Below are 115343 nucleotides of genomic sequence, written 5' to 3'. Positions count from 1 at the left end.
CGGCACCGCTGCTGGCGCACCCCTCCGTGACGACCTGGCTGCCGCCGAGCGACCCCCTCGGCCTGCTGCTCGGGGTGGCGGCGCCGGTCGTCACCGGCCGCCCCGTGGTGCTCGTCGATCGCCGGGACGTCCTGGCCGGGGCGGCCGGAACGGCCGGATCCCTGGTGCGCGCGGACGACCCGGACCTGGACCGGTTGCGGGCCGTGTTCCCGCCCGGGGCGCTGCGGGAGTGCTACGTCCGGGCCGAAGCGACCGCCCTGGTCTCCTGCGGCCGCCCGGCCGGCCAGGCGGTGGCGATCGTCGGCCCGGACGGACGGCGGCGGCCCCCGGGCGCGGCCGGCGAAATCTGGGTGAGCGGGCCGAACGTCGCCCGCGGCTACCGGAACCGGCCCGAGGAGTCGGCGCGGGTCTTCTGCGCGTTCCTCACCGGCGACGACGAGCCGCGCTGGTGGCTGCGGACCGGCGACCTCGGGGTTCTGGACGAGTCCGGCAACCTGACCGTCACCGGCCGGGTTCTCGTCGCCGGCCACCACCCGCAGGACCTCGAAGCGACGGCCGAAGAGGCGCACCCGGCGATCCGGCCGGACGCCGCGGCCGCGTTCGCCGTCGCCGGGCAGCAGGCCGTGGTCGTCCTGGAGCTGCTCGACGGCGTGGTCCCGCCGCGCGGCGAGGTCGAGCGGGCCGTGCGGCACGCGGTGTCCGCCCGGCACGGGCTCACCCTGCGGAGAGTCGTCGTGCTGCCCGCGGGCGAGGCCCCGTACCACCGGGACGGAGACGGCCTGTGGTGACCGGGCCGGCGCTCTCGCCGGGCGTCCCGTTCGCCACGTCGTCGCCCGAGGTGTCCTGGCCGGAGGCGCCGCTGCCGTGGGTGCCGCCGTCCCCGCCCGGCGCGTGGCTGCTGCTCACCGACGAGCACCCGGCCGCGCTCGGCCGGGCCGTCGCCCTGGCCCTGGCGCTGGCCGCGGCGGGCGACGACGCCCTTTCGCTGCCGCGCGACGACCTCGACGAGCTGCCGGGTTTCCTGGCCGGACGCCCGGTGCGCGGCGTCGTCTTCCTGACCGGGGCGCCGTACGCCTACCACGACCCGGAGGCCGCGCAGGAGCTGCTGCCGGCGGTCCTGGAAGTGGTCGCCCGCCTCGGCCCCGGCGTCCGGTTCCACCTGCTCACGCAGTCGGCCGGCGAGCCGGGGCTGCTGTTCCTGCGCGGGCTGGTGCGCGTCCTCGCGGTCGAGCGGCCGGAGCTGCGGACGAGCCTGGTCGACTTCGACGCCCGCGCCGACCTCGGATTCCTCGTGCGCGAGCTCCGGGCGGACGCACCGGAGGACGACGTCCGCTGGCGCGGCGGAGTCCGCTACGCGGCGCGGCCGGCCCGCGTCCCGTTCGCGGCCGACCTGCCGGGCGGGCCCGGCGCGTACGTGGTCACGGGCGAGCGCGGGCCGGCGATCGCCCGCTGGCTGGCGGCCACCGGCGCCACCCGGATCGTCCTTTCCGGACACGGCCCGGTCGTCGCTCCCGGGGTGGACACGGTGGTCGTCCCCGGCGACATCGCCGCCCCGGGCGTCGCGGAACGGCTGATCGCCACGGCCACGGCGGACGGCTTGCCCCTGCGCGGCGTGGTGCACGCGGCCGAGGCGCTCGCCGAGGACGTCGAGACCGTCTGGCGGCCCCAGGTCCTCGGCGCCCGCCGCCTCCACGAGGCCACGACCGGCTGCCCACCGGACTGGTGGCTCCTGGTCTCCTCACCCGCCCCACCCCGCTTGGCCCCCGCCACGGCCGCCGCCTGGCTCGACGCGTTCGCCGCCTGGCGCCGCGCCCGCGGCCTCCCCGCCACCCTGGTCCACTGGCCGACCCACAACCCCGTGTCGACCCTCTGATCACCCGTGTCGACCCTTCAATCACGCGTGTCGACCGTCTGATCACGTGTGTCGTCCGTTGCGGTCCGGCACTCGCGTGTCTGGAGGGTCGACTCGTGTGTCTGGAGGGTCGACACGCGTGTCTGGAGGGTCGACACGAAGTCAGGGGAGGGTGGCGCGGAGGGCGAGGATCATCTCGAAACGGGAGTCCGGGTGGCGGAGGTGATCCGCGAACAGGGCCTCCAGCTCCTGGGCGCGGGCGCGGACCGTCTGCGGGTGGATCGCGAGGCGGTCGGCGACCTCGCGGACGTTGCCGCACGTCTCCAGCCACGCGAGCAGCGTGTGGGCCAGGCGGGTGTACTGCTTCGGGGTCAACGCCGTCAGCGGGGCGAGCCGGCGCCGGGACACCTCCGTCACCAGGAACGGCTCCTTGCGCAGCCACAGCGTCGCGAGGTGGTCTTCGCACCAGGTCAGCGGCTCGTCCGGCAGGACGTCGCCCACCAGCCGCAGGGCCTCCTGCGCCGTCGCCAGGGACCGGGCCGCCTGGCGGGGCGGCACCGGCGGCCCTACCGCGGCCCGCTGCCCGGCCAGGGCCCGGGTCAGCGCGCCGCGGTCCGCGGGGGCGGGCAGCAGCAGCCGCGGGGTGCCGTCTTCGAGGTCCTCCAGTGCCTCCAGCCCGGTGACGTCGGCGGCCCCGTCGAGCGCCACCGCGACGAGCCGGTGCGGCAACGGCCACTCGGCCGCCGTCGCGGCTTCCTGGACCGTCCGCGACGGCGACGGCGGGTCCGCCAGCAGCAGGTCCAGCAGCCGGCGTCGCCGCCGCTCCAGCGCGCCCGCGGCCCGCGCCTGCGCCGCCGCGTGCCCTTCGATCGACAACGCGGACAGCTCGTCGATGTAGGCGAAGATCGCCTCGGCGAGCAGGCACAGCGTCGCCGACGGCACGCCGGCCCGCGTCCCCACCTCCGCCATCCGCCGCCACGTCACCCGCGCGCCGACCCGGTAGGCGGCCTGCAGGACGTCGAGGTTGCGGCCCTGCGCGAGCTCGTGCACGCCGAGCCCGACGAACACCTGCCGCCGCTCGTCGGGCACCGGGCCGGAGGTGGCGATCCGGTCGATGAACTGCAGGATCGCCGCCTGGACGCCGGCCCGCAGCGCCTTGCCGAACGCGCCGTCGAGGGGCCGCGCGTAGTCCGGGATGGTCCGCTGGATCTCGCGCAGCACCTCGTCGGCGACGTCGAGCAGCCGCGGCCGGAACACCGCGGCCAGCTCACGCGGGAGCATGGCCCACAGCTGTCCCGGCCGGCCGTCGCCGCCGAGCATCGGCCCGAAGTTCGTTTCGACGGGCGGTCCCGTCATCGCCCACCCCGTTGTGGAAGACATCGTGGAAGAGGAGTTCAGGAACCGAGGAGAGCCTCCGCGCGCAGCGCGATCTCCATGTCGAGCCGGTCGTCGGCGTTGTGCAGCCGGTCGCCGAACAGGTCGACGAGCTGGTGCATGCGGTAGCGCACGGTCTGCGGGTGCACCTTCAGCTTCTTCGCGATCTCGGGCGCACTGCCGCGGGACTGCAGCCAGATCAGCAGCGTCTCGCCGAGCCGCGCCCGCTGCTTCGGCGTGAGGTCGTTGAACGGCTCCAGGCTGCGCGCGCACAGCTCACGGACGAGGAACTCGTCGGCGAGCAGCCACAGCGTGGACAGGTGGTCGGTGCAGCGGGTCACCGGCGCGTCCGGCAGCACGCCGCGCTGCACGAGCTTCAGCGTCCGGCGCGCCCACAGCAGCGACCGCGGTGCGTCGGTGAGCCGCACCGCCGGGCCGATCACCGCGCGCCAGCCGGGCAGCCGCTCGGCGAGGTTCTTCAGGTGCCGCTCCGGGTCGCCGGTGACCAGGCACGGTTCGCTGCCTTCGAGGTCGACGAGCACGTCGGAGTGCAGGTCGGGCGCGGCGAGGCTGTGCTGGTCGGCGCGGGGTTCGAGGGCGACGACGGTGACCTCGGCCGGCAGCGCCCACTGGGCCGTGGCGGCCTGCGCGGTGATGGTCTGCGGCGCGGACGGCGGGTCGGCGAGCAGCAGCTCCAGCAGCCTTCGCCGGCGGCGGGCGCGGGTGCCGGCCGCGCGCGTCTGCGCCGCCGTGTAGCCCTCGATCGAGAGCGCGGAGATCTCGTCGACGTAGGCGAAGATGGCCTCGGCGCTCGTGCACAGCGTGTCCGCGGAGACGCCGGCGGCCTGCCCGAACTCGCTGATGTGCCGCCACGCGACCCGGCCGCCGACCCGGTAGGCGGTCTGCAGGCAGTCGAGGCTGCGGCCCTCGTTGAACTCGATCTTGCCGAGGTTGCGGAAGACGGTCGTCCACGTCTCCAGCGGCACGGCGTTCGGGGTGCCGACACTGTCGAGGCACTGGATGATCGACTGCCGGACACCCTGCGTGATGATGTGCCCGAACGCCCCTTCCAGCGGCTGGCGGTATTCGGGCACCGCCCGCTGGACCTCCTGCAGGATGGCCCGCGCGAGCGGATCGACCCGCGGCTTGAAGCGGATCGCCAGCTCCCGGGGCAGCGACGCCCAGAGCCCGATGGCCCCGGAAGCGCGTCCCTGCCGCCGGTCCACCGGGGTGCGCGGGGCGGGTGGGTAGGCGGGCCGGGCCGACACGGACTGCTGCCGGTAGGCCGGTCCGGAGGTGCGCTCGCCGGGGTTCGGCCGGCCGGCCCGCAGGGCGGGGGCGGCGAATCCGGTGTCCACGTCGGTCATGTGTTTTATCCTTGCTGGCAACAAAAGCGGCCTCTTCGCCGGGACAGCCGATCCGAATTTTGTGGCTCAGGCAACATAATTTCGCGCGAACGGCACTGTCAACGGGTTGTCCGCTGACTTTGCGGTAACCCGTCCGGACTACACCCGAACGGGTGGAACGGCGCGAGGCCAGGTGACACTTCCGGCGCGGCCGGGTGGTGCGCGGATGACAACTTTTCCGAAGGCCCGGTTCGCGGCTGTCAGCCGCGTGACGAGATCGCCCCGGCGGCGGGCCTGGTCCGGCCCGGAAAGTGTTTCACGTTTTCGGGTGGCGTCAAGAGTGGCGATCCCGTGCAGCGGCACGGGCGCCTCGCCGCGGGCGTGCGCCGAATGGTCGGCCGAGCATGACAAGAGGGAAGGGGAAAAGGCGACTGTGCGTGCGCGTTTTCCGGGCTTCACCGGGAATGCGTATCGACATTTCGGCGGTGCGCGGTAATCCTCGGAGACATGGTCGCAATGACGCACCGGACGCGCTGATGTCCTGCCGCGCGAGTTTCCATTTGGTCCACCAGGGCGCGGGGCCGCCCCGCCGCGCCCTGGGGAGGCGACCCTGGCGGCGGGTGCTCCCGATGCCGGTGCGCGCGCTCGATCGGGTGGCGCGGGTGCACGTGTCGGGCAGGCCGGGAACCGGTGACGCTGCAGTGGCGGTGCGGTGAGCGGGGGTTCGCCTGCGGCGGGGCTGGTACAGCGGCGTGGATGGCGTGATCAGCGTGCGCGTGCGGCCCGTGGTCCGGCGCGAGCAGGTCGCGCGTGCGGGCCTGTGCTGCGGCGCGGATGAGCCGAGGCTTCAGCCCCGATCGCGCCGCGGCCGATATCCCTGGACCGGTGTGGCGGTGACCTGCGCGCCGGTCACGCTTCCGGCGGCCGGTGGGCTCGCATCAGGCGTTGCGCCCGCAATGCCAGCTGCATGCCCAGCCGGTCGTCGGCGTCCTTCAGGCGGTCGCCGAACAGCTCCTCCAGCTGGCGCAAGCGATTGCGGACCGTCTGCGGGTGCACGCCCAGCCGCTGGGCGATCTCCGGTGCGCCGCCCCTGGTCTCCAGCCACGCCAGCAGCGTCTCGCTCAACCGTTCCCGCTGCTTCTCGCTGAGCGAGGCGAACGGGTCCAGGCTCTGCCGGGCCAGCTCGGCCGCCAGGAAGTCCTCGGCCAGCAGCCAGAGCGTCGCCAGGTGGTCGCGGCACCAGATCAGGGGGCCCGGGACGTCCGGTCCCGACAGCAGCAGGGCCCGCCGTGCCGTGCGCAGCGCCGCCGGGGCGTCCGCCAGGGGCACCGTCGGGGACACCGCCGCGCGCCAGCCGTCGAGTTTGGCCGTCAGGGGGGCCAGGTCCGCGTCCGGGTCGCTGGTCAGCAGGTACGGCTCCGGGCCGTCGAGGTCGGCCAGGACGCCGTCGCCGAGCAGGTCCGCCGGGAAGTCGGCCGCGTCCGGGGCGCGCTCGAGGGCCACCATCGCCGCCGTCTCCGGCAGGGGCCAGCCCGCGCCGCCCGCCAGCCCGGCGATGCTGGTCGCCGCGCCCTCCGGGGCGCCCGCGATCAGCTCCAGCAGGCGCCGCCGCCGGACCGGGACCGCCCCTTCCGCCTCGGCCTGCGCCTGCTGGTACCCCTCGATCGCGGTGGCGCACAGCTCGTCGACGTAGGCGAAGATGGCCTCCGCGGCGACCGAGATGACCGCCGGGTCGACGCCCGCGGCGATCACCGCCGGGTGCATCGCCCGCCACGCCACCCGCGCCCCGATCGTGGCGCTGTCCTGCAGCGCGTCGAGGTTGCGGCCCTCGGTGAACTCGACCCGGCCGCGGCCGCGGTAGAACTCGACCCACGGCTCGTGCGGCAGCGCCGGCTCGCCCATCGCGTCGACGCAGTGCCGCACCGCGAACTCGACGCTCTTCACCAGCACCTTGCCGAACACGCCCTTGAGCGGCTGGCCGTAGGCCGGGACCGTGCGCTGCACCTCCTGGATCATCGAGGCCGCCGCGTGCCCGACGTGCGGGCGCAGGCCCGCGCCCAGCGCGCGCGGCAGCGAGGCCAGCAGGCGGAAGCTGCGGTACTCGACCACGAATCCCCCTTCGAGTGCGTGGGGGCCGAGCGTATCCGACCCGTGTGTCACTGAAAAATCAACGATCGGTTCCCGGAAAGGGTGACGCGCACTCGTCCTTTTGACACGGACGGGTGCGCGTTCTACGCTCCGTGGCGGATGGCGGGGCCATTTCTGCGGTACCAATTCCCAGTGGAGGACTGAATTCCCCATGCGCGGTTCCGCTGCCTCGGACGGCTCCGTGTGGTCCCGGCTGCCGCACGAACTCGGCGACGCGGTGCGGCCGCGAATCCCGGAGATCGCCCGGGCCTGCATCGACGCGATCGCCGCCGAGATTCCGGAATATTCCCGGAGTTTCGCCGGCGGACCCGAGCGCGCCGTCGCGATCGAGCAGGCGCGGCGCGGCATCGAGCGGGACATCGACCGCGTCGGCACGCCCGCGATGTGGCAGGCCGACCGGCTGGCCGGGTTCCGCGGGCACGGGCGCGAGGCGTTCCACAATGGTCTGAGCCGCGAGGCCGTGCAGGCGGCGGTGCGCGTGTCGAGCCGGGTCACCTGGCGGTGGATCGCCGACATCGCGCGGGAAGCCGGGTTGTCCGGTGACGTCCTGTACGGCGCCGCGGAAGGGATGTTCGCCGACGTCGAGACGTCGATGGCGGCCGTCGCGGAGGGTTACAGCGCGGCGGAAGCGGCGGTGGCCGGCACCGGCGAACGGCACCGCCGCCTGCTGCGCGCGGTACTGGGCGGCCGGATACCGACCGCTGAGACATTTCAAGAATGGGACAGTCTGCTAGCCGCGTCCGGCCTGCCGGTGCCCGAGCGGGTCGCCGCGGTGGCGTTCCGCGCGCTGCCCGGCGCCCCGGAGTTCCCGCCCGGGCTGCTGCCGGAGCACGTCCCCGCCGATCCGGCCGGCGACCCGCCGGCGGCGCTCACCCCGGCCCCGGACGTCGACCTGGCCGGCCTCGCCGGGCTGCCGCCGGGCTGGACGGCCGCGGTCGGGCCGCTGGTGCCGCCGGCCGAGGCACCCGAGTCGTTCCGGATCGCCCGCCGCGCCGTCGACCTGGCCGCCCGCGGCCTGCTCGACGCACCGGGTCCGGTGATCTGGTGCCGCGACCACGTGACGACGCTCCTGCTGCTCGCGGACGAGTTCCTGGTCACGCAGCTGGCCACGACGACGCTGGAGCCGCTGTCCGGCCTGTCCGGGCGTCGCCGAGAGCAGCTGGCCGAGACGCTGCTGGCGCTGGTCCGGACCCGGGGCAGCGCGCCGGAGCTGGGCCGGCTGCTCGACCTGCACCCGCAGACGATCCGGGCCCGGTTGAAGAAGCTGGCGGAGCTGTTCGGCGACCGGCTGGACGACCCGGGTGAGCGGCTGCGGCTGGAGCTGGCGTTGCTGGCCGAGCGCGCGCTACCGGGCCAGGGCTGAGGCCCGCCGTGGTCGGGCCGGTGCCGGGCGCGGGAACACCCAGCGCCGGTAGCCCCACCAGCGGAACGCCGTCCCCAGCAGGGTGCCCAGCAGCATGCCGGCGACGAAGTCCGCGACCTCCTGCGTGGCGTAGCCGACGTACGGGACGGCCAGGTGCAGCACGTACCGCGACACCAGCGGCGGCACGAGGTTCACCGCCACCGCGCCCGCGTTGACGGCGAAGAACAGCGTCGCCTCGCGCACGCGGCCGTGGCCGCCGCGGGTGGCGAACGACCAGCGCCGGGACAGCAGGTAGGCGAACGCCGTGGCGGCGACCGTGGCGATCGCGAGGGCCGTCACCGGCTTCTCCCGGAACACGGTGAACTTCAGGCTGTAGTCGCCCAGTAGGGTGACCCCGTACGCGGCCGAGCCGACGACGGCGAAGCGGAGCAGCTCTCGCGGCTCGGGCATGGTTCCTCCAGGTGGCGCCGACAGGGCGGAGGTCTTTCGATGGCACGGACGGGCGGGGAGAGCGAGCTTCCCTCGGTCGCCGAACTGGTGAACCTTTCGCAGACGAGGCCGCTGGTGATCCGCGGCGAGCTCGACGCGAAGCTCGCCGAGGAACCGCCCGCCGAGCCCGCACCCGACCCCTTGGCGGTGCTCGACGCCGAGCTGGCGGCCGACGAGCGCCCGCAGGAGACCCCGCCCGCCGACCGGTCCTCCCGCACGAAGCCCTACGTCCTCGCCGCGGGCGCGGCGGTGGGACTGGGGCTGGCGGCGGTCGTGCTGTTCCAGCCCCACCAGGTGGGCGGAACGGCGGTCCCACCGCCCGGAGCGGCGGTCCCGGCCCCGCCGCCGACCGCGACGTCGAGCGAAGGGGTGGTGACGATGAGCGCCTCCGCGGCACCGCCACCGCTGACGGCCAAGGTGCGCGACTCGCCGCCGGAGACCACGAGCATGCCGTCCGCGGCGGGCCGCAAACCGGCTCGCGCAGAGCCGCCGGCCCCGTCGACGACCTCGCCGGAGGACCAGTGGCGCGAGTACGTGAGCTCGGTGATCAGCTCTTGGCAGCAGCATCCCCGTGGTGGCCGGAGCCGCTGACGGGGTGGGGCGCCGGTGGCGCTCTGCTTGGCGGGCGGGGCCCGGTCGCGCGGCCGGGGTTCGCCCCAGCCGGAGTCGCGCTGTGGCCGGAGCTGTTGAGCGGCGATCGCTCCGCGGCCGGAGTCGCCGAGTGGTGATCCGCCGCCGGGATCGCTGAGCCGAATTCGCGCTGGCAGCCGCTTCGCGGCCGCAGCCGCCCTGCGGCCGGAGTCGCTGAGAGGTGATCCCGCAGCAGCCGCTTCGCGGCTGCGGCTGCCGACGGTGATCTCGCCGCCGGGGCGCCGAGCCGAGCTCGCGCTGGCAGCCCCTTCGTGGCCGGAGTCGCTGAGCGGCGATCCCGCCGCAGCCGCTACGCGGCCGCAGCTGCCGGGTGGCGAAGCAGCCACTTCGCGGCCGCAGCGGCGAGCTCGCCGCCGGAAGCGCCGAGCCGAGCTCGCCCCGGCACCCACCCCGCGACCACAGCCGCCGGGCGCGGGTTCGCCCAGCTCGCGTTGGGCAGCCGCGCCGGAGCCAGGCCGCGTCCCCACCAAGACCCGTGCGAAACCCGCCGCACGGCCGCCGACCCCCTCTGATCAGCAGCTCGCCGTCGCCGGTTTGCCTGCGATTCGGTCCTTCACGAACGCCAGTACGTCCGCATTGCCCGTGTACACCAGCGTGATGTGGTCCGTGTCGTAGGTCTTCCACGTCTCCTGGACCCCAGCCGCGCAATACGCCTTGTGCAGCGCATCCGCCTGCGCGAACTGCACCAGCTGATCCCCCGTCGCGTGGTACAGGAACACCGGTACCCGCGGCGGCGCCCCGCCCAGCTTGTTCTCGTTCAACCGCGCCACCCACGCCGGCTTGATGTAGCCCGGAGAAGTCGTGTAATCCCCGATCTTCTGGTTCGCGTACGTCGTCAGCAGCTCGAACGTGCACGCGCTCCGCTGCATCTCGGCCAGCTTCGCCCGCCCGTTGTCGCTGAGGAACGAGTCCAGCTGCAGCTCCGGGTACGCCCGGTCGAGACCCAGCAGCGCGTACGCGAACACGCCGAAGCCGAACTTGCCGTCGAGCTGCAGCGTCACCTGGACCAGGTCCGCCGGTACCCCGCCGGCCGCGATGCCCACCAGGTTCAGCTCCGGTGCGTACGACGGCTGCAGCTCGCCGGCCCACGCCGCCGCGCCGCCGCCCTGGGAATACCCGCGGAACACCACCTTCGCCGACGTCGACAGCCCGGCCGCCGGGAGGCGCTGGGCCGCGCGGACCGCGTCGATCACCGCCGGCCCTTCGGACCGGCCCACCACGTACGTCGTCTTCGGCTCCGGCTGGTAGCCCTCGTAGTCCGGGACCGCCACCGCGTACCCCGCGTCGAGCAGGTCGTCGAGGCCCGGCTGCTCGTAGAACGCGCCGATGCCGATCATCGCCGACGGCGTGCACGTGAACGCCGGGCCGTGCGTGCCCGGGGCGAACGCCACGATCGGGGCGCTCGCGCGGTCGGCGTTCTTCGGCACCAGGATCGTGCCGGTGACCGCGTCGGGCTGCCCGAGCGCGTTCGTCGACAGGTACATCACCTGCCACGCGTCGACCGACGCCTTCCGCGGGCCCGCGGAAGACGGCCGCCACCGCAGCACGTCACCCGGCTTGCCCGCCGGCAGCGGGGACGGCGGGACGTAGAACGAATCACCCGGAGGGGCCGGGCCATCGGCGGCCGCCGCGGGGGCGAACGCCGTGGTCAGCACCACGGCTACCAGCGCGGCGAGCACGCGGCGGGCAGTCACGAGCCCGTCCCGTAGACGCGCTTGCAGGTCGCGGACTCGCTGAAGGCCAGGTTCAGCTCCGGGTTGGCCTTGAGGTCCTTGATCGGGCCCTCCGGGTCGGCGAGCTTGCCCATCGTCGCGTCGGCGTCGGAGATGGCCCGGCGCAGGCCGGCCTGGTCGGTCACCGTCGCCTGCTCCATCCGGGTCTTCGTCTCGGCGAGCTTGCCCTGCGTCTCGGTCAGGTTGCCGGTGGCTTTGTCCACAACGGACTGTCCATCCGGGACGGGCGGGACGCCGGCCGTGCGGATGCCGCCTGCCATGTCCTCGAGGGCGGACCCGAGCCGGCCGAGGAAGCCGACCATCGCGTCCCGGGTCTTCACCGGGTCGGCGTCGTCGACCGCGGGTGGCTGGGCGAGCTTCGCCGAGCCCGCGGCGACGCCGGTGCACACCTTGTCGACCCAGGCCAGTGCCGCCGGGTCGGCGTGGCGGCCCGGGTCGGGCGGGGCGTCCGAACCGCACGCAGCACCCGACAGGAGCGCGGCCACCGACATCGCGAGCACCGCGCTGTGCATTCTTTTCATGGGTTTCGAAGCTACGCGCCGCGCTCGCGCGCGAGCAAGAAGAGAATGGGTGGTTGGCACGCGCGTCAACATTCCGGCGCCCGGATTTGTCACGTCTGTCAGCGGTTCGAAGGTGGCGCTGTGCTGGGGAAACCTTCCCCGCCCTGCTAGGAATCACCCCGGCCCGGCGTGCCGGGGTGACAAATTGCCGGGTGCGCGTGACGTTTTCACGTAAAGCTCTTGATTGCCGCCGGTTCCGCTCGTTAGCTTACCGTTCGGTAGCGATTCCCATGAATAGCGCCGCCGTTCCGTATCACTGTTGATACACGGAAGGACCATCGTGATTCACCCAACAGGCAAGAAGAAGACGGTCGCGGCCGCCGCGGCCGCGGGGGCGGTCGGGCTCATCGCCACCGCGCTCGTCGCCGGGGCGCAGGCCAGCGCCGCCGACCCGATTTCGCTGACGCTGAACTACCACTGCACCTTCCCGCTGGTGGGTTCCCAGTCGCTGAAGGTGGTGATCAACACCGACCTGCCGACCACGGTGAACACCGGCCAGCCGACCGGCGCGTTCGACATCAAGGCCGTGTCCACCATCAACGCGGACACCGTCAGCGGCCTGAGCCTGATCGGCGCCACGACGCTGGAAGGCACCGCCACCGCGAGCGCGACCGTCGCCGCGCCGAGCCTCAACCTGCCGGTCAGCGTGCCGATCACGCTGGACAAGACGAACATCCCGGCTTCGGGTGAGATGAACATCAACGCGGCGGGCAAGACGCCGTCGCTGACGTTCACCCAGGCCGGCCAGGCGAAGATCACCGTCGGCGACCTGAACCTCAAGGTCACCCCGCGCAAGGCCGACGGCTCGGTCACCGGCATCACGCCGGACGGCACGATCGACGCGCCCTGCACGCAGGACAGCGGGCAGAACAACACCCTCGCGACGATCACCATCAACGGCGGTGGCGGGACGACGACCCCGCCCACCACGACCCCGCCGGTCACCACGCCGCCGACGACCACGCCGCCGGTGACGACCCCGCCCACGACCACGCCGCCGGGCGGGGGCATCAAGTACTCCTTCGGCATCACGGGGCAGACCGCGCTGAAGTCGCTCGGCAGCACCGCGCCGATCACCGGCTCCTTCGACGCCGACGTGGACCTGGCCAACAAGAAGTTCACCGGCAACCTGCAGCTGAACCCGACGCACACCGACTTCAAGCTGTTCGGCTTCCTGCAGGGCAGCTCGGACGTCAAGGTCGTGCAGAACGGCCCGCAGACCGGTGAGCTCGTCGGCACCGGCTTCAAGGCGCACATCAAGTTCGACACGTTCCTCACCACGGTCAACCTGTTCGGCATCCCGATCAGCACCGACCCGAAGTGCGGCACGACCAGCGCCTCGACCAGCGAGATGACCACCGGTCCCGACTTCGACCTGCTCAAGGGCGGCAAGCTTTCGGGTACCTACTCGCTGTCCGCGCTGCAGAACTGCGGTGCGTTCAACGACATCATCAGCGCCTTCGCCAAGAGCGACGGCAACTCGCTGGACCTGAACCTCACCAAGAAGTGACCCGAACTGCCGGCCCCCGCTGCGCGCTCTGTGCCGCGGCGGGGGCCGGTGCCACGTCTCGAGAAAGGGGAGCGCCCGTGCGGATCGCCCGGTCGTTGCTCGCCGCCTGCGTGCTCGCCCTCGCCGGCACCGTCGCCATTGCCGCGCCCGCGGCGGCGTCGACGCCGATCGACAAGAAGCTGAGCTTCACCTGCCCGTTCCCGTTGATCGGGCGGCAGAAGCTGGACGTGGAGGTCAAGGCGTCGTTCGAGGTGCCGTCCGCGCCCGGTGGCACGTTCACGACGAGCGACCTCGCGGTCGCGGTGACCGTGCCGGACAAGTCCACCCGCGGCCTGGCCCTGGTCGGCGCGGCGAGCATCGAAGGGACGGCGTCCGCAGGGGTGACGCTGGCCAACGGCTCGCTGACGCTGCCGCTGAGCCTCCCGCTGACCGTGGCGAAGACGGCGGTCCCGGCGTCGGGGCCGTTCACCACCAACGCGTCCGGTTCGGTCCCGCCGGTCCAGCTGCCGAACGCGGGCAAAACGACGCTGACCATCGGGAACTTCAGCACGCGCCTCACCCCGAAGAAGGCCGACGGCTCGTACACCGGGCTCGGCTCGTTCACCTCGGATTGCACGCTCGACGCGGGACAGGACCCGGTACTGCTCGCGTTCGACCTGAGGTCTTCCCGGGCCTACGGCGTCACCGGCTCGACGACGCTCAAGACGCTCGGGGCGACCGCGCCGCTCACCGGGTCGGTCACCGGGTTCACCCCGGCTTTCGACCCGGCGCACGCCGAGTTCAAGGTGTTCGGGTTCGTGCCGGGCACCGCGGACCTGCGGTTCACGCCGGACGGACCGCAGGCCGGCGAGCTGACCGGCGACGGCTTCGTCGCGCACGCGAAGCTGGCCCTGGCCGTGCCGCGGGTGACGCTGTTCGGGCTGCCGGTCGCAGATGCGGGGTGCCGCGCGAGCGCCCCGATCCCGGTCGACCTGAAGACGGGGCCCGGGTTCGCGCTCGCGTCGGGCGGGCCGGTGAGCGGGCAGTACGCGATCCCGCCGTTGACCGGCTGCGGCGCGTTCACCGCGTACCTGAGTTCCCTGGTGCAGGGCGAAGGGAACACGTTCGCCCTGACGTTGACCGCGCGCTGACCCGGGTTCACGCCGATCCGGTATTCCTGGGGGAATGCGCCGAACCACTGTGGGGACTCTGGTCGTTGTCACGCTGCTCGCCACCGCCGCGCCCGGGGAGGCGGCCGGCCTGAGCCGGGACCCGGTGGCGGTGGTCTACGACCGGGACCACGCGCTGCACGTCCTCAACGGCGGCGCGACCGACGACGAGCTGACCCTGCGGACGCAGACGCTGGCGTCGAGCGCGTGGGCGTTCTTCCGGGGCACTTCGCTGCTGTACTACCGCGACCTCGGCGAACTGCCGCCGTCCGCCTACGCCACCGCGGGCGGTGACGTGTGGCTGACCGGCGACGCGCACCTGGAGAACACCGGCGCCGACCGCGGCGCCGACAACGAGGAACAGTTCGCCGTCACCGACACCGACGACGCCTGGCGCGGTTCGTGGACGTGGGAGCTGCGCCGCGAGGCCGTGTCGATCGTCCTCGCCGGCCGGGCCAACGGCCGCAGCGCGAGCCGGATCGCGGCCGACGTCGACACGTTCGTCGCCGAGTACGCCCAGTGGATCGCGAAGTTCCACGGCACGAACGACGAAGCGAGCTGGCGGCTCACCTCCGCCAACACCTCCGACCTGGTCGGCGACCTGGTCGACGCCTCGGCCGGTGACAAGCGGGCCGACCTGCTCGCCAAGTGGACCACCGGCGGCCACTTCAAGGACGACCCGCAGCTCCAGGCCGTCCCGGCGGCGACGCGCACCCAGCTCGTCGACGCGATCGCGGCCTACCGGACCACCGCCGGCAAGCCGCTGAAGGCCTCCGAAGCCGTCGTGAAGGACGTCCGCCGGCGCACCGGCGCGGGCACCGGCAGCCTCGGCCGGTTCCGCTGGTACGTGCTGGTCGAGGGCGACACGACGGCGAACTCCGACGACCGGATCCTGGAGCTCAAGCAGGAGGTCGACCCGGCGCCGAAGCCGCTCGCACCGAACGCCACGACGCTCACCGGCGGGCAGCGCCCGGCCCTGGCCCTGCGCTGGCTGGCCCACCAGTCCGACCCGCTGGCCGGCTGGGCGAGCGTGGGCAGCACGCCGGTCCTGGTCAAGGAGAAGTCCCCGTTCGCCGAGGACCTGAAGATCGGCGACCTGACGACGTCGGCGATCTGGGACGACACCGTCCGGGACGTCGGGCGCCTGCTCGCCGCCGCGCATTCCCGCGCCGACCAGGACATCGCCGGCACCGGCCTGGCCTACTCGGCGGACGCGGCGATCGACGGCGCGATCACGTCCGTCTCGGGGCTGCAGGCCGAGACGCGGGCCTTCGCGACGAGCTACGCCGATCAGGTCACCGGCGACTGGCAGGCGTACGTCACCGCCAAGAACAGCGGCCGCCCGCTGTTCTGAGCGTCAGCGCGGCCGGAACAGCAGCGTGAACCCGGTGCCGGCCAGGACCAGGGCGGCCAGGAAGAAGGCGCCGTGCACGAAGTTGCCCGTCACGACGTCCCCGACGAGCTGCACCACCAGGTCCACGATCCCGAGCCCGCCGGCCACCGCGAGCACAAGACGCGCGCCCGGCAAGCCCCGGTGCGCCGCGAAGACGAGCAGGGCCCACAAACCGGCGCAGACGGCGAACAGGAGCACGGCGACCGGGAGGGGGATGCCGCCGGTGAGCTCCGCGCGGCTGCCGGTCAGGCGGCCGGCCAGCGTCCCGAGGAACCAGCACGCCGCCGCACCCCACCAGGCAAGGGCCATCCGCGCAGCGTAGGCGCGAAATGCCCGGTTCGGGCCCGGCCGTGACCCGAACCGTTATCGACCCGGTGTCACACGGGGGTGCTATAAAACGCTACCCCGGTGGGACCGGTTCCACGGCCGTAGGCGGCCGCCGCCGGTGCCGCTAGGGTTGATCGTCTGGATGTGCTGGCTCAAGAGCAGCCGAACGGGAGACGCCGGTGACCGCCGCGCTCGACTCATCGTGGGATCCCCGCACGCGCCTGCGGGTGCTGCTGATCGAGGACGACGACGGCGACGCCCTGCTGGTCGAAGAGATGCTGGCGGACACGGCCACGCCGTATTCGCTCGAACGCGTCGAAACGCTCGCCGCCGCGCTGAGCGGCCCGCTCACCGCCGACTGCGTCGTGCTCGACCTGCAGCTGCCCGACGCCATGGGCCTGTCCGGCCTGACCAAGCTCGGCCAGCACGCCCCCGGGGTCGCCGTGGTCGTCCTGACCGGGCAGCACGACCAGGCCACCGGCGTCGCCGCGGTCGCCGCCGGCGCGCAGGACTACCTGGTCAAGGACCAGGTCGACGGCCCGCTGCTGGTGAAGGCGCTGCGTTTCGCCCGCGAACGCAAGCGCGCCGAGCAGGTCGAGCAGCAGTTCCTCCAGCAGCAGCTGCTCGCGCGGGAGAACGCGCGGCTCGAACGCGGCCTGCTGCCCAGCCCGCTGCTGCGCGACGCCCACCTCGACCTGGCCGCCCGCTACCGGCCCGGCCGCAACGGTTCCCTGCTGGGCGGTGACTTCTACGACGCCATCGAACTCGCCGACGGCACGGTGCACATGATGATCGGCGACGTCTGCGGCCACGGCCCGGACGAGGCCGCGCTCGGCGTCGCGCTGCGGATCGCGTGGCGTTCGCTCGTGATGGCCGGCCTGCCGATGCCGGACGTGCTGAGCATGGTCGAGCGGGTCCTGGTGCACGAGCGGATCGAGCCGTTGTTCGCCACCGTCTGCATGGTCGTCGTCGCGCCGGACCGAAGATCCCTGCGCCTGTCGCTGGCCGGGCACCTGCCGCCGCTGCTGCTCACGCCGGAGGACGGGCACCTGCTCTCCGGCGAACGCCTCGGCGTCCCGCTCGGCGTGGTCGAGGGCGCCAAGTGGGAGGCCCTGGAGGTCCCGCTGGAGCCGGGGTGGTCGCTGCTGCTGTACACCGACGGCGTGTTCGAGGGCCGGGTCGGGGCCGGGTCCGAGCGGCTGGGCCACGAGCGGATGGCCGCCCTCGTGCTCGACATCCAGCACTCGACCGGGCTCCAGGGCCACGCCCTGCTCGACGAGCTGATCGCCCGCGCGGAACGGCTCAACTCCGGCCCGCTCGACGACGACGTCGCCCTCGCCCTGCTCAGCCACGACCCGGGAGACGCAGCCGATGAGCGGTGACGCACGAGGCTGGCCGATCCGCCGCCGCCTGGCCATCCTCGCCGCCGTCGAGGTGGTGCTGCTGGTCGCCGCCCTGGTCGCCGGCGGGATCGCGCTGCACAACCTCACCGGGGCCCGCACCCGCCTGCTCGACGTGATCGCGCCGCAGCGGCTGGCCGCCACCCAGCTGTCCACGGCGCTGCTGAACCAGGAAAGCGGCGTCCGCGGCTACCAGCTCGGCCGGCAGCCCGCCTTCCTGGTGCCCTACACCGACGGGATGCGGGCCCAGGCCGACGCGGTGACGCAGCTGCGGCAGCTCGGCGCGGCCCCGGGCACGCAGATCGGCGACGACCTGGCGGCCGTGCTGCGGGCGGCCGGCGCCTGGCAGGCCGCGGCCGCGCCCACCGTCGCCCCCGGCGCGCCCCCGGTGACCGCGGCCCAGGTCGAGCGCGGCCGGGCGCTGTTCGTCGACGTCCGCCAGGCCCTCGACGCGCAGCTCGACCACCTCGCCGCGATCCGCGACGCCGGCCGCACCGACCTGGACGCGGCGGCGAACTTCCTCAACGCGATGTTCGTGGTCATCGGCGTCCTGGTGCTGCTGCTGTTCGTCGGGTTGTTCGCCGGGCTGCGGCAGGTGATCACCCGGCCGATCCTGCGGCTGGCCGGCGAGGTCCGCCAGGTCGCCGACGCCGACATCCACCACCCGGTGCACGGCAGCGGGCCACGCGAGATCGCCCAGCTCGGCGCGGACGTCGAGGCGATGCGGCAGCGCATCCTCGACGAGGTCGCCGAGCTCGAACGCGCGCACGCGCTGCTGGACCGGCGGACGCGCGAGGCGGAGGAGTCCAACCGGATGCTGGATCGCCGCACCCGCGAGGCGGAGGAGTCCAACCGGTTGCTGGACCGGCGGACCCGCGAGCTCGAGCGGTCCAACGCCGACCTGGAGCAGTTCGCCTACGTCGCTTCGCACGACCTGCAGGAGCCGCTGCGGAAGGTGGCCAGCTTCTGCCAGCTGCTGCAGCGGCGCTACCAGGGCCTGCTCGACGAACGCGGCGAGCAGTACATCGAGTACGCCGTCGACGGCGCGAAGCGGATGCAGATCCTGATCAACGACCTGCTGGCGTTTTCCCGGGTCGGCCGGAAGCCGGGCGAGCACGTCGTGGCCGACGCGGGTGCGCTGGTCGACGACGCGCTGGCGAACCTGGAGGTGGCGCTGTCGCTCAGCGGCGGCAAGGTCACCCGCGGCGAGCTGCCCGAGGTGCGCGTCGAGCCGGCGCTGATGACGGCGGTGTTCCAGAACCTGATCGGCAACGCGCTGAAGTTCAAGGGCGAAACCCCGCCGGAGGTGCGGGTCACCGCGGAACGCGACGGCGACGACTGGGTGTTCTCGGTGTCGGACAACGGGATCGGCATCGACGCGGAGTACGCCGAGCGGGTGTTCGCGCTGTTCCAGCGGCTGCACACGCGCTCGGCGTACCCGGGCACCGGCATCGGCCTGGCCCTGTGCCGCCGGATCGTCGAGTACCACGGGGGCCGGATCTGGCTCGACACCGAAGCCGCGGACACCACCTTCCGCTTCACCCTGCCCGCCCGCGAGGACAAGGGGAACGCATGACACCGGCGCCGGCCCCGATCGACATCCTGCTCGTCGAAGACGACCCCGGGGACGTCCTGATGACCCGGGAAGCGTTCGCGCACCACAAGATCCGCAACCCGCTGCACGTCGCGGAGGACGGCGTCGAGGCGCTGCGGTTCCTGCACCGCGAAGGGCCGTTCCGGGATTCGCCGCGGCCGGGGCTGATCCTGCTCGACCTCAACCTGCCCCGCAAGGACGGCCGGGAGCTGCTCGGCGAGATCAAGCAGGACCCCGCGCTGCGCACCATCCCGGTGGTCGTGCTGACGACGTCGGAGGCGGAGGAGGACATCCTGTGCAGCTACGAGCTGCACGCCAACGCCTACGTGACCAAGCCGGTCGACTTCGAGAAGTTCGTCGAAGTGGTCCGGAAGATCGACGACTTCTGGGTCACCGTGGTCCAGCTCCCGCCCCGGTAGCCGTTTCGCGGTGAGTGGGGCACGATGGGTGGCCGTGACCCCTTCGACGCCGGAGCTGCCCGCCACCGATCTGGCGGTCACGCTGGACTGGCGGGGCCGGACCGCGGTGCTGGCCGTGGCGGGCGAGATCGACCTGGTCAGCGCGCCGGAGTTCGGGGAAGTCGTCGACGTGGTGCTGGCCCGCGAGCCGGAGAGGCTGGTGGTCGACCTGCGCGAGGTGACGTTCTTCTGCTCGGCGGGGCTGCAGGTGCTCGCGGCGGCCCACCGCAGGCTGCCCGAGCACGCACTGCGGGTCGTGAGCGACTCGGCGGTGACGTCGGGCCCGCTGCGGACCACCGGGCTCGACACGTGGATCGGCGTCCACCCGACGGTCGGCGAAGCACTCGAGTGAGGCGAACGCGGATGCAGGAACCGTTCCGGTGCCACGGTGTACCCGCGGTCCCGGCCGCCCTCCGCCGCCTGCGCCACGACCTGACGGAGTGGGTACTGGCGGCGGGCGTCGACGAGGACCGCGCCGGCGACATCGTCCTGGCCAGCTACGAAGCACTGGCGAACGTGGCCGACCACGCGTACGACGGTTCGGGCGACGGCCTCGTGGACGTCGACGCGGCGGTGTTCCCGGACCGGATCGAGGTGGTGATCACCGACCACGGCCAGTGGCGCGCCCCGGTCCCGGACACCCAGCCGGTTTCGTTGCGCGGCCGCGGGTTGCTGCTGCTGCGGGCGAGCGCGGACCGGGCGGACATTTCGTCGGGCGATTCCGGCACCGTGGTCACCCTGACCTGGGACCTGGACCCGGTCCCCGACGCACTCTGACCCCCGGGTCGTGAGTGGTAAGGCGAGTTGGAACTCGCCTTACCACTCACGGCAGCCGTGGCAACCACGCCTCTCAGGATCGCTGGCGAGCGCGTTTCCGGCGGCGCGTTCGCCACAGCCGGGTGCTCGCCGAGCCGAATTTCACGGCGAGGTCCAGGCAGGTGAGCACCTGCGCGGCGATCTCGAGCTGGTCACGAATTCCCATTCCCGTCACATCCTTTGTCCGAGTGGCGATGTATCCGGAGTACGGGCGAAGGGCATTGTTCGGGGCGTTCGCCGAACGTTCGCCGAACGCGGTGGGATTGCGGCCGGGTCCGGCGTTCGTTCGACGTTCGGCGGCGAACAGGCGAGGACGGGATTGGTGAAGGGCAACAGACTCGAACCGGTGGATCGGACCGCGCCGCCCGCGATGCAGGAACTCGCGCACGGACTACGCCAAGCCATGGTCGACGCCGACTACACGGTGCTCCGGGTACTGGCCGAACACGCGCAGCTGGCTAAGTCGACCGTTTCGAACGCCTTGAGCGGGAAGAGCGTGCCGACCTGGCGCACGACCAAATTCCTCCTGAAAACCTGCGATGTCGAGCCGGACGCCGAGTGGTACAAGATCTGGGAGGCGGCAAAGGATGCCGAACAGTCGCTGGACGGCTCGGCCGCCGATGAACCGGAGCAGGAGCACGACGCCGTCGTCGCACAGCCACCCGGCGTCTCGATCAGGCCGCCCACGGGCAATCTTCCCGCCCGGGTACGAGGCCGGGACGCGATACTCGCCCATCTGACCGGGCTCGTGGCCGAGCCGAAGCCGATGCTGCAGGTTCTGCACGGTCTCGGTGGCTGCGGCAAGACGACCATCGCCCTGGAGACGGCCCGGATGGCCCGGGAGGCCGACTGCCCGGTGTACTGGGTGTCGGCCGCCGAACGCGGTGGGCTCACAGCAGGCATGCGAGAGATCGCTAGGGAAGTGGGTGTCCCCGCCGACGAGCTGGAACAGCCGTGGACGGGCCGGGCCGCCGTGATGGACCTACTGTGGCGGCACCTCGATGCCGCCCGCTGGCCGTGGCTTTTGGTCGTCGACAACGCTGACGAGCCCGACATCCTGGCCGCGCCCGGGGCGAACCCCGGAGACGGGACGGGATGGGTCCGGCCGAGCCGGGCCGGGACCACGCTGCTGACGTCCCGGGTGGGCAGACCTGAGGTCTGGGGCAGCCAGGCCGAGCGGCACCAGATCGGCGTGCTGGCCGACGAAGACGCCGCCGACGTCCTCGTCGATCTCGCCGGCCACGCCGGTGACCGGGCGCAGGCACAGGCCCTCGCCGAACGGCTCGGCGGCCTGCCGCTGGCGCTGCGCTCGGCGGGGAGCTACCTCGGCCGCACCGCGCGCGGGGCGGGCCTGCTGCGCGGGCCGGCCCGGATCGCCACGTTCGCCGCCTACCGCCAGGCCCTCGGCGACCTCGGCACGGACCTGCTCGACGAGGGTCTGCCGCGGCCGACCGAAACCGACCGCCTCGAACGCCTGCACCGCGTGCTGATCAGCCGCACGTGGGAGATGAACCTCGATCTCCTCGACAGCCAAGGGATCACCGAGGCACGCCCGCTGATGCGGTTGATCTCCTGCTTCGCGCCGGCGCCGCTTCCCGCCGAGCTGCTGGTGCAGGACGAGCCGGGCGCGCCGTCGGTGGACGACCTCGAACGGGCGCTGGAGGCGCTCGTGGACCTCTTGCTGCTGGCGGTGCCGCGAAGCCAGGGGACGGACGCGGACGTCCTGACCACCAGCTGCGTCGTCGTCGGCCACCGGCTGGTCCTGGAAGCAACCCGCAGCCGGCTGCTCAAACTGCCACCGGCAGAGCAGCGGAGCACCTGGCAGGCGGCGGCGCGGCTGATCACCGCGGCGGCCGAGCCCGCGCCGGAGTCCCCAGCGAACTGGAACTGGTGGCGGCTCATCCTGCCGCACGTGGCCGCACTGGTGGCCGTCGTGCCCGATACGGACGAGGACCTGCTCGTGGAGGTGCTGCGGGCCGGGTTGCGCGGGTACGCGTACATGTCGTTTTCGGGCATCGCCTACGGCGCGACCGCCTACGGCGATCTCGTGCTGAACCGGGCCTTGGTGCTGCCGGAAAACCACCCGGTCCGGCTCGCGGCCCGCCACCGCGCCCTGCTCAGCGGGGCGGCTTCGAACGATCGGATGGTGCGGGAGTTCACGGACATCCTGGCGCGGCAGGTGGCGGTGCTCGGCCCGGACGACCCCGACACCCTCATCACGGACCACCAGCTGGCGGGAGTCCTTTCGGAGACCCAGGGCAAGTCGGTAGGCCTGCGGGAGATGGGGAGGGTGGCGGCACGGCGTTCGGAACTCTTCGGTCCGGCGGACCCCTACACACTCGTGTCGCAGAGCGAACTCGTCTCGATCCTTTTCGCGCTGGATCGCTGGGGCGAGGCCGAAGAGCTGCTGCGTGCGGTGGTGAACGATTGCCGGCGCCTGCTCGGCGAGTCGGATCATTACACGATCATGTGGACGACCAGGCTGGCCCGGGCCCTCATTCGGCGTGGTGCCCCCGACGCCGACCTCGAACAGGTGCTGCAGGGATACGATCGGCGGGCCACGCCGCCGGCCGCGCGGATCGAGGTCGCCGATGTGATGGGCTTGCTCGGACGGCTGCCGGAGGCGGAACGCGAGTACCGCGAGATCCTCGACCGGCTCCGAACGGCGGGGCTGGAGGGAACCGACCAATTTCGGACGACTCTGCGGTCGCTCGCCAGAAACCTGATCGACCAGGGCCGGGAAGCGGACGGCCTCGAGCTGCACGCCCGAGCCGTCGAGTCAGCCGGCGACCTCGGGGTCGCCTTGCGCTTCGACCACGCCGTGCTGCAGTGGGACACCAAGCGGGCGGACCAGGCCGAGCAGGGATTCCGTGCGCTACTGGCGGAAGCCGCCGTTGTGGCGGCCGGAGATCCCTGGTGGGAGCTCGAGATTCGCGAGAACCTCACCTCGATGTTCATGAGGCAGAACCGGAACGTCGCCGCAGAGCGGGAAGCGCGCCTGGTCGTGGAGCAAAGCGAGCAGGCGTTCGGGTCCGCGCACTGGCGCACCCGCACGGCACTCTGGAACCACGCCCGATGCCTGGAACGGGTAAGCCGTCCCAGAGCGGCTCTCGCCGTCTACCGAGCCTGCGTTCGCGCGGAATTGCAGGTGCTTCCTGCTGACGACCGCGACCTGCTCATCAGCCGGGTGAAGATCATCAGGCTGCAGGTCGGGCTGGCGGAAATCGGCGTTGAACAGGCGCTGGCCGAGTTCTCCGCCATAGCCTGGGGCGAAAAGAGCCAGCTGCGCGAAACCCAGCACCGGCAACTGGTGGTTGCCATCGCCCATGCTCACAAGCGCGCCGGGGATCCGGAGGCGGCGGTGCGCTGCCTCGTCGAGCTCGAGACTCAATACCGCGAACGGGGAACGACCGGAGCGGATTCGCTGCGCAAGTTGCTGTGGGACTTCGTACTGCTGCTGGAAGACCTGGACCGGCCGGCGGAAGCACTCGTCAAGTGCCGTGCCTACCAAGATCTCCTGTCGACCCTTCCGGAACGCAAGGCAAACAGCGAATTGCTCGCCGCCCGGCGTACTGTCGGACTCCAGCTGGAACTCGGGGAAATCTCCCATGAGGAGGGCATCCGGCAGTACGAAAGCCTGCTCGCGGGGTACATCGACGAGTTCGGGCCGTTCGGGAACGCCGTGCTGCAGCTCCGGCGGCGCATCGCGCAGCTGCGAGTCGACGTCGATCGCGCCGAGCGTGAACTGCGTGAGCTGGTCGAAATCTGCCGCGAGCGGTTTGCGCCCGAGGACACCGCGAGCAGGGCGGTGTCTTGGCACCTGACGGTCTTCCTGATGGACCACGAGCGGTTCGAGGAAGCGCTGGTCGTGCTCGAGGAGTGTCACGCCACCTGGCTGGCCGGCTTGGAAGACGCCAAGCACGTGGACATCTTGCGGGCAAGGCAGCGTCTCATCCTGTGCCGGTCGAGGCTGGGCCTCCTGGACGCCGGTGCCGCGGCTGCCGAGTACCAGGAACTCCTGGTCGACTTGGTCGCCGCCGGTGCCGAAGTCGCCAAGACCGCCGACAAGGTGCGGGAAGCGTTGCGGGAGCTGGACGAATAGCCCGCCGCCTGAGTGGTAGGGCGGGCCCGGCCTGCGCCGGACCCGCCCTACGAACTCAGCTGTGGACCACGGCTCCGGTCTTCGGGTCGAGGGTGACCTTCCGGGCCTTCGGCCACCAGAAGTCGAACATCCCGTTGAGCGACCCGGCCCGCGAGTCGAACGACGAGTCGCCGATGCGGCCGGCGAACCAGTTGTCCTCGATGAACTTCAGCACCGATGTCTGGTCCGTCACCGTGTGGTCGACGTGGTTCACCTTGCTGAACGGCGAGATCACCAGCAGCGGCAGGCGCGGTCCGTAGCCACAACGGTCCGCGTACGTGCCCAGCGTCGTCGGCTTGGCCGTGCAGATCGCCTGGTCCTGTGAAGCGTCGTGCGAGCCGTTGACGATCGGGGACTTCTGGTGGTCGTACCAGCCGTCCGAGTCGTCGTAGGCCAGGACGATCGCCGTCGAGCGCCAGTCGGGGGACTGCTGGATCTTGTTGATCTCGCTGACCACGAACTGCTGCTCGTCCAGCGGGTCCGAGTAACCCGCGTGGCCGTCCTGGTACTCCGGGGCCTTCAGGAAGCTGACCGCGGGCATCGAGCCGGCCTTCAGCGCGTCGTCGAAGTCCGAAATGTCGTACTGGTGGTTCGCGCGATCGGTCTGGCCGATCGCGTGCACCGACGACGGCGCCAGGTGCTTCGGGTTCGCCGTCGACGGGTAGTACTGGAACGGCTCGTGGTGCGGGCTGTAGTCGACGACCGCGTTGCCGCCCACGTTCGTGTGCTTCTGGCCGCAGACCGCGTACCCGCCGGCCTCGCCGGTCGGGCGGAAGCCGCCCTGGAACCAGCCCCACGTCACGTGGCGCTGGTTGAGCAGGTCACCGATGTTGCGGCCCTGCATGGTGGCCAGGTTGTCCTTGCTCGTGTGGTTCTTGTCCGAGCAGTCGTCCCACGCCGGGTCCGGGTCGTTGATGACCGTGCCGACGCCGCTGGAGTCCGGCGACTGCACGACGTAGGCGTCGCTGACCGGCTGGTGCGTCACCGGGTCGACCGCCTGGCCGCCGTGCGTCTGGCCCGAGATCAGGTTGAGCGCACCCGGCGTCGACGGGCCGAAGACCGTGTTGAACGAGTTGTCGCTCATCGCGTAGTGCTGGGCGTAGTTCCACATGCCGGTGACGGTGTTGCCGTCGTAGTAGTCCATCACCAGGCCGGGCTCGCCGAACAGGATCGGCTGGCCGGTGCACTTGTCCGTCTCGGTCTTCTCGACGAACTTGTCCATCTTGCCGCCGTCGAACGCGGCTTGCTCGGCGCCGTAGTTGTGGTTCTGGTCGCAGGTCATCGCCTGCTCGTGTGTCAGGCGCTTCGGGTTGTACGCGTTCGGGTTGGCGGTCAGCAGCTTGTGGTCCAGGCCGTTGACCTTCGGGGTGCCGTGCGCGGCGGTGAAGGGCGTGCCGTCGGTGTTGGCCGCGTCCGGGTAGGTGCCGAAGTAGTGGTCGAACGAGATGTTCTCGCCGAAGATCACCACGACGTGCTTGATCGGGGTCGCGGTGGGGATCCACTGCGCCGGGAAGGGGTGCAGTGGCTGGGCGTCCGCGGTGCTCGCCGCGGAGCCGGTGGCGACGGCCAGCACGGCCACCGAGGCGAGGGCCCCGGCGCCGAGCAGGCCACGCCGTCGCCGGCGGGTTCTGGTGTCCACTGTGGATTCCTTTCGTGGTGGGGTTCGCTCACGCGAGCAGGGAGCGCCCGAAGTGGTCGTCCGGGCCGGTGACGCCCGGCAGCGCGAAGAAGTAGCCGCCGCCGAACGGGGAGATGTAGTCGGTCAGGGGTTCGCCGGCCAGCCGCGTCTGGACCGCCTCGAACTGGCGCTCGAGGTCCTGCTGGTAGCACACGAAGAGCAGGCCCATGTCCAGGTTGCCGTTGCTGTCGACGCCGCGGTCGTAGTTGACCGCGCGGCGCAGGATCCGGCTGGCGTCGGTCTCCGGCGTGCGCGGGTTGGCCTTCCGGATGTGGCTGGTCAGCGGGATGACGGTGCCGATGGGATCGTCGGCGTAGCGCGGGACGTCGGTCTCCGCGGTGCCGTCGAGCGGCGCGCCGGTGTCCCGGCGGCGGCCGAACATGTTCTCCTGTTCGGCCAGCGAGACGCGGTCCCAGAACTCCACCAGCATCCGGATCAGCCGGATGACCTGGTAGCTCCCGCCGTCCGTCCACGCGGGTTCACCGGCCGTCCACACCAGACTGTCCAGTTCGGACTCGGACGGGTTCGAGGTGCCGTCTTTGAAGCCCATCAGGTTCCGCGGGGTCCCGTCGGGACGCGGCGGCGAGCTGAAGCCGTTGAGCTTCCAGCGCAGCTGCATGCCGCCGCGGGTGGCGCGGGCGATGTCCCGCAGGGCGTGCAGCACGGTGTCGGTGGAGTTCGCGGACAGGACGAGGCTGAGGTCGCCGTGGCACTGGGCGGGATCGAGGGCGTCGTCCGGGAACGTCGTCATCGGCTTCAGCTTGGCGGGCTTGAGTTTCGCGAGCCCGTACCGGTCGTCGAACAGGCTGGCCCCGACCCCGAGGATGATCCCGAGGTCCCCGCCGGGCACCACCGGCCCGAGGACACCGGAGTCGGCGGGCGGTGCGGTGATCCCGAGCGAGGCGGGCGCCCCACCGCCGGTGAGGAAGCGCGCCCGGTCGGTGATCGCGCGGAAGAGCTCGGTGAGTTCGGCCTTGGAGGCGGCGACGGAGTCGAAGGAGGCGACGATGGTCTGGGTGGGGGGTTTGCGCAGGATGGCGGCCTGGTGCCGGCCGTGGAAGGGAACGGGCGAGGTGCTGTCGGTGACGGCGGAAGAGGCACCGAGCCCGGCCCCGGCGGCCACGGTGAGGCCGGCGCCCATGGCGGCGCGACGGAGGAAGGAACGGCGGGGGAGGCCGGTCACGAGGTCCTCCTCGGCTGGGTGCGGTCGCGGTGGGCGGGGCGAGCGCCGGCCCGGTGCCCGCGAGGCGAGCGGATTCGGGGAGCCGGGCTTGAAGCGTGCGAGGCGGGGCGAGGTGGGACCGTCACGAGGTCCTCCTCGGCTCGGCGATCGCCGCGATCGGGGCCAGCAGTTCCGTCAGCTCGCTCACGTCCGCGTTCAGCTTCTGCCGCTCCGGGCGGCTCAGCTCGGCCGGCCGGACCCACGTCCCGTCCGGGCGGTGCGCGGCGTCCAAAGCGGACTGCGTGCGGTTCAGCCAGCTGTCCACCTTGGACAGAGCGGGGTACCTCGGGGCCAGCAGCGGCCGCAGCACTTCCAGCACCGCTCGGGTGCCGTCGAGGTTGGCGCGGGCCGTGGCCAGGTTCGTGCCGCTGCCGTAGTCGGTGCGGGCCGTCAGTTCGAACTGCAGCGTGTTCTCCATGATCTCGTGCGCGCGCAGGCCCAGGTCGTTGCCGTCGACCTGGCTGGTGCCGAAGGACGTCTGCAGCGCGCGGGCGCCGGTGTCGAGCTCGTCGGCGACCGCGGCGAGCGCGCCCAGGTCCTCGCCGTGCCAAAGGCCCTGCTCCAGGCGGTGGAAGCCGGTGAAACCCGGGTCGGCCGCGCCGCCGGGGAGGCCGTCGGCCGTTCCGTTGAGGGCGCCGTCGGAGTCGCCGAACGCGTCGTACGCCGCCCCGAGCCGCTCGTAGGTCAGGTGGGCCGTCAGCCAGGCCGCCTGGCTCGCCGCGCGGTCGCCGCCGTGGACCGTGTTCTTCAGCGCGCCGGTGTTCGCGACCAGCTCGGCCAGGCCCGTCGTGACGTGCTGCTGGTACGCCTTGAGCGGGCCGAGCAGGTCGTCGTGGGTCACCGGCGCGACACCGGGGCCGGTCCGGTCGGCGCCGCCGGTGACCTGCACGGCGGGGCCGACGATCGCCGCCGCGTCCTCGGGCAGGCAGCGGAACGCGTAGCTGCCGTTGCCCAGGTTGACCTGCAACGGCCGGGTCGTCGCCGGGCCGAGGCCCTCGACCTCGCCGTAGATCACCCCGGTCGCCGGGTCGATCAGGTCGACCTCGGCGGTCACCGAGCCGGTGTTGTGCAGGCGGAACGTCTGCGGCCCCGGCTTCGGGTCCGCCCAGCCGGTGCCGCACGCCGAGCGCGAGACCGCGATCTCGGGATCGCCGGCGGCCGCGCTGTCCGGCAGGAGCACCACGACGGCGCCCGCCCCGGCCGCGAGCAGCACCACCGCCCCCGCGATCCAGCAAGCACGTACTGACCCCGGCACGCGCACTCTCCCGTCACTCGATCGGACCATCATCGGTCACGGATTATGCGAGCCTATCGCCCGGAAAACCGCACCGGATCCGATCGAAAGAGGGAAGTTCACCCGGACTTCAGCCGGCCGAACACGAAAGAGGGAGAATTCAGACGTATCTGGTGTGCCAGATCTGTCTCGTTCGGGACGTTCGACCGGTTTGGCCAGGTCACGGCAGCGGGACGCCGGTCTCGAGCAGCGTCTTCAGGCTGGACAGCAGCGCGGGCCAGCCCTGGCTGCACATCTCCAGCGTCGTGCTGCCGTCGTCGAAACCGTCGTGCAGCACCGTCAGCTTCACCATTTCGCCCTGCGGTTCAAGGGTGAATGTCACTTTCGTCCGGCTTTCCCGCTGCAGTTTCGCCAGCGTTTCGGCGTCGATGCCGTTTCCGTTCGCCCACTCCGCCGTGAAAGTGTGCCAGGTGTACGACAGCCTGCGGTAGGGGTCCGATTCCAGGACGACCTGCCCGGGGTCTTCCGTTTTCGCGCCGTTCTCGGTCCAGGTCATCGGCGAGCCCGGTTGCCAGTCCGTTTCGAAGGAAACGCCCCAGTACTGGCGCGTGAACGCCGGGTCGGTAAGCGCTTGCCAGAGCTTTTCCGGCGTCGTGTTGATGTAGGTCGTGTAGGCGAATTCGTTCATCGGTGCGGACTCCAAAGCTCGTTTCAGGTCGGCCAGCGCGCCGGCCCGCCGCCGGTCGTACCGGGTCATCCAGCGCTCGGTGATCGCGTTGATCGGCGCGGCGTCGAGGTAGTGCAGCTTCTCCCGGCCGCGCCACGTCGTCGTGACCAGTCCGGCCGCTTCGAGCACGCCCAGGTGCTTGCTCACCGACTGGCGCGCCATGGCCAGCCCCGCGCACAGCTCGCGCAGGGTCTGGCCGTTGCGCTCGTTGAGCACGTCCAGCAGCCGGCGGCGGCTGGGATCGGCCAGCGCCTTGAACACCTCGTCCATCGCGCCTCTCCGCAGACATGCAGCCGTCCGGCTGCCTTTTTACGATAGGCAGCCGGACGGCTGCATGTCAACCGCGGGTCACCGGAAGCGGATCACCGTGACGCCGGCGAGAACGAAGAAGACGAGGACGACCAGCGTGCCGGTCTGGCCCCCGGACGACCGGGTGATCACCTGGTCGACGGCGCCGGTCAGCCGCACGCCGCACTCGGCGACGACGGTGTGCCGCCCGGCCTCGATCCGGGTGAACTCGACCGGCGCGGTGAAGGCGCCGGAGCCGTCGGTGAAGGCGGAGCCGACCTCGGCGCCGTCCGACATCAGCGTCACCATCCGGCCCGGCAGGCAGCCCTTCCCGGACGCCGAAAGCGTCTCGCCGGGCTTGATGCTCGGGCGGTCGAGCACCAGTTCGCCGGGCTTCGGCGTGGTGCTGGACGTCGTGGGGACGCCGGGCGTGACCGGGGTGGTCGTGGTCGGCGGCGCGCTCGTCGTGGTCGGCGGGGTGGTGGTGGCCGGCGTGGTCGGCGTCGTGGTGGTGCCCGGCCGGGTCGGCCGGGTGGTGACCGGCCGCGGCGGGGTGGTGGTGGTCACCGGCGGCGGGGGCGTGGTGGTGGGGGTGCCGGTGACCGTGAAGCGGCTGCCCGCGCTGAGCGGCCCGCCGGTCCGGGCGTTGGTGCAGGTGCCGGTGACGGGGTAGGTGCCGGGCTGGGCGCCGCCGGGCACGGTGGCCGCGACCGTGCCGCTGGTCTGCGTGAGGGTCGCGTTCGCCGACCACATCGGCGTGCCGTTCCAGGAAAAGGTGACCGGCCCCTTGCACGGGTAGAAATTCCAGGAAATGGTGAAGGAACTCCCGGCCGGACCACTCGACGGTTTCAAACCAACCGACGATGTGTATTGTGCGTCGGCCGTGCCCGCGGCCGCGAGCAGAAGCAACGTTCCGGCCACGGCGCCGAAAAACAGCCGAACCACGAATCGCATTGGGACGTCCCTCCCCGGTGTGTGCTCGCTGTAGCATTCCGGACCAGTCGGATAACGCAAGTAGGGGATGCCCAATGGGACGTGTCATCGCGGCGGGGGTTGCGTTGGGTTTGTGCGCGGTGCTGCTGGGCGCCCCACCCGCCTCGGCGGAGTCCGGTTCGCTCCAGCTGCAGGTGTCGATCGACGGGCGGCCGATCGAGGACGCCACGGTCCCGGTCGATCCGGCGAACCAGGTCGAGCTGCAGGTCGTGGCGACCAACACCGGCACCGCGCCGGTGAAGGTCCGCAGCGTCCGGCTCTCGGGCGTCGCGCTCGCTCTGACCTTCTTCGCCTACGACACGACCGCGCCCTTCGAGGTGCCGGCCCGCGGGTCGGTGTCGCGGACGTTCGTGCTCGACCTCGGTGACCTGAGCGGCCAGGCGACCGGGCTGCTGCCTTCGTCGGTCGAGCTGCTCGACGCCCAGCGCGCCACGCTCGGCGAAGCGGCGACGGTCGCCGACGTCCGGGGCTCCTTCTGGTCGGTGTACGGCGTCTTCGGCCTGGCGATGCTGGTGCTGACGGTGCTGGCCTGGCTGACCGCGCTGCTCGCGCTGGCCCGGCACCGGCTGGCGCCCAACCGCTGGCGGCGTGGCCTGCGGTTCCTGCCCGCCGGGTTCGGCACCGGCCTGGTCGCGGTGATCAGCCTGTCGGTGCTGCGGCTGGTCCCGCCCGAGCCGGCGGTCGAGATCCCGGTGGTGCTCGGCGCCGCGGCGATCGCGTTCCTGCTCGGCTACCTGACCCCGCACCCGGCGCCGCCGGCGGTCGCGGAGAGTGACACCACGGTCCGGCTGCCGCTGCCGTCCACGCAGGAATTCACCCGATGAGCGCACCGGCCGAGCTGGTCGCCGCCCTGCCGCAGTACGAGATCGGGGCGTCGATCGGCGAAGGCGGCATGGGGGTCGTGTTCGCCGGCGTGCACCGGACGCTGGGGCGCAGCGTCGCGATCAAGCAGCTGCCGTGGGACGTGCTCAACCACGCGGCGAGCAGCGAGCTCTTCGACCGCGAGGCGCGGGTGCTCGCCAGCCTGGACCACCCGCACATCGTCCCGGTGTACGACTACGTCCGCACCGGCCGCGAGCACCTGCTGGTGATGGAGCGCCTCGACGGCGGCACGGTGCACAGCCGCTTCCACGGCGGCGGCGTCAGCGGCGAGCAGGCGTGCGCGATCGGGCTGGCGATGCTGGCCGGGCTGCACGCGGCGCACCGGGCGGGGGTGCTGCACCTCGACGTCAAGCCGCGGAACCTGCTGTTCAGCACGCAGGGCGTGGTGAAGGTGGCCGACTTCGGCATCGCCAGGGTGATCAGCGAGGGCGCGACTCTGGTGACGCACGGTGGCGAGATCCTGGGCACGCCGGCGTACATCGCCCCGGAGCAGGCGATGGGCAACGCGCTGAGCCCGGCGGCGGACGTGTACGCGGCGGGCACGGTGCTGTACGAGCTGCTGTCGGGTCAGCTCCCGTTCGACAACACCCGCGGCGCGATCAGCATGATGCGCCAGCACATGTTCACCGACCCCCGCCCGATCGCGGGCGTGCCGGCGCCGATCGCCGGGGTGGTGATGCGCAGCCTGGCCCGCGAGCTGGACGCGCGCTACCGGGAGGCGGAGTCGTTCGCGGCGGACCTGGCCGCGGCGGCGACGGCGGCGTACGGGCCGGGGTGGCTGGAGCGGTCGGGGGTGCCGGTGCTGCACCTGACGCCGAGGGTGATCGCGGGGTTGAATTCGGCGACGGCGCCCGCGCCGCCTGGGGAGGCCCGGACGCGACCGGTGGCCCGGCCGGGAGCCACGCTGGTGGGATCTCCCGCGGAGGTGGCGGATCCGGGATGGGCCGCGGCCGGCGCGGGCCCGGGTGCGGCTGGTTCCGGCTCGGCGGGCGCCGGGTTGCCCGGTGGCGATGCCGGCGCGGGGCTGGGTGTGGATGCGGCCGGCGCCGGGCGGCCGGGTGGACCGGGCGGTTCCGGGTGGCCCGGCGGTAGCGGGCCGGGCGGCGCGGTGGCTGGTTCCGGGTGGCCCGTCGGCGATGCCGAGTCCGCGGCGTCCCAAGCCGTCGTCGTGTGGCTGCGGCTGGCGGCCGCGGCGGCCGCGATCGTTCTCATCGTGCTCGCGCTGCTGAACCCCGCCCGGCTGCCGCACGATGCGCCCGCTTCGCTGAACCTCGGCGGGGCCTCCGTGGCCACCCCCGTCGAGGTCGATCTCAGCAAGCCGCTCGTCCTCACCGGGCCCGGCAATCCCGGGCGCGTTGCCCTCGACCTCTCCGCCGCCGGGATTCCGCTCGGGTCCGCGGCCGCCGAGGCCAAGCCCGGCGGCAACGGCTTCACCGCCGAACTCACCCTGCCGGGGATCGCGCGGTGGATCGTCGGGGGCGCCGTCACCGCTGAGGTACGAACCGGCTCGGCCACGCAGACGTTCACCCTGGTCACCAGCCAGCATCCGCTCGCCAGCGCGATGGGCGCGGGCAGCCTCATCCTCGCGTTGTTCGCCCTCGCCTACCTCGAGTCGGGGCTGCGGACGATCCGCAACGGCCACCGCTGGCGGGGCGCGGCCGTCGGCGGCCCCGTGCTGGGCGTGCTCTTCGGTGCCGCCGTGTGGCTGTGCGTTTCCGTGCTGCGCGTGCACGAACCGTCGCCCGGGTTCGGGGCCGGGTGCGCCGTGGCGGGCGCCGTCGCGGCCGGGCTGGTCGTCGCGGCCGCGCGGCGGCGGGCGTCCACAGTGGTCAGTCGACCATCCGGACGGTGACGTGCGGGCTGTAGCTCTTGCGCCGGTTCCACCCGTGTTCGGCGCACAGGCTCAGCTGGATCGCGCGGTCGGCGGGCGCCCAGTAGCCGGTGCGGACGAAGTAGCCCTCCATCGTGTTCAGCGCGCCGAGGCTCTTGCGGGCCGAGCACATTTCCCAGCCCCACTGCCGCCCGCTCTTCTCGACGCCGTTGCGGCGCACGGAAAGCCGCGGGTTGCCGACCGCGCGGATGTCCGCGTCGCCCTCGGTGACGTAGACGACCCCGTCGATCTTGTAGAACCGGTTGTTGTCCAGCAGGGCCACCTGTCCCGAGAGGGTGACGCCGACCCGCGCGCCTTCGCCGTCCGTGAGCGTCCATTCGAGGCAGAATTCCTGGACCGGGAGTTCCAGCGACTGGGTCATGACGAGTTTCCCCTGTTCTAGCCGAGAGTCACCTTCCGAAGATAAGGATTTCCCGGGCGTGGGGAAGGGGTCGCGCCGATCTTCACCCGATGCGGTTCCGGTATCGGATGCCTTGGTGTGCAGGGGTTTCCCGGATCTCGGGGGAGGTGGGGCACGGGGTGTGACGATGCTGGGCCCGGGTGGGTGGTGTTCGGCTCACGGGTGGCTGGCCGTCACTTTGCGTGATCTTAGGGTAAAGGAACCATTACCTTTGGCGGGACGTTGGGCCGGTATGAGTGAGCCCCTTGTAGTCGAGCTTGGGCCGCGGGATCTGCTTGTGGTGGCGGGGCTGCCGGGGGCCGGTAAGACGACCATGTTGCGCCGGGCTGCTGGTGGGGTGGTGGTGCTGGATTCCGAGCAGGTTCGAGAGCGGCTGGGGGTGGTTCCGTTGCCGTATCGGTTTTATCGGCCTTTGGTGCATGCGTGGCATCGGTTGCGGATCGTTGGTCGTGCGATGGGTTGCGAGGGGCCGGTTGTGGTTCATGAGCCGGCTACGCGGGCTTCGACTCGGGTTCTGCTTGCCTTGGTTGGGGTGGTCAGTGGGCGGGCGGTGCGGTTGTTGTTTCTTGATGTGCCGGCTGAGGTGGCGTTGGCTGGGCAGGTGAGCCGGGGGCGGGTGGTTCGGGCTCGGGCTTTTGCCCGGCATGTTCGGCGGGTGGGGAAGTGGCGGGGGGATTTGCTGGCTGGGCGGGTTCCGGTGGGGTGGTGCAGTGTGGTGGTTGTTGATCGGGGTGGGGCTGGGCGGGTGCGGTTTGTGGGGTGTTGAGCTGGCGGGGGTTGCTGCTTGGGAGGTTTTTGGGGGCGGTGAACTTGTGTTGTTCTGGTTCTGTTCTTCCGCCGACCCGAACGCTCGATTGTTCAACGGCCGTCACGCCGCGTCAAGGCGGGAAAGCGTGCCTTGACCCGGCGTGACGGCCGCTGAGGCGGCTGCGTATCGGGTTGCGGGGAGGGCTGGTCGGACGTCGTTGGTCCGTTTGCGCTGGCCCCTTGCGGCTTGCTTGGGGTGGGGGGGACGGTGGCGTTTGGAACGGGGCGGTTGGCCCCTGCGGTCCGCTGGACCGCGGCGGCTTGCTCTGGGCGCCTAACTGGTTGCGGTCAACTCGTGGTGGCTGCCGCCGGCGGTTCGCCCGTGGCGTTGGCCCTGGCCGGTTGACCCTGGCGGCCGGCCCGTGGCGGGCTGCGCCGCACCTCCCCAGCCGCCCATCGTTCCCCAAGCGGCCCCAGCGATGCGGCATCAAGCCGGCCACCGGCGCCGAACCCCTACCTTTTGGTCTGGACAATTTACACATTGGTCCAGACAATCAGGGTCTCTCCCCGGACTGGAGGACCCGATGAGGCGTTTCCGACTCCCTGCGACCCTCGCCGCGTTCGTGCTTGCGCTCTCTGCCCTTGTCGTCGGCCCGGCCGGGGCCGCCAACCTTCTTGCCAACCCCGGCTTCGAAGCCGGGTCGCTCTCCGGCTGGGCCTGTGCCAACGCCGTCGCCGTCAGCTCTCCCCGTTCACTCTGGCGGCTATGCCCTGGCCGGTACCCCCGTGGGTGCTGACTACGCACAGTGCTCGCAGACCGTCTCCGTTCAGCCGAACACCACCTACTCCGTCTCCGCCTGGGTGCGCGGGAATCCCGTCTACCTCGGGATCGCCGGGGGACCCTCCACCTGGTCCGGCAACGCCGGTGCCTACAACCAGCTGCAGCTCACCTTCACCACCGCCGCCACGCAAACCTCCGCCCAGCTCTACCTGCACGGCTGGTACGGCGCCGGGACCTACTACGCCGACGACGTCGTTCTCGATGGGCCCGGTGGCAACACCCCCGGTGCCCCCGGGACTCCGGGTAACCCGCAGACCACGGCCGTCACCGCCAGCTCCATTGCCCTGAGCTGGGGCGCCGCCGCCGGTACCGTCGCCGGGTACCGCGTCTACGAAGGCTCCGCCGTCGTGGCCACCGTCACTGGAACGAGTGCCACCGTCGGCGGGCTGGCCTCCTGCACCACCCACAGTTACTCCGTCGCCGCCTACAACGGGGCCGGTGAGTCGGCGAAGACTGCCGCCGTCAGCGCCAGTACCAGCGGGTGTGTCGATACCGGGCTGCCGAAGCACGCCCTCGTCGGGTACCTGCACGCCAGCTTCGCCAACGGCTCCGGCTATGTGCGGATGGCCGATGTGCCCGCCGCCTGGGACATCATCGATCTGGCCTTCGGGGAACCCACCTCCGTCACCTCCGGGGACATCCGGTTCACCCGGTGCCCCGTCAGTGAATGCCCGAACGTCGAGAGCGACGCCGACTTCGTCGCGGCCATCAAGGCCAAGCAGGCCCAAGGCAAGAAGGTCCTCATCTCCATCGGCGGGCAGAACGGTCAGGTGCAGCTGACCACCGCCGCTGCGCGGGACAAGTTCGTCAGCTCCGTCTCCGCCATCATCGACAAATACGGCCTGAATGGCCTCGACGTCGACTTCGAGGGGCACTCGCTGTCGCTCAACGCCGGGGACAGCGACTTCCGCAATCCGACCACGCCCGTCGTCGTCAACCTGATCTCCGCGCTCAAGGCGCTCAAGGCCAAGTACGGCTCCGGGTTCGTGCTCACCATGGCGCCCGAGACCTTCTTCGTGCAGGTCGGCTACCAGTTCTACGGCGGCACCAGCGCCGGGGACGCGCGGACCGGTGCCTACCTGCCCGTCATCCACGCCCTGCGGGACTCGCTCACCCTGCTGCACGTCCAGGACTACAACTCCGGCCCCGTCATGGGCCTCGACAACCAGTACCACAACATGGGCGGAGCCGACTTCCACATCGCGATGACCGACATGCTCAAGGCCGGCTTCAGCGTGGCCAACACCGGCCAGTTCTTCCCCGGCCTGCGCCCGGACCAGATCGCGATCGGCCTGCCCGCCGCCGTCAGCGCCGGCAACGGCTACACCTCGCCCTCCGACGTCCAGACCGCGGTGAACTGCCTGGTCAAGGGCAGTGGCTGCGGCTCGTACACGCTGCGCGGCGGCACCTCGCCCGCCCTCCGCGGGCTGATGACCTGGTCGATCAACTGGGACAAGTACTACAACTGGGGGTTCCAGAACAGCCACGAGCCGTTCCTGAACGCCCTGCCGTGAACGCCGGGCGGTGTGCCCCGCGGCTCGTCTGGGGCACACTGTCCGACGTGGTCAAGCCGGCGCAGGGCGAATCCGTGCTGAGCCGCGTCGTCCGCATCTTCGAGACGTTCGGGCCGGACACCCCCGCCCTGCGCGTCACCGACATCGCACGGCGGGCCGGCCTGCACGTCGCGACCGCGTCCCGGCTGGTCGAAGAGCTGGTCGGGCACGGCTGGCTGCGGCGCGACCCCGACCGGCGGATCCGCGTGGGCGTCCGGCTCTGGGAACTCGCCTCCCGCGCGTCGCCGACGCTCGGGCTGCGCGAGGCGGCGCTGCCGTTCATGGAGGACCTGCACGCCGTCGTCGGGCACCACACCCAGCTCGCCGTGCTGGAGGACCGCGAGGTGCTGTTCGTCGAGCGGCTCTCGGCGCCCGGCGCGGTCGTCAACGTGACGCGCGTGGCCGGGCGGCTGCCGCTGCACGCGTCGTCGTCCGGGCTGGTGCTGCTCGCCCACGCCCCCGCCGAACTGCAGGAACAGGTGCTGGCCGGCCCCCTGGAAGCGTTCCGCCGCACGACGCTGACCGAGCCGGCGCGGCTGCGGCGGTTCCTCGCCGACGTCCGGCGCACCGGGTACGCCTTCTGCGCGGGCTTCATCGACGAGGAGACCACCGGCATCGCCGTCCCGCTGCGGGGACCGGACGGCGACGTCGTCGCGGCGCTGTCGGTGATCGTGCCCAACGACCGGAACGCGCGGATGCAGATCCCCGCCCTGCGGGCCGCGGCGCGCGGGATCTCGCGGGCGATGGGAAATTCCTCTCACTGAACGAGAATGCTGTGGTGGCGGGCGGGGTGGCCGTTCCATGCTCGGGCTCTCTTCGGGAAAGGACGTTCGCCAGTGCGTACCCAGGTCGTCATCGTCGGCGCCGGCCCGGCCGGGCTGCTGCTGTCCCACCTGCTCGGTCTCGAAGGCATCGACTCGGTGCTGCTCGAACGCCAGACCGCGGAGTACGTCCAGGCGCGCATCCGCGCCGGCATCCTCGAAGCGGGCACGGTGGAACTCCTGCGGGACGCCGGTCTCGGCGCCCGGCTCGACGTCGAAGGCATGGAGCACCGCGGCATCCACCTCCAGTGGCCGGAGCACCGGCACCATGTCGACTTCGCCGGCCTGATCGGCCGGTCGGTGACGGTCTACGGCCAGACCGAAGTCACCAAGGACCTGATGGCGGCGCGGGAAAAGGCGGGCCGGCCGGCGTACTACTCGGCCACCGACGTCACCCTGCACGACGTCACCGGAAAGCCGTCGGTGACCTTTGTGGACAGTGACGGCAAGGCGCGGCGGATCGACGCGGACGTCGTCGTCGGCTGCGACGGCTTCCACGGGCCGACCCGCGCGTCGATCCCCGCGCCGCAGGTCTGGGAACGGGCCTACCCGTTCGCGTGGCTGGGGGTGCTGGCCGACGTCGCGCCGTCGACGGACGAGCTGATCTACGCCTGGCACCCGGACGGGTTCGCGATGCACAGCATGCGCTCCCCGCGGGTCAGCCGGTTCTACCTGCAGGTGGCGCCGGACGAGGACATCGCGCGGTGGAGCGACGACCGGATCTGGACGGCGCTTTCGATGCGGCTCGGCGTTCCCGGCTGGACGCTGGAGACCGGACCGATCACGGAGAAGAGCGTGCTGCCGATGCGCAGCTTCGTCGCGACCCCGATGCGGCACGGGAACCTCTACCTCGCCGGCGATGCCGCGCACATCGTGCCGCCGACCGGGGCGAAGGGCCTGAACCTGGCCGTGGCGGACGTCTCGCTGCTGGCCCGCGCCCTGACGGCGGCGCTGCGCGGGGACGACCGGCTCGTGGACGCGTATTCGGAGACGGCGTTGCGGCGGGTCTGGCGCTGCACGCACTTCTCGTGGTGGATGACGTCGATGCTGCACCGCCACGGCGACGACTTTGACGCCCAGCTGCAGCTGTCCCAGCTGCGGCGCACGGTGACGTCGGAAGCCGCGGCGAAGGAGCTGGCGGAGAACTACGCGGGCTTGCCGTTGTAGTGCACGGGAAGCCGGACGGTGAACGTCGAGCCGGTATCCACTTCGGACTCGACCGTCACCGTGCCGCCGTGGGCCTGCACCAGGTGGCGCACGATGGCGAGGCCGAGCCCGCTGCCGCCGGTCTGGCGGCTGCGGGACTTCTCGGCCCGCCAGAACCGGTCGAACACGTGGGGCAGGTCCGCCGCCGCGATGCCGGTGCCGGTGTCGGCCACGGCGAGCGTCACGACGTCCACAGTGGACGAAACGCGGATCGTCACCCGGCCGCCGGGCGGGGTGTGCCGGACCGCGTTCGTCACCAGGTTGCCGACCACCTGCCGGAGCCGGACCGGGTCGGCGTGCACCGCGGTCCCGCCGTCGGCCGAGACGGTCAGCGTGACGCCGGCCGCGGCGGCCCGGTCGGCGTGCGCCGCGGCGACGTGGTGGGCCAGCTCGGCCGCGTCGAGCGGCTCGGGGTGCAGCCGCAGCTGCCCGGCGTCGGCGGCGGCGAGGTCCTGCAGGTCGTCGACGATGTGCTGCAGCAGTACGGTCTCCTCGAGCAGCGACGCGGTCAGGGCGCGGTCGAACGGCAGGTGCCCGTCTTCGGCGGCCTCCAGCCGGCCGCGGATGACGTTGAGCGGGTTGCGCAGCTCGTGCGCGATGTCGCTGACCATCGCCTTGCGCTGCTCCTCGATGCGTTCCCGCCGGGCGGTGAGGTCGTTGAACGCGGCGGCGAGGTAGCCGACCTCGTCCCGGGACTTCACCGGCGCCGGGCGGTCCTGCTCCGCCGCCTCGGTCAGCGCCCGCAGCGGCCGCGAAAGCCGGGTCGCGACCAGTACGGTCAGCGCGACGGCCAGCACCAGCACCCCGCCGGTCACCGCGAGGATCCGGGTCAGGTTCTCCCGGGACAGCGTGAACGTCGGCAGCTGCGACCCGCCCGGGCCGAGCGTGAACAGCAACGCGGGCGGCGCGACGTACGGCGTCAGCTGCTCGCGGCGCGCCGAGTCGAGGCAGGCCTGGGTGGGCCGCTGGTCGGGGACGCCGAGGACCTCCAGGTCGAGGCCGAGCTTCACCTGTTCGCCGCCCTGGCTCTGCAGGCAGCGGTTGACGGCGTCGTTGAGGCTGGTCAACGCGGCCTGCTCGGTTTCCGTCGCCTCGGCCAGCTCGTACAGCGCGCACTTGCCCGCGAAGTAGCGGGCGGACAGCGGGTCGAGCCCGGTGAGCTGCGGCCGCCCGCTCGGCGAGTCGCGCACCTGGCTGGGCAGCCCGACCGAGGCGAGGCAGGCGGCGGCCTTCGCGGCCAGCGCGGTGAGCTCCTCGCGTTCGGACGGCGGCAGCTTGAACGGGCCGGCCGCGCGCGGGTCGATGCCGCTGGTCCCGGCCTCGGGCAGCAGCACCGGGTCCACGTGCAGCGGGTCGACCGACGCGGTCGCCTTGACCGGCAGGGTGACCGGCGCGCCGCCGGAGTCGCCCAGGACGCGGCGGTCGACGGTGGTCAGCACGATCCGGCGGCCGGTCTGCTCCGACAGCGCCCGCAGCCGGGGGCCGACCTGGTCCCAGGTGTGGTTCACCGCGGCGAAGCCGAGCAGCTCGGTGTAGATGGTGGCGTCGCCGGAGAGCGCCTGGCCCTGCTCCTGCTGGATCGCCCGGGTGGTGGTCTGCACGGCGAGCCACGCGGTCGCGGCGATGGAGGCGAGCGCGATGAGCAGCGAGACGGCGGTGAGCCGGACGACCAGGCTGCGACGCCGCGGGAAGCTACGCGCCATCTTCGGGGGTGAGCTTGTACCCGACGCCGAACACGGTCCGCAGGTAGACCGGCTTCTGCGGATCCGGTTCGAGCTTCTTGCGCAGGTTGAGCACGTGGACGTCGATGATCCGGGTGCTGACGAACCGGTCGTCGCCGCGGGTCAGCTCCAGCAGCTGCCGGCGCGTGAACACCCGGCCCGGCTGCCGGATCAGCGTCTCCAGCAGCTGGAACTCGCCCGGGGTGGTCTCGACCGGGCGGCCGCCGACCGACACCTCGTGCCGCACCGGGTCGAGCCGCAGCTCGCCCGCGTGCAACGCGGTGTCCGGCGGTTCACGCCGGCCGGCGGTGCGCCTGAGCAGCGTCCGGACCCGCGCCATCAGCTCGCGCGGGCTGTAGGGCTTGGTCAGGTAGTCGTCCGCGCCGAGGTCGAGGCCGAGCAGCAGGTCGTCCTCGGTGGCGCGGGCGGTGAGCATCAGCACCGCGACGTCGGACTCCTGCCGCAGGATCCGGCAGACGTCGAGGCCGTCGACGTTCGGCATCATGACGTCGAGGACCAGCAGGTCGGGCCGCTCGCGGCGAGCAGCGTCGAGGGCCGCCCGCCCGTCCGGGGCGAGGACCACGGAGTGGCCTTCGCTTTCGAGGTAGAGCCGGAGGACTTCGGCCTGCTTCTCGTCGTCCTCGGCGACCAGCACACGTGCACACACGGCACCGAGGTTAGGCGTCCTGACACGGCGGTCACCCGATCCTGACCGGATCTTCACACCTGGGGGACCGCCGCCCAGCTCCGGACGACGCCGGCCAGCACCTTCAGCGGCAGCTGCCCGCCGCCCAGCACGACCCCGTGGAACGCCCTGATGTCGAAGGCGTCGCCGAGCCGGGCCTCGGCGAACCGGCGCAGCCGCTGGATCTCCAGCCGCCCGGTCAGGTAGGCCAGGGCCTGGCCGGGCTGCTCGATGTACCGGTCCGTTTCGGCCTGCACTTCGACCTCGCTCAGCACCGTGTGCGTGCGCAGGAAGGCGACGCACTGCGGCCGCGTCCAGCCCAGGGCGTGCAGGCCGGTGTCGACCACCAGCCGGGCCGCGCGGACCGAGTCCTCGGCCACCATCCCGAGCCGCATCAGGTCGCCGGAGAACAGGCCCATCTCGTCGGCGAGCCGTTCGGTGTAGAGCGCCCAGCCCTCGCTGAACGCCGTGATCTGGGCGACCCGGCGCAGCTGCGGCAGGGAAGTCAGGCTCTGCGCCACCGACTCCGCGAAGTGGTGGCCCGGCACGGCTTCGTGGAAGGCCACCGTCTCGGCGATGAACCGGTCGCGCGTGTGCACCTCGTGCGTGTTGGTGAAGTACGTGCCGGGCCGCGAGCCGGCGGCCGGCATGTAGTACGCCGCCACCGCGACCGGTGCTTCGGCGGCCGGGACGGCCTTCACGACGCATCCGGCCGCCGGGACGTCGGGGAACCAGCCCGGTGCCGCGGCGGTCGCGCGGGCGACGGCGGCGCGCGCGGTCTCCAGCATCTCCTCGGCGTCGCGCCAGCGGAGGCTCTCGTCGGTGCGCAGCCGGCGGCGGACTTCGGCCGGGTCGGTCAGCCCGAACACCCGGCCGCCCAGCTCGGCGTACTCGGCCTCCAGCCCGGCGAGCGCGTCAAGACCCAGCTGGTGCAGCTCCTCCGGGGTGTGCTCGGTGGTCGTGTGCATCCGCGCCAAAGCGGCGTAGTGCGCCCCGCCGTCCTCGAGCCGGACCAGGCCCGGCTCGTCGTCGGACCGGCCGTGCCCGGCGAGCTCGGTCGCGACGAACTCGCGGTAGCGGGCCACCGCGGGCCGGACCGCTTCGGCGACCAAGGCGTCCCGGCGCGCGCCGCGGCCGGCGGTCAGCGGCTGCCGGAACGGCGTCTCCTGGGTGAGGAACCGGTCGAGGTAGGCGACCGCCTTGTGCGCCATGCGGTCCACCGGAACCCGGCCGGCGCGCAAGCCCGCGCGCTGGCGTCCGGTCAGCGCGGCCAGGAACGCCGGGAACGCGGCGAGCCGGGCCAGGAAGTCCTCCTCGGCCTGGTCGCCGGCGAGGTCGAGCTGCGGCAGGAAGGCCAGGTGTGAAATCGCCGCCGCGGCCAGCGGGGCGGCGAGGGTGAACTCCACGAGCCGGGCGTCCATCTCCGTGAGCAGGGCCTCGGCCTGCTGGACGACGACGCCGAGCGTGACGCGGTCCGGATCGGCCGAGGCACGTGCCCGCGCCAGGATTCCGGCCGCCCTGGCGTGCAGGCGCTCGTGGCCGGCTTCGCTCGGGTCCGGCAGTTCGGCGTCGTGGCCGGCGATGCCGTTGAAGGTCGCTTCGAGAGGTGACCAGGCGGCCAGGACGTCCAGGAACTCGTCGGCGAGGGAGGTCATCCGTCCATTCTGTCGGCGCGGGCGGGGCCCAGCCACGTCGTCAGGGCCGCGCGAAGGCCGTCGTGGTCCTCGGCCAGCGTGAGCCACGCGACGTGGCCGTCGGGGCGGATCAGCGCCGCCATCGGCTGGTCCGGGTAGGCGACCGGCCGCGCGGTGACCGTCGTGACGCGGTCGCTCCACGCCCCGGCCACCGCCGCGGCGCCCGTGCCCGTGTCCAGCAGGACGGCGCGGCCGGTGCGGAAGTGGCCGGCGAGGGTGGTGCCGTCGGTCAGGGGCAGGTCCGGGACGCGCCTGCCGATCAGCGGGTGGTCGCCGGGCAGGTCGTAGTGCTGCCACTGGCCGCCGATCATCGACACGACGTGGGTGGCGCCGTCCGGGGTGTCCAGCAGGTCCGCCACCACTTCGCGCAGCGCGTCGGCGCGCGGTCCCCGTGCCATGCTCAGTGCGGTCTGCGCCATGCTCCACTTCTGCACCCACGCGCCGATCGGGTGCCGCTCGGCTTCGTAGCTGTCGAGCAGCGCGTCCGGCGCCGCGCCCCGGGCCACGAGCGCGAGCTTCCAGCCGAGGTTGACCGCGTCGCCGAGGCCGAGGTTCATGCCCTGGCCGCCCGCGGGCGAGTGCACGTGCGCGGCGTCCCCGCAGAGCAGCACCCGGCCCCGCCGGTACCGGGTGGCCTGCCGGGTCGTGTCGGCGTAGCGGGTGGCGACGTGCACGTGGGTGACCGTCACGTCGGTGCCGCTGACCCGGCGAAGGCTGGCCTGCATCTCCTCCGCCGTGACCGGCGCGTCCCGGTCCGCGGGCGGGCTGACGTACTCGACGGTGTGCACCCGCGGCGGCCCGTCACCGTCGGCCCACCCGCCCAGCGTGTAGGCGCCGTTTTCGCCGCCCTGCCAGCCGCCCGCGGTGAGCTTGTGCGCGTCGGCGAGGTCGACGACGGCCTGGCGGCCGGTGAAGACCGGGTCGACGCCGGGGAAGTCGAAGCCGGCCAGCCCGCGCACGGTGCTGCGCCCGCCGTCCGCGCCCACCAGCCAGGCGGCGCGGACGGTCTCCGGTTCGATGTGGACGTCGACTCCGTCGGCGCCCGCGTCGAGCCCGGTGAGGGCGGTTCCCCGGCGGATTTCCGCGCCCAGCGCCGTCGCCCGTTCCGCGAGGACCGCTTCCAGGTCGCCCTGGCTGACCACTCCCGCGCCGAGGAACTCCTCGCCGGGAGCCGGCGGCTTGAGCCGGTCGGCGCGGATGCCGATCCCGGCGAATTGGCCGACGAAGACTTCCCGCGGCTCGCCCGGGGGCGCCTCGGGCAAGGCCCCGAGCCACCTGAGGGCGGTCTTTTCGACGGCGGGCAGCAGGCCGCGCAGGTGCAGTGCGTGCACCGAAGGCGCGTTGACCCCGCGGGCGCCCATGGACCCGAACCGGGACGGCGGCGGGTCCGTCTCGCGTTCGAGCACCAGCACCCGGGCGCCGCCCAGCCGCAGTTCGCCGGCCAGCATCAGGCCGACCGGGCCGGCTCCCGCCACCACCACGTCGTAGTCCATTGCTCCCCCAAAACCCGGCAACGATGTTCCTGGTATTGGCCAGGCTAGCGAACTGGGTACAGTGTTCGCAATATTCGAGGAGGTGCCGGTGCAGGACCATCCGGTGATCTGGATGCGCCCCGAACACGGGACCCGCGGCCCGAAGCCCACCCACAGCCGGCGCGACGTCGCGGCCGCCGCCGTCCGGATCGCCGACGCGGAGGGGATCGACGCGGTGTCGATGCGGCGCATCGCCGCCGAACTCGGCACCGGCACGACGTCGCTCTACCGGTATGTGTCCAAAAAGGACGACGTGCTGGAACTGATGGGCGACGAGGTGATGGGGGAGCTGCGCGGCACGGCACTGCCGGCGGGCTGGCGCCCCGGCCTGCGCGCGATCGCGTTCCTGCTGCGCGAGACGGCGCTGCGGCACCCGTGGCTGCCGTCGCTGACGTCCGGCCGCGCCAACCACGGCCCGAACAGCCTGTGGTGGACGGAGCTGACCCTGTCGGCGTTCGACGGCCTGGACCTGGACACCGACGAGATGCTGGCCGCCCTCGGCACGCTGTCGGCGTTCGTGCTCGGCCACGTACTGGGCGAACTGGGCGACCAGGAGGCGGCCCGCCGCTCCGGGCTGACCCACGAGCAATGGATGGAACAACAGGGCGAGTACGGCCCGTCGATCATGGGCAGCGGCCGGTACCCGCGGCTGACGCGGGTGATGATCGAGGCGGAGACCCCGCACGCCGCCGACCGGCAGGACCGGCTGTTCGAGGCGGGGCTGGAGCGGGTGCTGGACGGGCTTGCCGCGCACCTGCCGCGGAACTGAACCGGGCCGGGAGCGTCGTGCGCTCCCGGCCCGGTCGCCGTCAGGTCAAGCTGGAACAGGGTCTCGCGTCAGGATCCTTCGCCGCGCCAGGCACCCAGCGCACGTTCGCGAACGACGCCTGGAACTTCCCGTCCGTGTACACCAGGAACGGCGTGTTGATGTGCTCGAAGTCCAGCCCGTTGTTGAAGCACGACACCGGGATCTTCACCGTCGTCTTCGCGCCGCCCGCCAGGTCGGTGAACAGCTTCGTCGCGTTCACCTCGCTGAAGCACGGGTACACGCAGTGCATGCTGATCACCGTCCGGTTGGCCGGTGCCTGCTGGACGATCGTGTCGAACTCCAGCGCCGCGTCCGCGTTGAGGTAGCCGCGCAGGTCGTTCGTGCCCGCCGTGTTCTGCATGTACAGCTGGGCCGCGCCCGCGCCTGTCCACGTCGCCTTGAGGCCGTCGCCCTGGACGTTGACGTCCGTCGGGACCACGTTGATCTCGCTGTGCGATGCCGTGCCGTCCGGGCCGATCACCGTGCCGCCCCAGTTCTCCGCCGAGCCGATCTGGCTCGTGTACGGCGGGACGTCGGTGCGGTCGTAGATCGACAGGTCCTCGGTCGCGGTCCCGCCGCCACCGGTCGAGCCGCACGACGCCGGGCCGGGCGTCTCGTCCAGCACGCCGACCGTGGCGCGCTGCCCGGTCTTGAGGCCGTAGCCGAGCTTGAACAGCGGGTCGTAGTCCGGCGACCACGGGTTGAGCGGCGACTGGCACGCGCTCTTCGGCCACGAGTAGCTCAGCGTGCCCTGGTAACCGTTCCCGTCCTTGCCCTTGACCAGCATGTCCGCGACGCCGCCGCCCTCGGTGCCCGGCAGCCAGGCCGCCACGAACGCGTCCGAGCGGTTGATCTCCTTGTTCATGTACAGCGGGCGGCCGCCGACGTACACGGTGACGACCGGGGTGCCCTTGCCGCTGACCTTGTCCAGCACGGCCAGGTCCTCGGGGTACAGCTTCGACGCCTCGAGGGTCTTGCGGGTCAGGTCGCCGACGCCCTCGGCGTACGGCGTCTCGCCGATGACCGCGATGACCGCGTCGAAGCCCTTCGGGTCGACGGTGCCGGTGGCGTCGAAGGTGACGTTCGCGTCGCCCAGGTCCTGCTTGATGCCGGCCAGGATCGAGGTGGCGTTGGGGAAGTCGGCGTTCGTGTTGCCGGTGCCCTGCCAGCTGAGCGTCCAGCCGCCGGTCTGGTTCTGGATGCTGTCGGCGCTCTTGCCGACGACCAGGACCTTCGAGGACGGCTTCAGCGGCAGCACGTTGCCGTTGTTCTTCAGCAGCGTCTGCGACTCGCGGACGGCGTCACGGGCCAGCCAGTTGTCCTTCAGCGCCTCGTCGGAGTTCGCGTAGGAGCGGTCGGACGGCTTCTGCGACTCGAACAGGCCGTCACGCAGCTTGACGCGCAGGATGCGGGTGACGGCGTCGTCGATGCGCGACATCGGGATCTGGCCGTTTTGCACCTGGGCGACGGTGTTGGTGATGAACGCCTTCCAGTCGGCGGGCACCATCACGATGTCGATGCCGGCGTTGATCGCCTGCGGGCACGAGGAGTTCGTGCAGCCGGTGACCTGGCCGATGCCGTTCCAGTCGGACACGACCAGGCCGTCGAAGCCCATCTTGCCCTTGAGGATCTGGTTCAGCGCCTTGTCGCTGCCGTGCAGCTTGCCCTCGTTGATGCCGAGGTCGGCGTTGGTCCAGCTGTTGAACGACACCATGACGGTCTGGGTGCCGGCGGCCAGCGCGCCGTAGTAGCCCTGGCCGTGGATGTTGATCATGTCGGCCTCGGAGGACGGGTTGACGCCCTGGTCCTGGCCCTTGATCGTGCCGCCGTCGCCGATGAAGTGTTTGGCGGTGGCGATGACGCCGTTGTAGCCGATGCGCTTGGTGGCGCCGTCCTGGAGACCGTTGATGGCCTCGAAGCCGTAGGAACGCGTGATGCGCGGGTCCTCGGAGAAGCCCTCGTAGGTGCGGCCCCAGCGGTCGTCCTGGACGACGGCGAGGGTGGGCGAGAAGGCCCAGTCCTGGCCGGTGGCGCGGATCTGCCGCGCGGTGGCGCCGGCGACGTCGCGGACCAGGCACGGGTCGTGCGCGGCGCCGAGGCCGATGTTGTGCGGGAAGACGGTGGCGCCGTAGACGTTGTTGTTGCCGTGCACGGCGTCGATGCCCCAGATGACGGGGATCTTCGTGCGGCTGGTCGTCGAGGCGTTCCAGTAGGCGTCGGCGAGGTTCAGCCAGTCCTGCTGGGTGGCGTGCTTGTTGCCGCCGGGCCACGCGCCGCCGCCGTTGAGGACGGAGCCGATGGCGTACTGCTTGACCTCGTCGGGGGTGATCGAGGTGATCTCGGGCTGCGTCATCTGCCCGACCTTTTCCTCGAGGGTCATGCCCGCGAGGATCTTGGCGATGCGCGCCTCGTCGTCGGCCTTGCCCTTGAACCGGCTGTCGACCTTCGGCCAGTCCGCGAGGGTCGGCAGGGTCTTCTCGATCTTGGCGCAGCCGTCCTTGTCCTTGGCGGGCTGCCCGATGACGGGCTGGGGCACTTCCGCTTGCGCGGGGATGGCCTGTGCTGCGGCCCCCAGCAGGCTGAGGCTCATCAGCGTGACGAGCGAACTTCGGCGCGCACGGGACCACGCGCGGGATCTTCTGGCCATGGTCTGGTCCATTCTGCGATGAACGGCGGACCGGCCGATCCTCACCGCGGCGCGGGGGCGGCGTCAATAGGTTTCGGGGTAGTTATTTCTCGACATAAAATAAGAGTCGTCCGGCGAGCGGGCCACCGAGTCTCCTGTCTAGCTGCTGCGCCGACCTGCGGCAAGGGTGCTTGCGGGCAAGGGTTTTGCCCGTCGGGTCAGGGGTGCCGGAGCAGTTCGGCGATGGCCTGGACGCGGACGAGCGTGATCCCGCCGCGTTGCTCGACGGCGAGGGGGTGCTCGGTCGGTTCGAGCTCGATGAGCGGCCGTTCGCCCGGCGGCCGCGTGTGCAGGTTGGTCTTGAGGTTGAGGGTGCCGGGCTCGTAGCCGGGCAGCTCGGTGGAGAGCCACCCGAAGTACGGCGGTTCGGTGACGCGGTCCGGGCTGTCCCAGCGGTCTTCGGCGCGGAAGAAGTTCTCCTTGCTGACCGAAACCCAGACGCCCCATTCGAAGTCGTCCTCGGCGTCGAGCACGGGGAGGACCACGCGGCCGCGGAGGAAGTAGTGCTGACCGCCGATGACGCAGCGTTCCTCTTCGAGGACGTCGCCGTCGGTGCCCTGCCAGAAGGCCGGGGCGGGGGCGCCGTAGGCGAACGGCAGTTCGGCGTGGTGCTCGCCGCAGCAGGTGCAGGTGTAGCCGGGGTCGGTCATGGCCGCCAGCCTAGGGCCGGCTCAGCACCGAGCCGGGCAGTTCCTCGAAGATCAGCCAGGTCCGCGTCGACCGCACCCCCTCCAGCGCCTGCAGCCGCTCCAAAACCACATCCCGCAGCGTCGAGTTGTCCGGCGTCCTCACCAGCAGCAAAATGTCGAAATCCCCGCCCACCAGGGCCACGTGGTCCACGTACGGGATCTCGTGCAGGTCCGTCGCCATCGTGCGCCAGGACGTCTGCTCCACCGTCACCATGATGTACGCCGACGTCCCCAGTCCCGCCCGGCGTGGGTCGATCCGGGCGCCGAAGCCCGTGATCACCCCCTCCGCCAGCAGCCGCTCCAGGCGCGCGTACGCGTTCGTCCGCGAGATGTGCAGGCGCTCCGCCAGCGCGCGGACCGCCAGGCGGCCGTCCGCCGACAGCTCCGCCAGCATCGCGCGGTCGATCTCGTCCAGGGCCGGGACCGTTCGTCCCGTCAGTGCGCCGTGAGCCAGGACACCGCTGGACGTTTGGTCCGCCGGAGCCGGAACAACAGGCCGTTTGTCGCTCATTTCCGCCAACCCTTGAACACAACACCGCCGGGAACCACCATTTCAACATCATATGTCTGCGAGAGGTGGTGCGCGTCGTGGCCGCAGAGACCCTGTTGCCGTCCGCTACCCCGGTGCGGTTCGTCGCCGAGGACGGGAGCCGTGCCGACCAGAACGGCACCTACGGCGAACCCGCCGGAGAACGGCTCAAGGAGGCCTACCGGCTGATGGTCCTGGGCCGCCGGTTCGACGTCCAGGCGACCGCGCTCACCAAGCAGGGCCGCCTCGCCGTCTACCCCTCCAGCGCCGGGCAGGAAGCCTGCCAGGTCGCCGCCGCGCTGGCGCTCGAAGCCGGCGACTGGCTCTTCCCGACCTACCGCGACTCGGTCGCCCTCGTCGCCCGCGGCCTGAAGCCCGGCGAAGTCCTGACGCTCCTTCGCGGCGACGCGCACTGCGGCTACAACCCCGTCGAGACCCGCGTAGCGCCGCAGTGCACTCCGCTCGCGACGCAGACACTCCACGCCGCCGGCCTGGCGCACGCGATGCAGCGACGCGGCGAAGACGCCGTCGCGCTCGCGCTCATCGGGGACGGCGCCACCAGCGAAGGCGACTTCCACGAAGCGCTCAACTTCGCGGCCGTCTTCAAGGCGCCCGTGGTGTTCTTCGTGCAGAACAACCGCTTCGCCATCTCGGTGCCCTTCGAGAAGCAGAGCGCCGCGGCCGCGCTGGCGTACAAGGGCATCGGCTACGGCATGCGCTCGGAGCAGGTCGACGGCAACGACGCCGTCGCCGTCCTGGCCGTCCTCGACGACGCCGTGAAGCACGCGCGCGAAGGCCGCGGACCCGTTCTCGTCGAGGCCCACACCTATCGCATCGACGCCCACACCAACGCCGACGACGCCACCCGCTACCGCGACGCCGAAGAAGTCGCGAAGTGGCGCGAAGCGGACCCGCTCAAGCGGCTCGCAACCTTCCTCCAAAACGAGAACTTGCTGCGAAGCGACGAGATCCAGGCGTTCGCGGCCGACGCCGAAGTGTTCGCCCAGTCCGTCCGCGACACCTTGAACGCCGAGCCCGAGCTCGACCCGCTGTCGCTGTTCGACCACGTCTACGCCGAGCCGACCCGCCAGCTGCAGTGGCAGCGGGCGGCCCTCGCAGCCGAACTGGAGGCCTGATGACGACCACCATGGCGCAGGCGCTCAACGCGGCCCTGCGGGACGCCCTCAAGGACGACGACCGCGTCCTGCTCTTCGGCGAGGACGTCGGCACGCTCGGCGGCGTCTTCCGCGTCACCGACGGCATCACCGCCGACTTCGGCGAGGACCGCTGCTTCGACACCCCGCTGGCGGAATCCGGCATCGTCGGGTTCGCCGTCGGGATGGCCATGGGCGGGTTCCGCCCGGTCGTCGAGATGCAGTTCGACGCCTTCGCCTACCCGGCGTTCGAGCAGATCACCTCGCACGTGGCGAAGCTGCGCAACCGCACGCGCGGCGCGCTCGAACTGCCGATGGTCATCCGGATCCCGTACGCCGGCGGCATCGGCGGCGTCGAGCACCACTGCGACTCCAGCGAGGCGTACTACACGCACACGCCGGGCCTGCGCGTCGTCACGCCGGGCACCGCGCAGGACGCCTACGACCTGCTCCGCGACGCCATCGAGTCGCCGGACCCGGTGATCTTCCTCGAACCCAAGTGCCGCTACTGGTCGAGCGAAGAAGTCAGCTTCACCCGCAGCGGCCCGGCCATGGACCAGGCCGTGGTCCGGCGGCACGGCAAGGACGTCACGCTCATCGCGTACGGCCCGATGATCGCCACCGCGCTGGAAACCGCCGAAGCCGCGACGGCCGAAGGCTGGGACGTCGAGGTCGTCGACCTCCGCTCGCTGTCGCCGTTCGACGACGAAACCGTGACGGCGTCCGTGCGCCGCACCGGGCGCGCGGTCGTCGTGCACGAGGCCGCCGGCTTCGGCGGGTACGGCGCCGAGGTCGTCGCGCGTGTCACCGAGCAGTGCTTCCACCACCTCCACGCGCCCGTCCTGCGGGTCACCGGGCTCGACATCCCGTACCCGGCGCCGAAGCTCGAGCGCCACCAGCTGCCCGACGTCGACCGGATCCTCGACACGATCGCGCGCCTGCAGTGGGCCGACACGCCGGTGGTGTCCGGTGCCTGACTTCCTGCTGCCGGACCTCGGCGAAGGCCTGACCGAGGCGGCGATCGTGGACTGGCGGGTCGAGGTCGGCGACACCGTCGACGTCGACCAGGTCGTCGTCGAGGTCGAGACGGCGAAGGCGGCGGTCGAGGTGCCGGTGCCGTTCGCGGGGGTGGTGTCCGCGCTGCACGGCGAGCCGGGGCAGCTGCTGCCGGTCGGCGCGCCGCTGCTGACCGTCGGCGGGTTCGCCGAGCCCGGGGTCACCACCTCGTCCGGGAGCGGGAACGTCCTGATCGGCTACGGCACGGCGCCCACGACCCGGCGCAAGCGCGCCCGGCGCCCGGTGAGCGCCGCCGCGCCCACCCGGCCGAAGCAGCCGGGCGTGATCTCGCCGTTCGTCCGGAAACTGGCCGCGGACAACGGGATCGACCTGGCGAAGGTCAGCCCGAGCGGGTCGGACGGGATCATCCGCCGCGCCGACGTCGAGGCGGCGCTGAAGAAGCCCGCCGAGGGCGGCAGGCGGATCCCGCTGACCGGGGTGCGCAAGGCCGTCGCCGACAAGCTGACGGCTTCGCGGCGCGAGATCCCCGAAGCCACGGTGTGGGTGGACGTCGACGCGACCGGGCTCGTCGCCGCCCGGGCGGCCCTGAACGCCAAGTCCGACCGGCCGGTCAGCCTGCTCGGCCTGATCGCGCGGTTCGCCGTCGCGGGGCTGAAGAAGTACCCGGAGCTGAACTCGCGGGTCGACGGCGACGAGATCGTGCTGCTGGACGAAATCCACCTGGGTTTCGCCGCGCAGACCGACCGCGGCCTGGTCGTGCCGGTCGTGCGGGACGCCGGTGCGCTGTCGACGCGGGAGCTGTCGGCGGCGATCGGCGACCGCGCGCGCACCGCCCGGGAGGGCAAGCTCGCGCCCGCGGACCTCACCGGCGGCACCTTCACGGTGAACAACTACGGCGTCTTCGGCGTCGACGGCTCGGCGGCGATCATCAACCACCCCGAGGCGGCGATCCTCGGCATCGGCCGGATCATCGACCGGCCGTGGGTGGTCGACGGCGCACTGGCGGCCCGGAAGGTCTGCGAGCTGACGCTGGCCTTCGACCACCGCGTCTGCGACGGCGGCACGGCCGGCGGGTTCCTGCGGTTCGTCGCCGACTGCGTGGAGTCACCGGTCACCGCCCTCGGCGACCTCTGACGACTCACCGGCCGCGTTGGCCGGTGGTGACGGCGGTCGCACCTAAAGTGGTCGCGTGACGACTCCGGCGCAGCACGACCGCGACCTGGCGGAGGGGCGCGTCGCCCGGCTCAAACAGGACCTGCGGGACGGGCTCGCGACCCCGCCCGGCGACGTCGAGGCGATGGACGACCTGGTGGCGACGGCCCACCGGCTGCTCGACGCCGAGCAGGCCTTCGACGAGGCGAAGCGGCGCCTCGCCGACGCCGAACTCGAGTCCCGGCACGCGGCGGCGCAGCGGGCGGTCGTGTGGTTCGCGGCCGCGCCCGTGCTGGTGCCGCTGGTCGCCGGGGCGCTGGTGCTGTTCGAGGTGCTGTCGCCGGTTTGGCTGCCGGCGCTGGTGCCGCTGTTCGGCGCGGGGTCGTGGATCGGCTTCGGCCCGGTCCGGCGGTCCGGGGCGGTCATCCGCGAGCGGACGCGGGCGGCGTGGACGGGCAGTGTCACGGCGTTGGTACTGGTGCTCGCGCTGATCCCGTGGTCCGGCACGGTGGTCTGCACGATCCTGACGGCGCTGGGCATCGCGGGCACGATCGCGCTGCTGTGGCGGGAAAGCCGGATCCCGTGAGCCACGGCTACGCGACCTACGGCGACGACCCGGAGTTCACGCAGGAGTACGCCGAGCCGGTGGACCCGGCGCGCCGCGACCTCGACGAGCTGTTCGCGGCGGTGGACGGGCTGCGCGCCGCGGACGACCGCCTGGGCCAGGACGTCGCCGACCTGGCCGAGCGGCTCGAGAGCGGCGGCCCGGACGGCGAGGCCGACCGGCTCGACCGGCTCGGCAGGCAGCTGGAGCGGCTGCAGCAGCAGGTCCGGGTCCTGGAGCGCGCGGTTCGCGTCGCCGACGGGGTACCGCAGGCGGACCTCGACGACGTCGGCCCGGAGACGCGCGCGCTCGCGGCGGAGGCGGCGCGGTGGGACGACCTGCACAAGGAACTGGTGACGAAGGAGCAGCGGGCCCGGTACGCGGAGGAGATCGCGCACCTGGAGACGGTGCAGTCGGCCCTTTCCCGGTGCGACGCCGACCTGCTGGAGGTGGTCCGCGTCCTGGCGTCGACGGACCGTGCTTCCCGCGCTCGCGGCGACGCGGAATCGTCGTTGCGGGCGTTGTCGACCCGCCGCCGGACGCTGCTGGACGAGGAGATCCCGGCGGCGGCCGCGGCGGCGGACCAGGCCCGGCTGGCCCTGCGCGAGGCGGACGCGGTCGAGGCACGGGTGGTCCCGCAGCTGGAGCGCGCCGAGCGGGCGTGGCACGACCTGCAGGTGCGGCTGCGGACGCGGATCACGGACGCACTGGGATCGAGCGCGTTGCTGCCGATGTGGTTCGGCACCGCGCTGGGAGTGGCCCCACCGTCGGGAACATCGGGCGACACGTGGATCCGGACAGCGGCGTCGGTCCTGGCGTACCGGGTGACGTTCGGGGTGACGGACCCGGCGCTGCCACTGGGCCCGCCGCCGGCGTCGGAGGACGTGGACACAGGTGACCGGCGGTGGACCTGGCGGGCCCGGCTGGAGTCCGATTTGGACGAACTGGCTCTCTGAAGTCACTCGGGGAACGCTGCCCGTTCGTGCCGGACGTCACCCAGCTGCCGGTACCGCGCGCGAGCCTGGTCGAGAAAGAGGTTGGCGGCTTCGTCTTCGCCGTGCCGATGGTGCACGGTGGCCAGGGCCCATTCCGCGTCCGCGAGCCGGGCGATGTCGTTCAGTTCCCTGGCCCGGGCCGCGCTGTCCTGGAGGAGGGCGATTGCGTCGGCGTAGCGGCCCAGCTCGCCGGTGGTGGTCCCCAGCCGGCGGAGCTGGTCGGCGATCCCGGGCGGGTCACCGAGTTCTTCACGGGTGCGCAGGCTCTGCTCGTGGAGTTCGAGCGCTCCGGCCAGGTCGCCCGATCTGCGGCGGTGTTCGGCTTGCTTCGCGAGGCTCTCGGCGTATCCGGAGAGGTCGAAGACCCGCCGGCTGAGGTCTCGCTGGGCCGCGAACGCCCGCTCGGCCCGCTCGGCGTCGCCCAGTTCGTATGCCGCTTCGGCGCACTCACCGAAGTTGGACGCCGCGTACCAGGGGTCTTCGAGCTGTCCTGATCGGGCGACGCTCTCGTCGAGCAGCTCCAGTGCTTTCGCCCGGTCACCGGTTCCGGCGTGCGCCCGGGCGAGCTCGGCCATGGCCAGGGCGGCTGCGCGCTGGTCACCCGCAGCGAGTTCGAGTTCCAGCCGCGTCCGGGCGGCGGCGACGGCGTGCCGGAAACCGCCGGCGTGAGCGTGGGTCCTGCCCAGGGCGGCGAGGATTCCGCTCCGCTGGGGATCGCCGTTGCGCGCACAGATCGTGGCGGCTGCGGTGTAGGACCACTTCGCTTCTTCGTATCGGGCGCGTTTGTGGTCGATGTCGCCGAGGAGGCGCAGGAAGCGGATGCGGTCGAGGTCGCTGCCGACCGAGCAAGCCACGGTGAAGCCCTGACGCGCGTCTGTTTCGGCTTGGGTGAACCGGCGCAGGCCGATGAGGATGGAGACGAGCCGGCCGCGGACCTGCCCGGCGGTGGTGAAGTCACCGATGGCCGTCGCCTGGTCGAGATCGGCCTGAAGGAGGGCGAGAGCCTCGTCGGCCCGACCTTCGGCGACCTTCACTTCGGCTGTTACCTGACGCAAGCGGAGTTGCTGCGATCGGTTGCCGAGTTCCGTCACGATCATCAGGGCGCGGTCGCAGCACTGCCGTGCCTCTTCGAGGCGATACTGTGCGGCATAACTTTCGGCGAGGGTGGTCAGGCTTTCCCAGGCTGGGTCCGGGAAAACGTACGTGGTGTCGAGAAGGCGCTCAAGCTCCGGACGCGCCTTGGCGAAGTCGCGACGAGAGACGTGGACGCTCGCGATCATGGCCGAGATCTGGTCGGCGCCGAACCGGGTGCCTGCCTGCTCACGCAGGTGGAGCGCGCGTTCGAGACTGGTGATGGCATCGTCGAACCGCCCGGTCGCTTGCTGCGCGTTGGCGACGGCGACGAGGATCCAGCCGGTGCGGTACGAATCCGTGCCCAGTTCCCGCCGGATGGCGAGCGAGCGCTCGAGTGTCCGGACAGCGTCGTGGTAGCGGCCGAGCCCGACCTGTGCGTCACTCATGTACTTGAGGGTCCAGCAGGCCGAACCGGCATCACCTTGCCGGAAGTAAAGGGCCAAGAGGCGTTGGGCGCAGGCCAGCGCATCGGTGTGCCGCTTGCCATCCTGGTAGGTCTTGACCAGCCACCACAATGCGCTCCGGCGCAGATCGCTGTGGTTTTCCGTCAGCTTGGCGCATTCCTCGAGGCAGCGGGCCGAACCGTGGAATCGACCTTGCGCGGCATGGGCCGTCCCGAGTGCCTGGAGGGCCCAGCTCTCGACCTTGACGGGTCTTCCGCGGGCATTTTCTCGTTGCTCAGCAAGGATCTCGACGGCCTCTTCGTGGTTCCCTCGGAAAGAGTGGAATTCTCCACGCGTCACCGACACGCTGACTGCGAATTTCGGGTCGCCGAGAGTGCGGGCGACCACTGTGCTTCGCGCGATATATTCCTCGCATGCGGCGAATTTGCCGGTCTTTTTCGCTGCTTGAAGCAGTTCGAAGAGCACGGACAGTTCTTCGCGGGCTGCGCTCGCGTCCGCCAGCATCCGGTGCGCCGCGAGTTGCATGTCGTGCGCCATGGTGACGGCCCCGAACTGGCAGAAGACGGTGCCGCGCAGGCTGGTCGTTTCGGCCATGCTGACCGGGTCGTCGAACGCACGGTAGATGACCAGCGCCTGGTCGAGGCAGCTGATCGCCTCGGCCACGTGACTGCGGTTGCGATCGGCGTCCGCCCGGCGGACGAGGGTGTCCGCCTCGAACCACGAGTCACCGAGGCGCCGCCACAGTTCCCGGGCTTGCTCCAGATTGCCGGCTGTTTCGTCGAAGAGGAGCTGGTAGCTCTGGATTTCGGCGAGCAGCACGATTGTGCAGGCTTCGGCCCGGATATCGTCCAGCTGCTGCTGGATGCCGAGCGCGGTTTCGGCGGCCTTCCGGCTCAGTGTCATTCTTCCGCCGGCGAGGTGCGCTTCGGCGAGGGTTCGCCAGGCGCCGACCTGGTCATGGGGCTTCAGGTCCCACACGAGGTGTTCGAGGCGGCTGGAGTCGAGGTCGTCGCCGGCGTGCGCCTCGGCCTGGGCCAGGTGCAGCTGGACGCGGACCTTGATGTGCATGACCCGGTCGGCCGTGGTGACGGCGGCGATCAGGGTCCGTTGCCAGTCCTCGAAATTGCCCCGGCGCCGGAAGAACGGTGCGAGGAGGCACGCCAGCTCCGGCTCGTCGCCGTCGACGATCGCGGCGACCAGGTTGCCGCGTTCCACGTCCAGCCAGCGCAGCGCGTCGGAGCGGCGGCGGAAGTACCGGTCGGTGGCCAGGCTGGAGTCGAGCCACGATGTGGCCGAGGTGACCCGTTCGCGGTACCAGCTCAGCATCCTCCGCCCGGCCTCGGCATCGGCGGCGTTCGCCTGCCGCTTCGCGTAGAGGCGCAGCAGGTCGTGGAGCCGGTAGCGGCCCGGCACGTACTGCTCCACCAGGTTCGCCCGGCCGAGTTCGTCCAGCAGCCTCCTAGTCCCGGGGGCGGCAGCCCCGGCCAGCACGCAAGCAGCCTCGAACCCGACGTCCGGGCCGGGCTGGGTGCCCAGCCGCCGGAACAGGGAAGCCGCGTCGGGCGTCAGCGACCGGTACGACCAGGAGAACACCGACTCCAGATCCGTGTGGGGCTCGCCCGCGTCGAGGGCGGTGAGCCGGCCGTCCTCGTCCGCCAGCTCGTCGGCCAGGTCCCGTACCGGCAGGCCCGGGTTCAGCGCGGCCCGGGCGGCCGCGATCGCCAAGGCCAGCGGGAAGCCGCCGCAGGACCGGATGAGGGACGCGATGGCGTCCGGTTCGGCGGCGACCCGGCCGGCACCCAGCCGGTGTGCCAGGAGGGCACGGGCTTCGGCGGGGGGCAGCACGTCCAGGTTGACCAGGTGGGCGCCGTCCCGGGCGACCAGTCCGGCGAGCCGGTTGCGGCTCGTGACGAGGACCGCGCACGTCGGGCTGCCCGGCAGCAGCGGCCGGACCTGGGCCGCGTCCCGCGCGTTGTCCAGCAGGACGAGGACCCGCCGGCCGGCCAGGATGCTCCGGTACAACGCCGACTGGGCCTCTTCGTCCGCGGGGATGGCGTCCGCCGGTACCCGGAGGGCGGCGAGGAACCCCCGCAGCGCTTCCGTCGCCGCCACGGGGGCCGCGACCGGCTCGAAACCCCGCAGGTTGACGTACAGCTGCCCGTCCGGGAACCGCTCGGCGGCCTGGTGGGACCAGCGCAGGGCGAGCGTCGTCTTCCCGATGCCCGCCGCGCCGTCGATCGCCGAGATCACCACCGCTTCCGCGCGGTCGCCGGCCAGCAGCCGGTCCAGCTCGCCGAGCTGGGCGGAGCGCCCGGCGAACCCGTCGGGCAGAACCGGGAGCTGACGGGGGACCGGGAGTTCCGGCGCCGGCGCGGGGTGCAGGTGCACACCGCCGATCGACCCGGCCTGCACGACCGTGCCGGCCGAGCCCGGCACGGTGTTGTGCACCGGCCCCGTTCCTCCCGCCGAAGTCACCAGGACAGTGTGCCCGGCCGTTGCGTCAGCTGCGAAGCGCCGATTCCAGGTGACGGTGCAACTCGCCCAAGCGGGTCCGGCCCGGCCGGCCCGGCGGGAACTTCCGCAAGGTCTCGCGCACCCCCGGAGGCGCCTGCGACAGCGCCCACTCGAGCTCCGCCTCCGCGGAACCGCCCGCCAGTTCGCACGCCAGCGCCGCCTGCTGGGCCGGGCCGACGATGTGCTTCACCTGGTGCGGTGACGCCAACGGGTGCAAGTACGCCGCCCCCGCCGCGCCCACCGCGGCGCGGGCCGCCGCTGACGCTGCCGGGTCAGCGGCCTCGCTCGCTGCCGCCAAGGCGTTCCACGCCGCCGTGCGCAGGGCCTTCGTGCGGGGGCCGCCCGAGGCGAACTCGCGGGCCGCCGCGATCGCCGCCGCCGGGCGGGGGTCGTCCGGGATCAGTCGCAGTACCCGCTCCGCGCAGGCGGACGCCCAGCCCGTCAGCACCCGGAGTTCGTCGAGAGCCAGCTCCATGCCCCTGAAGGGTATCCTTGAAACGCCGGTTGAGACTTTCAGACGACGGCCGGGCGGCGCAGGGCCTGCCGCCGGAGGCGGTTGAACAGCTTGGCGTTGTTCCACGCGCAGACCGCCACCACCGAGCCCTCCCGTGAGAACGTCGCCACGAACGAGGCCGACGCAGGGTCGCCGTCGACGAAGGACAGCGTGTCGTCCGGACGCGGGTGGCCGGCCAGCTGCAGGGTGCCGGAGTACTGGTCGGACCACACGTAGCCGCTCGGGGTGTACGTCCGCGCGGTGTGCCCGGCCAGCAGGTTGGCCACCGCCACCGGCGCCTGCTCCGACGCGTTCGTCCAGTGCTCGTGCCGCCGTCCGCCGTACCGGGCCACGTCCCCGACCGCCACCACCTGGGGCAGCGCCGTGACCAGACCGGCGTCGGTGTGCACGCCGTCGCCGACCTTCAAACCGGACCCCGCCAGCCACTCCGTCGCCGGGGTCATCCCGACGCCCGTCACGACCACGTCGGCCGGGACGACCGAACCGGACGCCAGGGACACGCCGGCCGGGGAAAGGCCGGTGACCTGGACGCCGCAGCGCAGGTCCGTGCCGTGGTCGAGGTGCAGCCGGGCGCAGACCGCCGCCAGCGAAGGACCCAGCACCGGCGCCAAGGGCGCAGCGAGCGCCTCCAGGACGACCACGTCGAGGCCCAGCGAACGGCACGTCGAGGCCACCTCGGCCCCGATGAACCCGGCCCCGACGATGACGACCCGGGCTCCCGGGACCAAAGCGGCACGCAAAGCGAGAGCGTCGTCGAGAGTTCGCAGCACGAAAGCGCCCTCGAACCCCGGCAAGGTGCGCGCCCGGCCACCGGTCGCGATGACGACGCCGTCCGCGTGGACCGAGGTGCCGTCCGACAGCAGGATCCGGCGGTTCGCCGGTTCCAGGGCCGTGGCCTCGACACCCAGGCGGAAGTCCAGGGCCAGGGACGCCAGGTCGCCCGGGCCGAGCAGGTCCAGCGACTCGCGCGACGCCGTCCCGGCGAGGAAGCCCTTGGACAGCGGCGGCCGGTCGTAGGGCAGGTGCGGTTCCGCGCCGATCAGCACGATCCCGCCGTCGTACCCCTGCGCGCGCAGCTCCTGCGCCGCGCGGACCCCGGCGAGCGACGCGCCGACGACCGCGACGCGCTTCACGCGGCGTCCTCGTCCGCCGCGTCCTGGACGTAGACGACGCCTTCGTCGACGACCACGGCGTACGTGCGCACCGGGTCCTTCGCCGGCAGGCAGGTCGGCATGCCCGTGCGCAGGTCGAACCGGGCCGCGTGCAGCGGGCATTCGACGAAGCAGCCTTCGAGCCAGCCGTCGGCCAGGGAGGCGTCCTGGTGGGTGCACGTGTCGCCGATGGCGTACAGCTCGCCGTCCTCGGTGTGGAACACCGCGATGGCGGGCGGCCCGGGAAGCCGGACCGACTCACCGGGGGGCAGCTCGTCCACCGTGCACGCGCGAATCATGACGCCTCCGAATGTTGCGCATGGGGGAACATCGACTGTGATACGCAACAAGTGTGAGTTCGGCGAAGAAGCGCGTCAAGGGGGTACGCCCCGGTAGTTTTCGTTGGACGGCAAGGGGTATCCCGGGCACGCCGCAGCGCCCGTACCGGGGATGGCGGTACGGGCGCTGCGACGTCGCGGCTAGTTCTCCCCGTGCCGGTAGAACGGCGTCTTGATCGGGGCGAGCGGGGTGTTGCCGAGGATCAGGTCGGCGGCCTTCTCGGCGGTCATCATCACCGGCGCGTAGATGTTGCCGTTGGTGATGTAGGGCATCACCGACGCGTCGACCACGCGCAGGCCCTCGGTGCCGTGCACCCGCATGCTCTGCGGGTCGACGACGGACATGTCGTCCACGCCCATCTTCGTCGTGCACGAGGGGTGCAACGCCGTCTCGGCGTCCTTGGCGACCCAGTCGAGGATCTCTTCGTCGGTCTCCACCGACGGCCCCGGCGAGATCTCCCCGCCGTTGTACGGGTCCAGCGCGGGCTGGTTGAGGATCTTCCGTGCCACCCGCACCGCCTCGACCCACTCCTTCCGGTCGGTCTCGGTCGAGAGGTAGTTGAACTTGATCGCCGGGTGTTCCCGCGGGTCGGTGGACCTGATCTTCACCGAGCCGCGCGTGTCGGCGTACATCGGGCCGACGTGCACCTGGTAGCCGTGGCCTTCCGTGGGTGCCGAGCCGTCGTAGCGGATCGCCACCGGCAGGAAGTGGAACATCAGGTTCGGGTACTTCACCTCGTCGTTGGACCGGACGAACCCGCCGCCCTCGAAGTGGTTGGTGGCGGCCGGCCCGGACCGCAGGAACAGCCACTGCGCGCCGATGTAGGGCCGCTTCCACTTCGCCAGCGACGGCTGCATCGACACCGGTTGCTTGCAGGCGTACTGGATGTACACCTCCAGGTGGTCCTGCAGGTTCTCGCCGACACCCGGCAAGTCTTTGACGACGTCGATGCCGAGCTTCTCCAGTTCCGCCGCGTTCCCGACTCCGGACAGCTGCAGCAGTTGCGGGGTGTTGATCGCGCCGCCGCAGAGGATGATCTCCTTGCCGTACACCTCGCCCGGCACGCCCCGGCCCTGTGCGTACTCGACGCCGACCGCGCGGGTGCCGTCGAAGAGGACCTGCGAAACGAACGCGTGCGTCTTCACCGTGAGGTTGGGCCGGTCCATCACCGGGTGCAGGTACGCGCCCGCCGCCGACAGCCGGCGTCCTTTCCGGACGTTCCGGTCGAAGGGTGCGAAGCCCTCCTGCCGGTAGCCGTTGACGTCGTCGGTGCGCGGGTAACCCGCCTGCTCGGCGGCGTCGAAGAAGGCGCCGAACAACGGGTTCGACGCCGGGCCCCGCTCGAGTTCGAGGGGCCCGTCGTGGCCGCGCCACGGGCCGTCCGGCGGGTCGGCCAGGCAGTTCTCCATCCGGTTGAAGTACGGCAGGCAGTGCGCATAGTCCCAAGTGGACATCCCGGGATCGCTCGCCCAGCGCTCGTAGTCCATCGGGTTGCCGCGCTGGAAGATCATCCCGTTGATGCTCGACGAGCCGCCGAGCACCTTGCCGCGCGCGTGGTAGATGCGCCGCCGGTTCATGTACGGCTCCGGTTCGCTGCGGTAGCCCCAGTCGTAGAACTTCGACCCGATCGGGAAGGTCAGCGCGGCCGGCATGTGGATGAAGACGTCCCACTTGTAGTCCGACCGGCCTGCCTCGAGGACGAGGACTTTGTTGGCCGGGTCGGCCGAGAGCCGGTTCGCCAGCGCGCAGCCCGCCGAGCCACCGCCGACGATGACGAAGTCGTAGGTTTCGGAACTCATGGCGCCTCCTAGCCGGGCAGGGTGTCCGGTGCGTTCTCGGGCATGTGCTCGGGGCTGGTGTGGGCCGAGCCCCAGGTGTGGCGCCGGACGTACAGCATGATCGCACCGATGATCACGATCAGCGCGGTGACGATCACCGCGCCCCACTGGAAGTACCAGTGGTCGGAGCCGTAGACCTCGGCCCGCGGCCAGATCAGGTTGATCGTCATGCCGGCGCCGTAGACCACCGCGACCAGGTTGACCAGCGTGCCCCAGCGACCCAGCTTGAAGTACGGCCCGTGCTCCGGCCGCGGCCAGCCGCCGCGCAGGCGCCGGACGAGCATCGGGCCGGTGACCATCAGGTAGGGGATGTAGAACAGGATGATCGCGGTCGAGGTCAGGATGAAGAACGCCCGCTGGTTGCCCAGGTTGATCAGCAGCACCACGATCGTGAGGCCGCCGGTGAGCAACGCGGGCAGCACCGGCGTCTTCGACCGCGGCGAGACCTTCGCCATCGCGCGGCTGAACGGCAGGCGGCCGTCGCGGGCCATCGCCCACGTCATCCGGATCGCCGCGGTCTGCACGGCCAGGCAGCAGACGGTGATGGCGATCGCCGAGCAGATCAGGAACGCGTCGCCGAGCCCCTCGCCGAGGGTGCTCTTCAGCAGGTACGGCATCCCGGACGTGCTCAGCTCCTTGGCGCTCAGGTCGCCGACGGCCATCATCCCGAACAGCATGATCAGCCCACCCACGATGAACGCGGCCGTGATCGCCCGGAGGATCGCACGGGGCGCGTGCCGCCGCGGCTGGGTGGTCTCCTCGGCCAGCGAGCCCGCGGTGTCGAAGCCGTAGAAGACGTACGCGCTCATCAGCGACGCCACCAGGAACGCCCCGAGGTACCCGAACGACTGGCCCTCGCCGGTGCCGGCGGTGTCGAAGACCAGGCCGGGACCGCGTTTGATGTGGATGGCCAGTGCGATCACCAGAAGGATGCTGGCGCCGAGTTCCACCGCGACGCCGAAGTTGTTGATCTTCGCCATCAGCTTGACGCCGATGATGTTGACGATCGTGGCGAACACGACCAGCACCAGGGCCAGGATGATGGCGTTCTGCGCGCCGCCCGGAGTCGACGTCAGGCCGGCGTCGTCGTCGCTGCCGACGATCTGGAACGCGGTCGAAACCTGCGGCAGGATGATCTGGTAGGCGACCGCGACGGCCGCCGCCGTGACGATCGCGCCGATGATCATGATCCAGCCGGCCAGCCACGACGTCGCCGGTTTCGCGATCTGCTTGGCCCACTGGTACACCGAGCCGGCGAGCGGGTACTGCCCGGCGAGCTCGGCGAAGCACAGAGCGACGCAGAGCTGGCCGAGGAAGACCAGCGGCCAGGTCCAGATGAACGCCGGGCCCCCCGACCCGAAGCCGAAGAAGAAGAGCTGGAACACGCCGGTGAGGATGGAGATGTAGCTGAACCCGGCGGCGAAACTGGAGAACGACCCGAGCGAGCGCTCGAGTTCCTGGCGGTAGCCGAACTTCTCGAGTTCGGAGCTGTCGTCGGCAGCAGGCCCCCCGCCCGCCGGTATTTCCTGAGTGGTCATGGCAAACGTCCTCACGTGGTGGGTGGGGGAGGGTTTCAGCCTTTGAACCAGCGTTGTGGAACGGGATCGATGTTCTGGTAGATGTGCTTGCTCTCCTGGTACTCGGCCAGCCCGGACGGCCCCAGTTCGCGGCCGATGCCCGATCTGCCGAAACCACCCCACTCCGCCTGCGGCAGGTAGGGGTGGTAGTCGTTGATCCACACGGTGCCGTGGCGCAGGGCCCCGGCGACCCGCTGGGCGCGGGACGCGTCCGACGTCCACACCGCCCCGGCGAGCCCGTACTCGGTGTCGTTGGCCAGCGCGATCGCGTCGGCCTCTCCGGCGAAGCGTTCCACGGTGACGACCGGGCCGAAGACCTCTTCCCGGACGATCGCCATGTCCCGGGTGCACTCGGAGAACACGGTGGGGCGCAGGAAGAAACCGTTTTCGTACTCCGGTCCTTCGGGCCGCTTGCCGCCCGCCCGGAGCGTGGCGCCTTCCTTGAGAGCGCTTTCGATGTACTCCTCGACCTTGGCGAGGTGCTGGGCGGAGACGATCGCGCCCGTCTCGGTGGCGGGGTCGAGCGGGTCGCCGACGCGGATCCGGTCGGCGCGCGCGGCGAGGTCCGCGACGAACCGGTCATGGATCCCCTCTTGGACGATCAGCCGCGCGCCCGCCGAACAGACCTGTCCGGAATGGACGAACGCCGCCATCAGGGCGTAGTCCAGGGCGGTTTCGTAGTCGGCGTCGTCGAAGATCACGTTCGGGTTCTTGCCGCCGAGTTCGAGGGCGACCCGGCGGACACCCTTCGCGGCAGCGGTCATGATCTTTTCGCCGGTCGAGTAGCCGCCGGTGAAGGAAACCAGGTCGACGCCCGGGTGCTCGACCATCGCCGCGCCGACCCGGCCGTCGCCGAGCAGCAGGTTGACCACGCCGTCCGGCACGCCCGCCTCTTCGAGCAGGGCGACCAGTTTGATCGTGGTCAGCGGGGTGACCTCGCTGGGCTTGAGCACCACGGTGTTGCCCGCGGCCAGCGCCGGCGCGACCTTCCACGACATCTGGAGCAGCGGGTAGTTCCACGGCGCGATCAGTGCGCAGACGCCGACCGGTTCGTGCACGATCCGGCTGACGACAGTGGCGCTGCCCGCGTCGACCAGGCGGCCGGCGTCCTTGTCGGCGAGGTCGGCGTAGTAGCGGAAGACGTTCGTCACGTCGTCGATGTCGATGCGGCCCTCGCCCAGCGTCTTGCCGGTGTCGAGGCTTTCGGTGCGGGCCAGTTCCTCGCGGTCACGGACCAGCAGGTCGGCGGTTTTCCGCAGCAGTGTGCTGCGCTCGGACGCGGTCGTCCGGCGCCACGGACCGTCGTCGAACGCCGTCCGCGCGGCTGTGACCGCCGCGTCGGCCTCTTCGCGGCCCGCCTCGGCGAGGGTCGCGATGACCTCGCCGGTCGCGGGGTTCAGCACATCGAACATGCGGCCCTTCCCGGAGCGGTAGTGGCTGCTTCGCGTCCAGAGTGCGTACATTTGTACGCGAAGCGTGTACAGATGTCCACAAGGGGGCTCGACACCGATGTCGAACAGCGAACCGGCCGCGGGGCGGCGCCGCGGCCCGAACGACCCGGAACGGCGCGCGCGGATCGCCAAGGCGGCGATCGAGGTCGTCGCCCAGCGGGGGATCGACGGGGTCACCCACCGGGCCGTCGCGGCGGCCGCGGGGGTGCCGCTCGGCTCGACGACCTACCACTTCGCCACCCTGGACGACCTGCTGGAGGTCGCCCTGCACGAGGCGGCCGAGAAGAACGTCCACGCGCTGAAGGAGTGGGAGTCCGCGCTCCCGCCGGACGCCGACTTCGCCGCGGCACTCGCCGACCTGGTGATGGGCTACATCAACGAGCAGTACCGGGACACCGTCGTCGAGTACGACCTGTACGTCGCGGCCCTGCACCGGCCGGCCCTGCGCAAGGCGAGCGCGGCCTGGGACGAAGCGCTCATCGCGTTCTTCGGCTCCCGCACCGACCCGCTCACCGGGCGGCTGCTGGCCGGCTTGTTCTGCGGCCTCCTGATGCAGGCCGCCCTGGCCGACCCGCGCCCCACCCGCGAGGAGATCGAAACGCTGTTCCGCCGGGCGATCGAGGGACCCCCGGCCCGAACTTGTTGACAGGCGGTCCGAGCGGCAGTCACTCTGTTCCGGAGTGAGCAACAAGACGCGTTCTGCGCAACTCCCGAACTGATCCGCGGAGAGGACCACGCCGGTGACCGCAATCGATCTCCCGCCGAGCCTGCTCGCCACGTTGCCCGGCAGCTCCTACACCGATCCGGCGATCTTCGCGGCCGAACAGGCGAAGATCTTCGAGGCGGACTGGTTCTGCGCCGTGCGCAGCGCCGACCTCGCCGGGCCCGGGGCGTTCGAGACCGTGCAGATCGGCAAGGAGAGCGTCCTGGTCTCGCGGGGGCGGGACGGGAAGCTGAACGCCTTCCTCAACGTCTGCCGCCACCGCGGCGCCCGGCTGTGCACGTCGGAGAGCGGCACGGTCAAGCGCGCCTTCCAGTGCCCCTACCACGCCTGGACCTACGGCCTCGACGGCAAGCTGATCGCCGCGCCGAACCTCACCGGCATGCCGGACGTCGACCGCACCGAGTTCGGCCTGACCCGGCTGCACCTGCGGGAATGGCTCGGCTACGCCTGGGTCTGCCTGGCCGGCGAGCCGCCGTCGTTCGAAGAGACCGTGATCGGGGCGGTCACCGAACGGCTCGGCGGCCCGGCGGAGATCGACGCCTACGGCATCGACGGCCTGGCGCTGGGCAAGCGCATCGAGTACGACGTGAAGGCGAACTGGAAACAGATCATCGAGAACTTCATGGAGTGCTACCACTGCGCGACGATCCACCCGGAGCTCACCGAGGTGCTCCCGGAGTTCGCCGACGGCTACGCCGCGCAGTACTACGTCGGCCACGGCGCCGAGTTCGGCGGGGACATCAAGGGTTTCACCGTCGACGGCTCCGAGGGGGTCGACCGCCTGCCCGGTGTCACCGAAGCCCAGGACCGCAAGTACTACGCGATCACCATCAAACCGGGCGTGTTCGTGAACCTCGTTCCGGACCACGTGATCCTGCACCGGATGTTCCCGCTGGCCCCGGACCGGACGCTGGTCCGCTGCGACTGGCTGTACCTGCCCGAAGTCGTCGAATCCGGGCGCGACCTGAGCCGGTCGGTGGAGCTGTTCCACCGCGTCAACCTGCAGGACTTCGAAGCCTGCGAACGCTGCCAGCTCGCGATGGACTCGCGTTCGTACGCGCGCGGCGGGGTGCTCGTGCCCAGCGAGCACCACATCGGCGCGTTCCACGACTGGGTCCGCGCTCGCCTCGCGGTCTAGATCAGCGCCCGGATGGCGGTCTCGAACCCGGTGACGTGCGCCTGTGTCAGCGCGGCGGCCTTTTCGCCGTCGCCCTCGATGATCGCAGTGAGGAGCGGGACGTGCTCGTGGACGTGGCCGGCCATCCCGGACAACCGGGGCACGAACACGCACCAGATCCGGGTGGCGAGGTTGTCGTACCGGATCAGCGTGTCCTCGAGGAACGGGTTGTGCACGCACCGGTAGATCGCCCGGTGCAGGGCGAGGTCGGTGCGCAGCAGCTCGGCGTTGTCGCCGGTGGGGACGTCGGCGTCGAGCTGCGCGCGCAGCTCGGTCAGGGTGGCCCGGTCGGCCGCGGTGGCGCGGTCGGCCGCGGCGGCCGTCGCCATCGGTTCGAGGGTGCGCCGGACCTCGGAGATGTGCGCGAGGTCGGAGATGTTGACGTCGGTGGCGAACGTCCCGCGCCGCGGGTAGGCGACGACCAGCCGTTCGGACTCCAGCCGTTTCAGCGCCTCGCGGATCGGGGTCCGGCCCATGCCGAGCGCGGTCCCGAGCTCCTCTTCGTTGATCGGGGAGCCCGGCGGGATGTCGAGCATGACCAGGCGATCACGGACGAACAGGTACGCCTGTTCGGCCAGCGACGGGGGATTGACCTGCGGGTGCATGGCGCCTAGCCTACATCGACGATTGATATATCAGAAGTCGACCAGACGGAGTTCTCGATGACGGACCTGCCGGAGCACCCGGACTTCCTCTGGGACAACCCGGACCCGCAGAAGGCCTACGACGTCGTCGTGGTCGGGGGCGGCGGCCACGGCCTGGCCACCGCCTACTACCTGGCCAAGCAGGGCGTCACGAACGTCGCCGTGCTGGAGAAGGGCTGGCTCGCCGGCGGCAACATGGCCCGCAACACCACGATCATCCGCTCCAACTACCTGTGGGACGAGAGCTCCGGCATCTACGAGCACTCCCTCAAGCTGTGGGAGGGCCTCGAAGAGGACCTCGGCTACCCGATCCTGTTCAGCCAGCGCGGGGTGCTCAACCTGGCGCACAGCCTGCAGGACGTCCGCGACAGCGTCCGCCGCGTCGAGGCCAACAAACTCAACGGCATCGACGCCGAATGGGTGGACGCCGACGGTGTCAAGGAGCTCTGCCCGATCGTCAACACCTCGCCGGACGTCCGCTACCCGGTGCTCGGCGCGACCTTCCAGCCGCGTGCGGGCATCGCGAAGCACGACTACGTGGCCTGGGGTTTCGCCCGCGCCGCGCACCGGATGGGCGTGGACCTGATCCAGAACTGCGAGGTCACCGGAATCTCCACAGTGGACGGACGGGTGACCGGCGTCGAGACGTCCCGTGGCCGGATCGCCGCGGGCAAGGTGGCGCTGTGCGCGGCCGGGCACACGTCCGTGCTGGCGAAGATGGTCGGGCTCGACCTGCCGCTCGTCTCGCACCCGTTGCAGGCGCTGGTGTCCGAGCTGCTGGAGCCGATCCACCCGACGGTCGTCATGTCGAACGCCGTGCACGTCTACGTTTCCCAGGCGCACAAGGGCGAACTCGTGATGGGTGCCGGCATCGACAGCTACGCCGGCTACGGCCAGCGCGGCTCGTTCCACATCATCGAGCAGCAGATGGCGGCCGCGCTGGAGCTGTTCCCGGTGTTCGCGCGGGCGCACCTGCTGCGGACGTGGGCGGGCATCGTCGACGTCAGCCCGGACGCCTCGCCGATCATCGGCCTGACCCCGGTGGAGAACCTGTTCCTCAACTGCGGCTGGGGGACCGGCGGCTTCAAGGCCACCCCCGGCGTCGGGGACGTCTTCGCGGCGACGATCGCCCGCGGTAAGCCGCACGAGTACGCCGAGCCCTTCGCCCTCGACCGGTTCACCACCGGTGCCCTCGTCGACGAGCACGGCGCCGCCGCCGTCGCGCATTAGGAGTTCCCATGCAGCTGATCCCCTGCCCGTGGTGCGGGCCGCGCGAGGAAGCCGAGTTCCACTACGGCGGCCAGGCGCACCTCGCCTACCCGGCGGACCCGTCGGCCCTGTCCGACGAGGAGTGGGCGAAGTTCGTCTTCTTCCGGGACAACCCGAGCGGGCCGTTCGCCGAGCGCTGGAGCCACTCCGCGGGTTGCCGCCGGTGGTTCAACGCCGTCCGCGACACGCGCACCCACGACCTCCTGGCGGTCTACCGCCTCGACGAACCCCGGCCGGTGATCTCATGACCCGGCTGTCGGGCGTCCCGCTGAAGTTCACCTTCGACGGCCGGGAGCTGACCGGGTTCCTCGGCGACACCCTGGCCTCCGCGTTGCTGGCCAACGGCATCCACCGGGTCGCGACCAGCATCAAGTACGGCCGGCCGCGCGGCATCGTCGGCGCCGGCGTCGAGGATTCCAACGCACTGGTGCAGATCGAAGCGCCGTTCCCCGAGCCGATGTTGTCCGCGACGACGGTCGAGCTGTACGACGGTCTGGTCGCCCGCGGCCTGCGCGGTCAGGGGCGGCTGGCCGCCGAGCCGGACCCGGCCCGGTACGACGCCAAGCACGCCCACTGCGATGTCCTGGTCATCGGCGCCGGGCCCGCGGGCCGCGCGGCCGCTGCGGCCGCGCAAGGACGCGTGCTGCTCGTCGACGACCAGCCCGGCGGCGAGGCTCCCGAAGGCGTCCGGTTCCTCTCGCGGACCACGGCGTTCGGCGTCCACGACGACGGATTCGTGCTCGCCCTCGAGCGCCGGGGCGAACCCCCAGAGCGCATCTCACGGCAGCGGGTCTGGCGGATCCGGGCGAAGCGGATCGTGATCGCCACCGGTGCCCACGAGCGGCCGATCGTGTTCCCGGACAACGACCGCCCCGGGATCATGCTCGCTTCGGCCGCCCGCACCTACCTGAACCGCTACGGCGTCCTGGCCGGAACGCGGGTCGTCGTGTTCACCACCAACGACTCCGCGATCGACGCCGCCTCCGAGCTGGCCGGGGCCGGCGCCGAGATCGTCCGGATCGTCGACGCCCGCGAGGGCTACGGCGTCATCGGCACCGATGGCGACACCCACGTCACGGCCGCACACGTGGCGAAACTGGGTGAGACGCGGGGAGAGCGGGTCGAGTGCGACCTCCTGCTCGTCTCCGGCGGCTGGAACCCGGCGGTGCACCTGTACAGCCAGGCCCGCGGCACCCTGCGCTACGACGCCGGCCTGGGCGCCTACGTCCCGGCCGGGGATCTGCCGAACGTGAGCGTCGTCGGTGCGGCCGCGGGAGAGGGGCTGCCGGAGACGAAGGTGCTCTGGCAGGTGCCCGCGCCGGAGTCCGATGTGGACACCCGGTTCGTGGACCAGCAGCGGGACGCGACCGTGTCGGACATCCTGCGTGCCACCGGCGCCGGCCTGCGCTCGCTGGAGCACGTCAAGCGCTACACGACCATCGGCACCGCGCACGACCAGGGCAGGACGTCCGGCATGCTCGCCGCCGGCATCACCGCCGAAGCCCTCGGCGCCGACCTCGCCGACCGCCGCCCGACGACGTTCCGGCCGCCGTACACGCCGGTGGCGTTCGCCGCGCTGGCCGGGCGGAACCGCGGTGAGCTGCACGACCCCGTGCGCGTCACCACGATCCACCCCTGGCACGTCGAACACGGCGCCGAGTTCGAGAACGTCGGCCAGTGGAAGCGGCCGTGGTACTACCCGCGGCCCGGCGAATCGATGGCCGACGCCGTCCGGCGCGAATGCCGCGCGGCCCGCACCGACGTCGCCGTGATGGACGGGTCCACGTTGGGCAAGATCGACGTCCAGGGCCCGGACGCCGGCTGGTTCCTCGACCTGCTCTACACGAACGTGATGAGCACCCTGAAGGTCGGCCGCATCCGCTACGGCGTGATGTGCGGCGTCGACGGCATGGTCATCGACGACGGCACGGTGATCCGCGTCGGCGAGGAGCGGTTCCTGGTCACCACGACCACCGGCAACGCGGCGAAGATCCTCGAGTGGATGGAGGAGTGGCTGCAGACGGAGTGGCCGCACCGGCGCGTGTTCGCGACGTCGGTGACCGAGCACTGGGCCACGCTCCCGCTGGTCGGGCCGCGGTCGCGGGAAGTCCTCGGCCGCCTGGCGCCGGCGCTGGACGTCTCGAACGAAGCCTTCGGGTTCATGACCTGGCAGGACGCCGAGGTCGCCGGGCTGCGGGCGCGGGTCTGCCGGATCAGCTTCTCCGGCGAGCTGGCGTACGAGATCAACGTCCCGTCGTGGCACGGCCCCGCTTTGTGGCGGTCCATAGTGGAGCAGGGCGCGACCCCGTACGGCACCGAGACCATGCACGTCCTGCGCGCCGAGAAGGGCTACCCGATCATCGGGCAGGACACCGACGGCACGGTGACCCCGCAGGACCTCGGCCTGTCGTGGGCGGTGTCGAAGAAGAAGGCCGACTTCATCGGCAAGCGCTCCTTCGCCCGCGCCGAGAACAACCGCCCCGACCGCAAGCACCTGGTTGGGTTGCTCCCCGTTGACCCGGCGGTGCTGCTGCCCGAGGGCTCGCAGATCATCGAATCGGAGGTCGTGCCCGAACCGCCGGTGCGGATGCTCGGCCACGTCACCTCCAGCTACGACAGCGCCGCCCTCGGCCGCACCTTCGCGCTCGCCCTCGTGCGCTCGGGCCGGGAGCGGATCGGCGACACGCTGTACGTGCCGGTCGGCGACGAGGTGGTGCCGGTGACCGTGACCGAATCCGTGCTCTTCGACAAGGAAGGAGCCCGCCGTGACGGTTGACGCGGTCCACGAACCGTTCCGCACCCAGCTCACCGTCCGCCTCCGCGAGGGCGGCACGCTCCTCGGCGTTCCCCTGCCCGGCCCGTGCACCTTCACCAGCGGCAACGGCGTCGACCTCCTCTGGATGGGCCCCGACGAGTACCTCGTCCTCGCCGAACCCGGCCGCCAAGCCGAGCTGGAAGCGTCACTTTCCCGGGAGAGCGACGCCGTGGTGGACGTGTCGGCGCAGCGCAACGTCTACCGGCTGACCGGGGAGCACGCGGCCGATGTCCTGGCCCACGGGTGTTCGATCGACCTCGAGGTGTCGCCGCCGGGGACGTGCGTACAGACTCTCCTGGCGCGGACGGGCATCGTGCTGATGGTCCGCGAAGACGGCTACACGGTCCTCGTGCGCCAGTCCTTTTCGGACTACTTCATCGCCTGGCTGGCCGACGCGAGTCTGGAGTACGTCTCGTGACCTTCACCCTGACGCTCAAGTGCCCGGAACGTGCGGGCATCGTCCACGCCGTCACGACGTTCCTCGTCGGGCAGGGCTGCGACATCGTCGAGCACCAGCAGTTCGACGACGACGTCCGCGGCTCGCTGTTCCTGCGCACGTCGTTCACCCGCGCCGAAGAGACCACTGTGGACGAACTGACCCGGACGTTCGCGCCGGTGGCCGTCGACTTCGGCATGGAGTTCGAGTTCTCCGACGGCACCCCGCCGCGGATCCTCGTGATGGTCTCGAAGTTCGGGCACTGCCTCAACGACCTGCTGTTCCGCTGGCGCGCGGGCGGACTCGGCGCGGAGATCGCGGCCGTCGTCTCGAACCACGAGGACCTGCGGCCGATGGCCGAGGCGGCCAGTGTCCCGTTCGTGCACGTGCCGGTGACGTCGGACACCAAGCCGGAGGCCGAGCAGCGGCTCCTGGACCTGGTCGGGGAGTACGAGGCCGACCTGGTCGTGCTGGCCCGGTACATGCAGGTGCTGTCCAACGAGCTGTGCCAGAAGCTCGAAGGCCGCGCGATCAACATCCACCACTCGTTCCTGCCCGGCTTCAAGGGCGCCAAGCCCTACCACCAGGCCTACGACCGCGGCGTCAAGTACGTCGGCGCGACCGCGCACTACGTCACGCCCGACCTCGACGAGGGCCCGATCATCGAGCAGGAGGTGCAGCGCGTCGACCACACGTACTCGCCGCGCGAGCTCGTGACCGTCGGCCGGGACGCCGAAGCCCTGGCCCTCTCGCGCGCGGTGCGCTGGCACTGCGAGCGCCGCGTCCTGCTCAACGGCAACAGCACCGTCGTGTTCCGGTAGAAGGAGTTCCGCCATGAGTGCACCGAAGGTCGTGATCATCGGCGCCGGCATCGTCGGCGCGAACCTCGCCGACGAGCTGACCGCCCGCGGCTGGACCGACGTCACCGTGCTCGACCGGGGCCCGCTGCCGCGCACCGGCGGGTCCACCTCGCACGCGCCCGGCCTGGTCTTCCAGACCAACCCCGCCAAGGCGATGACGGACTTCGCGAAGTACACCGTTGCGAAGCTGAAGGAGCTGGGCTGTTTCCTCCAGGTCGGCGGCATGGAGGTGGCGACCACCCCGGCCCGCTGGGAGGACCTCAAGCGCAAGCAGGGCTGGGCGACGTCGTGGGGCGTCGAAGGACAGCTCATCGACGCCGCCGAATGCGTCCGGCGCTGGCCGCTGCTGGACGGTTCCCGGATCTTCGGCGCGCTGCACGTGCCGACCGACGGGCTCGCGCGGGCCGCCAAGGCGGTCGAGGTGCTCGCCGCGCGGGCCGGCGAACGCGGCGCGAAGTTCATCGGGTCCACGCGCGTGACCGACGTCCGGCAAGACGGCGGCCGCGTCACCGGTGTCCGGACGGACCAGGGCGACTTCCCGGCCGACGTCGTCGTGTCGTGCGCCGGGTTCTGGGGCCGCGAGATCGGCGCGATGGCGGGCATGGACGTCCCGCTGCTGCCGCTGGCGCACCAGTACGTGAAGACCGGGCAGGTCGCGGAACTCGCCGGGCGCAACACCGAGGAGACCGAGGCGAGCCTGCCGATCCTGCGGCACCAGGACCAGGACCTGTACTTCCGCGAGCACGTCGACCGGATCGGCATCGGTTCCTACGCCCACCGGCCGATGCCGGTCGACGAGTCCACTTTGGATCCGACGGTGACCGAGACGGCCATGCCGTCCATGCTGCCCTTCACCGAGGACGACTTCGCGCCGTCGTGGGAGGAGAGCAAGCTGCTGCTGCCCGCGCTGGGCGGGACCAAGGTCGAAGAGGGCTTCAACGGCATCTTCTCCTTCACCCCGGACGGCCAGTCGCTGGTCGGCGAGTCGGCCGACGTCCGCGGGTTCTGGCTGGCCGAGGCGATCTGGGTGACGCACTCCGCGGGCATCGCGAAGGCCGTCGCCCAGCTGCTGGTCGACGGCCATTCCGAAGTGGACACCCACGACATCGACGTCCACCGCTTCGAGGAGGTCCAGCTCGCACCCTCGTATGTGAGCGAGACCGCGCAGCAGAACTTCGTCGAGGTCTACGACATCCTGCACCCGTTGCAGCCCAAGCTTTCCCCGCGGGATCTGCGGGTGACGCCGTTCCACGCGCGGCAGCGGGAGCTGGGCGCGGTGTTCCTGGAGGCGGGCGGCTGGGAGCGGCCGCACTGGTTCGAAGCCAACGCGCCGCTGCTGAAGCAGCTGCCGCACGAAGCTCTGCCGCCCGCGCGGGATTCGTGGTCGGCGCAGTTCCACTCGCCGATCGCCGCGGCCGAGGCGTGGCACACGCGCAACGGCGTCGCGCTGTACGACATGACACCGCTCAAGCGCGTCGAGATCAGCGGGCCCGGCTCGCTGGAGCTGCTGCAGTCGCTGACCACCAACCAGCTGGACAAGTCGGTGGGTTCGGTGACGTACACCTTGATGCTCGACGTCGCGGGCGGGGTGCGGAGTGACGTCACGGTGGCCCGGCTGGAGCAGGAGGTGTTCCAGGTCGGCATCAACGGGAACATCGACGTCGACCACTTCGTCAAGCACGCGCCGGCCGGGGTGCGGGTCCGGGACATCACCGGCGGGACGTGCTGCATCGGCGTCTGGGGACCGCTCGCGCGGGACCTCGTGCAGCCGTTGTCGCAGGAGGACTTTTCGCACACCGGGCTGAAGTACTTCCGCGCGCGGAAGGCGCGGATCGCCGGCGTGCCGGTGGTCGCGATGCGACTGTCCTATGTGGGCGAACTCGGCTGGGAGATCTACACGAGCGCGGACAACGGCCTGCGGCTGTGGGACGCGCTGTGGGCGGCCGGGCAGCCCCTGGGCGTCATCGCGGCCGGGCGGGCGGCGTTCAACAGCCTGCGGCTGGAGAAGGGCTACCGGCTGTGGGGCACCGACATGACCACCGAACACGACCCGTACGAGGCCGGGCTCGCGTTCGCGGTGCGTCCCGCGAAGGGCGACTTCCTGGGGCGGGCCGCCATCGACGGCCGGAGCGAGGAAACGGCGTCACGGCGGTTGCGGTGCTTGACGATCGACGACGGCCGCACGGTCGTGCTGGGCAAGGAACCGGTGTTCGTCGACGGCGTGCCTTCGGGGTACGTCACGAGTGCCGCGTACGGGTACACCGTCGGGCGGCCGATCGCCTACGCGTGGCTCCCGGCGTCGGCGGGCATCGGCAGCAGCGTGGAGATCGAGTACTTCGGCCGCCGGGTCGCGGCCACGGTGGCCGCCGAGCCACTGGTCGACCCCGGCATGGCACGGATCCGGCGGTGACCGCCGAGTACGGGCGCACGTAACGCCGGTCACGTCGGGTCACGCTTCGCTCTCGACCGGGTAATCCACAGCAAGTCCACGGAAGCGCACCAGGAAATTCTCAGGATCGGGGCGTTTCCTGGAGGGGCCGGAGGCTTGTCGAGAGCTGGAGCTGTGCATGAGCGAGTACGACCGAGGACCGCAAGGCGGCGGCGAGTACCCGTACGGCTACGGCCAGGGCGGGTACTCGCCGGACTACTACGGGCAGAACGGGTATCCGCAGGACAACCAGGGCTACGCCCGGCAGGACCCCTACGGCCAGTACCCGCCGCCCCGTGACCAGTGGGGCCGCCCGTACCCGGCGTACACGCAACCCACGTACGCCTACCCGCCGCCCGCCTACCAGCCCCCGCCGCGCCGGCGGCACCCGCTGCGCGCGCTGACCGTCGCGGTCGTCGCGATCGCGCTCGCGGTGGTGGCCGGGCTCGGGATCGGCCACCTGATTTCGGGGGCGACCGCGCCCACCGCGGGCGGCAACCAGAACTTCGGCTTCTCCGGACAGCCCAGCGAAGCCAGGACGGTGCTCGACGTCGACGCCGTGTCGGCGAAGGTCAACCCGGCCATCGTGAACATCAACACCGAACTGGGCCTGCAGGGCGCGGCCGCGGCCGGCACCGGCATCGTGCTCACCCCCGACGGCGAGGTGCTCACCAACAACCACGTCGTCGCCGGCGCGACCAGCATCAAGGTCACCAGCATCGGCACCGGCGACACCTACCAGGCGGACGTGCTCGGCTACGACCGCACGGAGGACGTCGCCGTCATCCAGCTGCGGGGCGCGTCCGGGCTGCCCACCGCGACCATCGGCGACTCGTCGAAGGTCGCGGTCGGCGACCAGATCCTCGGCCTCGGCAACGCCGGCGGCCGCGGCGGCGACCCGGTGCCCGCGCCGGGCACGGTGACGGCGCTGGACCAGTCGATCACCGCCTCGGACGAGTCCAGCGGCTCGTCCGAGCAGCTCACCGGGCTGATCCAGGTCCGGGCGAACATCGAGTCGGGCGACTCCGGCGGCCCGCTGGTCAACGCGGACGCCCAGGTCATCGGCGTCGACACGGCGGCGTCGACCGGCTACCAGCTGAACGGCCGCCGCAGCGGCGGCGCCGGGCAGGGCTTCGCCATCCCGATCAACCAGGCCGTCGACATCGCGCACAAGATCGTCGCGGGTTCGGCATCCGACAAGATCCACATCGGCAAGACGGCGTTCATCGGCGTCTCGGTGTCGGACGGCCAGGGCGGCGCGAAGGTCCGCGAGGTGGTCTCGCGCGGGCCGGCCCAGAAGGCGGGCCTCGCGGCGGGTGACGTCATCACGGCGATCGACGGCCGGCCGACCGGCTCCGCGACGGCGTTGACGAACGTGATGGACACCCACCACCCGGGCGACCAGCTGACGCTGACCGTGACCAGCGCGGCCGGGGGACAGCGGCAGATCCCGGTGAAGGCGATCGAAGGCCCGGTCGGCTAGCGCAGGGTTTCCTGCAGTACCTCGCGGTGCGTCTGCTTCGCCGCGAGGTACTTCTCCCGGCCGGCGTCGGTGATCGTGACGAAGATGCCGCGCCGGTCCATCTCGCACAACGCGCGCTCGACCAGGCCCTCCTTCTCGAGGCGGGCGACCAGCCGGGAGGTGGCGCTCTGGCTGAGGTGGATCGCGCCGGTGAGGTCGGCCGAGCGGCACTTGAAGTCGCAGGTCGCGAGGCGTTCGAGGGCCTCGAACTCGTTGGCGCCGATGCCGTGGCGCTCCTGCAGGCGGCACTCCAGGGTGCTGAACACGGCCGAGTAGCGGGCCAGCAGGTCGTGCCACTCCTGGACCAGTTCCTTCTCGGCGACGTCGCTCACGGCGACCAACTTAGCATGCGCAGACATCAGATGCAAACACATTAAATGCTTGGACATTAGATGCGCGTGCATGTAATGTCGCCGCCATGAGCTCTTCCGTGTCCTTGTCCACCACTTCAACGCGGTGGGACGCACGTCTCTGGGGTGTCCTGCTCACCGTCTCGATCGTCATCGGCCTCGACGCGCTCGACGTGTCGATGGTCGGGGTCGCGCTCCCGGCCATCCAGGCCGACCTCGGCCTGTCCACCAACGCGCTGCAATGGGTCGTCAGCGGCTACGTGCTCGGTTACGGCGGGCTGCTGCTGCTCGGCGGCCGCACCGCCGACCTGCTCGGCCGCCGCCGCGTGTTCCTCGTCGCCGTCGCGGTGTTCGCGCTGGCCTCGCTGCTCGGCGGTCTCGTCGACGACGGCGCGCTGCTCATCGCGAGCCGGTTCGTCAAGGGCCTGGCCGCCGCGTTCACGGCGCCGGCCGCGCTGTCCATCATCACCACGACGTTCCAGGAGGGCCCGGCCCGCAACAAGGCGATCAGCATCTTCGCGGTGTTCGGCGCCAGCGGCTACTCCGCCGGTCTCGTGTTCTCCGGCCTGCTGACCGAGGTCGGCTGGCGCTGGACGTTCCTGCTCCCCGCCCCGATCGCGTTGGTCGCACTGGTGGCGGCGTGGAAGCTGATCCCGTCCTACCGCGCCGAGCAGGGCGGCGGCTACGACTTCCCGGGCGCCATCACCGGCGCCGCCGGTTCGCTGCTGCTGGTGTTCGGCGTGGTGGAGGCGCCGGAGGTCGGCTGGGCGGCCCCGCGCACGCTGATCACGTTCGCCGTCGCGCTGGCGCTGCTGGTGACGTTCGTGGTCATCGAGAAGCGCAGCCGGCACCCGCTCCTGCGCCTGGGCATCCTCCGCTCGGGCCCGCTGGCCCGCGCCAACCTCGGCGGCGCGCTGTTCTTCGGCGCGTACATCGGCTTCCAGTTCGTGGTGATGCTGTACCTGCAGCGGGTGCTGGGCTGGTCGGCCCTGCAGACGGCGCTGGGCTTCCTGCCGGCGGCGCTGATCGTGGCGTTCGGGTCCCCGCGCATCGAGCCGCTGATCGACCGGCTGGGCACGCCCCGCACGATCTTCGCCGGCGTGGTGGCGCACGTCATCGGCTACGCGCTGTTCCTGCGCATCGACGAGCACTCGGGCTACGCGGGAAGCGTGCTGCCGAGCATGATCCTGCTGGGGATCGGCTTCACGCTGGCCTTCTCGTCCCTCAACATCCAGGCGACGGCGGGCATCGCGGATGACGAGCAGGGCCTGGCGGGCGGCCTGCTGAACACGTCCCTGCAGGTGGGCGGCGCGATCGGCCTGGCGGTGGTGACGGCGGTCCTGACCGCCAACGGCGGCCGCGAGGCGTCCCCGGCCGCGCTGCTGACCGGCTTGACGCCGGCGCTGAGCGTGGTCACCGGCATCGCGGTGCTGGGCCTGCTGATCGCGATCAGCGGCCTGGTGGCCCGGAAGCGGCCGGCCGAAGTGCCGGTCGTCGAAGGGGACCTGCTGGCGCTCGCGGACTGAACCGCGGAAGGACCACCATCGCCGGGGGATGGTGGTCCTTCCGCGTCACCGGGCCACGCGCTCGTCCGTGCCCGGCACCTTCGCGCCTGCGATCGCGATGCGGTTCCACGTGTTGATGGTGAGGATCAGGGCGAGCAGCTGGGCCAGTTCCTCCTCGCCGAACTGGCCGGCGGCCCGGGCGTAGACGTCGTCGGGGACGCCGCCGTGGATCAGCGTGACGGCCTCGGTCAGGGCGAGCGCGGCCTGCTCCTTTTCGCTGAAGAAACTCCGGGCCTCGTGCCAGACGGCGACCATGTGCAGCCGCTCCTCGCTCTCCCCGGCCTTGCGGGCGTCCGAGGTGTGCATGTGCAGGCAGTAGGCGCAGCGGTTGAGCTGCGACGCGCGGATCTGGACCAGCTCGACCAGCGCGGGGTCGAGCCCGGCACGGGCGGCGGCGTCGAAGCCGATCAGGGCCTTGAAGGCCTTCGGGGCGGTCTTGGCGAAGTTCACTCGGTTCGTCATGAGCAGAAATCTATGCCCCGGTTGACCCGCGTGTAGGGTGCATTTCCGTGGCAAAATCCTGGGTCAATTCGGGGGAGCGGCTGGGCGCCGACCTGCACCTGGAGCTGCCGGACACCGGCGGCAGGCGGGCCGCGCTGATCACCGCGCTGCGGGACGCCGTCCGCGCCGGACGGCTCGCGCCGGGCACGCGGCTGCCGCCCTACCGGTCGCTCGCCGCGGACCTCGGGCTGGCGCGCAACACCGTCGCCGACGCCTACGCCGAGCTGGTCGCCGAGGGGTGGCTCACCGCCGTCCAGGGGTCCGGCACCCGGGTCGCCGAGCGCGCCGAACCCCTCAAGCCCCTCCGGACGCCGAAGCCGGCCCCGGGAACGCCGGAACCGCGGCACAACCTGCGGCAGGGGCAGCCGGACGCGACGTCGTTCCCGCGCACCGAATGGCTCGCCGCCGCGCGCCGCGCGCTGAACGTGGCCCCGCACGACGCCTTCGGCCCCGGCGATCCGCGCGGGCGCCCCGAGCTGCGGGAGGCGCTCGCCCAGTACCTCGCGCGCGCCCGGGGCGTGCGGACGTCACCGGAGCGGATCGTCGTGTGCTCGGGGTTCGCGCACGCCCTGCGGCTGCTGTTCCCGGCCGTGCTGCCGGGGCCGGTCGCCGTCGAGTCCTACGGCCTCCCGTTCCACCGCTTGATCTTCGCCAAGGCCGGTGTGGACACGATTCCCCTGCCCCTGGACGAACACGGCGCCCTCGTCGGCGACCTGGGCGTGCCGACGGTGCTGCTGACCCCGGCACACCAGTTCCCGACCGGCGGCCCGCTGCACCACGACCGCCGCACGGCGGTGCTCGGCCACGTCCGCGCGAGCGGCGGCCTGCTGCTCGAAGACGACTACGACGGCGAATTCCGCTACGACCGCAAGCCGGTCGGCGCGGTCCAGGGCCTCGACCCCGACCACGTCGTCTACCTCGGGTCGGTCAGCAAGAGCCTCTCCCCGGCACTGCGGCTCGGCTGGCTGGTGCTGCCCGGGCACCTCGTCGACGCGGTGCTGGCGGCCAAGGGCGAGCGCGAAGCGTGGGCGGGCGTGCCCGACCAGCTCACGCTCGCGGAGTTCCTCGCCTCCGGCGCCTACGACCGGCACGTCCGCCGGATGCGCCAGCGTTACCGCCGCCGGCGCGACCAGTTCGTGACGGCGCTCGCCGAACAGGCTCCGCACGTGACGCCCACCGGCATCGCCGCCGGCCTGCACGCCGTCCTCCGCCTCCCGCCGGGCACGGAACAGGCCGTGCTGAAAGCGGCGGCGTGGCAGGGCATCGCCCTGGACGGCTTGGCGGCCTTCCGGCACCCGGGCAGTACGATGTCCACAATGGACGGACTGGTCGTCGGCTACGCGGCCCCGCCCGAGCACGCCTACCCGGCGGCGCTCGACGCGCTGTGCCGGGCGTTGCCGCCCGCGTGAGGACTCAGCCGACGATGTCGACTTCGAACGGATCGGACGCGCTGTAGTTGATGTCGGCCCAGACCGCGCCCGGCAGGTCGTAGCGGCGGTGCGAGGTGAGCCGGGCGTTGTACCCGCTCGTCTGGGCCGGGTTGTGGCCGACGCCCTGGTGGTCGTTGCCCCAGGCGTAGATGTTGCCCACCCACATCGGCTTCGAGAAGCCGTCGCCGCCCAGGCGCGGCCGGATGACGACCGCCGCGCCGGGGCTGCCGGACAGGAACACGCGCACCGTGTTCTCTTCGTTGTTCGGCGGGGTGACGGTGATGCGTTCCATGATCTCCACTCCAGTCGAGGCCGGTGCGGCTCCGTCCACCCCCGGCCAGTAGTCGGCGACGGACGAGACGTCGTAGCCGGGGGCGACGTTTCCCAGGTACTGCTTGGCGATCGCGCCGGCCGGGATGGCGGGATCGCCGTTGTAGTGGGCGATCCAGTAGTGCGGTTCGGCGACCCCGGCGTTCGAAAACGCGTTCCGCACCGACGGCCAGGTCGAGAGGCTGCAGTAGATCGTCGGGTCCGCGCCCGCCGCGCGGCGCATCCGGACCCAGCCCGGCGCCTCGCCCGGGTCGGCGTCGCCGGGCTCGACGTCGAGGACGTGCCCGTCGTTCGTCGCGGCCTTCTTGACGATGGTGACCTTGACCGCGTTCGGGAAGCGGGCCCAGTCCGCGGCCGACCAGGGCGCCAGCTTGATCCGGTCGATGTAGCCCGCGACCATCCGGGCGTCGCCCGGGATGTTCGCGGCGGTGACCGCGTCGTACATCGTGCGCACGGTGGCGTCTCCGTTCGGTGCCGTATCGCCGTTTCGGGGACGGCGAAATCCTCCCGTGATTTCGCCATCGTGCTGATACCCACGTGGGACGGCGGTCAAGCGGGAAACGTTACGCGATTCCCGCGTATCACCAAAATGGCGGCACGACGCAATTCCTTCACCGCCGGTTCACGAGCCGTTGGTGACGTTCTGCTTCCGGTACTGGCTTCGCGCTCACCCGGCTGGCAAGCTGCCAGCACCTCACGAGGAGAAGGGACGTGCATGGCGGCACACCCGGCGCGGGCGCGGCGGATCGACGCGCGGGTCGTCGTCCTGAGTGCACTGCTGGTGGCCGCCCTGCTCGCCTGGGCCGGCTTCGCCTACCTGAAGGACCGGCTGGCCGGCGGCGGCTGCGACACGACGACGCCGGTGCGCGTCACGGCCGCACCGGACATCGCGCCGGTGCTGACCGCGCTCGCCCGGACCGTCCCGGAGGGAGACTGCTACGCCGTCGAGGTCACCGCGAGCCCGTCGACGGCCACCGCGACCGCGCTGGAAGCCAACGGCGCCACCGGCCCGGACGTGTGGGTGCCGGAGTCGAGCAGCTGGCTGCTGCAGGCCCGCGACGGCGGCGCGTGGAACCTGCCCGAGTCCGGCCAGCCGGTGGCGAGCTCGCCGGTGGTGCTGGCGCTGACCGACGACGTCGCCCGGCAGGCCGGCTGGCCGGCGAAGTCACCGTCCTGGTCGGACGTCCTCTCCGGCAGCCCGGTCGGGCTGCCCGACCCGGGCCGGGACCCGGCCGCGATCGCCGCGCTGATCGGCCTGCAGCAGCTGACCAAGGACGCGCCCGACCCGGCCGCGGCGTTCACCGAGGAGATCCGCCGGCTGTCGGCGGTGAAGGAGCCGTTCACCGCGTGGCCGGCGTCGGAGCAGTCCGTGCTGGCCAAGAAGCTCGTCGCCGCCTACCCCGCGGTCGGCGTGCCGAGCTTCGACTACCCGTACGTCGTGCTGCCGCGGGCGTCGGAGGCGTCGCGGTCGGCGGCCGAGCGGTTCCTGCGGCTGCTGCTCGACCAGACCTCCACCAAGGCGTTCGCCGACGGCGGGTTCCGCACGCCGTCCGGACAGCTGCTCGGCGACCGGCCCCGCGACACCCGCACGAACGCCGCGCCGCGCCCGGCCGGCCCGCCCGCGCCCGAAGCGATGTACGGCGTGCTGCAGGCGTGGGCCGGGGCGAACCTCAGCGCCCGCGTCCAGGTGCTGCTCGACGTGTCCGGCTCGATGGCCGCCACCGTGCCCGGCACCGGCCGCAGCCGGATGGCGCTGACCCTGGAAGCCGCGACGCAGGGGCTGGGGCTGTTCAAGCCGACCACCGAGATCGGCCTCTGGCTGTTCTCGACCAAGCTGGACGGCGACAAGGACTACAAGGAACTGCTGCCGATGCGGTCGATCGCCCAGCAGCTCGCCGCGGGCGGGGTGGCGACGCTGCAGGCGGTCAAGCCCAAGCCCGGCGGCGCGACCGGGCTGTACGACTCGATCCTCGCCGCCTACCAGAACGCCCGGCAGAGCTGGCAGCTCGGCCGGATCAACGTCGTCGTCGTGCTCACCGACGGCCGCAACGAGGACGGCGACTCGATCGGGCTGCCCGGCCTGCTTTCCGAGCTGGGCCGGCTGCAGGACCCGCGCAAACCGCTGCCGGTGATCGGGATCGGCATCGGCCCGGACATCGATTCGAGCGAGCTGAAGCAGATCTCGGCGGCGACCGGCGGCGAGTCCTTCACCACGCCCGATCCGCGCAAGATCTCCGATGTCTTCTACCAGGCACTGAGCAAGCTCATGTGCCAGCCGCCCGCCTGCAAGAAGTGAGGAACGCCCGTGTTGGTGGAGATCGAGAAGCCGTCGCCACGGGCGATCCGAAGACCGGTCACGCTGGTCCTCGCCGCGTTCGTCGCCGGCGTGGTGCCCTTCGCGCTGTACACGTGGGCGGCCCTGCACGGGAGCCTCGCCCAGGACGACTTCGTCGTCACGCACCAGGCGGCCGCGGCCGGCCCGTTCGACCCCGGGTACCTGTTCCAGGACTACCACGGGCACCTGCAGCCCGGCGGGTTCTTCCTGGCCGCCGTGCTGACGTGGTGGGCGCCGCTGAACTTCGGTGTCCTGATGCTGCCGCTGCTGCTCATGCGGGCGGCCGCCACGGTGCTGTTCTGGTGCCTGCTGGTGCGGTGCTTCGGCCGCCGCTGGGCGATCCTGGTGCCGTTCACCGTCTTCACCGCGTCGACGTTGCTGCTGGTCCCGGCGTTGTGGTGGTCCTACGGGGTGCAGATCCTGCCGGTGGTGCTGGCCGCGGCCGGCGCGCTGCACGCGCACGTCCGGTACCTCGACGGCGGCGGCCGCTGGTGGCTGGGCGCCTTCGCCTGGACGCTCTTCGGCCTGGCGTTCTACGAGAAGGCCGCGGTGATCCCGGTGCTGCTGGCCGGGGTGACGGTCCTGCTCGGACGGTCGTTCCGCGGGCACGTCCGGTACTGGGCGGGGCACGCCGTGCTGCTGGCCGCGTTCGTGACCGTCTTCTTCGTGGTGACGTCGAGCCAGGTGGGGCGGGGCGAGCAGCCGATGTCGGCGGGCACGGTCGCCGACCTGACCGGCCGGATGCTCGGCGACACGCTGCTGCCGGGCCTGGCCGGGGGACCGTGGTCGGGCCCCGGCGCGGGCGCGACCTGGGCGCCGTCGCCGTTCGTGGTCGTCGCCGTGCTGCTCGTGACCGCGCTGGCCGTGGTGCTCGCCGGAGCGCGGGCCGGCGGGCGCCGTGCCTGGGCGGCCTGGGCGCTGCTCGGGGCGGTGTTCGCCGTGGACGTCGCCCTGCTCGCGCTGACCCGGCTGCGCGAGGTGGGCCCGCCGGCGGGCGACGACCCGCGGTACGTCGCCGATCTCGCGCTGGTGGCCGCCCTTTGTGGAGCGTTCGCCTTTCTTTCGCCGGGTACGCCGTCCGGCGGAAAGCGTGAACGGCCGATCGCGCTAATCCTCTGTGTCCTGTTGGTCGCCAGTTCCGCGGTGGGATTCTCCCGGCTTTCCCCGGCTCTGCGGTTCGAGCATTCCGGGCAGTACGTCGCCAATGTGCGCACGGCCGTCGCGGAAGATCCGGATCTGGTCTTCTACGACACGTTCGTGCCTTCCGATGTGGTGCACGAGTGGTTCGGCGCGGACTCGCGGGCGTCCCGGGTGGTCGGCCTGCTGCCCGGCACCCACTTCGACCAGCCGACCAGCCGGATGCACCTGCTCGACGCGACCGGCACCCCGCGCCGGATCACCGGCGTGGACCCGGTGTCCCGCGGCCGGCCCGGCCCGGTCCCGAACTGCGGCAACTCGATCGGCGAAACGCTGGTCCGCATCCCGCTCGACACCCCGGTGCTCGGCCGGCACCTGCTCAAGCTCGACTACTACACATCGGACGGTGGCGAAGGGCTGGTCGAGCGGACACCGGTGTGGTTCCAGGCCGGCCTGCACACGGTGTACCTGCCGGTGGACGGCCTGTTCGACCACATCGGCGTGCAGCTGTCCAACCCGGGCGCGCCGGTGTGCGTGGCGAAGATCGAAATCGGGAAGCCGGTGACTCAGTAGGGGTCGTACGGGCTGTCGTGGCCGAGCAGCCGGGCCACCGGCCGCAACCGCAGGCGCAGCAGCACCTTGATCACCACGTTGCGCAGGAACCAGGGCAGCTGCGCCAGCACGCGCAGCCGGTCGCGCGCCGACGGCGGGGCCAGCCGGAAGCGCGCCAGCGACGTCGCCCGGTCCACATAGGTGTACCGGTGTCCGAAGAGGACCTTTGCGATCGTGCCGAGGGTGACGCCGATCGAGGAAAAGCAGTCGTGGACCAGGATTTCCGCGCCCGGCGGCAGGTGCGCCGACCAGCGCAGGTCGTCGGTGTAGGTCCAGTAGTCGTGCTTGCCGTCGATGTAAAGCAGCTGTATGGGCCGGTTCCAGTCAGGGCGCAGTTCCGTGCTGTAACCGGCGACCAGCTCGACGATGTCGTCCAGCCCGGCCCGCCGGATGTTCCGCTCGAACAGCTGCCGGGTCGGCGATCCGCCGAACAACCGGCCGTCGACGAAGGGGTCCACGGCGATCACCGTGGCGCCGGCCGTGCGGGCGGCCGAGCCGAGGACGATCGTGGATCGGCCCTGGTGGCTGCCGATTTCCAGGACGACGTCGCCCTTCTCCAAGCGGCACGCGGCGTTCCACAGCGCTTCGCCCTGCGCGCGCGTCATCCAGCCCTTGACCGGTTCGGCCAAGGCCCAGGCATCTTCGAAGGAGATGGCGCACCTGCCTGAAGTCCGGGAAATCGTTGGCACATGGTAGCCAGGTTTCGGCCTAGTATCTACCGGATGGTAACCGCCACCCGCGAACGGACCCGGGACGACGCCCCGCCGTCGGACGGCGCCCGGAAGTTCTCGGTGGGCGCGTTCTTCCACCGGCCGAGCACCTGGATCGTGCTGGCCTTGACCACGTTGTCGTTCCTGCAGATGCCGGGGAAGACGACGTTCGACACGAAACTCGACCTCGCCGTCGACCCGCTGGCCTTCCTCGGCCGCGCGCTGCACCTGTGGAACCCGCAAGCGACCGCGGGGGAGCTGCAGAACCAGGCGTACGGCTACCTGTTCCCGATGGGCCCGTTCTTCGCGCTGTGCCAGGCCGCCGGCGTGCCCGCGTGGATCGCGCAGCGGCTGTGGGGCGCGATCCTGCTGTCGGCCGCGTTCGGCGGTGCGCTGCTGCTCGCGCGGGCGATGAAGATCGGCACCGAGCGCACCCGGCTGATCGGCGCCCTCGGGTACGCGCTCGCGCCGCGCATGCTGACCGAAATCGGCGGTCTGTCCGCGGAAATGCTGCCCGCCGTGCTGCTGCCGTGGGTGCTGGTGCCGCTGGTGCGGGCCGGGACGACCGGCTCACCGCGGCGGGCCGCCGGGCTGTCCGCGCTCGCCGTGCTGTGCATGGGCGGCGTCAACGGCGCGATGGTCGTGATGGCGCTCGTCCTGCCGGGACTGTGGCTGCTGACCCGCCGCTGGACACGGGCGCACGTCGAACTCGTCCTGTGGTGGTTCGTCTTCGTCATCGGCGCGACGCTGTGGTGGATCCTGCCGCTGCTGCTGCTCGGCGAGTACAGCCTGCCGTTCCTGGACTACATCGAGTCCGCGACGAACACGACCGCGCCGATGTCGCTGTTCGAGGTGCTGCGGGGGACGAACCAGTGGGTCGCCTACGTCGTGCAGGGGACGCCGTGGTGGCCCGGCGGCTGGTCCCTGATCGACAACCCGGTGCTGATGCTGGCGACCGGGCTCGTCGCCGGTGTCGGCCTCCTCGGGCTCACCCGGCGCGGCCTGCCGGAACGCCGGTTCCTCGTGCTGGGCGTGCTCACCGGGCTGACCCTGCTGACCATCGGGTACGTCGGCACGCTCGACAGCCCGCTGGCCGAGCAGGTCCGGCACCTGCTCGACGGGCCGCTCGCGCCGCTGCGCAACGTGCACAAGTTCGAGCCGGTGCTGCGGTTGCCGCTGATGCTGGCGTTCGTGCACGGCATCGCGAGCCCGGCCGGGGTGAAGTCCGCGCGCCGGTTCCTGCGGCCCGCGCTGGGCCTGCTGCTGGTGCTGGTGATGGCCGCGCCGGCGTGGCTGCTGAACCTGCGGTCCGGCCCGGGCTGGGACGCGGTGCCCGGCTACTGGTACGACGCGATGGGCTACGTCGCCAAGGCCGACCCGAACGCGCGGACGCTGCTGCTGCCCGCCACCGGGTTCGGCGAGTACGACTGGGGCCGCACGGTCGACGAGCCCGCGCAGGCCATCGCGCGGAGCCCGTGGGCGGTCCGCAACCAGGTGCCGCTGGGGTCGGAGGGAAACACGCGGCTGATGGACTCGGTGGACGCCGCACTCGCCGACGGGCGCGGCGATCCCGGGCTCGCCGCCCTGCTCGCGCGTTCCGGCTACCGGTTCCTGTTGCTGCGCAACGACATCGACCGTGAGCGGACCGCGGCCCCGCCGATCGCGACCCTGCGGGCCGGGCTGGCCGGCTCGCCGGGGATCGCCAAGGCAGCGCAGTTCGGGCCGCTCGAAGTGTACGAAGTGGACAAGCCGGTGCCGCTCGCCACGGCGACGTCCACCACGGACGTCCCGACGGTCAGCGGCGGGCCGGAGAACCTGCTGCCGCTGATCGACTCCGGCCAGCTCGATCCCTCGACACCGGCCGTGCTCACCGGCGACGGCGGTTCGCCCAGCGGGCCGCGCCTGGTGACCGACGGCCTGCGCCGCGCCGAGCGGAACGTCGGCGGCGTGCGCGACAACCTCAGCCAGACGCTGACCGCCGGCGAGGCCTACCGCCAGCAGCGCGCCGCGGGTGACCTGCTGCCGTTCCCGGGGCAGGAGCACCAGACCGTGGCCGCCTACCGGGGCATCCGCTCGGTGACGGCGTCGACGGCGGCGTCGTTCGCCGACGCCTTCGGCGGATCCGACCCTTCCCACCAGCCGTTCGCCGCGATCGACGGCGACCCGCGCACGGCGTGGCAGTCCTCGACGTTCACCGGGCCGATCGGCCAGTGGCTCGAGGTGGAACTGGACACCCCGCGGCTGGTGAACGCGGTGAACCTGCAGCTGGTGGACGACATCCGGGTCGGCTGGCCGGCCACCCGGATCCGGATCACCACCGACAACGGCTCGGTCGACCAGCCGGTCATCCGCGGCGCCGGGCCGCACGAGTACTCCGTGGTCTCCGGGGTCACCCGCAAGGTGCGGATCACCCTGCTGTCGCAGGTGGTGGGCCGGCAGGACGGGAACTTCGGCATCGCGGAGCTGAACATCCCGGGCACCGAGCCGCAGCGGGCCCTGGAGGTGCCGGCCGACCTGCCCGCGGGCCCGGCGCCCGGGTTCGCGTTCACGCGCGGCGCGCAGCCGCGGTACGCGTGCCTGCCGGTGGGCGGCGCCGTGCGGTGTGACGCCGCGGCCGCCCGCGACGGCGAGGAGCCCGACGGCGTCCGGCGCCTGTTCAGCACCCCGGCCGAGGAGACCTACGTGGTCGGCGGCTCGGTGCTGCCGGCGGGCGGCGGCAAGAACCCGGTGGCGCTGCCGGGTGTCACGGTGTCCTCGACGTCCCAGCTCGGCGGCGACCCGGCGGCCGGCGGTCTCGCGGCGGTGGACGGCGACGCGGGCACGGCGTGGCGCCCCGACGTCACGGACCTGCGGCCGGCGCTGACCCTCGGGTGGTCGTCGCCGAAGGAGATTTCCGGGCTGCGCCTCGGGGTTTCGGCGGCCGGCGGGGCGCGGGCGCCGCGGCAGGTGCAGCTGGTGGGCCGGTCGGGGACGCGGACGGTGCAGCTCGATGCGGGCGGGTCGGCGTCGTTCGAGCCCCTGGAAACCGACCAGCTGCAGATCGTCCTGCCGGGCGACGACGACGATCCGACGGCCCGGGCGGTGGTCGGCATCGGCAGCCTGTCCCTGACCGGCAGCCCCGACCTGCTGCCGGCGCCGGACCCGGCGTTCACGGTGCCGTGCGGGTCGGGCCCGAACGTCCACCTCGACGGGCTCGACTACCGCACGTCGGTGCAGGGGACCCTGGCCGACATCACCGCGCACCGGCCGCTGGAGCTGCGGATGTGCCGCGATTCCGAGGGCGGCATCGCGCTGCCGGCGGGCGGGCACGAGCTGCGGACGGACCGGTCGGAGTCGTTCGTGGTCCAGGACCTGTGGCTGCGCCCGGTGCACGCCGCGGCGACCCCACCGGCGCACCGCGCGGTGCAGGTGGGCGACTGGGACGCGACCTCGCGGTCGGTGACAGTGGCGCCGGGCGCGGAAGCGGTGCTGGCGGTCCCGGAGAACGCGAACGCGGGCTGGGTGGCCACCTTGGACGGCGAGCAGCTGACCCGCACCCGCGTGGACGGCTGGCAGCAGGCGTGGGTCGTCCCCGCGGGCCGGGGTGGGGTGGTGTCACTGACGTTCACCCCGGACGCGCACTACCGCCTGAGCCTCCTGATCGGCGCGGCGGCGGTGCTGGCGCTGCTGGTGGGCGTCTTCTGGCCGGTCCGCCGCCGTCGGCGGTTCACGGTCTCGCCGGGCGGGTCCTGGACCCCGGTGGTGCTGATCGGGCTGCTGGTGGCGCTGGGCGGGATGCTGCCGGTGGTGCTGCTGATCGCGTGCCTGCTGGCCCGCCAGTTCTCGGAACGCGCACCGCGGTACGCGGCGTTCGGCGGCATGGCCGTGGCGGCGGCGGTCTCGGTGGCGGGCCGGGTACTGGGCCACGGCCAGGACTGGGCGTACGGCCCGGTGACCCAGGCAGCATTGCTCCTGGCCGCGGCGGCCATGGCGGCCACCTGCGTGGACTGGTTCACCCGCAGGCAAAACCCCACCGAACCCACCGCCTGACCCCCGTACCCAGAGGGTCGGCCCGCGTACCCAGCCGGTCGGCCGGCGTACCCGGAGGGTCGGCTGACGACCCGACCCTTCAGGTACGCGATCCGACCCTCCGGGCACGCGAACCGACCCTCCAGGTACGCGAACCGACTCTCCGGGTACGCGAACCGACCGGCTGGGTACGCGTGGCCCGCACGCGGGAACCCGGAACTCGCGCGACTGAGGCCGGAAAGCGGCGGTGAGCTGCGGCTCGCGGAACTGTCGGTGCCTGCCGGTAGCGTGGAAAACGGGGGCTGCTCAGGCCGGTTTGCGAGGCCGGAGCTCCAAAACCGCGCCCGCCGCGGCCAGCGCGCCGGCGGTGCACGCCGCCGCGGTGACCACCTGCGCGGGCGAACCGTGCAGCCACGTCGTGATCAGCGCCGCCTCCACCGCCACCGCCGACCACATCAGCGCCGTCACGCGGCGGTCGCCGTCCGCCAAGCGGGCGTACAGCAGGATCTGCACCAGCGCCAGCATCGAGCCCGCCAGCGCGAACGGCCACACCGGCATCGTGCTCCCCGCGTACCTCACCCCGCCGATCAACGTCAGCAGCGAAGGGCCGAGCACCAGCGAAACCAGCAGCACCACCGCGTCCAGGCCGGCACACACGGCCAGCGCCACCGGCAGCACCCGGCGACGACGGGACGACACCGCGAACCGCGGCAGGACCAGCACCCCCACCGCCTGCGGCAGCCAGTACGCGATCTTCGTGACGATCGCCCCGAGCGCGTACTCCCCGGCCGCGGCCGGCGGCAGCGTGTGGCGGGCCAGCACCAGGTCCAGGTTGACCAGCAGCACCAGCGCCAGCATCGCCTGGGCCGTGTGCAGGACCTCGCCGCCGTGGCGGTCGGCCCAGCGGGGACGCGGGCGGCCGCAGACCTGCCAGCCCGCCACGACCACCGCCAGCGACCCGATCGCCGCCCCCGCCAGCGCTCCGGTGGGCGATCCGGAAACGACCAGCCCCGCCAGCGACCCGCCGACCTTGCCCACACCCTCCAGGGTGATCAGGCCGGCCAGCACCGCGAACCGGTGGCTGCCCTGCAGCAGCCCGTGAAACACCCCCAGCAGCGTCAACGGCCCGAGCGCCGCCGTCACCAGCAGCGCCGGGGTCAGCGACCCCAGGTGCAGCAGCAGCACCAGCAACGGACTCAGCGTCAACGCCGCCGTCGCGACGATCGCGCTCGTCACCAGGCCGAGCGCGAACAGCGACCCCGCGGCCGGCGACGGCGAGCGCGCCACCCGCAGCGCCACTACCGTCTGCAGGCCCATCGCCGGCACGACGCCGACCACCAGCACCGCCAGCAGCGAGCTCAGCTCGCCGAACGCGCCCGGCGCCAGGAGCCGCGCCGCCGTCAGGCTCAGCACGTAGCTGGCCGCGTTGTTGCCCGCCAGCGCGAGCGAGACGAGGATCGCCGCGACCCGGTTGCCGGTCCGGGCCGGGACTTCGGTGTCTACGCTCAACGGCGGGCTCCCATTACCGGCGGGTAATGACCTGGGGACCCTAACCGCGCGGGCAACGGAAAGGAAGGGCCGTGGACGCACCGGGCCGGAGGTTCGCGCTCCCCGTGCTGTCCGCCGCGCTGGCCTTGGCCGTCTGCGCGCCGCTGCTCGGCCGCGGGTTCGTCCTGAGCTACGACATGGTGTTCGCGCCACGGCAGTACTTCGTGCCGGACGCCTTCGGGGCCGGCAGCACGCTGCCGCGGTCCGTGCCGGCCGACGCCGCCGTCGCGCTCGCCACCACCGTCGTGCCCGGGGACATCGTCCAGAAAGCCGTCCTGCTCCTGGCGATCTTCGGTGCCGCGCTGGGGGCCGGGCGGCTCGTGCCCACCGAGCGCACCGGAACCCGGCTCGTCGCCGCGACCGCCTACGCCTGGACGCCGTACGTGGCCGAACGGCTGTTCATCGGCCACTGGCCGCTGCTGCTGACCTACGCGTGCCTGCCCTGGATCGCCGCCGCCGGGCTCGCCGCGCGCCGGCACGAACCGGATTCCTTGCTCAGGCTGGTCATCACGAGCGCTCCGGCGGTGCTGACGCCGCCGGGCGGGGTGCTCGCCGCCGCCGTCATGGTGGTGACCGCCGGATCCCGCCGCCTGTGGCAGACCGTCCCCATCGCCGTCGTGCTCAACCTGCCGTGGCTGGTGCCGACGTTCCTCAACACCGGCGGCACGTTCTCCGACCCCGCCGGCGTCACGGCGTTCAGCGCCCGCACCGAAAGCTGGGGCCCCGCGCTGTTCAGCGTGCTCGGCCTCGGCGGCATCTGGAACGCCGAAACCGTGCCCGGCAGCCGGGCGATGCCGCTGGTCCCGGTGCTGACGCTCGTCGTCGCCGCCGTCGCGGTCGCCGGGCTGTGGCCCCTCGCGAAGCGGTGGGGCCGGGCCCCGGCCCGTTCCCTGTTCCTCCTCGGCCTCCTGGGTGTCCTGCTGGCTTCCCTGGCGACGTTGCCGGGCGGCGACGCGCTGCTCACCGCCGCGACGCGGCACCTGCCCGGCGCCGGATTGCTGCGGGACGCCCAGAAATGGGTGGCGTGGTGGGCCCTGCCGCTCGCGCTGGGCCTCGCACTGGCCGTCGAAACCGCCGCGGAGCACCTGAAAACCGCGCGGGGACGCGCCGCCCTGCTGGCGGCGGTGGCCGTCTTCCCGCTCGTCACCATGCCGGACCTGGCCTGGGGCGGCTGGGGACGGCTCGGCACCGCGCAGTACCCCGCCGACTGGCAGGCAGTGTCCGAAAAGCTCGGTGACCGGCCCGGCGACGTGCTGGCGTTGCCGCTGTCGGCGTTCCGCGGGTTCGCCTGGAACGACGACCGCACCCAGCTCGACCCGGCGCCGCGGGTGCTGCCGAAACCGGTGCTCCTGGACGACACCCTGCAGGTCGGCGCCGAACGCATTGCCGGCGAGGACCCGCGGATCGGCGACGTCCGCGCCGCGACGTCCGCGCGGGAGCTCACCGCCGCCGGCATCGGCTGGATCCTCGTCGAACACGGCACACCCGGCGACGCCGACCCGCGGTTGCTCGCCGGCGCGACCCCGGTGTGGTCGGGTGAATGGCTGACGCTGTACCGCACGCCGGGTGTGCCGGCGGTGAAAGCCGTGTCGTGGACGCCGGTTCTGCTGGCGAACGGAGTAGCGCTCACGTTGCTGTGCGTCGCACTGTTGTGCCGCATGTTACCGATGCGTACATTGGGCCGCGGCAGGAGTTTCCCGCCGCGGAAGGAGTGACACGTGGGCACGCTCATCGGCGCGGTCGTCGCCGTCATCATCGGCGGCGGGGTGGCGACCGGGGCGGGGTTCGCCCTGATCAAGGGCGCGGACCCGGACACGGCCGCCCCGGTGCAGGAAAAGCTCAACGCGCAGGTGAAGTACAACCCGGCCGACCACCCGCTCAAGATCTACGGCGACCGCTGAGGCGCGTGACCCGGCTCGCCTCCGACCACGCCCACCGCGTCGTCGGGCTCTACGGCGACCCCACCGTTTCCTGGAGCATCCTCCTCGAAGCGGAACTCGGCATGGCCGCACCGGAACCGGAGAAGCTGCGGGCCCGGCTGGCCGCCGCTGTCCAGCAGTACCCGCACCTCGGTGCCCTGCCGGAGATCGAGCGGCTCACCGACCTGGCGGGCGTCCGGGACCGGTTCGCGTCCGCGCCCTACGAACGCGCCGCGCCGCTCGTGCGCGTCGCCGCCGGCGCGGAGACGCTCCTGATCGCCGCGCACCACGGCGCCCTCGACGGCCTCGGCCTGCTCGCTCTGCTCGGCATCCTCCTCGACGTCCCGGTTTCCTCGGCGGCGACGGGGATCGGCGACCGCACGGGCGGCACACCCTTTGCCCTGTCGGCCCTCCAGCGGCTCGCCGAGGCGCTTTTCGCGCCACCGGGCCGGATCACCCCCGACCGCGAGCGCGAAGCCGCGGGAGACGTCTTCGTGGCCGCGCACGAACCCGGGCTGCGGCTGGGGGCCGCGGGGTTCGTCACGGCCGCGGCGCACGCCACCGAACGCTGGAACCGCGCGCACGGCGCCCGCACCGCCCGCGTCGTGGCCGCACTGGGCGCGTCACGGCGGTCCGGCGCGGCGCCGGAACCGGTGCACGACAGCGCGTTCTTCCGGCTGCGGCTGAGCCCGGCGGCCGACGTCGCCGCGGTGCTCGGCGCGCAACCGCCGGAGCCGGACTTCCCGGCCCGCAGCAGCCGGCTGGCCCGCCTGGGGACGCGGCTGCTGGCGAGCCGGCTGGGGTCGACGTTCCTGGTCTCGAACCTCGGCCTGGTGTCCACAGGGGACACCGTGCGGTCGCTGGCGTTCTACCCGGCGGCGAGCGGCCGGTCGGGCGTGGCGTTCGGCGCGGCGACCACCGGCGGCACCACGACGGTCACCGTGCGCGCCCGCCGCAAGGACTTCGACGCGGCCGCGGCCGCCGGGTTGCTGGGCGAGTTCCGGGACGCGGTACGGGACCAGGCCGCGCGACGCTGACCGCGCGGTGGGTCACCCGGCCAGCGCGGAGCGCACGGGCGACGCGCTGGGATCCGCCGGCCGCCGGATTCCCGGTGTCAGCACGCGCGGCCTCGGCGCGGGCCGCCCGGAGACGTCCCGCACCAGTGCCTCGAACTGCCCCACGCTCGCGTCCCAGCTGAACCGGCCGGCCCGCTCGGCGCCCGCCAGGCCCATCTCCGCGCGCCGCAGGCCGTCGGCCAGCAAGCCGTCGACCCGGTCGGTGAAGTCGTCGAAGTCGTCCGCCAGCAGGCCGGTCCGCCCCTCCACAATGGACTCCGTCACGCCGCCGGCCGCGCGGTAGGCGATCGAGGGCACGCCGTGCGCGGCGGCCTCCATGATGACGATGCCCCAGCCCTCCTTGACCGACGGGCACAGGTGCAGCCACGACCGCGCCAGGATCTCGTGCTTGGCCTGCTCGTCCACCCAGCCGTGCAGGACGACCCGGTCGGCGACCCCGCGCGCAGCCGCGTGGCCGCGCAGCACCTCCTCCCACGGCCCCTGGCCGACGACCTCCAGCCGCAGGGCCGGCCAGCGGCGCGCCAGCCGCGCCACGACGTCGATGGCGTGCTCGATCCGCTTGTGCGGCACCAGCCTGCTCACCGCGACCAGCGTGGGCGTCACGTCCCGTCCGGACACGCACGCCGGCGGGGCGTCCAGCCCGTTCGGGACCACGGTCACCCGCGAGCGCCCGATGCCCAGCTCCGCCAGTTCCGCCTTGGTGACCTCGGAAACCGTGACGTACCGGCACTTGCGGAACAGCCACGGCGCCAGCCGCGACTCGATCCACCAGCCGACCCGGCCCAGCGTCTCGCCGAGCGCGCTGATCCACTGTTCCTTGTGGACGTGGTGCACGAGCACCAGCACCGGGCAGCCGGCGACCAGCCGGGCGAAGAACGGCATCCCGTTCTGCACGTCCACCACCAGGTCGGCGCGGGCCCGGCGGATCGCGCGCAGCGCGTGCGCGTAGACGCCGAACTTGTTGCCCCGCCGCCGGTAGCGGACGCCGTCACGCCACTCGCCCGGCGTCGCGCCCGGGTACGCGGCGCACTGGATTTCGACCCGGTACCCCGCTCTGGCGAGCCCTTCGGCCATCCGCTCGACGTACCGCTCCGAGCCGCCGCCCTCGGGGTGGCCGGTGTCGCGCCAGTTGACGAGGAGCACTCGAGGTCGTTCCATCGGGTTATCCAAACTGTAGCGACGGTGCTAGGTTACTGGTGCGTACACCCTAGATGAACGTATTCGGGAAAGCGACGGTTCAATGGTAGGTAATCCGGTTGCCGAGCGGCCGCATCGAGCGACGCTCGGCCGTTCCGTGACGCTGTTCCGGACATTCCTCACCGAGCAGACGGACCCGGACGGGTTCTATTCCGCGCTGGCCGCCGACTCCGTCCGGCAACTGGCGGCGCACACCCCGCTGTCCGGGCGCACGGTGCTCGACGTCGGCGGTGGCCCCGGCTACTTCTCCGACGCCTTCCGCGCGGCCGGCGCGGTCTACCTCGGCCTCGACCCGGACGTCGGCGAGCTGTCCGCGCGCGGCGAGCCGGGGGAGAACATGATCCGCGCCAGCGGCACGGAACTGCCGGTGCGCAGCGGATCCGTCGACGTCTGCTACTCGTCGAACGTGCTGGAGCACGTGTCCGAGCCGTGGGTGATGCTCGCCGAGATGTGCCGGGTGACCAGGCCGGGCGGCACGGTCTTCGCGTCGTTCACGCCGTGGTATTCGCCGTGGGGTGGTCACGAGACCGCGCCGTGGCATTTCCTCGGCGGGTACTACGCCCGGCAGCGTTATGCGCGGAAACTCGGGAAGCAGCCGAAGAACAAATTCGGGGAAAGCCTGTTCCCGGTTTCCGTCGGCGCCGCGCTCCGCTGGGCGAAAACGACGCCGCTGGCCGAGCTGGTGGCCGGGTATCCGCGTTACCACCCGAGCTGGGCGATGTGGATCGTGCGCATTCCCGGCCTCCGCGAAATCGCCTCCTGGAACCTGGTGCTGGTGCTGCGGCGGCGCTGATCCTCAGCGGTCGGCGCCGACCGGTACCCGGTGCCGTCGCTGCGGCGGGGCCGGCGGCTCGGCCGGGCGCCGGCGGATCAGCAGGAAGACCGCCACGACGACCAGCACGCCGCCGCCGATGCCGAGCCAGAGCGGGCCGGTGCTGGAGAGGAACTGCAGCCGGCCGCGGTTCGCGTCGATCTGGTCGACCATCCGCGCGACGGTGTTGCTGTTGTAGGCCAGCGTCCCGTCGAACACGACGACCGGGGCGGTGGCGCCGGACCGCAGCTCCTGGTGCTGCTGTTGCTGCTGCTTCACCTCGATCCCGGTGACCGGCTCGACCCAGATCGTGGTGACCCCGCGGAAGTACAGGTCGGCGTCGACCGTCGGCTGGGTGGAACCGACGAGCGAGCCGGGCACCGCCTTCGTCTCCAGCCGCGTGTCCGGGATGTCCTGGACGAACTTGTAGGTCTCGATCCCGTTCACCGTCTCGGTCCCGGTGTACCGGGCGGTGACGGCCTTCTCGGTGTTGTCGTCGTAGACCGGGTAGTCCTTCTGCTCGGTGCCGAAGGGGAACTTGAAGTTCAGGCCGGGCTGGGCCTTGTACACGTTGTCCTCGGCCGGCTTCTGGCCGTCCTTGTCGGCCTTGTCCTTGAGCCTGGTGACGTAGCTGCTTTCCCGGGTGCACTTCGGGTCGGTGGCGCCCTGGGGGTCGTACCCCTCCGAGGTGCGCCGGTCGAAGCAGACCTGCCGCTTGCTCGCGTTGACCACGGTGTCGTCGGCGTCGTCCTTGACCTGCACCGCGAGCAGCCAGACCGCGTAGTCGGTGTCCTGGTGCATCTCCGGCCGGGAGAAGTTCGCCTGCACGCGGGCGACCGCGGTGAGCCGCCGGTTTTCGCGGATCTCGGTGACCGGGCCGGCGCCCTTGTCGGTCACGGCGAGGACCTTGCTCACGGTGCCTTCGAGCACCGACGTCGAATCCTGGTCGAGCGGCACCTTGGCGAGCTTCGGGTACACGTACGTGGGCAGCAGCACCGCCCCGGCGGCCGCGAAGACGCCCAAAGCCAGCAAGATCAGGCCGAAAGCACGTCGCAACGGTCCTCCTGGGTCGTGTTCGCCGCCACGCAAATTACCCGGCGGTAATCAGGTGCACGGATAGTGGCCCGCGCCACGCCGCGCGTCAAAGTGTGACCGGCGGTCACAGACACCGCGTGCGACCGGAAGGCCGCATGGGCAGGGCCGTTCGGACCAAGCGGCCAAACATGTTTGTTCCCGGGCACAACGGACACGGGCCCACCATCGGACGATCCCCCCGCCGCCGCGCCGGACCGCAGAGGAGAAAATCCCTTTTGCCCCAGGACCCTTCGTTGGTCGCCATCGCGGCGACCGCGCGCTGGCGGGCCCGGATCGTGGCGGCCGCCGCGAGCGCGGGCATCAGCATCACCGACCCGCAGGCGGGCGTGCCCGGCATCGGGGTGCTCACCTGCGCCCCGGGCCGGCTCGGGGCGATCGTGCCGCGCCTGGCCCGCGACGCCGAGCCGCCCCGCCCGGCGATCGGCGCGCACTCGGACTCGATCGCCGACCGCGAGCTGCGCGACGCGGTGGCGGACGTGGCCGCCCTGCTTTCCCTGCACGGCAACGTGGTCCTCGACCTCGACGCGGGCGGCCGCCGGCACCGCGGGGCCCGGCCGGACGTGGTCGTCTCGGCCGGTGTGGACCGTCCCCAGTGGACGGAACCGGCGGTGCGCCTGCCGGTGGGGACCGACCGCAGGGGTGGCCCGCTGACGGTGGCCCTGACCGCCGGCCCCGGCTTCGAGGGCACCCTGCTGGACCTGGCCCGCCTGGTCGAGGCCGACGCGGCCTAGCTTTCGTCGTCGACCCACTCCAGGAGGTCGCCCGGCTGGCAGTCCAGGACCCGGCACATCGCCTCCAGCGTGCTGAACCGCACCGCCTTCGCCCGGCCGTTCTTCAGCACCGCGACGTTGGCCGGCGTCAGCCCGACCTGCTCGGCGAACTCCCCGACGCTCATCTTCCGCTTGGCCAGCTCGACGTCGATGCGCACGACGATCGGCATCAGATGACCGCTTCCAGGTCGGACCGCAGCGCCGTCGCCTGGCGCAGCAGGGCGCGCATGACCACCAGCACCAGGCCGAGCACGGTGATCGCCACCGTCACCAGGAACAGCAGCATCGGCATCCCCGGGTCGTCCGCGTTGAAGCCGACGAACACCAGCATGCCGGCGACCACCAGCCACGCCGCCGCCACCGCCCAGACGATCGCGTCGACCCACTTCAGGGACGCCGGCGTGAAGATCCGGTCCTTCTTGACCAGCGTCAGCAGCTTCCACGTCGCAACCAGCACCACCTCGACGCACAGCACGAGGAACACCGCGATGGCGGTCAGCGGCCAGCGCAGCGGCGCGTCGTGCGGGTTCTGCTGCGTGTGGTAGGCGATCCCGCCCGGGAGCGAAAGCGTCTGGAACACGACGAGGACGCCGAACAGCACCACGAGGAACACTCGGAGCGCGGCGACGGCCCATTTCTCGGTAACCATGCGCCGACTATGGCGGGCGACCTATCGAAAGTCAATCGGTAGTGATCGAATCTCGATCATTCCGGTTCGAGGCGGACCGACTCCAGGGCGACGTACAGCTCGCCGATGTCGACCGGGTCGGTGAGGTTCCGCTTGGTCAGCTCCTGCACCCGGCGCAGCCGGTAGCGGACCGTGTTGGGGTGCACGAACAGCCGGTCCGCGGCCTCCTTGGCCGAGCCGTGGCCGGCGAACCACGCGAGCAGCGTGTCCAGCAGGACCTTCCGTTCCGCCTCCGGCAGCGCGAGCACGCCGGCCAGCGCCGACCGGACGACGTCGCGGGCCATCCCGGGCGCGGCGGCCACCAGCGTCGTCACCGGCGAGTCGCCGAACACCACCACGCCCGCGGTCGCCGAAGGCAGCGAGCGGCGGGCGATCCGGGCCCGGTGCAGCGCGTCCGGGACGTCGGGGAACCCGCTGAACGGCCGGCTCATCCCGGCCGCCACGGGCAGCGACCCCAGCACCTCGCGCAGCCGCCGGACGTCCTCGATGCGGTCGATCGCGACCAGGCCCGCCTCGCCGCCGGGCCGCCACGCCGACCGCCAGCGCCGCGCCCGCAGCAGCGCCTCGACGCTGTCGTGTTCGTCCGGCTCGACGCGCTCGGTGACCACGGCGACGAACATGCCCGCCGTCGGCAGGCCCAGCTCGCGGGCGGCGGCTTCCATGTCCGTCTGGCTCACGAGCCGGCCGCGCAGCAGGTCGTCCAGCAGCCGCGCGTTCGCGTGCGACGGCTCGGCCGCGACCTCCTCGTACGCCGTGGTCAGGGCGTCGGAGTAGAGGTCGATCGCCTTCCAGACGTAGGAGTTGATCTCGATCGTCCGGGTCGGGTTGAGGAACTCCGGGCCGGCCAGCTCGAGGAGCCCTTCGTAGACGAAGGTGCCGCCGATCCGGAACGCGCGCAGCACGGCGGGCAGCGGGATGCCCTGGCGAGCCTGGGCGAGCCCGGTCTTGCGGGCGGCGTCGAGGGCAAGGCCGCGGCCTTCGGCCAGCGCCGTCAGCGCACGTTCGAGGTTGGCCCGGCAGACCTGCCGCAGCTCACCCGGAGCGACGTCCTCGACCTGCCGGTAGAACTCGTCCTGCTCGCTGAGCAGGCGGGCCAGCCGGTCGGCGAACTCGGGCAGCCTGGCCAGCATTTCGCGCACCAGCTCGCGGTGTTCGCGAGGTACCGGCCTGGCCAGAGCTTCGATGCCCATCCCTCACTTTAGCTCGGGTCCGCCGCCCGGGACATGCACGAAGTTGAGCAAAATTCATGTCCATCGGGTGATCGACGTCGTGCGGGCTTGACGGCTCAGCCCGGCTTGCGGGCCGTGAGGTAGACGTGCGGTTCCGGGCCGGCGCCGGCGTGGTCGGGGACGAACTCGGCCTCCTCCGCGCGGACGACCTCCAGGCCCGCGGCCTGCAGCAGCTCCTTGAGCACGCCGGTGGCGAAGCTGTACGCGCGGACCGGGTGGCCCATGAAGACGATGTCGACGCCGTCGACGTCGGCCGGCACGGTGGCGAACACCAGCAGACCGCCGGGCTTCAGCCAGGCCGCCAGGCGGCCGATCATCGCCTCCTGCTCGGCCCGCGGAAGCTGCAGCATCGAGAAGAACGCCGTGATCGCGTCCCACGTGCGGTCCTCGAAGGACAGTTCGCGCATGTCCCCGAGCTCGAAGCGGGCGGCCGGGACCTGGTTCCGCGCGATCTCGACCATCTTCGCCGCGACGTCGTACCCGGTGACGTCGTGGCCGGCGGCGGCCAGCAGCTCCGCCGTGGGGCGCCCGGTGCCGGAACCGAGGTCGAGCACCCGGGCCTGCGGTGGCAGCGCGCCGAGCAGGCCGGTGATGGCGGCGCGCTGGGCCGTCGCGGTGCGGAAGGCGTGTTCGTAGGCCGTGCCGAGCGCGTCGAAGACCTCGGCGGCGGTTTCGGGGCGGGTCACGGTCGCCCACCCTGCCAGACCTAGGATCCGGTCGTGGCCGGTTTGCGGGGTGTGTTCGCCGGGTTCGGCAAGAGCAGGGCGTTCGCCGTGCTGGGACGGGCGCTCGTGCCCGCCGACCGGGTGCTGCTGCGGATCAGCGGCGGCCGGGTCGGCGTCGGCGCGGCCGTCGGGCTGCAGACGCTGCTGCTCACGACCATCGGACGCCGCAGCGGCGAGCCGCGTCAGGTGCCGCTGCTGTACGTCGAGCGCGCCGGCGGGTACGTCGTGATCGGCTCGAACTGGGGCGGCGAGGCGCATCCGGCGTGGTCGGCGAACCTGCTGGCCCGGCCGGAAGCGACGGTCTCGGTGCACGGCCGCACCCTCGGCGTCACCGGGCGGCTCCTGACCGGGGACGAGCGCCAGGAGATGTGGGACGCCGTGGCGGCGTACTGGCCCGCGTACGACCGGTACGCCGTGCGGGCCGAGCACCGGGAAATCCGCGTCTTCCTGCTGGAGCCGGTCAGCCGATGAGGTCGGTGTGCCGGATCCGGTACACCTGCAGCCGCAGGTTGTAGTACTTGTCGGTCTCGCCGACCCACTGCATGCCGAGCCGCTTGGCGACGGCGATCGCCCGCGTGTTGTTCGGCCGCGCGACGGCGAACAGCTCTTCGGTGTCCTGGGTGAACGCCCAGTCGATCAGCGCGGTCGCCGCCTCGGACGCGTAGCCCTTGCCCCAGACGCCGGGGGCGAGCTGCCAGCTCAGCTCGAGGTCCTCTTCGAACGGCGGCAGCAGCCGGATGCCGAGGCCGCCGATGACCACGCCGTCCTCCTTGCGCTCGACGGCCCACCGGCCGCGCGGCGGCGGCAGGTTCGGCTGCGCCTCCTGCCAGGCGTGCAGCACGGCACGCATCGCGCCGATGTCGCCGACGCGGTCCATGGCCGGGGTCAGCCAGTGCGTGACGTCTTCGGCGCCGTAGATCTCGAACGCGGATTCGGCGTCGGCAGGCGTCCAGTCCCGGATCACGAGCCGGTCGGTGCTCAACGGGGTCTCCATACCAGGACGCTACGCCGGGAGGCCCCGGATTGTTCCCGGCGCGGGACAACGGTCCTACAGTCGGCGCGTGGACGAAATGCACACGCTCCTGGCCCGCGCCGCCGAGCTGGCCGCGGGCTACCGGGCCTCCCTCGCGGACCGGCCCGTCGCCCGGCCGGTCGATCCCGCCGCCCTGCGGGCCGCGTTCGGCGGTCCGCTTCCCGCGCGCCCGGCCCCACCGTCCGAAGTGCTCGAACAGCTCGCCCGCGCCGCCGAACCGGGGCTGGTCGCCACCGCCGGGCCCCGGTTCTTCGGTTTCGTCGTCGGCGGCGCGCTGCCCGCCGCCACCGCCGCCGACGTCCTGGCCGCCGGCTGGGACCAGAACGGCTTCAACGCCGTGCTTTCGCCCGCTGCGGCCGCCGCCGAAGACGTCGCCGGGGCCTGGCTGAAGGAACTGCTCGGCCTCCCCGCCTCCGCCTCGGCCGGGTTCGTCACCGGCGGCCAGGCCGCGAACACCGCCGGGCTCGCCGCGGCCCGGCACCACGTGCTGGCCGAAGCGGGCTGGGACGTCGAACGCGACGGCCTCACCGGTGCCCCGCGCGTCCGCGTCGTCGCGAGCGAAGAGCGGCACGCGACCATCGATCGCGCCCTGCGGCTGCTGGGTTTCGGCACCCGGGCCGTCGAACCGGTCCAAGCCGGCCCGCAGGGCGCGATCGACGTCGAAGACCTGCGAAAGGTGTGCGAAGCCGGAAGCGGGCCGCTGATCGTCTGCCTGCAGGCGGGGAACGTCAACACCGGCGCGTGCGATGACCTGCGGGCCGCCCGGGAAGCCGCGCCCGGCGCCTGGCTCCACGTCGACGGCGCCTTCGGGCTGTGGGCCGCGGCCAACCCGGAGACCAGGGCGCGCCTCGACGGCGTCGAACTCGCCGATTCGTGGGCCTGCGACGGGCACAAGTGGCTGAACGTGCCGTACGACTCGGGGTTCGTCTTCTGCGCGCGCCCGGACGTCCACGCCGCGGCGATCGCCTACCGGGCGGCCTACCTCACCGGCGCCGGCGAGGTGTCCGGCATGGGCGACCTGACGCTGGAGTCGTCGCGCCGCGCCCGCGGGTTCGCCGTCTGGGCGGCGCTGCGGGAGCTGGGCCGCGACGGCGTCGCCGAGCTCGTCGGCCGCTGCTGCCTGCTGGCCCGCCGCTTCGCGCGGATCCTGGCCGACGGCGGCGCGGAAATCGCCAACGACGTCGTCCTCAACCAGGTCCTGGTGTCCTTCGGCGACGACACGGACGCGGTCATCCGGAAGGTCCAGGACGACGGCACCTGCTGGCTGGGCGGCACGACCTGGCGCGGCCGCCGGTACCTGCGGATCTCGGTGTCCGGCTGGGCGACGACGGAGGCCGACGTCGACCGCAGTGCCGCGGCGATCCTGCGGCTCGCCGGTCAGTGACCTTCGCGCACCGACAGCGAGTCCGTCCGCCAGGAGATCTCCTTCTCCCCACCGGTCGGCCAGCTCGAGGAGAGCCGGCGGCGGACGCTGCCCAGAGCACCCAGCTCGGCCAGGTCGACGCGCGGACCCTGCGCGGCCAGTGTCGACACCTCCGCCGTGGTGAGCGGGACGAAGTCGAAGTACTGCGCGTCCTCGCCACCGTCGGCGTCGGGGAACTCGGTGAAGATCGCGGCGAACGACTGGCCGCATTCCGGGCACCGGCGCAGGGAGATGCTGAAGTGCGACCGCTCGACCAGGCGATGGGTCTTGTTCAGCCGGGTCGTGCAGAACGCCAGCGCGGTCAGGGCGTCTTCGCCGGAGCAGCGGGCGCAGCCGAACTCGGTCATCGGCCGATCATGCCACGCGTGAATCCGGACCGGCCTGCGGAGGTATCGGGAAACCCGCTGACCGCACGATTCCACTCTGGTCCGCAGTGGTCTGGACCTGTTAGCCTCGGCACGTCCACCCGGCCGGTCCGCGAAGGGAAACCCGTGCTCCGCATGAGAAAAAGCATCGCCGCCGCCGCGCTCGCGCTGGCCGGGGCCGCTGTCGTGGCGCCGCCCGCGGAAGCCGGGCAGGCGCCGGGCAAGGTGATGGCCTACTTCGCCGACTGGGACGTCTACGCCCGCGGCTACCACGTCAAGGACATCGAAACGTCCGGATCGGCCGCGAAGCTGACCCACATCAACTACGCCTTCGGGAACGTGACCGGCGGCGGGTGCGCGGTCGGCGACCCGTGGGCCGACCACGACATGCCCTACGACGCCGCCACGAGCGTGAGCGGCCAGGCCGACGGCGGCACCCTGCACGGCAGCTTCAACCAGCTGCTCGAACTCAAGAAGCTGCACCCGAAGCTCAAGGTGCTGTGGTCCTTCGGCGGCTGGACCTGGTCGGCCGGGTTCACCGAGGCGGCGAAGAACCCGGCCGCGTTCGCCGAATCCTGCTACAACCTGGTCAACGACCCGCGCTGGGCGGGCCTCTTCGACGGCATCGACATCGACTGGGAGTACCCGAACGCCTGCGGCAACACCTGCGACACCAGCGGGCCCAAGGCGTTCACCGGGCTGGTCAAGGCGCTGCGCGCGAAGTTCGGGCGCCAGCTGGTCACCGCCGCGATCACGGCCGACGGCTCGAAGGGCGGCAAGATCGACGCCACGGACTACGCCGGGGCGAGCCGCTACCTCGACTGGTACAACGTGATGACGTACGACTACTTCGTCGCCGGCGCCAGCCCGGCCGGGCCCACCGCGCCGCACTCTCCGCTGCGCGCCTACCCGGGTCTGCCGACCGCCGGTTTCTACGCCGACGCGGCGATCCAGAAGCTGCGCCACCAGGGCGTGCCGTCGGCGAAGATGCTGCTGGGCCTCGGGTTCTACGGCCGCGGCTGGGACGGCGTGACGCAGAAGCGGCCCGGCGGCACGGCCACCGGCCCGGCTCCGGGCACGTACGAGGCGGGTGTCGAGGACTACAAGGTCCTCAAGACGAAGTGCCCGGCCGACGGGCGGGTCGCCGGTACGGCGTACGCGAAGTGCGGTTCGCAGTGGTGGAGCTACGACACGCCGGAGACGGCGTCGGCGAAGGCCGGTTACGCGAAGTCGCAGGGGCTCGGCGGCGTGTTCGCCTGGGAGCTGTCCGGCGACACGGCGAACGCGGAGCTGCTGCGAGCCATCGCGGGCCGCTGCTGAAAAGCTGGAGGGCCCGGGCGCGAGCGCGCCCGGGCCCTTCGTCCACTTAGGACCGGCGCGGGAAACCGTGCCGCCGGGCGCCGAGGACCACGGCGAGCACCGGCAGCAGGAGCACCAGGAGCGGCCACGGGAAGGACGCCGGCCCGGCCGCGTCGAGCAGGAGGCCGCCGGCCACCCCGCCCGCGGCCATCGCGGCGTTCCACAGCGTGACGAGCATGGCCTGGGCGTTGTCCGCCGCTTCGCCGCCGGCGTTCCCGGCGGCCGTCTGCAGCAGCGTCGGGACGCCGCCCCAGCCGAGCCCCCACAGCGCCACGGCGGCGTACACCAGGACCGGGTGGCCCGCGAACACCGCCAGAAGCGCCGCGGCCACCGCGACCAGCAGGGTGCTCGCCACCATCAGGGTCCGCAGCGCGCGGTCGATCCGGGCGCCGACGATCCCGATGCCCGCCATCGACGCGACGCCGAACACGAGCAGGACGACATCCACCGCGTCGCCCAGCCCGGCTCCGGCGAGGAAGGTGGCGACGTAGGTGTAGAGCACCGTGTGCGCCAGCACGAACACCAGCGTCACGGCCAGCACGGGCACCACACCGGGGACGGCGAGTGTCCGCAGCACCGGTGTCCGGCCGGTCGTCTGCCCGGCCTGGTCCGGCACCGCGACAGCGATCCAGGCGAGCAGCGCGACCGCGATCGCCGACATGACGCCGAACGCCGAGCGCCAGCCGAGCAGCCCGCCGAGGAACGTCCCGGCCGGGATGCCGAGGGACAGCGCCAGCGGGATGCCGGCCATCACGATCGCGATGGCCTTGCCCTCCTCGTCCGGGACGAGCCGGCGCGCGTAGCCGGCCAGCAGCGCCCAGACGACGCCCGCGGCGACCCCGGCGACGAACCGCGCCACCATCGTCAGCGGGTAGTCCGCCGACAGCGTCGTCACGGTGTTGGCCACGGCGAACCCGGCCACCCCGGTCAGCAGCAGGCGTTTGCGGGACCAGTTCGCGGTGGCTGCGGAGAGGGGGATCGCGGTGAGCGCGGTGCCGAGCGCGTAGATGGTCACCGCCTGGCCGGCCGCTGCTTCGCCGACGCCCAGGCCGGCGCTCATGCCGGGCAGCACGCCGGCCGGCAGCGCCTCGGTGAGCACGGTGACGAACGCGGCGGTCGTCAGGGCGAGGAGGGCGGTCAGGGGCCGCGTGCGGGTGCTGGGGTGCGTCATGCCGCTATGCTCGAACCCTCACATTGATGTGAAGGTCTACGTGAGGTGGGGCACATGCGGATCGGCGAGCTCGCGGAGCGCACGGGCACGTCCCGGCGGCTCCTCCGGTACTACGAGGAGCAGGGCCTGATCATCGCCGGCCGCGGGCCGAACGGCTACCGCGACTACGACGAGCCGGCGGTCGACCGGGTGATCCAGGTCCGCGGCCTGCTCGACGCCGGGCTGCCGACCCGGATCATCAAGCAAATCCTGCCGTGCCTGGACAAGCCGCGGACGATCTACTTCCCCGACGCGACGCCGGAGATGATCGCCACCCTGGAAGCGGAACGCGACCGGATGACCCGCCGGGCGGAGTGCCTGCTGCGCAACCGCGACGCGATCGTGGAGTACCTGGACGCGGTCCGCGAGTACGACAGCGCGGTCTGACGCTCCTCAGCCGTCGAGTGCGAGGAGACACGCCTCGAGCTCTTGGAACCGAACGCCTTCCGGGCGGCTCCGGTAGCGGTCGAGCGCTTCCCCGAGCACCCGGCGGGCATCCTCGCGCCGGCCCACCACGCGGTAGCAGTCACCGAGCGCGACGAGGAAGAAGTTCAGGTGCCGCAGGTTGCCGGTGGTCCGCAGGGCTTCGACGGCCCGCTCGAAGTGCGCGATCGCCTCGGTCCAGTGCCCGCCGCGCAGGAAGACGTATCCCAGGTTGCCGATGGCGTGGCCTTCGCCATCGAGGTCGTGGTGCGCCTTGGCCACCGCCGCGGCCCGCTCCAGCCAGCGCTGTGCCTGCTCCTGGTGGCCCCACTGGATGTGGCAGAAGCCGATCAGGTCGAGCGTCTTGACGTAGAGCCGAGGGTCGTCCTCCGGTTCGATCAGCCGCAGGATGTGCTCGCACTGCTCGAGTTCGGCGTGGTAGTTCGCGGAGTGGTACTCCCAGGCCCCGGCCAGCACGTAGTGCAGGTGCGCCTGCTGCACCCGGTCTCCGCTCTCCTCGGCCAGCGCCAGGGCCTTCGGCAGGGTTTCGAGCGCGGTTCCGGTCCGCCCCGCGAAGATGCTGGCGCTGGCGAACAGCCGGTGCGCGATCAGCTGGGCGGTGACCTCGCCGAGCTGCTCCGCGGCGGTGAGGGCGAGGCGGGCGGCGTTTTCCCGTTCCGGCAGCAGGCCCTGCCGGGACCGGAATTCGTTCAGCACGGCGGCCAGCTGCCAGACCACGGTGTGCCAGCCCCGTTTCACGGCCAGTTCGGTGGTGGCGGTCAGGCACGCGTGCTCGGCGACGAACCAGGCCAAGGCGGCGGGCGGATCGGCGAACCGCAGGCTTCCGGTCCGGGGAAGCGGCGGGGCGATCGGGATCGGTGTCCCGGTCGGGGCGAGCACATGGTTGCCGTGCCAGGAAGTCTGGAGGTAGAGGTCCGCGACCCGCCGCAACGCGTCCTCGCGAGCGCTTTCCGGCAGCGTCCGCTCGGCCTCTTCGGATGCGTAGAGCCGGACGAGGTCGTGCATCCGGTACCGGCCGCTCGCCGTCCGTGTCACCAGGTGCGCGTTTTCCAGTGCCCGCAGCACTTTCCGCGTCTGCGCGAGCGGGACGCCGGCCAGCGCGGCCGCGGCCGGCAGGCCGATGTCCGGCCCCGGGGCCAGCGCCAGCAGGCCGAACAGCGCCGACGCCTCGGGGGCGAGGTGGCGCAGGGACCAGGAGAACACCGTGCGCAGGCTCAGTCCCGCCTCGCCGGTGTCGAGCCCGTCCAGCCGGGCGGCGTGGTCGCGCAGTTCCTCGGCCAGCAGCGCCAGCGGCAGTTCCGGCGAGGTGACCGCGCGGGCCGCGACGATCCCCAGCGCCAGCGGCAGCCCGGCGCAGAGCCGGACCAGCTCGTCGACGGTGGCGGTCTCGGCGGCGAGCCGGTCGCGGCCGAGGTGCCGGTCGAGGAGTTCCCGTGCCTCCCGCGCGGACAGCAGGTCCAGGGAGATCGGCCGTGCCCCGTGCGTCGCGACGAGCCCGCCGAGCCGGTGCCGGCTGGTCACGAGCACCCGGCAGGTCGGGCTGCCGGGCAGCAGCGGGACGACCTGGCCGGTGCCGGCGGCGTTGTCGAGCACGATGAGCATGCGCTTTCCCGCCAGCAGACTGCGGTAGAGCGCGAGCTGCGCGTCCGGGTCCGGCGGCACCGCGGAACCGTCGACGCCGAGCGCGTGCAGGAAACCCCGCACCGCCACGGAAACCGGCAGCGGCTCGGCGACCGGGTCGAAGCCGCGCAGGTTGACGTAGAGCTGCCCGTCGGGGAACGCGGCGAGCTTCCCGGCCGCCCAGTGCAGCGCCAGCGACGTCTTGCCGATCCCGCCCGCGCCGCCGATGGCCGAGATCACCACCGGTCCCGCGGACCCGGCCCCGTCGAGCTCCGCCAGCAGGTCGGCCCGGCCGACGAACGACGCCGGCGCCGCCGGGAGCTGCTGCGGCGTGCCGGTCCGCGGCCCCGGGTCGCCGCGCAGGATCCGGTCGTGCGCTCGCCGCAGCTCGGCGCCCGGATCGGTGCCGAGCTCCTCGGCGAGCAGCCGGCGCATCCGGTCGAACTCGCGCAGGGCGTCACCCTGGCGGCCGGCCCGGGCCAGCGCCAGCATCAGCCGGCTCCGGACCCGCTCGTCGAGCGGGTGGGCCTCGGCCAGCGCGGTCAGCTCGGGCACCAGCTCGCCCGCCCGGTCGCCGCGGAGCCGGATCTCGGCCAGGTCCAGCTGCGCGCCCAGGCGCCGGCTCTCCAGGCTCCCGCGCAGGTTGGCGAACCACGGCGTGTCGAGGCCGGCGAACGGCTCGCCCGCCCACAGGGCCAGGGCCCGGTCCAGCAGGACGGCCTTCTCGCGGTCGTCGCCGGTGGCCGCGGCCTCGCCGAGCAGCCGCAGGAAGACGTGGAGGTCGACCGAACCGGGGTCGGCCGTCAGCAGGTAGCCGCCCGAGCGCTGGACGAGCGTGGTTTCGCCGAGCGCCGTCCGCAGCCGGGAAACGTAGCTGTACAACGCGTTGCGGGGGTTGACGGGCAGCTGCTCGCCCCAGATCCGCTCGGCCAGGACGTCCGCGGGCACGACCTTGTTGAGGTCGGTCAGCAGCGCGACGAGCAGGCCGCGCAGGCGGGGGCGGCGGATCTCCGCCGGGTGCTCGCCGGCACGGGCCTCGAGTTCGCCCAGCAGCCTGAACCGCACCGCGTCGTCCGCCTCCCCGTGTCCGCCCGGCCGCCCACTGTAACGGATGCCCGGAAAGGCGCGGGAAAGCTTCGCGCAAGGCCGGTCCGGCACCGTGGTCGGAGTCGGCGGTGCCGCCACGAATCGTCGAGGGGGCGGTTCGTGGCCGGTGCCGCGACCGCGGGCCGGATCGTCTTCCCTGCCACGGCCGTCGCCCCCGGGGCGGCTTCCCGGGCGATCCGGCCGGTGGCGGGGCGGTCCGGTTCCCTCGAACGCCGGGCCGTCCCGTCACTTCACCAGCGGCGGGACGGGTCGATCACGTGGACGGCCGCTTCTTCCGCGGAAGCCGCGCCGCCGTCGATGCCGGCGTCCGAGGCGTACAGCTCTTCGTCGGTGTCCTCGCCGAACCCTTCGTCCGACGCGACCAGGCGGCCCGCGCGGACGTCGCCGACTTCGTCGTCGATCAGCTCGCCGTCGGTGTCTTCGGTGTCGCCCAGGCCGTCGTCGTCGAGGTCGTCGGCCAGGTCCGGGACCTCACGGGCGAGCCGGCCGGCCCAGCTTTCGCCCTCGGCGGTTTCGCGGGCGGTGGTGCCCCAGCCTTCGGTCGCCTGAGCGCGTTCCGGTGGTGAATAACCCTCCGCCTGTTCGTCGCGGTCGTCCAAAGTGTCCTCGGGGTCGAGGATGCCGTTGTCGGCGTTGTCTTCGATGTCGTCGTCCACGGCCACCATCTTCGCGCAGGCTCTATGGCCTTTCCCAGTCCGGGTGATATGACCGTGTCGATCCGGGGCTTTCCTCCGGCACGGTGAAAGGTGATCCCTCATGCCGATGAGACGCAGGGTGCTGGCCGCGGGCCTGGCCGGGGTGTTCGGGGCCGCGCTGTCCGGGCGGACCGCACAGGCGGCGCAGGCGACCCCGCCGGTGCGGCTCGACCAGCTGAACCTGGTCAACCTCTCGCACGTCAACGATCCCGCCACGACCAACGTCTTCCCCGGCGACCCGGCCTTCGAGCTGGAGACCATCGCCACCATCCCGGAGGACGGCTACTACCTGCAGTTCGTCCGCGAGGGCGAGCACACCGGGACGCACTGGGGCGCGCCCGGCCACTTCAACACCGGCGAGCCGCTCGCCGACGACATGGATCCGGGTGACCTGTTCCGCCCGGCGGTGAAGATCGACGTGCGCGCGAAGGCCGCGGCGAACCCGGACTACGCCGTGACGATCGACGACCTCAAGGCGTGGGAGAAGTGCTACGGCCGGATCCCCGACGAGTCGGTCGTGGTGCTGTGGACCGGCTGGGACGCGAAGTGGGGCACGCCGGCGTACCCGAACACGGACGCGGACGGCGTGCTGCACCAGCCCGGCTTCTCGATCCCGGCGGTGCGCTGGCTGATCGACACGGGCCGGCTGGGCCGCCGCGGCGGCACGGGCACCGACACGTTCAGCCCGGACGTCGGCACGGACGAGACGTACACGGTGTCCAAGCTGGTCTACCGCCGCCACCGGATCAGCCTGGAGATCCTGGCGAACCTGAAGGCATTGCCGACGACGGGCGCGTGGGTCCTGGCGGGCGGCCCGATCAACCGCAGGGGCGCGGGTTCGACGGCAACGATCTTCGGCGTGCTGCCGCCGGGAGTGACGGCCGGCTAGCGCCCCAATGTTGCGTTGGACGCAACCAACGCCACATTGGAGCGCTTGGCTAGCCGGCGGAGAGGGTCGAGAGCCGCAGGGACGAGAGCGGGGCCGGGTGGCCGAACCGGTAGCCCTGGGCGGTGGTGCAGCCCGCGCGGGTGACCAGTTCGGCCTGCTCGGCCGTCTCGATGCCCTCCGCCACCACCGCCACGTCGAGGTCGGCGCACAGCCCGACCAGCGAGCGGCACAGCGCCGCGTCGCGGTCCGGGCGGACGCCGGTGGTCAGGGCGCGGTCCAGTTTGATCAGGTCGACCGGGAGCGCGTGCAGGACCGTCAGCGAGCTGTACCCGGCGCCGAAGTCGTCGAGCGCCACCCGCACGCCGAGGTCCTGCAGGCGGCGGATCGCCGCGGCGCCCGCGGCCAGGTCCGGCACCGGCACCGTCTCGGTGATCTCGAAGATCAGGCGTTCGGCCGGCAGGCCGTACCGGTCCAGCGCGGATCCGACGCTCTCCTCGAGCGACGCCGCGCCGAGGCGGCTCGCGCACACGTTGACGTGCACCGTCAGGTCGATCCCGGCCGTCGTGATCTCCCGGCAGGCCAGGTCCAGCACCAGCGCGTCCAGTTCCGCGCCGAGGCCGGCGCCTTCGGCGGCGCGGACGAACGTCTCGGGCGACACCGCCGTGCCGTCCCGCGCGGTCCAGCGGGCCAGTGCCTCGACCGCCACCGGCGTCTCGTCGGCCAGCCGGACGATCGGCTGGAACACCAGGGCGAACCCCTCCGGCAGGCCGCCGTCCGCGCGGCGCAGGGCCGACGGGAAGTCGGGCGGCCCGTCCGGCGACGGGTGGTAGACGACCGTGGTGTCCTTGCCGAGCCGCTTGCCCGCGTACATCGACGTGTCCGCGCGGCCCAGCAGCACGTCGGCGGTGATCGACGGTTCGGTGGGGTCCGGCACGACCAGGCCCATGCTCGCGCGGACCGGCACCAGCGTCCCGTGCACCGCGAACGGCCGCCGCAGCGCGCTCTGGATCCGGTCGGCGACCGCCTGCGGGGCGTCGACCTCGCCTTCCAGCAGGATCGCGAACTCGTCGCCGCCCAGGCGCGCGACGGTGTCGCCCGCCCGCACGCAGCTCAGCAGCCGCTGGGCGACGGCGTGCAGCAGCACGTCGCCGCCCGCGTGCCCGAACCGGTCGTTGACCTCCTTGAAGTCGTCCAGGTCGACGAAGATCAGCACGAGCGGCGGCCGGTCGGTCGCCTCGACGGCCCGGTCCAGCCGGTCGGCGAACAGCGCGCGGTTGGCCAGCCCGGTCAGCGGGTCGTGGTAGGCCTGGTGGGTCAGCTGCTGCTGGCCTTCGTACACCCGGCGCAGCAGCAACCGGTTGTCCAGCAACGAAAGCAGCTGCCGGGCCAGCACCAGGAACACCACGAGCGCGCCGACGAACACCTCGACGCCGTCCGGGCCCGCTCCGGCCACGATCTGCACGGTGATCAGCAGCGCGACCGCGGTGACGGGCAGGTACGGCAGCGCCAGCTGCCACCAGTCGACCCCGACCGGCTGGCCGGTGTCCTCGCGCCGCCGCGTGCCGGGGGTGACCAGCAGGGCGTAGGCGATGAACAGTGGGCCGAGCACGAACCCGCCGTCCGACCACGGCTTCATGCTCTCCGCGCCGATGCTGACCAGGTAGGCGAACACGCTGTCCGAGCAGGCCAGCGCGACGATCCCGACGGCGGCCAGCAGCAGGTTCGCGCGGTAGGGGCGGTCCACCCGGTCGAACACGACCAGCAGCACGGCGACGACCACGATGACCAGGTCCGAGAGCGGGTAGGCGATGGCGACCGCCCAGGTCAGCGCGTCCGGCCCGGTGGCCCGCACCAGCTGCCCGAGCGCCGCGGTCCAGGTCAGGATGAACAGCGAACCGGTGACGACGAGCCCGTCCAGCACCACCGCGACGCCGAAGTGCGCGGTCCACTGGGCGGGCTGCCAGCGTTCGCGGTCGGGGCGGATCCGCGCCCTGGCGAGGACGAAGAGGGCGGCGAGGGCGAACAGCGGGAAGCTCAGGTAGCCGACGTCGGCCAGCGACGGCGACGGCAGCCCGCGCCCGTCGACCAGCTGGTAGTACGACCAGGCGCACTGACCGAGCGACCAGCCGGCCATGCCGACCGCCACCAGTACGCGCCACCAGCGCTGGTGCCCGCGGACCCGGCGGGCGACCACCACCCCGCAGACGACCGCGCCGACCCCGGCGCTCAGCTGCATGGAGTCGTCGACCCAGAGGGCGAAGGTGTCGCCCCAGAACGCGAACCCGTTGACCACGACCAGGGCCGCCGCGACGAAGACGAGCAGGATCGCCACTGGGTACCGCCGCACTGTCATGGCACCTCACGCGGTCACGCACGCCGGTCGGACCGGCAAACACTACACCGGGCGTGATCAACCACAAGCGCACCGCACCGGCTGTCACACCCCGCCCCGCCGGTTCGTCAGGCAGGCGGGACAGCCGAGGCGAAGGAGACCAGAGTGACCGTGATCGGGCAGGAGCGGCAGCAGCTGGTCGGGCTCGCCTACCGGCTGCTGGGCTCGGTGAGCGACGCCGAAGACGTCGTCCAGGAGGCGTACGGCCGGTGGTACGCGCTGACCGGGCCGCAGCGCGAGGCGATCGGGTCGCCCGCGGCGTGGCTGACGACGGTGGCCGGCCGGATCTGCCTCGACCTGCTCGGCTCGGCCCGGGTGCGGCGGGAGCGGTACGTGGGGGAGTGGCTGCCCGAGCCGGTGCCCGCCGGCCGGCTCGCCGATCCGGCCGACCGCGTCACCCTGGACGAGTCGGTGACGATGGCGTTCCTGGTCGTGCTGGACGCGATGACGCCGGCCGAGCGGGTGGCGTTCGTCCTGCACGACGTCTTCGGCTACCCGTTCGCCGAGGTGGCGGCGGTGCTGGGCCGGACACCGGCGGCGTGCCGCCAGCTGGCCAGTGCCGCCCGGCGCCGGGTCGCCGCCTCGCGGCCGCCGTCGCCCGCCGACGGCCGCGCCGACGTCGTCCGGGCCTTCAAACGGGCCTGGGAGGCGAAGGACATCCAGGGGCTGGTCGGCCTCCTCGATCCGGGCGCGACCGCGGTCGCCGACGGCGGCGGTCTGGTCAGCGCGGTGCTGCGCCCGGTCGTGGGCGGCGAGCAGGTGGCGCGGTACGCGGTGCACCTCCTCGGCCGGCTCCCGGCGCTGGCGATCGAGGAAACCACGGTGAACGGGCAGCCCGGGCTGGTGGCGCGACGGGACGGTACCGTCGCGGCCGTCGTCGCGTTCGACGTGGCGGGCGGGGTGGTCCGGCGGATCTGGGCGGTGCGGAACCCGGACAAGCTCCGCCTCTGGCGGGCCTAGCGGAGGGTCGCGATCCCGGCCAGGAAGATGTCGATGCCGGCGAGGAACTGCTCGCGGTCGTCGTGGTCGCGCAGCTGGGCCGCCGCCCGGTGCACGAAGGGGTAGCGCTCCGGGTCCAGCGCCGCCCACTGGGCGGCGACGGCACCGAGGAAGGCCTCGCGGTCGGGCTCGGCGGAGAGGCGGGCGTTCGCGGCGTTCTGCCCGGCGACGCCGAGGACGTAGTTCACCAGCGCGCCCGCGGCGTCGAACAGCGCCCGCCCGGGCACGCCGAGCGCGGTGAGCAGGCCGCCGATGCGCTCGTAGATCTCCAGCAGCGCGGAACGCCACGGTTCCCGGGAGAGCTGGGCGCCGACCCAGGGGTGCTCGTCGATCGTGTCGAACAGGCCGAGTGCGACGGTCCGCAGCGCCTCCTGCGGGGAAGCGTCGGGCACGGCACCGGTGACGACCCGGCCGATGACGGCGTCGGTGGCCGCCGCGAGCAGGTCGCTCTTGTTCGCCACGCGGTGGTAGATCGCCCCGTAACCGGTGCTCAGGCGGGTGGTCAGCGCCCGGAAGGTCAGCGCGGCCTCGCCGCCTTCGTCGAGCAGCTCGGTCGCCGCCGCGACGATCACGTCCTTGGACAGCTCGTCGGTGCGCCGAGTCCTGGTGACCATGAGAGCAGTATCGCACGGTTGGATCGTCGATCCAAAACCGTGCTACCGTGAGTTTGGATCGACAATCCAAACTCTTCGGGAGGTACTCATGACGAACTCGGTCACGATCATCGGAGCGGGCCTCGGCGGCCTGGTGCTCGCTCGCGTCCTGCACGTCCACGGCGTCGGCGTCACCGTCTACGAGGCGGAGTCCTCGCCGGACGCGCGCCGCCAGGGCGGCCTGCTCGACATCCACCCCTGGAACGGCCAGCTGGCCCTCGAAGCGGCCGGCCTGACCGCTGGCTTCCGCCAGCTGATCCTCCCCGGCC

97 protein-coding genes and 1 pseudogene (2 of these 98 running past the window's edge) are annotated in these 115343 nt (G+C 72.1%); 51 read left to right on the top strand and 47 right to left on the bottom strand.

The window, feature by feature from the left end; all coding sequences use genetic code 11:
- Positions 1-788, top strand: the 3' portion of a protein-coding gene (locus tag AB0J55_RS27895; protein ID WP_364254529.1) for an AMP-binding protein. It extends 499 nt beyond the left edge of the window; the window shows 788 of its 1287 coding nt (coding positions 500-1287); the start codon falls outside the window, past its left edge; it ends in the stop codon at positions 786-788.
- Positions 782-1873: a KR domain-containing protein gene (locus AB0J55_RS27890; RefSeq protein WP_364254526.1), complete on the top strand. Its 1092-nt coding sequence runs from the start codon at positions 782-784 to the stop codon at positions 1871-1873. The genes AB0J55_RS27895 and AB0J55_RS27890 overlap by 7 nt, the downstream gene beginning before the upstream one ends.
- A gap of 141 nt (positions 1874-2014) precedes the next feature.
- Here AB0J55_RS27890 and AB0J55_RS27885 read toward each other — a convergent pair whose 3' ends face one another.
- The 3 genes from AB0J55_RS27885 to AB0J55_RS27875 form a co-directional block, all read right to left on the bottom strand.
- Positions 2015-3208 carry a helix-turn-helix domain-containing protein gene (locus AB0J55_RS27885; RefSeq protein ID WP_364254523.1) on the bottom strand — a complete coding sequence of 398 codons (1194 nt, stop codon included), beginning with the start codon at positions 3206-3208 and terminating at the stop codon, positions 2015-2017.
- Positions 3209-3246: 38 nt separating this feature from the next.
- Complete coding sequence (locus tag AB0J55_RS27880) at positions 3247-4593, bottom strand: helix-turn-helix domain-containing protein (protein ID WP_364254520.1); 1347 nt, start codon at positions 4591-4593, stop codon at positions 3247-3249.
- 888 nt (positions 4594-5481) lie between these two features.
- The gene (locus AB0J55_RS27875) at positions 5482-6681 is read right to left on the bottom strand and encodes a helix-turn-helix domain-containing protein (protein ID WP_364254517.1); all 1200 of its coding nucleotides are present in this window, start codon (positions 6679-6681) and stop codon (positions 5482-5484) included.
- A 190-nt stretch (positions 6682-6871) separates the two neighbouring features.
- Between AB0J55_RS27875 and AB0J55_RS27870 the strand changes: the two genes are divergently transcribed.
- A complete protein-coding gene (locus AB0J55_RS27870) occupies positions 6872-8083 on the top strand; it encodes a helix-turn-helix domain-containing protein (protein WP_364254514.1) in 1212 nt (403 codons plus the stop codon).
- Here AB0J55_RS27870 and AB0J55_RS27865 read toward each other — a convergent pair.
- A complete protein-coding gene (locus AB0J55_RS27865) occupies positions 8066-8533 on the bottom strand; it encodes a GtrA family protein (RefSeq protein ID WP_364254511.1) in 468 nt (155 codons plus the stop codon). The genes AB0J55_RS27870 and AB0J55_RS27865 overlap by 18 nt on opposite strands.
- Positions 8534-8572: 39 nt before the next feature.
- Here AB0J55_RS27865 and AB0J55_RS27860 point away from each other — a divergent pair, with 39 nt between their 5' ends.
- A complete protein-coding gene (locus tag AB0J55_RS27860; protein WP_364254508.1) occupies positions 8573-9163 on the top strand; it encodes a hypothetical protein in 591 nt (196 codons plus the stop codon).
- Between the two features lie 572 nt (positions 9164-9735).
- Here the strand turns inward: AB0J55_RS27860 and AB0J55_RS27855 are convergent.
- Positions 9736-10917: a lipase family protein gene (locus AB0J55_RS27855; RefSeq protein ID WP_364254505.1), complete on the bottom strand. Its 1182-nt coding sequence runs from the start codon at positions 10915-10917 to the stop codon at positions 9736-9738.
- The gene (locus AB0J55_RS27850; protein WP_364254502.1) at positions 10914-11477 is read right to left on the bottom strand and encodes a hypothetical protein; all 564 of its coding nucleotides are present in this window, start codon (positions 11475-11477) and stop codon (positions 10914-10916) included. The genes AB0J55_RS27855 and AB0J55_RS27850 overlap by 4 nt, the downstream gene beginning before the upstream one ends.
- A 319-nt stretch (positions 11478-11796) precedes the next feature.
- Here AB0J55_RS27850 and AB0J55_RS27845 point away from each other — a divergent pair, with 319 nt between their 5' ends.
- The 3 genes from AB0J55_RS27845 to AB0J55_RS27835 all read left to right on the top strand — a co-directional run bounded on the left by AB0J55_RS27845 (position 11797) and on the right by AB0J55_RS27835 (position 15528).
- The gene (locus tag AB0J55_RS27845) at positions 11797-13026 is read left to right on the top strand and encodes a DUF6801 domain-containing protein (RefSeq protein WP_364254499.1); all 1230 of its coding nucleotides are present in this window, start codon (positions 11797-11799) and stop codon (positions 13024-13026) included.
- 77 nt (positions 13027-13103) lie between these two features.
- Positions 13104-14156 (top strand): DUF6801 domain-containing protein, encoded by a 1053-nt coding sequence (locus tag AB0J55_RS27840; RefSeq protein ID WP_364254496.1) that lies wholly within the window; start codon positions 13104-13106, stop codon positions 14154-14156.
- A 34-nt stretch (positions 14157-14190) separates the two neighbouring features.
- Complete coding sequence (locus AB0J55_RS27835; protein WP_364254493.1) at positions 14191-15528, top strand: DUF2252 family protein; 1338 nt, start codon at positions 14191-14193, stop codon at positions 15526-15528.
- 3 nt (positions 15529-15531) lie between these two features.
- On the opposite strand, the gene AB0J55_RS27830 is transcribed toward AB0J55_RS27835, so the two are convergent.
- Entirely contained in the window at positions 15532-15876 is a 345-nt protein-coding gene (locus AB0J55_RS27830; RefSeq protein ID WP_364254490.1) for a hypothetical protein, read from the bottom strand.
- 197 nt (positions 15877-16073) lie between these two features.
- Here AB0J55_RS27830 and AB0J55_RS27825 point away from each other — a divergent pair, with 197 nt between their 5' ends.
- The 5 genes from AB0J55_RS27825 to AB0J55_RS27805 are packed head-to-tail and all read left to right on the top strand — an operon-like array spanning position 16074 to position 20123.
- On the top strand, positions 16074-17276 hold the full coding sequence (locus AB0J55_RS27825; protein WP_364254487.1) for a SpoIIE family protein phosphatase: 1203 nt from the start codon (positions 16074-16076) through the stop codon (positions 17274-17276).
- Positions 17266-18870, top strand: coding sequence for an ATP-binding protein (locus AB0J55_RS27820; RefSeq protein ID WP_364254484.1), 1605 nt, complete (start codon positions 17266-17268; stop codon positions 18868-18870). Before AB0J55_RS27825 ends, AB0J55_RS27820 begins: the two co-directional genes overlap by 11 nt.
- The gene (locus AB0J55_RS27815) at positions 18867-19307 is read left to right on the top strand and encodes a response regulator (protein ID WP_364254481.1); all 441 of its coding nucleotides are present in this window, start codon (positions 18867-18869) and stop codon (positions 19305-19307) included. The genes AB0J55_RS27820 and AB0J55_RS27815 overlap by 4 nt, the downstream gene beginning before the upstream one ends.
- Before the next feature lie 34 nt (positions 19308-19341).
- Entirely contained in the window at positions 19342-19698 is a 357-nt protein-coding gene (locus tag AB0J55_RS27810) for an STAS domain-containing protein (RefSeq protein ID WP_364254478.1), read from the top strand.
- A gap of 11 nt (positions 19699-19709) precedes the next feature.
- The gene (locus AB0J55_RS27805; protein WP_364254475.1) at positions 19710-20123 is read left to right on the top strand and encodes an ATP-binding protein; all 414 of its coding nucleotides are present in this window, start codon (positions 19710-19712) and stop codon (positions 20121-20123) included.
- A 73-nt stretch (positions 20124-20196) separates the two neighbouring features.
- On the opposite strand, the gene AB0J55_RS27800 is transcribed toward AB0J55_RS27805, so the two are convergent.
- A complete protein-coding gene (locus AB0J55_RS27800) occupies positions 20197-20550 on the bottom strand; it encodes a hypothetical protein (RefSeq protein ID WP_364254472.1) in 354 nt (117 codons plus the stop codon).
- Between the two features lie 15 nt (positions 20551-20565).
- Between AB0J55_RS27800 and AB0J55_RS27795 the strand changes: the two genes are divergently transcribed.
- The gene (locus tag AB0J55_RS27795) at positions 20566-24264 is read left to right on the top strand and encodes an AAA family ATPase (RefSeq protein WP_364254470.1); all 3699 of its coding nucleotides are present in this window, start codon (positions 20566-20568) and stop codon (positions 24262-24264) included.
- Positions 24265-24319: 55 nt separating this feature from the next.
- Here the strand turns inward: AB0J55_RS27795 and AB0J55_RS27790 are convergent, their stop codons facing one another.
- The 5 genes from AB0J55_RS27790 to AB0J55_RS27770 form a co-directional block, all read right to left on the bottom strand.
- Positions 24320-25942, bottom strand: coding sequence for an alkaline phosphatase family protein (locus AB0J55_RS27790; RefSeq protein ID WP_364254467.1), 1623 nt, complete (start codon positions 25940-25942; stop codon positions 24320-24322).
- Between the two features lie 28 nt (positions 25943-25970).
- Positions 25971-27164 (bottom strand): Dyp-type peroxidase, encoded by a 1194-nt coding sequence (locus AB0J55_RS27785; RefSeq protein WP_364254464.1) that lies wholly within the window; start codon positions 27162-27164, stop codon positions 25971-25973.
- A gap of 121 nt (positions 27165-27285) precedes the next feature.
- The gene (locus AB0J55_RS27780) at positions 27286-28488 is read right to left on the bottom strand and encodes an EfeM/EfeO family lipoprotein (RefSeq protein WP_364254800.1); all 1203 of its coding nucleotides are present in this window, start codon (positions 28486-28488) and stop codon (positions 27286-27288) included.
- 169 nt (positions 28489-28657) lie between these two features.
- The gene (locus AB0J55_RS27775; protein ID WP_364254461.1) at positions 28658-29434 is read right to left on the bottom strand and encodes a metalloregulator ArsR/SmtB family transcription factor; all 777 of its coding nucleotides are present in this window, start codon (positions 29432-29434) and stop codon (positions 28658-28660) included.
- A 78-nt stretch (positions 29435-29512) separates the two neighbouring features.
- A complete protein-coding gene (locus tag AB0J55_RS27770; RefSeq protein ID WP_364254458.1) occupies positions 29513-30205 on the bottom strand; it encodes a hypothetical protein in 693 nt (230 codons plus the stop codon).
- Between the two features lie 275 nt (positions 30206-30480).
- Here AB0J55_RS27770 and AB0J55_RS27765 point away from each other — a divergent pair, with 275 nt between their 5' ends.
- Both AB0J55_RS27765 and AB0J55_RS27760 read left to right on the top strand, forming a co-directional pair.
- Entirely contained in the window at positions 30481-31269 is a 789-nt protein-coding gene (locus AB0J55_RS27765) for a hypothetical protein (protein WP_364254455.1), read from the top strand.
- Positions 31266-33179, top strand: coding sequence for a serine/threonine-protein kinase (locus tag AB0J55_RS27760; RefSeq protein WP_364254452.1), 1914 nt, complete (start codon positions 31266-31268; stop codon positions 33177-33179). The genes AB0J55_RS27765 and AB0J55_RS27760 overlap by 4 nt, the downstream gene beginning before the upstream one ends.
- On the opposite strand, the gene AB0J55_RS27755 is transcribed toward AB0J55_RS27760, so the two are convergent.
- Positions 33157-33579: a hypothetical protein gene (locus AB0J55_RS27755; RefSeq protein ID WP_364254449.1), complete on the bottom strand. Its 423-nt coding sequence runs from the start codon at positions 33577-33579 to the stop codon at positions 33157-33159. The two genes, AB0J55_RS27760 and AB0J55_RS27755, sit on opposite strands and share 23 nt — an antisense overlap.
- Here AB0J55_RS27755 and AB0J55_RS27750 point away from each other — a divergent pair.
- The 4 genes and pseudogenes from AB0J55_RS27750 to AB0J55_RS27735 all read left to right on the top strand — a co-directional run bounded on the left by AB0J55_RS27750 (position 33578) and on the right by AB0J55_RS27735 (position 38747).
- Entirely contained in the window at positions 33578-34384 is an 807-nt protein-coding gene (locus AB0J55_RS27750) for an AAA family ATPase (protein WP_364254446.1), read from the top strand. The genes AB0J55_RS27755 and AB0J55_RS27750 overlap by 2 nt on opposite strands.
- Before the next feature lie 565 nt (positions 34385-34949).
- Positions 34950-36720 (top strand): annotated as a pseudogene (locus AB0J55_RS27745) (glycoside hydrolase family 18 protein).
- 47 nt (positions 36721-36767) lie between these two features.
- Entirely contained in the window at positions 36768-37523 is a 756-nt protein-coding gene (locus AB0J55_RS27740; RefSeq protein WP_364254443.1) for an IclR family transcriptional regulator, read from the top strand.
- A gap of 72 nt (positions 37524-37595) precedes the next feature.
- Positions 37596-38747, top strand: coding sequence for a 4-hydroxybenzoate 3-monooxygenase (locus AB0J55_RS27735; protein ID WP_364254440.1), 1152 nt, complete (start codon positions 37596-37598; stop codon positions 38745-38747).
- Here AB0J55_RS27735 and AB0J55_RS27730 read toward each other — a convergent pair.
- Genes AB0J55_RS27730 through AB0J55_RS27715 form a run of 4 tightly spaced genes read right to left on the bottom strand, consistent with a single transcriptional unit; the run spans position 38726 to position 44379 of the window.
- Positions 38726-40489, bottom strand: a complete 1764-nt coding sequence (locus AB0J55_RS27730; protein WP_364254437.1) for a HAMP domain-containing sensor histidine kinase — start codon at positions 40487-40489, stop codon at positions 38726-38728. The two genes, AB0J55_RS27735 and AB0J55_RS27730, sit on opposite strands and share 22 nt — an antisense overlap.
- On the bottom strand, positions 40479-41174 hold the full coding sequence (locus tag AB0J55_RS27725; protein ID WP_364254434.1) for a response regulator transcription factor: 696 nt from the start codon (positions 41172-41174) through the stop codon (positions 40479-40481). The genes AB0J55_RS27730 and AB0J55_RS27725 overlap by 11 nt, the downstream gene beginning before the upstream one ends.
- A 53-nt stretch (positions 41175-41227) precedes the next feature.
- Entirely contained in the window at positions 41228-42847 is a 1620-nt protein-coding gene (locus AB0J55_RS27720; protein ID WP_364254432.1) for a DUF885 domain-containing protein, read from the bottom strand.
- Positions 42844-44379: an FAD-dependent monooxygenase gene (locus AB0J55_RS27715; protein ID WP_364254429.1), complete on the bottom strand. Its 1536-nt coding sequence runs from the start codon at positions 44377-44379 to the stop codon at positions 42844-42846. Before AB0J55_RS27715 ends, AB0J55_RS27720 begins: the two co-directional genes overlap by 4 nt.
- Before the next feature lie 88 nt (positions 44380-44467).
- Between AB0J55_RS27715 and AB0J55_RS27710 the strand changes: the two genes are divergently transcribed.
- Complete coding sequence (locus tag AB0J55_RS27710) at positions 44468-45187, top strand: TetR/AcrR family transcriptional regulator (protein WP_364254426.1); 720 nt, start codon at positions 44468-44470, stop codon at positions 45185-45187.
- 40 nt (positions 45188-45227) lie between these two features.
- Here the strand turns inward: AB0J55_RS27710 and AB0J55_RS27705 are convergent, their stop codons facing one another.
- The 3 genes from AB0J55_RS27705 to AB0J55_RS27695 all read right to left on the bottom strand — a co-directional run bounded on the left by AB0J55_RS27705 (position 45228) and on the right by AB0J55_RS27695 (position 49055).
- Entirely contained in the window at positions 45228-47816 is a 2589-nt protein-coding gene (locus tag AB0J55_RS27705) for an exo 1,3/1,4-beta-D-glucan glucohydrolase (RefSeq protein WP_364254797.1), read from the bottom strand.
- Between the two features lie 254 nt (positions 47817-48070).
- Positions 48071-48562 (bottom strand): DUF2199 domain-containing protein, encoded by a 492-nt coding sequence (locus AB0J55_RS27700; protein WP_364254423.1) that lies wholly within the window; start codon positions 48560-48562, stop codon positions 48071-48073.
- 10 nt (positions 48563-48572) lie between these two features.
- A complete protein-coding gene (locus tag AB0J55_RS27695; protein WP_364254794.1) occupies positions 48573-49055 on the bottom strand; it encodes an Lrp/AsnC family transcriptional regulator in 483 nt (160 codons plus the stop codon).
- 134 nt (positions 49056-49189) lie between these two features.
- Between AB0J55_RS27695 and pdhA the strand changes: the two genes are divergently transcribed.
- From pdhA to AB0J55_RS27670, 5 genes are read left to right on the top strand one after another with little or no spacing between them, the layout of a single operon-like run.
- Positions 49190-50266, top strand: a complete 1077-nt coding sequence (gene pdhA, locus AB0J55_RS27690) for a pyruvate dehydrogenase (acetyl-transferring) E1 component subunit alpha (RefSeq protein WP_364254420.1) — start codon at positions 49190-49192, stop codon at positions 50264-50266.
- The gene (locus tag AB0J55_RS27685; RefSeq protein ID WP_364254417.1) at positions 50266-51261 is read left to right on the top strand and encodes an alpha-ketoacid dehydrogenase subunit beta; all 996 of its coding nucleotides are present in this window, start codon (positions 50266-50268) and stop codon (positions 51259-51261) included. Before pdhA ends, AB0J55_RS27685 begins: the two co-directional genes overlap by 1 nt.
- Positions 51254-52435 (top strand): dihydrolipoamide acetyltransferase family protein, encoded by a 1182-nt coding sequence (locus tag AB0J55_RS27680; RefSeq protein WP_364254415.1) that lies wholly within the window; start codon positions 51254-51256, stop codon positions 52433-52435. The genes AB0J55_RS27685 and AB0J55_RS27680 overlap by 8 nt, the downstream gene beginning before the upstream one ends.
- 55 nt (positions 52436-52490) lie before the next feature.
- Positions 52491-53039: a hypothetical protein gene (locus AB0J55_RS27675; RefSeq protein WP_364254412.1), complete on the top strand. Its 549-nt coding sequence runs from the start codon at positions 52491-52493 to the stop codon at positions 53037-53039.
- Complete coding sequence (locus AB0J55_RS27670) at positions 53036-54013, top strand: hypothetical protein (protein WP_364254409.1); 978 nt, start codon at positions 53036-53038, stop codon at positions 54011-54013. Before AB0J55_RS27675 ends, AB0J55_RS27670 begins: the two co-directional genes overlap by 4 nt.
- A gap of 2 nt (positions 54014-54015) precedes the next feature.
- Here the strand turns inward: AB0J55_RS27670 and AB0J55_RS27665 are convergent, their stop codons facing one another.
- From AB0J55_RS27665 to AB0J55_RS27635, 7 genes are all read right to left on the bottom strand, one after another.
- Positions 54016-58065: a tetratricopeptide repeat protein gene (locus AB0J55_RS27665; protein ID WP_364254406.1), complete on the bottom strand. Its 4050-nt coding sequence runs from the start codon at positions 58063-58065 to the stop codon at positions 54016-54018.
- 25 nt (positions 58066-58090) lie between these two features.
- Positions 58091-58579, bottom strand: coding sequence for a putative immunity protein (locus AB0J55_RS27660; RefSeq protein WP_364254403.1), 489 nt, complete (start codon positions 58577-58579; stop codon positions 58091-58093).
- 38 nt (positions 58580-58617) lie between these two features.
- Complete coding sequence (locus AB0J55_RS27655; protein WP_364254400.1) at positions 58618-59751, bottom strand: FAD-dependent oxidoreductase; 1134 nt, start codon at positions 59749-59751, stop codon at positions 58618-58620.
- The gene (locus tag AB0J55_RS27650) at positions 59748-60068 is read right to left on the bottom strand and encodes a bifunctional 3-phenylpropionate/cinnamic acid dioxygenase ferredoxin subunit (RefSeq protein ID WP_364254397.1); all 321 of its coding nucleotides are present in this window, start codon (positions 60066-60068) and stop codon (positions 59748-59750) included. Before AB0J55_RS27650 ends, AB0J55_RS27655 begins: the two co-directional genes overlap by 4 nt.
- A 180-nt stretch (positions 60069-60248) precedes the next feature.
- Entirely contained in the window at positions 60249-61907 is a 1659-nt protein-coding gene (gene betA / locus AB0J55_RS27645) for a choline dehydrogenase (RefSeq protein ID WP_364254394.1), read from the bottom strand.
- Positions 61908-61915: 8 nt separating this feature from the next.
- Positions 61916-63484, bottom strand: coding sequence for an amino acid permease (locus tag AB0J55_RS27640; protein WP_364254391.1), 1569 nt, complete (start codon positions 63482-63484; stop codon positions 61916-61918).
- A 35-nt stretch (positions 63485-63519) separates the two neighbouring features.
- A complete protein-coding gene (locus tag AB0J55_RS27635; protein WP_364254388.1) occupies positions 63520-64986 on the bottom strand; it encodes an aldehyde dehydrogenase family protein in 1467 nt (488 codons plus the stop codon).
- Between the two features lie 46 nt (positions 64987-65032).
- Between AB0J55_RS27635 and AB0J55_RS27630 the strand changes: the two genes are divergently transcribed.
- Positions 65033-65620, top strand: a complete 588-nt coding sequence (locus AB0J55_RS27630; RefSeq protein ID WP_364254385.1) for a TetR family transcriptional regulator — start codon at positions 65033-65035, stop codon at positions 65618-65620.
- A gap of 94 nt (positions 65621-65714) precedes the next feature.
- Entirely contained in the window at positions 65715-66836 is a 1122-nt protein-coding gene (locus tag AB0J55_RS27625) for an aromatic ring-hydroxylating dioxygenase subunit alpha (RefSeq protein WP_364254382.1), read from the top strand.
- Here AB0J55_RS27625 and AB0J55_RS27620 read toward each other — a convergent pair.
- Positions 66833-67480 carry a GntR family transcriptional regulator gene (locus tag AB0J55_RS27620; RefSeq protein ID WP_364254379.1) on the bottom strand — a complete coding sequence of 216 codons (648 nt, stop codon included), beginning with the start codon at positions 67478-67480 and terminating at the stop codon, positions 66833-66835. The two genes, AB0J55_RS27625 and AB0J55_RS27620, sit on opposite strands and share 4 nt — an antisense overlap.
- 57 nt (positions 67481-67537) lie before the next feature.
- Here AB0J55_RS27620 and AB0J55_RS27615 point away from each other — a divergent pair, with 57 nt between their 5' ends.
- The 7 genes from AB0J55_RS27615 to AB0J55_RS27585 all read left to right on the top strand — a co-directional run bounded on the left by AB0J55_RS27615 (position 67538) and on the right by AB0J55_RS27585 (position 76810).
- Positions 67538-68749: a sarcosine oxidase subunit beta family protein gene (locus AB0J55_RS27615; RefSeq protein ID WP_364254376.1), complete on the top strand. Its 1212-nt coding sequence runs from the start codon at positions 67538-67540 to the stop codon at positions 68747-68749.
- Between the two features lie 8 nt (positions 68750-68757).
- A complete protein-coding gene (locus AB0J55_RS27610; RefSeq protein ID WP_364254374.1) occupies positions 68758-69036 on the top strand; it encodes a sarcosine oxidase subunit delta in 279 nt (92 codons plus the stop codon).
- Positions 69033-71564 (top strand): 2Fe-2S iron-sulfur cluster-binding protein, encoded by a 2532-nt coding sequence (locus tag AB0J55_RS27605; protein WP_364254371.1) that lies wholly within the window; start codon positions 69033-69035, stop codon positions 71562-71564. The genes AB0J55_RS27610 and AB0J55_RS27605 overlap by 4 nt, the downstream gene beginning before the upstream one ends.
- Positions 71554-72021 carry a sarcosine oxidase subunit gamma family protein gene (locus AB0J55_RS27600; RefSeq protein WP_364254368.1) on the top strand — a complete coding sequence of 156 codons (468 nt, stop codon included), beginning with the start codon at positions 71554-71556 and terminating at the stop codon, positions 72019-72021. The genes AB0J55_RS27605 and AB0J55_RS27600 overlap by 11 nt, the downstream gene beginning before the upstream one ends.
- Positions 72018-72860 (top strand): formyltetrahydrofolate deformylase, encoded by an 843-nt coding sequence (gene purU / locus AB0J55_RS27595; RefSeq protein ID WP_364254365.1) that lies wholly within the window; start codon positions 72018-72020, stop codon positions 72858-72860. The genes AB0J55_RS27600 and purU overlap by 4 nt, the downstream gene beginning before the upstream one ends.
- 13 nt (positions 72861-72873) lie before the next feature.
- Positions 72874-75309: an FAD-dependent oxidoreductase gene (locus AB0J55_RS27590; RefSeq protein ID WP_364254362.1), complete on the top strand. Its 2436-nt coding sequence runs from the start codon at positions 72874-72876 to the stop codon at positions 75307-75309.
- 157 nt (positions 75310-75466) lie between these two features.
- Positions 75467-76810, top strand: coding sequence for a trypsin-like peptidase domain-containing protein (locus AB0J55_RS27585; protein WP_364254360.1), 1344 nt, complete (start codon positions 75467-75469; stop codon positions 76808-76810).
- Here the strand turns inward: AB0J55_RS27585 and AB0J55_RS27580 are convergent.
- Positions 76807-77181: a MarR family transcriptional regulator gene (locus AB0J55_RS27580; RefSeq protein WP_364254357.1), complete on the bottom strand. Its 375-nt coding sequence runs from the start codon at positions 77179-77181 to the stop codon at positions 76807-76809. The two genes, AB0J55_RS27585 and AB0J55_RS27580, sit on opposite strands and share 4 nt — an antisense overlap.
- A gap of 86 nt (positions 77182-77267) precedes the next feature.
- Here AB0J55_RS27580 and AB0J55_RS27575 point away from each other — a divergent pair, with 86 nt between their 5' ends.
- Positions 77268-78725 carry an MFS transporter gene (locus AB0J55_RS27575; protein WP_364254354.1) on the top strand — a complete coding sequence of 486 codons (1458 nt, stop codon included), beginning with the start codon at positions 77268-77270 and terminating at the stop codon, positions 78723-78725.
- Between the two features lie 45 nt (positions 78726-78770).
- On the opposite strand, the gene AB0J55_RS27570 is transcribed toward AB0J55_RS27575, so the two are convergent.
- Entirely contained in the window at positions 78771-79226 is a 456-nt protein-coding gene (locus AB0J55_RS27570) for a carboxymuconolactone decarboxylase family protein (RefSeq protein ID WP_364254351.1), read from the bottom strand.
- A gap of 47 nt (positions 79227-79273) precedes the next feature.
- Between AB0J55_RS27570 and AB0J55_RS27565 the strand changes: the two genes are divergently transcribed.
- The gene (locus tag AB0J55_RS27565; protein ID WP_364254348.1) at positions 79274-80674 is read left to right on the top strand and encodes a PLP-dependent aminotransferase family protein; all 1401 of its coding nucleotides are present in this window, start codon (positions 79274-79276) and stop codon (positions 80672-80674) included.
- A 4-nt stretch (positions 80675-80678) separates the two neighbouring features.
- On the opposite strand, the gene AB0J55_RS27560 is transcribed toward AB0J55_RS27565, so the two are convergent.
- On the bottom strand, positions 80679-81479 hold the full coding sequence (locus tag AB0J55_RS27560) for a hypothetical protein (RefSeq protein ID WP_364254345.1): 801 nt from the start codon (positions 81477-81479) through the stop codon (positions 80679-80681).
- Positions 81480-81740: 261 nt separating this feature from the next.
- Between AB0J55_RS27560 and AB0J55_RS27555 the strand changes: the two genes are divergently transcribed.
- Both AB0J55_RS27555 and AB0J55_RS27550 read left to right on the top strand, forming a co-directional pair.
- The gene (locus AB0J55_RS27555; protein ID WP_364254342.1) at positions 81741-83321 is read left to right on the top strand and encodes a substrate-binding and VWA domain-containing protein; all 1581 of its coding nucleotides are present in this window, start codon (positions 81741-81743) and stop codon (positions 83319-83321) included.
- Positions 83322-83333: 12 nt separating this feature from the next.
- Positions 83334-85070, top strand: a complete 1737-nt coding sequence (locus tag AB0J55_RS27550; RefSeq protein WP_364254791.1) for a hypothetical protein — start codon at positions 83334-83336, stop codon at positions 85068-85070.
- On the opposite strand, the gene AB0J55_RS27545 is transcribed toward AB0J55_RS27550, so the two are convergent.
- Positions 85064-85738: a class I SAM-dependent methyltransferase gene (locus AB0J55_RS27545; RefSeq protein WP_364254338.1), complete on the bottom strand. Its 675-nt coding sequence runs from the start codon at positions 85736-85738 to the stop codon at positions 85064-85066. The genes AB0J55_RS27550 and AB0J55_RS27545 overlap by 7 nt on opposite strands.
- Positions 85739-85831: 93 nt before the next feature.
- Between AB0J55_RS27545 and AB0J55_RS27540 the strand changes: the two genes are divergently transcribed.
- Positions 85832-89848, top strand: a complete 4017-nt coding sequence (locus AB0J55_RS27540; protein ID WP_364254335.1) for an alpha-(1->3)-arabinofuranosyltransferase — start codon at positions 85832-85834, stop codon at positions 89846-89848.
- A gap of 285 nt (positions 89849-90133) precedes the next feature.
- Here AB0J55_RS27540 and AB0J55_RS27535 read toward each other — a convergent pair whose 3' ends face one another.
- Positions 90134-91336: a polysaccharide biosynthesis protein gene (locus AB0J55_RS27535; protein ID WP_364254332.1), complete on the bottom strand. Its 1203-nt coding sequence runs from the start codon at positions 91334-91336 to the stop codon at positions 90134-90136.
- A gap of 71 nt (positions 91337-91407) precedes the next feature.
- On the opposite strand from AB0J55_RS27535, the gene AB0J55_RS27530 reads away from it, so the two are divergent.
- Genes AB0J55_RS27530 through AB0J55_RS27520 form a run of 3 tightly spaced genes read left to right on the top strand, consistent with a single transcriptional unit; the run spans position 91408 to position 94331 of the window.
- Complete coding sequence (locus tag AB0J55_RS27530) at positions 91408-93090, top strand: hypothetical protein (protein WP_364254329.1); 1683 nt, start codon at positions 91408-91410, stop codon at positions 93088-93090.
- Between the two features lie 3 nt (positions 93091-93093).
- The gene (locus AB0J55_RS27525; RefSeq protein ID WP_364254326.1) at positions 93094-93276 is read left to right on the top strand and encodes a hypothetical protein; all 183 of its coding nucleotides are present in this window, start codon (positions 93094-93096) and stop codon (positions 93274-93276) included.
- 5 nt (positions 93277-93281) lie between these two features.
- Positions 93282-94331 (top strand): hypothetical protein, encoded by a 1050-nt coding sequence (locus AB0J55_RS27520; RefSeq protein ID WP_364254324.1) that lies wholly within the window; start codon positions 93282-93284, stop codon positions 94329-94331.
- A gap of 12 nt (positions 94332-94343) precedes the next feature.
- Here the strand turns inward: AB0J55_RS27520 and AB0J55_RS27515 are convergent, their stop codons facing one another.
- Positions 94344-95513, bottom strand: a complete 1170-nt coding sequence (locus AB0J55_RS27515) for a glycosyltransferase family 4 protein (protein ID WP_364254789.1) — start codon at positions 95511-95513, stop codon at positions 94344-94346.
- A gap of 151 nt (positions 95514-95664) precedes the next feature.
- On the opposite strand from AB0J55_RS27515, the gene AB0J55_RS27510 reads away from it, so the two are divergent.
- On the top strand, positions 95665-96360 hold the full coding sequence (locus tag AB0J55_RS27510; protein WP_364254321.1) for a class I SAM-dependent methyltransferase: 696 nt from the start codon (positions 95665-95667) through the stop codon (positions 96358-96360).
- 3 nt (positions 96361-96363) lie between these two features.
- Here AB0J55_RS27510 and AB0J55_RS27505 read toward each other — a convergent pair whose 3' ends face one another.
- On the bottom strand, positions 96364-97434 hold the full coding sequence (locus AB0J55_RS27505) for a DUF3068 domain-containing protein (RefSeq protein WP_364254318.1): 1071 nt from the start codon (positions 97432-97434) through the stop codon (positions 96364-96366).
- A gap of 272 nt (positions 97435-97706) precedes the next feature.
- On the opposite strand from AB0J55_RS27505, the gene AB0J55_RS27500 reads away from it, so the two are divergent.
- Positions 97707-98204, top strand: a complete 498-nt coding sequence (locus AB0J55_RS27500) for a hypothetical protein (protein ID WP_364254315.1) — start codon at positions 97707-97709, stop codon at positions 98202-98204.
- Here AB0J55_RS27500 and AB0J55_RS27495 read toward each other — a convergent pair.
- The 4 genes from AB0J55_RS27495 to AB0J55_RS27480 form a co-directional block, all read right to left on the bottom strand.
- Positions 98201-98413, bottom strand: a complete 213-nt coding sequence (locus AB0J55_RS27495) for a helix-turn-helix transcriptional regulator (protein WP_364254312.1) — start codon at positions 98411-98413, stop codon at positions 98201-98203. The genes AB0J55_RS27500 and AB0J55_RS27495 overlap by 4 nt on opposite strands.
- Positions 98413-98892, bottom strand: a complete 480-nt coding sequence (locus AB0J55_RS27490; RefSeq protein ID WP_354826664.1) for a DUF2975 domain-containing protein — start codon at positions 98890-98892, stop codon at positions 98413-98415. Before AB0J55_RS27490 ends, AB0J55_RS27495 begins: the two co-directional genes overlap by 1 nt.
- Before the next feature lie 56 nt (positions 98893-98948).
- A complete protein-coding gene (locus AB0J55_RS27485) occupies positions 98949-100121 on the bottom strand; it encodes a helix-turn-helix domain-containing protein (protein ID WP_364254309.1) in 1173 nt (390 codons plus the stop codon).
- 95 nt (positions 100122-100216) lie between these two features.
- Positions 100217-100846 carry a methyltransferase domain-containing protein gene (locus AB0J55_RS27480; protein WP_364254306.1) on the bottom strand — a complete coding sequence of 210 codons (630 nt, stop codon included), beginning with the start codon at positions 100844-100846 and terminating at the stop codon, positions 100217-100219.
- Between the two features lie 42 nt (positions 100847-100888).
- Here AB0J55_RS27480 and AB0J55_RS27475 point away from each other — a divergent pair, with 42 nt between their 5' ends.
- Positions 100889-101356 carry a nitroreductase family deazaflavin-dependent oxidoreductase gene (locus AB0J55_RS27475; RefSeq protein WP_364254786.1) on the top strand — a complete coding sequence of 156 codons (468 nt, stop codon included), beginning with the start codon at positions 100889-100891 and terminating at the stop codon, positions 101354-101356.
- Here AB0J55_RS27475 and AB0J55_RS27470 read toward each other — a convergent pair.
- The gene (locus AB0J55_RS27470; RefSeq protein WP_364254303.1) at positions 101346-101879 is read right to left on the bottom strand and encodes a GNAT family N-acetyltransferase; all 534 of its coding nucleotides are present in this window, start codon (positions 101877-101879) and stop codon (positions 101346-101348) included. The two genes, AB0J55_RS27475 and AB0J55_RS27470, sit on opposite strands and share 11 nt — an antisense overlap.
- Positions 101880-101955: 76 nt before the next feature.
- Here AB0J55_RS27470 and AB0J55_RS27465 point away from each other — a divergent pair, with 76 nt between their 5' ends.
- Entirely contained in the window at positions 101956-103302 is a 1347-nt protein-coding gene (locus AB0J55_RS27465; protein ID WP_364254784.1) for a pyridoxal-dependent decarboxylase, read from the top strand.
- Here the strand turns inward: AB0J55_RS27465 and AB0J55_RS27460 are convergent.
- On the bottom strand, positions 103296-103688 hold the full coding sequence (locus AB0J55_RS27460; RefSeq protein WP_364254300.1) for a hypothetical protein: 393 nt from the start codon (positions 103686-103688) through the stop codon (positions 103296-103298). The two genes, AB0J55_RS27465 and AB0J55_RS27460, sit on opposite strands and share 7 nt — an antisense overlap.
- A 153-nt stretch (positions 103689-103841) precedes the next feature.
- Here AB0J55_RS27460 and AB0J55_RS27455 point away from each other — a divergent pair, with 153 nt between their 5' ends.
- Entirely contained in the window at positions 103842-105026 is a 1185-nt protein-coding gene (locus tag AB0J55_RS27455) for a glycoside hydrolase family 18 protein (protein ID WP_364254297.1), read from the top strand.
- A 46-nt stretch (positions 105027-105072) separates the two neighbouring features.
- On the opposite strand, the gene AB0J55_RS27450 is transcribed toward AB0J55_RS27455, so the two are convergent.
- Complete coding sequence (locus AB0J55_RS27450) at positions 105073-106236, bottom strand: MFS transporter (RefSeq protein WP_364254294.1); 1164 nt, start codon at positions 106234-106236, stop codon at positions 105073-105075.
- 54 nt (positions 106237-106290) lie between these two features.
- Here AB0J55_RS27450 and AB0J55_RS27445 point away from each other — a divergent pair, with 54 nt between their 5' ends.
- Positions 106291-106662: a MerR family transcriptional regulator gene (locus AB0J55_RS27445; protein WP_364254291.1), complete on the top strand. Its 372-nt coding sequence runs from the start codon at positions 106291-106293 to the stop codon at positions 106660-106662.
- 6 nt (positions 106663-106668) lie between these two features.
- Here AB0J55_RS27445 and AB0J55_RS27440 read toward each other — a convergent pair whose 3' ends face one another.
- Together AB0J55_RS27440 and AB0J55_RS27435 are read right to left on the bottom strand one after the other, a co-directional pair.
- Positions 106669-109404, bottom strand: coding sequence for a BTAD domain-containing putative transcriptional regulator (locus AB0J55_RS27440; protein ID WP_364254288.1), 2736 nt, complete (start codon positions 109402-109404; stop codon positions 106669-106671).
- A 272-nt stretch (positions 109405-109676) separates the two neighbouring features.
- On the bottom strand, positions 109677-110102 hold the full coding sequence (locus AB0J55_RS27435; RefSeq protein WP_364254285.1) for a DUF5709 domain-containing protein: 426 nt from the start codon (positions 110100-110102) through the stop codon (positions 109677-109679).
- A gap of 100 nt (positions 110103-110202) precedes the next feature.
- Between AB0J55_RS27435 and AB0J55_RS27430 the strand changes: the two genes are divergently transcribed.
- A complete protein-coding gene (locus AB0J55_RS27430) occupies positions 110203-111030 on the top strand; it encodes a cyclase family protein (RefSeq protein WP_364254282.1) in 828 nt (275 codons plus the stop codon).
- Between the two features lie 49 nt (positions 111031-111079).
- Here AB0J55_RS27430 and AB0J55_RS27425 read toward each other — a convergent pair whose 3' ends face one another.
- A complete protein-coding gene (locus AB0J55_RS27425; protein WP_364254279.1) occupies positions 111080-113383 on the bottom strand; it encodes an EAL domain-containing protein in 2304 nt (767 codons plus the stop codon).
- A 144-nt stretch (positions 113384-113527) separates the two neighbouring features.
- On the opposite strand from AB0J55_RS27425, the gene sigJ reads away from it, so the two are divergent.
- Positions 113528-114382, top strand: coding sequence for an RNA polymerase sigma factor SigJ (gene sigJ / locus AB0J55_RS27420; RefSeq protein ID WP_364254276.1), 855 nt, complete (start codon positions 113528-113530; stop codon positions 114380-114382).
- On the opposite strand, the gene AB0J55_RS27415 is transcribed toward sigJ, so the two are convergent.
- The gene (locus AB0J55_RS27415; RefSeq protein ID WP_364254273.1) at positions 114379-115035 is read right to left on the bottom strand and encodes a helix-turn-helix domain-containing protein; all 657 of its coding nucleotides are present in this window, start codon (positions 115033-115035) and stop codon (positions 114379-114381) included. The two genes, sigJ and AB0J55_RS27415, sit on opposite strands and share 4 nt — an antisense overlap.
- Positions 115036-115123: 88 nt before the next feature.
- Between AB0J55_RS27415 and AB0J55_RS27410 the strand changes: the two genes are divergently transcribed.
- On the top strand, positions 115124-115343 hold the beginning of the coding sequence (locus tag AB0J55_RS27410) for an NAD(P)/FAD-dependent oxidoreductase (protein WP_364254270.1). It continues 887 nt past the right edge of the window; only the first 220 of its 1107 coding nucleotides appear in the window; it begins with the start codon at positions 115124-115126; its stop codon lies beyond the right edge, outside the window.

Origin of the sequence: Amycolatopsis sp. NPDC049688 (genome assembly GCF_040674975.1) — a bacterium.
GTDB lineage: Bacteria > Actinomycetota > Actinomycetes > Mycobacteriales > Pseudonocardiaceae > Amycolatopsis.
The sequence above is the reverse complement of the archived record's forward strand: the minus strand, read 5'-3'. Positions and strand labels throughout refer to the sequence as shown.

Bases quoted from the DNA above. Each gene is read 5' to 3' on its own strand.
- AB0J55_RS27885 (WP_364254523.1), bottom strand. From the start codon at position 3,208: ATGACGGGACCGCCCGTCGAAACGAACTTCGGGCCGATGCTCGGCGGC.
- AB0J55_RS27880 (WP_364254520.1), bottom strand. From the start codon at position 4,593: ATGACCGACGTGGACACCGGATTCGCCGCCCCCGCCCTGCGGGCCGGC.
- AB0J55_RS27870 (WP_364254514.1), top strand. From the start codon at position 6,872: ATGCGCGGTTCCGCTGCCTCGGACGGCTCCGTGTGGTCCCGGCTGCCG.
- AB0J55_RS27865 (WP_364254511.1), bottom strand. From the start codon at position 8,533: ATGCCCGAGCCGCGAGAGCTGCTCCGCTTCGCCGTCGTCGGCTCGGCC.
- AB0J55_RS27860 (WP_364254508.1), top strand. From the start codon at position 8,573: ATGGCACGGACGGGCGGGGAGAGCGAGCTTCCCTCGGTCGCCGAACTG.
- AB0J55_RS27850 (WP_364254502.1), bottom strand. From the start codon at position 11,477: ATGAAAAGAATGCACAGCGCGGTGCTCGCGATGTCGGTGGCCGCGCTC.
- AB0J55_RS27835 (WP_364254493.1), top strand. From the start codon at position 14,191: ATGCGCCGAACCACTGTGGGGACTCTGGTCGTTGTCACGCTGCTCGCC.
- AB0J55_RS27830 (WP_364254490.1), bottom strand. From the start codon at position 15,876: ATGGCCCTTGCCTGGTGGGGTGCGGCGGCGTGCTGGTTCCTCGGGACG.
- AB0J55_RS27820 (WP_364254484.1), top strand. From the start codon at position 17,266: ATGAGCGGTGACGCACGAGGCTGGCCGATCCGCCGCCGCCTGGCCATC.
- AB0J55_RS27815 (WP_364254481.1), top strand. From the start codon at position 18,867: ATGACACCGGCGCCGGCCCCGATCGACATCCTGCTCGTCGAAGACGAC.
- AB0J55_RS27805 (WP_364254475.1), top strand. From the start codon at position 19,710: ATGCAGGAACCGTTCCGGTGCCACGGTGTACCCGCGGTCCCGGCCGCC.
- AB0J55_RS27795 (WP_364254470.1), top strand. From the start codon at position 20,566: ATGGTCGACGCCGACTACACGGTGCTCCGGGTACTGGCCGAACACGCG.
- AB0J55_RS27780 (WP_364254800.1), bottom strand. From the start codon at position 28,488: ATGGTCCGATCGAGTGACGGGAGAGTGCGCGTGCCGGGGTCAGTACGT.
- AB0J55_RS27775 (WP_364254461.1), bottom strand. From the start codon at position 29,434: ATGGACGAGGTGTTCAAGGCGCTGGCCGATCCCAGCCGCCGCCGGCTG.
- AB0J55_RS27770 (WP_364254458.1), bottom strand. From the start codon at position 30,205: ATGTGGTCGGCGAACGCGACCCTCACGCAGACCAGCGGCACGGTCGCG.
- AB0J55_RS27765 (WP_364254455.1), top strand. From the start codon at position 30,481: ATGGGACGTGTCATCGCGGCGGGGGTTGCGTTGGGTTTGTGCGCGGTG.
- AB0J55_RS27760 (WP_364254452.1), top strand. From the start codon at position 31,266: ATGAGCGCACCGGCCGAGCTGGTCGCCGCCCTGCCGCAGTACGAGATC.
- AB0J55_RS27750 (WP_364254446.1), top strand. From the start codon at position 33,578: ATGACGAGTTTCCCCTGTTCTAGCCGAGAGTCACCTTCCGAAGATAAG.
- AB0J55_RS27755 (WP_364254449.1), bottom strand. From the start codon at position 33,579: ATGACCCAGTCGCTGGAACTCCCGGTCCAGGAATTCTGCCTCGAATGG.
- AB0J55_RS27730 (WP_364254437.1), bottom strand. From the start codon at position 40,489: ATGGCGCGTAGCTTCCCGCGGCGTCGCAGCCTGGTCGTCCGGCTCACC.
- AB0J55_RS27720 (WP_364254432.1), bottom strand. From the start codon at position 42,847: ATGACCTCCCTCGCCGACGAGTTCCTGGACGTCCTGGCCGCCTGGTCA.
- AB0J55_RS27715 (WP_364254429.1), bottom strand. From the start codon at position 44,379: ATGGACTACGACGTGGTGGTGGCGGGAGCCGGCCCGGTCGGCCTGATG.
- AB0J55_RS27705 (WP_364254797.1), bottom strand. From the start codon at position 47,816: ATGAGCCTCAGCCTGCTGGGGGCCGCAGCACAGGCCATCCCCGCGCAA.
- AB0J55_RS27700 (WP_364254423.1), bottom strand. From the start codon at position 48,562: ATGACCGACCCCGGCTACACCTGCACCTGCTGCGGCGAGCACCACGCC.
- AB0J55_RS27685 (WP_364254417.1), top strand. From the start codon at position 50,266: ATGACGACCACCATGGCGCAGGCGCTCAACGCGGCCCTGCGGGACGCC.
- AB0J55_RS27660 (WP_364254403.1), bottom strand. From the start codon at position 58,579: ATGGAGCTGGCTCTCGACGAACTCCGGGTGCTGACGGGCTGGGCGTCC.
- AB0J55_RS27650 (WP_364254397.1), bottom strand. From the start codon at position 60,068: ATGATTCGCGCGTGCACGGTGGACGAGCTGCCCCCCGGTGAGTCGGTC.
- betA (WP_364254394.1), bottom strand. From the start codon at position 61,907: ATGAGTTCCGAAACCTACGACTTCGTCATCGTCGGCGGTGGCTCGGCG.
- AB0J55_RS27640 (WP_364254391.1), bottom strand. From the start codon at position 63,484: ATGACCACTCAGGAAATACCGGCGGGCGGGGGGCCTGCTGCCGACGAC.
- AB0J55_RS27635 (WP_364254388.1), bottom strand. From the start codon at position 64,986: ATGTACGCACTCTGGACGCGAAGCAGCCACTACCGCTCCGGGAAGGGC.
- AB0J55_RS27630 (WP_364254385.1), top strand. From the start codon at position 65,033: ATGTCGAACAGCGAACCGGCCGCGGGGCGGCGCCGCGGCCCGAACGAC.
- AB0J55_RS27620 (WP_364254379.1), bottom strand. From the start codon at position 67,480: ATGCACCCGCAGGTCAATCCCCCGTCGCTGGCCGAACAGGCGTACCTG.
- AB0J55_RS27615 (WP_364254376.1), top strand. From the start codon at position 67,538: ATGACGGACCTGCCGGAGCACCCGGACTTCCTCTGGGACAACCCGGAC.
- AB0J55_RS27610 (WP_364254374.1), top strand. From the start codon at position 68,758: ATGCAGCTGATCCCCTGCCCGTGGTGCGGGCCGCGCGAGGAAGCCGAG.
- AB0J55_RS27605 (WP_364254371.1), top strand. From the start codon at position 69,033: ATGACCCGGCTGTCGGGCGTCCCGCTGAAGTTCACCTTCGACGGCCGG.
- AB0J55_RS27590 (WP_364254362.1), top strand. From the start codon at position 72,874: ATGAGTGCACCGAAGGTCGTGATCATCGGCGCCGGCATCGTCGGCGCG.
- AB0J55_RS27585 (WP_364254360.1), top strand. From the start codon at position 75,467: ATGAGCGAGTACGACCGAGGACCGCAAGGCGGCGGCGAGTACCCGTAC.
- AB0J55_RS27575 (WP_364254354.1), top strand. From the start codon at position 77,268: ATGAGCTCTTCCGTGTCCTTGTCCACCACTTCAACGCGGTGGGACGCA.
- AB0J55_RS27570 (WP_364254351.1), bottom strand. From the start codon at position 79,226: ATGACGAACCGAGTGAACTTCGCCAAGACCGCCCCGAAGGCCTTCAAG.
- AB0J55_RS27555 (WP_364254342.1), top strand. From the start codon at position 81,741: ATGGCGGCACACCCGGCGCGGGCGCGGCGGATCGACGCGCGGGTCGTC.
- AB0J55_RS27540 (WP_364254335.1), top strand. From the start codon at position 85,832: ATGGTAACCGCCACCCGCGAACGGACCCGGGACGACGCCCCGCCGTCG.
- AB0J55_RS27495 (WP_364254312.1), bottom strand. From the start codon at position 98,413: ATGCCGATCGTCGTGCGCATCGACGTCGAGCTGGCCAAGCGGAAGATG.
- AB0J55_RS27490 (WP_354826664.1), bottom strand. From the start codon at position 98,892: ATGGTTACCGAGAAATGGGCCGTCGCCGCGCTCCGAGTGTTCCTCGTG.
- AB0J55_RS27485 (WP_364254309.1), bottom strand. From the start codon at position 100,121: ATGGGCATCGAAGCTCTGGCCAGGCCGGTACCTCGCGAACACCGCGAG.
- AB0J55_RS27470 (WP_364254303.1), bottom strand. From the start codon at position 101,879: ATGGAGACCCCGTTGAGCACCGACCGGCTCGTGATCCGGGACTGGACG.
- AB0J55_RS27465 (WP_364254784.1), top strand. From the start codon at position 101,956: ATGCACACGCTCCTGGCCCGCGCCGCCGAGCTGGCCGCGGGCTACCGG.
- AB0J55_RS27460 (WP_364254300.1), bottom strand. From the start codon at position 103,688: ATGACCGAGTTCGGCTGCGCCCGCTGCTCCGGCGAAGACGCCCTGACC.
- AB0J55_RS27455 (WP_364254297.1), top strand. From the start codon at position 103,842: ATGAGAAAAAGCATCGCCGCCGCCGCGCTCGCGCTGGCCGGGGCCGCT.
- AB0J55_RS27450 (WP_364254294.1), bottom strand. From the start codon at position 106,236: ATGACGCACCCCAGCACCCGCACGCGGCCCCTGACCGCCCTCCTCGCC.
- AB0J55_RS27445 (WP_364254291.1), top strand. From the start codon at position 106,291: ATGCGGATCGGCGAGCTCGCGGAGCGCACGGGCACGTCCCGGCGGCTC.
- AB0J55_RS27430 (WP_364254282.1), top strand. From the start codon at position 110,203: ATGCCGATGAGACGCAGGGTGCTGGCCGCGGGCCTGGCCGGGGTGTTC.
- AB0J55_RS27425 (WP_364254279.1), bottom strand. From the start codon at position 113,383: ATGACAGTGCGGCGGTACCCAGTGGCGATCCTGCTCGTCTTCGTCGCG.
- AB0J55_RS27415 (WP_364254273.1), bottom strand. From the start codon at position 115,035: ATGGTCACCAGGACTCGGCGCACCGACGAGCTGTCCAAGGACGTGATC.